General features: G+C 48.3%; 83 protein-coding genes and 2 pseudogenes (1 of these 85 running past the window's edge). 22 read left to right on the top strand and 63 right to left on the bottom strand.

Translation table 11 applies throughout. The annotated features are described in order from the left end of the window. The 3 genes from A3844_RS05790 to A3844_RS05780 form a co-directional block, all read left to right on the top strand. Positions 1 to 642: the 3' portion of a sugar phosphate isomerase/epimerase family protein gene (locus A3844_RS05790; protein WP_244169701.1), read on the top strand. 135 nt of this gene lie to the left of the window's left edge; only the last 642 of its 777 coding nucleotides appear in the window; its start codon lies beyond the left edge, outside the window; its stop codon occupies positions 640 to 642. Positions 643 to 800: 158 nt separating this feature from the next. Further along, a complete protein-coding gene (locus A3844_RS05785; protein ID WP_083606708.1) occupies positions 801 to 1,907 on the top strand; it encodes a glycosyltransferase family 4 protein in 1,107 nt (368 codons plus the stop codon). A gap of 145 nt (positions 1,908 to 2,052) precedes the next feature. Then, positions 2,053 to 2,820 (top strand): SGNH/GDSL hydrolase family protein, encoded by a 768-nt coding sequence (locus tag A3844_RS05780; protein WP_074085192.1) that lies wholly within the window; start codon positions 2,053 to 2,055, stop codon positions 2,818 to 2,820. 61 nt (positions 2,821 to 2,881) lie between these two features. Here the strand turns inward: A3844_RS05780 and A3844_RS05775 are convergent, their stop codons facing one another. Beyond that, entirely contained in the window at positions 2,882 to 3,676 is a 795-nt protein-coding gene (locus A3844_RS05775; RefSeq protein WP_074085191.1) for an AraC family transcriptional regulator, read from the bottom strand. 162 nt (positions 3,677 to 3,838) lie between these two features. Between A3844_RS05775 and A3844_RS05770 the strand changes: the two genes are divergently transcribed. Then, a complete protein-coding gene (locus A3844_RS05770) occupies positions 3,839 to 5,191 on the top strand; it encodes a glycoside hydrolase family 30 protein (RefSeq protein WP_074106867.1) in 1,353 nt (450 codons plus the stop codon). Positions 5,192 to 5,293: 102 nt separating this feature from the next. Here A3844_RS05770 and A3844_RS05765 read toward each other — a convergent pair whose 3' ends face one another. Next, positions 5,294 to 6,406 (bottom strand): glycosyltransferase, encoded by a 1,113-nt coding sequence (locus tag A3844_RS05765; protein WP_074106866.1) that lies wholly within the window; start codon positions 6,404 to 6,406, stop codon positions 5,294 to 5,296. Positions 6,407 to 6,586: 180 nt separating this feature from the next. On the opposite strand from A3844_RS05765, the gene A3844_RS05760 reads away from it, so the two are divergent. The 3 genes from A3844_RS05760 (at position 6,587) to thiD (ending at position 9,492) form a co-directional block, all read left to right on the top strand. Next, complete coding sequence (locus tag A3844_RS05760) at positions 6,587 to 7,123, top strand: RNA polymerase sigma factor (RefSeq protein ID WP_074106865.1); 537 nt, start codon at positions 6,587 to 6,589, stop codon at positions 7,121 to 7,123. Then, positions 7,120 to 8,571: a DUF4850 domain-containing protein gene (locus A3844_RS05755; protein ID WP_074106864.1), complete on the top strand. Its 1,452-nt coding sequence runs from the start codon at positions 7,120 to 7,122 to the stop codon at positions 8,569 to 8,571. The genes A3844_RS05760 and A3844_RS05755 overlap by 4 nt, the downstream gene beginning before the upstream one ends. Positions 8,572 to 8,679: 108 nt before the next feature. Further along, entirely contained in the window at positions 8,680 to 9,492 is an 813-nt protein-coding gene (gene thiD / locus A3844_RS05750) for a bifunctional hydroxymethylpyrimidine kinase/phosphomethylpyrimidine kinase (RefSeq protein ID WP_074085186.1), read from the top strand. A gap of 293 nt (positions 9,493 to 9,785) precedes the next feature. Here the strand turns inward: thiD and A3844_RS05745 are convergent, their stop codons facing one another. The 7 genes and pseudogenes from A3844_RS05745 to A3844_RS05715 form a co-directional block, all read right to left on the bottom strand. Further along, a complete protein-coding gene (locus A3844_RS05745) occupies positions 9,786 to 10,694 on the bottom strand; it encodes a hypothetical protein (protein ID WP_074106863.1) in 909 nt (302 codons plus the stop codon). Between the two features lie 74 nt (positions 10,695 to 10,768). Then, positions 10,769 to 11,294 (bottom strand): annotated as a pseudogene (locus A3844_RS05740) (GNAT family N-acetyltransferase). 359 nt (positions 11,295 to 11,653) lie between these two features. Next, on the bottom strand, positions 11,654 to 12,700 hold the full coding sequence (locus tag A3844_RS05735; protein ID WP_074106862.1) for an aromatic ring-hydroxylating oxygenase subunit alpha: 1,047 nt from the start codon (positions 12,698 to 12,700) through the stop codon (positions 11,654 to 11,656). Positions 12,701 to 13,016: 316 nt separating this feature from the next. After that, a complete protein-coding gene (gene fucU / locus A3844_RS05730) occupies positions 13,017 to 13,448 on the bottom strand; it encodes an L-fucose mutarotase (protein ID WP_074085182.1) in 432 nt (143 codons plus the stop codon). A 15-nt stretch (positions 13,449 to 13,463) separates the two neighbouring features. Next, a complete protein-coding gene (locus A3844_RS05725; RefSeq protein WP_074106861.1) occupies positions 13,464 to 14,114 on the bottom strand; it encodes a class II aldolase/adducin family protein in 651 nt (216 codons plus the stop codon). Between the two features lie 3 nt (positions 14,115 to 14,117). Beyond that, positions 14,118 to 15,560, bottom strand: a complete 1,443-nt coding sequence (locus A3844_RS05720; protein WP_074106860.1) for a rhamnulokinase — start codon at positions 15,558 to 15,560, stop codon at positions 14,118 to 14,120. A gap of 26 nt (positions 15,561 to 15,586) precedes the next feature. Further along, a complete protein-coding gene (locus A3844_RS05715) occupies positions 15,587 to 17,353 on the bottom strand; it encodes an L-fucose isomerase (protein WP_074106859.1) in 1,767 nt (588 codons plus the stop codon). A 223-nt stretch (positions 17,354 to 17,576) separates the two neighbouring features. On the opposite strand from A3844_RS05715, the gene A3844_RS05710 reads away from it, so the two are divergent. Together A3844_RS05710 and A3844_RS05705 are read left to right on the top strand one after the other, a co-directional pair. Continuing rightward, entirely contained in the window at positions 17,577 to 18,347 is a 771-nt protein-coding gene (locus A3844_RS05710) for a DeoR/GlpR family DNA-binding transcription regulator (protein ID WP_074085178.1), read from the top strand. A gap of 111 nt (positions 18,348 to 18,458) precedes the next feature. Next, a complete protein-coding gene (locus A3844_RS05705) occupies positions 18,459 to 18,932 on the top strand; it encodes a MarR family winged helix-turn-helix transcriptional regulator (protein ID WP_074085177.1) in 474 nt (157 codons plus the stop codon). A 65-nt stretch (positions 18,933 to 18,997) separates the two neighbouring features. Here the strand turns inward: A3844_RS05705 and A3844_RS05700 are convergent, their stop codons facing one another. The 13 genes from A3844_RS05700 to A3844_RS05640 all read right to left on the bottom strand — a co-directional run bounded on the left by A3844_RS05700 (position 18,998) and on the right by A3844_RS05640 (position 32,548). Further along, positions 18,998 to 20,866 (bottom strand): LTA synthase family protein, encoded by a 1,869-nt coding sequence (locus A3844_RS05700; protein ID WP_074106858.1) that lies wholly within the window; start codon positions 20,864 to 20,866, stop codon positions 18,998 to 19,000. A 28-nt stretch (positions 20,867 to 20,894) separates the two neighbouring features. After that, positions 20,895 to 21,602, bottom strand: coding sequence for a glycosyltransferase family 2 protein (locus A3844_RS05695; RefSeq protein ID WP_074106857.1), 708 nt, complete (start codon positions 21,600 to 21,602; stop codon positions 20,895 to 20,897). Between the two features lie 111 nt (positions 21,603 to 21,713). Then, entirely contained in the window at positions 21,714 to 22,949 is a 1,236-nt protein-coding gene (locus tag A3844_RS05690) for a cation:proton antiporter (RefSeq protein ID WP_074106856.1), read from the bottom strand. Positions 22,950 to 23,025: 76 nt separating this feature from the next. Next, the gene (mnhG, locus tag A3844_RS05685) at positions 23,026 to 23,403 is read right to left on the bottom strand and encodes a monovalent cation/H(+) antiporter subunit G (RefSeq protein ID WP_074085173.1); all 378 of its coding nucleotides are present in this window, start codon (positions 23,401 to 23,403) and stop codon (positions 23,026 to 23,028) included. After that, positions 23,387 to 23,680, bottom strand: a complete 294-nt coding sequence (locus A3844_RS05680) for a Na(+)/H(+) antiporter subunit F1 (protein ID WP_074085172.1) — start codon at positions 23,678 to 23,680, stop codon at positions 23,387 to 23,389. The genes mnhG and A3844_RS05680 overlap by 17 nt, the downstream gene beginning before the upstream one ends. Beyond that, on the bottom strand, positions 23,677 to 24,156 hold the full coding sequence (locus A3844_RS05675) for a Na+/H+ antiporter subunit E (RefSeq protein WP_074106855.1): 480 nt from the start codon (positions 24,154 to 24,156) through the stop codon (positions 23,677 to 23,679). Before A3844_RS05675 ends, A3844_RS05680 begins: the two co-directional genes overlap by 4 nt. A gap of 6 nt (positions 24,157 to 24,162) precedes the next feature. Next, a complete protein-coding gene (locus A3844_RS05670) occupies positions 24,163 to 25,638 on the bottom strand; it encodes a Na+/H+ antiporter subunit D (RefSeq protein WP_074106854.1) in 1,476 nt (491 codons plus the stop codon). Beyond that, positions 25,635 to 25,970: a Na(+)/H(+) antiporter subunit C gene (locus tag A3844_RS05665; RefSeq protein ID WP_074106853.1), complete on the bottom strand. Its 336-nt coding sequence runs from the start codon at positions 25,968 to 25,970 to the stop codon at positions 25,635 to 25,637. Before A3844_RS05665 ends, A3844_RS05670 begins: the two co-directional genes overlap by 4 nt. Position 25,971: 1 nt before the next feature. Further along, a complete protein-coding gene (locus A3844_RS05660) occupies positions 25,972 to 28,833 on the bottom strand; it encodes a Na+/H+ antiporter subunit A (RefSeq protein ID WP_074106852.1) in 2,862 nt (953 codons plus the stop codon). 32 nt (positions 28,834 to 28,865) lie between these two features. After that, on the bottom strand, positions 28,866 to 29,114 hold the full coding sequence (locus A3844_RS05655) for an adenine nucleotide alpha hydrolase family protein (protein ID WP_074085167.1): 249 nt from the start codon (positions 29,112 to 29,114) through the stop codon (positions 28,866 to 28,868). 233 nt (positions 29,115 to 29,347) lie between these two features. Further along, positions 29,348 to 29,929, bottom strand: coding sequence for an NAD(P)H-dependent oxidoreductase (locus A3844_RS05650; RefSeq protein WP_074106851.1), 582 nt, complete (start codon positions 29,927 to 29,929; stop codon positions 29,348 to 29,350). Between the two features lie 82 nt (positions 29,930 to 30,011). Further along, positions 30,012 to 30,434 carry a MarR family winged helix-turn-helix transcriptional regulator gene (locus A3844_RS05645; RefSeq protein ID WP_074085165.1) on the bottom strand — a complete coding sequence of 141 codons (423 nt, stop codon included), beginning with the start codon at positions 30,432 to 30,434 and terminating at the stop codon, positions 30,012 to 30,014. Between the two features lie 113 nt (positions 30,435 to 30,547). Next, a complete protein-coding gene (locus A3844_RS05640; protein WP_074106850.1) occupies positions 30,548 to 32,548 on the bottom strand; it encodes an oxidoreductase in 2,001 nt (666 codons plus the stop codon). A 174-nt stretch (positions 32,549 to 32,722) separates the two neighbouring features. Between A3844_RS05640 and A3844_RS05635 the strand changes: the two genes are divergently transcribed. Beyond that, positions 32,723 to 33,328, top strand: coding sequence for a TetR/AcrR family transcriptional regulator (locus A3844_RS05635; RefSeq protein WP_074085163.1), 606 nt, complete (start codon positions 32,723 to 32,725; stop codon positions 33,326 to 33,328). On the opposite strand, the gene A3844_RS05630 is transcribed toward A3844_RS05635, so the two are convergent. Next, entirely contained in the window at positions 33,315 to 34,361 is a 1,047-nt protein-coding gene (locus A3844_RS05630; RefSeq protein ID WP_074106899.1) for a PocR ligand-binding domain-containing protein, read from the bottom strand. The genes A3844_RS05635 and A3844_RS05630 overlap by 14 nt on opposite strands. A 336-nt stretch (positions 34,362 to 34,697) precedes the next feature. Here A3844_RS05630 and A3844_RS05625 point away from each other — a divergent pair, with 336 nt between their 5' ends. Then, positions 34,698 to 35,831 carry a glycerol dehydrogenase gene (locus tag A3844_RS05625; RefSeq protein WP_074106849.1) on the top strand — a complete coding sequence of 378 codons (1,134 nt, stop codon included), beginning with the start codon at positions 34,698 to 34,700 and terminating at the stop codon, positions 35,829 to 35,831. Between the two features lie 6 nt (positions 35,832 to 35,837). Next, the gene (dhaK, locus tag A3844_RS05620; protein ID WP_074106848.1) at positions 35,838 to 37,598 is read left to right on the top strand and encodes a dihydroxyacetone kinase subunit DhaK; all 1,761 of its coding nucleotides are present in this window, start codon (positions 35,838 to 35,840) and stop codon (positions 37,596 to 37,598) included. A 71-nt stretch (positions 37,599 to 37,669) separates the two neighbouring features. Here dhaK and A3844_RS05615 read toward each other — a convergent pair whose 3' ends face one another. Next, complete coding sequence (locus tag A3844_RS05615; protein WP_244169700.1) at positions 37,670 to 38,872, bottom strand: NAD(P)-dependent malic enzyme; 1,203 nt, start codon at positions 38,870 to 38,872, stop codon at positions 37,670 to 37,672. A gap of 319 nt (positions 38,873 to 39,191) precedes the next feature. Continuing rightward, positions 39,192 to 39,947 carry a YheC/YheD family protein gene (locus A3844_RS05610; RefSeq protein WP_074085160.1) on the bottom strand — a complete coding sequence of 252 codons (756 nt, stop codon included), beginning with the start codon at positions 39,945 to 39,947 and terminating at the stop codon, positions 39,192 to 39,194. Positions 39,948 to 40,155: 208 nt separating this feature from the next. On the opposite strand from A3844_RS05610, the gene A3844_RS05605 reads away from it, so the two are divergent. Next, positions 40,156 to 40,968 (top strand): DUF6492 family protein, encoded by an 813-nt coding sequence (locus A3844_RS05605; protein WP_074085159.1) that lies wholly within the window; start codon positions 40,156 to 40,158, stop codon positions 40,966 to 40,968. A 14-nt stretch (positions 40,969 to 40,982) separates the two neighbouring features. After that, positions 40,983 to 42,317, top strand: a complete 1,335-nt coding sequence (locus A3844_RS05600) for a sugar phosphate nucleotidyltransferase (RefSeq protein WP_074106847.1) — start codon at positions 40,983 to 40,985, stop codon at positions 42,315 to 42,317. Between the two features lie 14 nt (positions 42,318 to 42,331). Here the strand turns inward: A3844_RS05600 and A3844_RS05595 are convergent, their stop codons facing one another. From A3844_RS05595 to sbnA, 6 genes are all read right to left on the bottom strand, one after another. Further along, positions 42,332 to 43,690: a sigma-54 interaction domain-containing protein gene (locus tag A3844_RS05595; RefSeq protein WP_244169706.1), complete on the bottom strand. Its 1,359-nt coding sequence runs from the start codon at positions 43,688 to 43,690 to the stop codon at positions 42,332 to 42,334. Positions 43,691 to 43,874: 184 nt separating this feature from the next. Beyond that, positions 43,875 to 44,819 (bottom strand): DUF561 domain-containing protein, encoded by a 945-nt coding sequence (locus A3844_RS05590; RefSeq protein ID WP_074085156.1) that lies wholly within the window; start codon positions 44,817 to 44,819, stop codon positions 43,875 to 43,877. 45 nt (positions 44,820 to 44,864) lie between these two features. After that, complete coding sequence (locus A3844_RS05585; protein ID WP_074100499.1) at positions 44,865 to 46,100, bottom strand: L-lactate MFS transporter; 1,236 nt, start codon at positions 46,098 to 46,100, stop codon at positions 44,865 to 44,867. A gap of 26 nt (positions 46,101 to 46,126) precedes the next feature. Further along, complete coding sequence (locus A3844_RS05580) at positions 46,127 to 47,692, bottom strand: acyl CoA:acetate/3-ketoacid CoA transferase (RefSeq protein WP_074106846.1); 1,566 nt, start codon at positions 47,690 to 47,692, stop codon at positions 46,127 to 46,129. A gap of 1,223 nt (positions 47,693 to 48,915) precedes the next feature. Beyond that, entirely contained in the window at positions 48,916 to 49,881 is a 966-nt protein-coding gene (locus A3844_RS05570) for a 2,3-diaminopropionate biosynthesis protein SbnB (RefSeq protein WP_074106845.1), read from the bottom strand. Positions 49,882 to 49,905: 24 nt separating this feature from the next. Next, the gene (sbnA, locus tag A3844_RS33875) at positions 49,906 to 52,182 is read right to left on the bottom strand and encodes a 2,3-diaminopropionate biosynthesis protein SbnA (protein ID WP_341864881.1); all 2,277 of its coding nucleotides are present in this window, start codon (positions 52,180 to 52,182) and stop codon (positions 49,906 to 49,908) included. 103 nt (positions 52,183 to 52,285) lie between these two features. Here sbnA and A3844_RS05560 point away from each other — a divergent pair, with 103 nt between their 5' ends. After that, positions 52,286 to 53,125 (top strand): YheC/YheD family protein, encoded by an 840-nt coding sequence (locus A3844_RS05560; RefSeq protein ID WP_083606705.1) that lies wholly within the window; start codon positions 52,286 to 52,288, stop codon positions 53,123 to 53,125. 168 nt (positions 53,126 to 53,293) lie between these two features. On the opposite strand, the gene A3844_RS05555 is transcribed toward A3844_RS05560, so the two are convergent. The 7 genes from A3844_RS05555 to A3844_RS05525 all read right to left on the bottom strand — a co-directional run bounded on the left by A3844_RS05555 (position 53,294) and on the right by A3844_RS05525 (position 64,795). Continuing rightward, entirely contained in the window at positions 53,294 to 54,544 is a 1,251-nt protein-coding gene (locus tag A3844_RS05555) for an MFS transporter (RefSeq protein WP_074085150.1), read from the bottom strand. Positions 54,545 to 54,952: 408 nt separating this feature from the next. Next, entirely contained in the window at positions 54,953 to 57,604 is a 2,652-nt protein-coding gene (locus A3844_RS05550) for an endo-beta-N-acetylglucosaminidase (protein ID WP_074106844.1), read from the bottom strand. Positions 57,605 to 57,644: 40 nt separating this feature from the next. After that, on the bottom strand, positions 57,645 to 59,177 hold the full coding sequence (locus A3844_RS05545) for an ABC transporter substrate-binding protein (RefSeq protein WP_074106843.1): 1,533 nt from the start codon (positions 59,175 to 59,177) through the stop codon (positions 57,645 to 57,647). Positions 59,178 to 59,247: 70 nt separating this feature from the next. Next, a complete protein-coding gene (locus A3844_RS05540) occupies positions 59,248 to 60,201 on the bottom strand; it encodes a carbohydrate ABC transporter permease (RefSeq protein WP_074106842.1) in 954 nt (317 codons plus the stop codon). A gap of 24 nt (positions 60,202 to 60,225) precedes the next feature. Continuing rightward, positions 60,226 to 61,155, bottom strand: a complete 930-nt coding sequence (locus A3844_RS05535) for an ABC transporter permease (protein WP_074106841.1) — start codon at positions 61,153 to 61,155, stop codon at positions 60,226 to 60,228. Positions 61,156 to 61,407: 252 nt separating this feature from the next. Further along, positions 61,408 to 62,964 (bottom strand): response regulator transcription factor, encoded by a 1,557-nt coding sequence (locus A3844_RS05530; protein WP_074106840.1) that lies wholly within the window; start codon positions 62,962 to 62,964, stop codon positions 61,408 to 61,410. 4 nt (positions 62,965 to 62,968) lie between these two features. Next, a complete protein-coding gene (locus A3844_RS05525) occupies positions 62,969 to 64,795 on the bottom strand; it encodes a sensor histidine kinase (protein WP_074085144.1) in 1,827 nt (608 codons plus the stop codon). Positions 64,796 to 65,024: 229 nt separating this feature from the next. Between A3844_RS05525 and A3844_RS05520 the strand changes: the two genes are divergently transcribed. Beyond that, the gene (locus A3844_RS05520; protein WP_074106839.1) at positions 65,025 to 68,168 is read left to right on the top strand and encodes an alpha-mannosidase; all 3,144 of its coding nucleotides are present in this window, start codon (positions 65,025 to 65,027) and stop codon (positions 68,166 to 68,168) included. Positions 68,169 to 68,276: 108 nt separating this feature from the next. On the opposite strand, the gene A3844_RS05515 is transcribed toward A3844_RS05520, so the two are convergent. The 6 genes from A3844_RS05515 to A3844_RS05490 form a co-directional block, all read right to left on the bottom strand. Next, positions 68,277 to 70,175: an RICIN domain-containing protein gene (locus A3844_RS05515; protein ID WP_074106838.1), complete on the bottom strand. Its 1,899-nt coding sequence runs from the start codon at positions 70,173 to 70,175 to the stop codon at positions 68,277 to 68,279. 145 nt (positions 70,176 to 70,320) lie between these two features. Next, positions 70,321 to 71,889, bottom strand: coding sequence for an extracellular solute-binding protein (locus A3844_RS05510; protein WP_083606703.1), 1,569 nt, complete (start codon positions 71,887 to 71,889; stop codon positions 70,321 to 70,323). Positions 71,890 to 71,987: 98 nt separating this feature from the next. Then, positions 71,988 to 72,923: a carbohydrate ABC transporter permease gene (locus tag A3844_RS05505; protein ID WP_074106837.1), complete on the bottom strand. Its 936-nt coding sequence runs from the start codon at positions 72,921 to 72,923 to the stop codon at positions 71,988 to 71,990. A 15-nt stretch (positions 72,924 to 72,938) separates the two neighbouring features. Then, on the bottom strand, positions 72,939 to 73,859 hold the full coding sequence (locus A3844_RS05500) for an ABC transporter permease (protein WP_038599402.1): 921 nt from the start codon (positions 73,857 to 73,859) through the stop codon (positions 72,939 to 72,941). Between the two features lie 224 nt (positions 73,860 to 74,083). Then, complete coding sequence (locus A3844_RS05495) at positions 74,084 to 76,384, bottom strand: AraC family transcriptional regulator (RefSeq protein WP_074106836.1); 2,301 nt, start codon at positions 76,382 to 76,384, stop codon at positions 74,084 to 74,086. A gap of 52 nt (positions 76,385 to 76,436) precedes the next feature. After that, positions 76,437 to 77,456: a LacI family DNA-binding transcriptional regulator gene (locus A3844_RS05490; RefSeq protein WP_074106835.1), complete on the bottom strand. Its 1,020-nt coding sequence runs from the start codon at positions 77,454 to 77,456 to the stop codon at positions 76,437 to 76,439. A gap of 329 nt (positions 77,457 to 77,785) precedes the next feature. On the opposite strand from A3844_RS05490, the pseudogene A3844_RS31735 reads away from it, so the two are divergent. Beyond that, positions 77,786 to 78,172 (top strand): annotated as a pseudogene (locus A3844_RS31735) (transposase); the annotation flags it as partial. Between the two features lie 117 nt (positions 78,173 to 78,289). On the opposite strand, the gene A3844_RS05475 reads toward A3844_RS31735, so the two are convergent. From A3844_RS05475 to A3844_RS05440, 9 genes are all read right to left on the bottom strand, one after another. Beyond that, positions 78,290 to 86,398 carry a glycoside hydrolase family 2 gene (locus A3844_RS05475; protein ID WP_074106833.1) on the bottom strand — a complete coding sequence of 2,703 codons (8,109 nt, stop codon included), beginning with the start codon at positions 86,396 to 86,398 and terminating at the stop codon, positions 78,290 to 78,292. A gap of 519 nt (positions 86,399 to 86,917) precedes the next feature. After that, on the bottom strand, positions 86,918 to 87,568 hold the full coding sequence (locus tag A3844_RS05470; RefSeq protein ID WP_074103881.1) for a response regulator: 651 nt from the start codon (positions 87,566 to 87,568) through the stop codon (positions 86,918 to 86,920). Next, positions 87,565 to 88,665: a sensor histidine kinase gene (locus tag A3844_RS05465; RefSeq protein WP_244169699.1), complete on the bottom strand. Its 1,101-nt coding sequence runs from the start codon at positions 88,663 to 88,665 to the stop codon at positions 87,565 to 87,567. Before A3844_RS05465 ends, A3844_RS05470 begins: the two co-directional genes overlap by 4 nt. 196 nt (positions 88,666 to 88,861) lie before the next feature. Then, entirely contained in the window at positions 88,862 to 89,038 is a 177-nt protein-coding gene (locus tag A3844_RS32695; protein ID WP_167374634.1) for a hypothetical protein, read from the bottom strand. Next, positions 89,035 to 89,916 (bottom strand): DegV family protein, encoded by an 882-nt coding sequence (locus tag A3844_RS05460; RefSeq protein ID WP_074106832.1) that lies wholly within the window; start codon positions 89,914 to 89,916, stop codon positions 89,035 to 89,037. Before A3844_RS05460 ends, A3844_RS32695 begins: the two co-directional genes overlap by 4 nt. A 252-nt stretch (positions 89,917 to 90,168) precedes the next feature. Then, on the bottom strand, positions 90,169 to 91,395 hold the full coding sequence (locus A3844_RS05455; RefSeq protein ID WP_074106831.1) for a cytochrome P450 family protein: 1,227 nt from the start codon (positions 91,393 to 91,395) through the stop codon (positions 90,169 to 90,171). A 252-nt stretch (positions 91,396 to 91,647) separates the two neighbouring features. After that, a complete protein-coding gene (locus A3844_RS05450; RefSeq protein WP_074106830.1) occupies positions 91,648 to 93,867 on the bottom strand; it encodes an MMPL family transporter in 2,220 nt (739 codons plus the stop codon). A 343-nt stretch (positions 93,868 to 94,210) separates the two neighbouring features. Beyond that, a complete protein-coding gene (locus A3844_RS33970; RefSeq protein WP_425270596.1) occupies positions 94,211 to 94,411 on the bottom strand; it encodes a DMT family transporter in 201 nt (66 codons plus the stop codon). Between the two features lie 14 nt (positions 94,412 to 94,425). Next, a complete protein-coding gene (locus tag A3844_RS05440; RefSeq protein WP_074106829.1) occupies positions 94,426 to 94,746 on the bottom strand; it encodes a DMT family transporter in 321 nt (106 codons plus the stop codon). A 1,152-nt stretch (positions 94,747 to 95,898) separates the two neighbouring features. On the opposite strand from A3844_RS05440, the gene A3844_RS05435 reads away from it, so the two are divergent. From A3844_RS05435 to A3844_RS05420, 4 genes are all read left to right on the top strand, one after another. Further along, positions 95,899 to 96,348 carry a hypothetical protein gene (locus tag A3844_RS05435; protein WP_074106828.1) on the top strand — a complete coding sequence of 150 codons (450 nt, stop codon included), beginning with the start codon at positions 95,899 to 95,901 and terminating at the stop codon, positions 96,346 to 96,348. 764 nt (positions 96,349 to 97,112) lie between these two features. After that, positions 97,113 to 98,204, top strand: coding sequence for a sensor histidine kinase (locus A3844_RS05430; RefSeq protein WP_167374633.1), 1,092 nt, complete (start codon positions 97,113 to 97,115; stop codon positions 98,202 to 98,204). A 22-nt stretch (positions 98,205 to 98,226) separates the two neighbouring features. Continuing rightward, entirely contained in the window at positions 98,227 to 98,841 is a 615-nt protein-coding gene (locus A3844_RS05425; RefSeq protein ID WP_279629242.1) for a response regulator transcription factor, read from the top strand. A gap of 258 nt (positions 98,842 to 99,099) precedes the next feature. Beyond that, complete coding sequence (locus tag A3844_RS05420; protein ID WP_074106826.1) at positions 99,100 to 99,369, top strand: hypothetical protein; 270 nt, start codon at positions 99,100 to 99,102, stop codon at positions 99,367 to 99,369. A 590-nt stretch (positions 99,370 to 99,959) separates the two neighbouring features. On the opposite strand, the gene A3844_RS05415 is transcribed toward A3844_RS05420, so the two are convergent. From A3844_RS05415 to A3844_RS05370, 10 genes are all read right to left on the bottom strand, one after another. Continuing rightward, positions 99,960 to 100,313, bottom strand: coding sequence for a hypothetical protein (locus A3844_RS05415; protein ID WP_074106825.1), 354 nt, complete (start codon positions 100,311 to 100,313; stop codon positions 99,960 to 99,962). A gap of 93 nt (positions 100,314 to 100,406) precedes the next feature. After that, positions 100,407 to 102,086 carry an AMP-binding protein gene (locus tag A3844_RS05410; RefSeq protein ID WP_074106824.1) on the bottom strand — a complete coding sequence of 560 codons (1,680 nt, stop codon included), beginning with the start codon at positions 102,084 to 102,086 and terminating at the stop codon, positions 100,407 to 100,409. Between the two features lie 140 nt (positions 102,087 to 102,226). After that, positions 102,227 to 103,276, bottom strand: a complete 1,050-nt coding sequence (locus tag A3844_RS05405; protein WP_208619400.1) for an NAD(P)H-dependent flavin oxidoreductase — start codon at positions 103,274 to 103,276, stop codon at positions 102,227 to 102,229. Positions 103,277 to 103,517: 241 nt separating this feature from the next. Then, positions 103,518 to 104,807 carry a HAMP domain-containing sensor histidine kinase gene (locus A3844_RS05400; RefSeq protein WP_074106822.1) on the bottom strand — a complete coding sequence of 430 codons (1,290 nt, stop codon included), beginning with the start codon at positions 104,805 to 104,807 and terminating at the stop codon, positions 103,518 to 103,520. Then, entirely contained in the window at positions 104,791 to 105,498 is a 708-nt protein-coding gene (locus A3844_RS05395) for a response regulator transcription factor (RefSeq protein ID WP_074106821.1), read from the bottom strand. The genes A3844_RS05400 and A3844_RS05395 overlap by 17 nt, the downstream gene beginning before the upstream one ends. A 164-nt stretch (positions 105,499 to 105,662) precedes the next feature. After that, entirely contained in the window at positions 105,663 to 106,316 is a 654-nt protein-coding gene (locus tag A3844_RS05390) for a response regulator (RefSeq protein WP_074106820.1), read from the bottom strand. Next, the gene (locus A3844_RS32690) at positions 106,313 to 107,029 is read right to left on the bottom strand and encodes a sensor histidine kinase (RefSeq protein WP_167374632.1); all 717 of its coding nucleotides are present in this window, start codon (positions 107,027 to 107,029) and stop codon (positions 106,313 to 106,315) included. The genes A3844_RS05390 and A3844_RS32690 overlap by 4 nt, the downstream gene beginning before the upstream one ends. Before the next feature lie 736 nt (positions 107,030 to 107,765). Beyond that, complete coding sequence (locus A3844_RS05380; RefSeq protein WP_208619399.1) at positions 107,766 to 110,084, bottom strand: GH36-type glycosyl hydrolase domain-containing protein; 2,319 nt, start codon at positions 110,082 to 110,084, stop codon at positions 107,766 to 107,768. A gap of 20 nt (positions 110,085 to 110,104) precedes the next feature. Beyond that, positions 110,105 to 112,546: a glycoside hydrolase family 2 TIM barrel-domain containing protein gene (locus A3844_RS05375; RefSeq protein WP_074106819.1), complete on the bottom strand. Its 2,442-nt coding sequence runs from the start codon at positions 112,544 to 112,546 to the stop codon at positions 110,105 to 110,107. A gap of 17 nt (positions 112,547 to 112,563) precedes the next feature. Beyond that, on the bottom strand, positions 112,564 to 115,038 hold the full coding sequence (locus tag A3844_RS05370) for a glycoside hydrolase family 3 N-terminal domain-containing protein (protein ID WP_074106818.1): 2,475 nt from the start codon (positions 115,036 to 115,038) through the stop codon (positions 112,564 to 112,566). Positions 115,039 to 115,138: 100 nt separating this feature from the next. Here A3844_RS05370 and A3844_RS33020 point away from each other — a divergent pair. Continuing rightward, on the top strand, positions 115,139 to 115,343 hold a 205-nt coding region (locus A3844_RS33020), incomplete at its 3' end, for a hypothetical protein (RefSeq protein WP_208619398.1).

The following is a 115,343-nucleotide window of genomic DNA, read 5'->3' as shown; positions in this document are numbered from 1 at the left end:
CGTATCGGTGTGCTTGGCTGTTACATCAATCCGATTCATCCCGACCCGTCTATCCGCCGGCAGGAGATCGAACGGTTCAAGGAGCATTTGCGGTATGCCCGGCTGTTCGGCGCACCGATGGTCGCTACGGAGACCGGTGAGTTAACCACTTTTGCAGAATTTGAGCCCCACCGGTATGAGGAACTGGGCTGGGAGACCCTCCGGTCCACCGTTCTGGAACTGGCCGAGGAAGCAGAAAAATGGGGAGTGTTCCTTGGGCTTGAGCCTGTAAGAACCCATACCTTATCCACTCCGGCCAAAATGCGCCGGATTCTCGACGAGGTCCCCTCCAGCTCCATAGGCGTAGTCTTTGATCCCTGCAACCTGATCGGAGATCAAGTAGAGCAGCAGGATGAGATCGTAGACGAAGCATTCAGCCTGTTCGGAGACCGGATCATCCTTGCCCATCTGAAAGATATGTATGCCGAGGGTGCCCGTATCCGTCATGGTCAGCCCGGCCGGGGATTATTCCATACGGCAGAGTTCCTGAATAAGCTCCAGGCCCGCAAGCCGATGATCGATGTCTCGCTTGAGGATATTCAAGGCCCGGAAGTCCGCAAGACAGTAGCCCTGCTGCAGAGCCTGAGCAGGCATCCCTCCTAATGCTTCCAGTTCAGTAGCTGTCTGCATTCTCTTCTTAATGTCGGCTGAAGAATTAGTACCTTCAGACCTGGTACTTTTCAGTTTCCGCTGAATAAAATAGTATACATAATCTGTATTCGCTATTTTGCAGCTTCATTGTAGAAGGGAAGAGATCATCGATGAGGTTTACGTTCCCCATTCTAACCTTGTGCCATGGCGGGGCGCAGCGCATGCTGGTAGAACTCACCAACGGGCTCACCGCCCGGGGCCATGAAGTCGTGATCCTCATGCCTTCCGGTGGCGACATCTCCTATAATGTCCACTCCCAGGTGCTGCGTACGGATCATACGGTGCTGAGAGAGTCCGATTTTCCCGTCAGTGATATGATCGTATCCAATTTCTATACGACTGTCCCGGTATCGGAGGCTGCAAGTCAAAAGGGTAAAGGCATGCATATCCGTCTATCTTTATGTTACGAACCGCTTTTTCTGCCGGAGAACGAGGTATCTTTCCCAACCTATCATATCACTGACAAGCTGCTTGTATTATCCCGGTGGCAGCAGGAATTAATAGCGCTGAGCCATGGCATAACCGGGAGCATTGTACCTATAGGCATCAGTACGGCGTTTCGCAACCAGCATATCCGCCATATGCTGCAGGAGCCGCTCAATATTACGGCCATCCTGCGCAAGGAAGAGAATGGATTTGCCTCGCACCGTGAGCAGGACTATCTGGTGAAACAGCTTGACATCGTCAAACATAATGCACCACAGGTGAACATCAACTTCATCTGTCCGCCGGATGAATTCTATAGCTCGGTATCCTTGCAGCAGATGAATGACGGTGGAAAATACCGCTTTTTCACCCCAAAGAATGATGAAGAGCTCTGTTATCATTATAACGGAGCTGATATTTTTGTCAGCGCCAGCGCCTTCGATGCCGGTTCTCTCCCAGGACTGGAAGCCATGCGCTGCGGGGCTGCTCTGGTATCCGTATACTCCGGGGGGAATCTCCAGTATGCCCGTCACGGTGATAATTGCCTGCTCTCGTACCGCTATGAGAACCGGCTCGCTCAGGATGTGGTGCGCCTGATCTATGACACTCCGCTCAGAACCCGTTTAGCAGAACAAGGGGAAGCTGATTCCTTGGCCTGGACCTGGGATAACAGTGTAACTAGTCTGGAGCAGGCGGTAATGCGGTTTGTACAGGATATTCCCCAGAATGAGTCAACCCGAACTCCATTATTGCGCCGATTGGCCGGCTATAAATTGCACAAAGGCCAGTAGCCAAATTAAAATGCAGCAGCTGCGTCCGGTTTCACGGATTTCGCAGCTGCTTGTTTGGCGTAACCCGTGACGTTTATACATAGGCAATGCCTTCATGAATGGTTTACACTAAGATTAAGTACAATATAGTTTCGGAGGTGAGACCATGCATAGGAATGAAGGTCGTTTGACAGCTGCAGGGTTTGAGTATAAATATATGGTTAGCGGAGACTCCATCTCGAAAGGTGTAGTCTATGATGAAGGCAGAAGCAAATATGTTATCCTGGAGGATAACTACGTCTCACTGCTGCAAGGGAAGCTGAAGGGAGCATTGCGCAACACCGCCAGGTTTGGCAATACGCTGCTCAAAGGCTTCGGGAATCTGAAACGGGATGTGCTGAAGGAGAAGCCGGATATGGTGCTCATTGAATACGGGGGGAATGACTGCGATTTCAACTGGCAGGACATTGTAAGTCATCCGGAGGCCGAGCATAATCCCAAGACCGATTTCACGGCATTCGAAAGTATGCTCCGGGATATGATCGACTTCCTGAGAAATCAAGGGATCATGCCGATTCTAATGAGCCTGCCACCTCTAAATGCAGATAACTATTTCAAATGGGTCAGCGGAAACAATCCGGCTTCGGAAGAGAGCATTTTGAAATTCCTCGGCAGTGTCACGAAGATCTACTGGTGGCAGGAAAGATACAATTCCACAATCATCAAGGTCGCGGAGAGTACGAAGACGAAAATTATTGATGTCCGCGGCGCATTCCTACAGCAGCCGGATTATACGGAATTCATCTGCCGCGACGGGATTCATCCGAACCGGGCAGGACACCGCATTATCTATGACAAGGTTCTGGAGTTCATCTCCAGCAGCGAACCTCAGCTCCTGCTGGACAGCAAGGGACAGGCTCTGCACAGCCATTAGAAAAACCATAGACAAGGCCCGGCCCGCAGCATAATCGAATATGCTGCGGTTTTTTTTGCGTTCAGGAACGTTTACGGTACACTCCGGGAGCTACACCGTATCGTTCACGAAAAACTCTATGAAAATAAGTATAACTGCCAAAGCCCGTTTCCTCCGCAATCCGCTCCAGCGTATAGTTGCTGTTGTCCATCAGCTGCAGGGCCATCGCCAGGCGGATTTGCCCGGTGTACTGCATAATCGAATAGCCAAACTTCGCTTTGAACAGATGAACCGCCCGGGTGACACTGACACCTGCGTGGCGCGCAACATCCTCCAGCCTGATCAGCGAAGTGGCATGCTCTTCTATGTAATTCTTCATCTTCAATCCGAGCAGCAGCGATGCCGACGGACCCACGGGCGCTTCGGCAATTGCGCGGTCCAGCAGAAGGCAAAGTGCTTGGAACAGGGCTTCGAGAATTTCCGGGCTGCCTCCGTCCAGCCGCCGTTTCTCCAGAATCAACTGCTTCCAGACGCTCTGCAGCTTGCCGTCCTCAGCGATTCGCGTCTTCTTGGCCCGCTCCTGCTTGTTCCACCAGTGGTCCACCCACTCCCCCGTGCACATGACGTAATAATCCGCGCTGAAACCCAGCGGACTCTCCTTCTCGCCTATTCTCAGATCGTATACTTCACCGGGACGGAACAGCAGCAGGTCTCCGGGAAGCACGGTAACCATCTCACCATCAATTAGCGCCTCCGACTCCCCCTCGGCCTGAAGCCTTATGATATAAGTATCCAGTCCCTCACGGAAGGGTTGCCAGAAGGGCTGGATATGCCGGGAGAAGGAGCTGAGGTGAATATGAACACCGGGTGATTCCATGGTCTTCCTCCTTTCAGTTATAAGCCTAACGACCAGATCGTTGAGGTTCTTAACCATATAGTTTCTTCAAATACCACTAGAATACCTTCTATAATCAAGAAGAAACGGCGATGCCGTCCTAAATCAAAAATCAACAACACTTTCAGGAGGTTCTGCACAGTTATGACTATAACCCATTCAACCGTTCGCGTCATTCAGACAGCCAAGGAGACCGGAGACCGGTTAACCGAACTGGAGGCTCTGGCCTTTCAGCCGGATTCCGCAGAGAAGGAAAATGAGCTCATTAATATTTATGAGGATCTGGAATACCAGGTCATCGAGGGGTTCGGCGGAGCATTGACCGAAGCTTCAGCTGTAACTCTGGCCAAGCTCAGTCCAGGGAAGCAGCAGGAGATCATCGATGCCTATTTTCACCCCGAACATGGGATCGGTTACACCCTGTGCCGTTCACATATCCAGAGCTGTGACTTCTCCAAAGGTAACTATGCATATGTCGATGGTACCGACCCTGAGCTCTCCTCCTTCAATATTTCCAGAGATCAGGAATCGATCCTGCCGCTGATTCAGCGGGCAGCTTCTTCTGTCGGTGACAGCTTCCGGCTGTTCTCCTCCCCGTGGAGTCCTCCGGCATTCATGAAAACCAATGGTGAAATGAATAACGGTGGCAAGCTGAAGCCGGAGTACAGACAAGCCTGGGCAAATCTGTTCGTGAAATACATCCAGTCCTATGCTGAAGCAGGAATCGATATTTGGGCGGTCAGCGTGCAGAATGAAGCCAAGGCTGCACAGATCTGGGACTCTTGTATTTACACTGCTGAAGAGGAAAAGGATTTCGTGCGCGATGAACTCGGCCCTGCCTTAGAAGCAGCCGGCTTGTCCCATGTCAAAGTTTTGGTCTGGGATCACAATAAGGAACGCGTGTATGAGCGGGCGAAAACCGCTTTTGAAGATCAGGCCGCTTCCAAGTACATTTGGGGCATTTGCTTCCACTGGTATTCCGGTGATCATTTTGAAGCGCTCAGTGCCGTTCATGACCGTTTCCCGGACAAAAAGCTGTTCTTCAGCGAAGGCTGCCAGGAAGGCGGCGTTCAACTTGGCTCCTGGAATACAGGAGAACGTTATGGTCATGACATCATCGGCAACCTGAATCATTGGATGTCCTGCTGGACCGACTGGAATATCGTCCTGGATGAACAAGGAGGTCCGAACCATGTAGGCAACTTCTGCGATGCTCCAATTATCGGGGACACCACCAAAGATGAAGTTATTTACGAGAGCTCCTACTACTACATCGGCCATTTCAGTAAATATATCCGTCCAGGCGCAATCCGGGTCGGCAGCTCCAAATATACCGACAAATTGGAGACCACCGCCTTCCGCAATCCGGACGGAACCTATGCTGTTATTGTGCTGAACCGCACGGACAGCCAATTGCCGTTCACGCTACGGTTCAAGGGTGAGCTGGCTGAGAACATTATCCCGGCTCACGCGATTCAAACACTGCTATTCCAGTAAAGCAGAACAATCCCACTTGAGGCCTGATCTCAAGTGGGATTTGTGTGTTTGGGGAAATCGGCAGCCAGGTTGGGCGGAGCACTTCAGGAAGGCAAGCCACTCTTATTCGGCCTGATCTGAAAATGGCTCATGCTCAACATATTTGTTACCGAGCAGGTTTTTGAAATAATTCCGGTTGAACAGCATGCTGGGATGGGTGGGGTGATAACGAAGTGCCGTTTCATTGAACCGGTTTGCCTTCTCATGTTGTCCGAGCCGATCATAACATAAGGCCAGCTGCAGATTCGGGAGCCAGGTGCTATAGGTTTCATTCCGCATCCCCATGGAATCACTGTTCCGTGGCAGCATTACAGCCAGCTCATACCAGTAGATTGCCATCAGCAGCTGGTTCTTCTCCAAGTGCCATGCCGCCAGCCTGCAGCAGAATTCGGGCCGTGGCTTGTCAACTTTCAGAGTCAGGCAAAGTGCTTCAAAAGCCCCCTCCTTATTCCCCAGCCGTTCCATGCACTCAGCCAGACGAAGGCAGGCCTGGTAATTATCCTCGACCCAGCCCAGGCCCCCTTTCAGAAAAAGATTGTAGTATTCGCAAGCTTCCTCATTCCTCCCGTGGTCGCGTAGCTCATTGGCGTAGTAGAACTGGTCGCGTGGTGAGAATACCTCCCCGGCAGCGGCCCGTTTCTGGTAGATCCGCAGATTACGGTCCGTAAAAGCTTTGTCTTTATCATGGGTGATACAGACATCACTGCTGAAGGATGGCCCATAGACCTCCAGGTACTCATGCACCGGCCCTATCCACTTGAAATTACAGCTGCGGCGGACCAGCCGGTTGCGGCGGAGTGACGTAATCACATGGCCTGCGGAATCGAAGGCCAGATTATACGGCATATTTACACTGTCGACATGCTCCGGAAGGCTGTGCTTGAGTGCTCTAAAAAGCTCCTGATCTCTGTCTTTCAGATAATCATCAGCATCCAGCCACAGAATATAATCCTTGGTGGCCTTGCTGAAGGCAAAGTTACGGGCCGCCGAGAAATCCTCAATCCAGGTAAAATCATAAATTACCGCACCAAAGGACGCGGCGATTTCTTGGGTCCGGTCTGTTGACCCCGTATCAACGATAATGATCTCATCCACGATGGATGCTACCGAAGATAAGCAGCGGGGCAGGCTGTTCTCTTCGTTGCGGACGATCATGCATAAGCTGATTTCAATCATGGCAGCCTCCTAAACGTTATACTTCTATATGGATATGCGAATGGAGCCGATTGGAACCCCTCCTCTAACCCACAGCTCTCTTTGGCCTGCGCCAATTTTTTGGCGTAATATTTTTTACCAAAAAAAGAAACTTTTCCTGGAATGCAGGGGTCAATACAGTAGAGAACAAGGGGGGACAGCATGTCTATCGTAACGAATGAATCGGCCACCATGACCGCCGCCGCATTACAGACACTGATGGAGCATTATGGCGAAGATGTATGGAACTATGCCTATTACCTGGCACGCAGCAGAAGCGCCGCCGATGATATTGCCCAGGAGACCTTCATCCGGGCCTACAAATATATGAATACCTTCCGCGGTGAAGCCGCGGTCAGAACCTGGTTGCTGCAGATTACCCGAACCCGTTGGCTCACCTACCGAAGCAGCAGCTTTATCCGGCGGGTAACCCTGCAGGATCAGATTGGCAAAGATTCTTCCAGCCCGTCTGCCGAAGAGGTGTTTTTGCAGCAATCCCTGAGCAGTGAGGTATGGAGGATAGTCCTGCAGTTGCCCCGCAAGTATAGAGAGGTACTGATGCTCTACGCCCACTATGGGCTGAGTATGGAGGAATTATCCGGACTACTGGGAATCTCGCTCTCTGCGGCCAAATCGAGACTGCACCGGGCAAGGCAACAAGCGAACGAATGCTGGGAGAAGGAGCTGGGAAGATCATGAGCACATCACCTGAGGATTGGGAAAAACAATTGAAGGAGAAGCCTTTTGACGGTACACAATTCACGCCGCAAATGAGACAGAATGTCGAAGAACACCTGAGAATACAGCAACACAAGCGGTTCAGAAGCTGGAGCTACGCAGCTGTGATGCTGCCGCTAGCCGCAATAATCTTATGGCTGGGTTACAGCAGCTGGGAGCCCGGCAAATCTGCCCAATCCACCATTGCGGCTGTCACTCCGGCTGTCACTCCGGCCGTCACTCCACAGGACAACGGAGTGTTGGAGGACGCCCCGGCGGGCAGCACTCAAAGGAGCCCTAACAAGGACCGGGCAGTTGGTATTGCCAGCAACTATGCAGCAACGGTCTCCTTCCCTTCTTCGGAAGAGGGGCAGTCAGAAATATCCCTCCCGCTAACTGCTATGTTCTCCGTTCCAGCTCTGGAGGGCGGCGAGACCCATGTAACTTTACCGCCGCTGCCAGACATGACTTACCCGCTTCCTCCGGACATGGAAGGCAAACTTCAGGCGGCACTCATCTTCCGGGCCGATACCGGCAGTGCATATATCCTGCTGGCACCTGCAGGCTGGACCGCATCGGCTATCACCGGAGCCAACGGCTCCTATGGTGTCACCTTTGAAGATCCGGAAGATCCGCAGCGGACCTTGCAATATTCGGATAACGCCTGGGGATGCCAAGGCTGCGCCGTGGGTGATATCGGCACATATATCCCCGGCAAAGCCGATTGGGCAGATGATTATGGAATGACCATTGCCCCCCGGGAATTCACCCGGCAGCAGGTGATGGGAGCCGAAGGTCCGGATGCCCGGACCGTGCGGTATACAGTAGCTGCGGAAGCAAAGGGATATCAGGCGGATGGAGCCGCCTACTATGAAGAGGGGGAATGGGGTTACCTTTTCCGCAAGCTGGAGCTGACCGCCTCACCCGGCTCATTCGGACAGGACATGATCGATACCATATTGAGTTATTTCACAACTTATCATGGTCCTCTTCTCCTTCCTGCTGTCCAGAATACAGAATCTGCCGCAGGCGATACGGGAAATACAACAGAGTCTCTATATCTGGTTCTCGAACAGCGGGGGATGAGGCTGAGCCGTGTACTGGACACCGAGGAGCATTTGTTCAAAAAAGAGCTGGCAGGTAGATGGCCGGATGAGCTGCTGATCGACAAGACCGATACTCCGGTGCGCTCGGACCGCCTGTCCGTCTATACCTACGATAATGCCGAGGAATGCGCCGCCGGGCTGGATGCGTTGAAGCTTGCGATTAACCGGACGACCTACGACGGAGGAGCACGGATTTACCCTCATGCCTTCAGAGGCGGTAAATTTCTTGTGGTGTACTGGATGGGCGGTGACAACGCCGAGCCTTACCAATACGACAAGGCCATCAAGACAGCGCTAAGCAGCCTGGACAGTGATAAGGAATAGACCTGTCTATCTAAACCTTACACGGAGTGCGGACACCGGGAATGATTTTTGTTATAATGTCGTAGAGTTGCGCAGTACCTATTCATATACCAGAAGGGGACGTTCGCTTTGTCAAAAATCATTAAGACCCTAACCATTGCCGGAAGTGACTCCAGCGGAGGTGCCGGTATCCAGGCCGACCTCAAAACCTTTGAGGAGTATGGCACTTACGGCTTCAGCGCATTGACGACTATTGTTACGATGGACCCGGATAAAGGCTGGCATCACAATGTCTATCCGATTGATGCAGCTATCGTTGCGGAGCAGTTGAAAACAGTGTTCGCAGGCGGTCCTGTAGACGCCATGAAGACCGGAATGCTGGGCAGTGTAGATATTGTGCTGGTTGCGGAAAAAGCGATCAAGGACAACCTTCAGACCAACGTGGTCATTGATCCGGTTATGGTCTGCAAAGGAGAAGATGAAGTTCTCAACCCGGAAAGCGCAAATGCCATCCGTGATCTGCTGCTTCCTTTGGCTACGGTGGCAACACCCAATCTGTTCGAAGCCGGTGTCCTTTCCGGGCTGGGCAAGCTGACCTCCATTGACGAGATGAAAGAAGCCGCGCGCCTGATTCATGGGCTTGGCACGAAGAATGTTGTTGTCAAGGGCGGCAAAGCACTGGGCGGCGACCTGGCGATCGATGTGTTCTTCGACGGCTCCGAATATACCGTACTGGAAACAGCCAAAATCGAACCAGCCTATAACCACGGTGCGGGCTGCACCTTTGCGGCTGCCATCACAGGCGGCTTGGCAGGCGGCTTGTCTGTGCATGATGCTGTCGCAAAAGCCAAGGATTTCGTCTCCGCAGCCATCCGCAGCGGTTACGCATTCAACCAATATGTCGGCCCTGTCTTCCACGGCGGCTACCGGCTGGAGCGATAACACCCCGAGAGGCCTTCACTAGCAATACATCTATGTGCGGGAGCGGATTATTCTGCACAGCTTTCAGCTTTTGTAATACTTAAAGAATGGCAGAACATAAGGGCGATGCCCTTTTAGTTCTGCCATTCTTATTATTTATCTATAGATGAGATAAATGACCTGACAAGCGATTGACTATTCAAATCCTTCCTCAATCGGGAACTCGCTATCATTTCCCGATGCTCCATCACAAAGCAAAAAAGCGGCACCGCTGTGCCGCTCCTTGCATATATAGCCCATTTTTTGCAGAAAATTTACTTACCAGTGTTTTCCTCGGCAATATGCTTCACGAATTGAAGGATCTTATCCTTAGGCTTATCTCCGCCCAACACTCCAATATCTATCGACTGGGTGTTATGGTTGATTGGCAGAGAAGACACGAATTTCGAGTCTGTAATATCTACAGCGTAAAGCTCGTTCACGGTACTCTCCCCTAATTTCCCCCATTTCATACGGGGATCATCCTTGGCGATCTTGCCATCCCCCAGAATCGGTTCCAGATTCTGAAAGCCATCCTGGCCGCCGATCCATTTGAGTGTAGCTTCATCCAGAATCAGAATATCCGGTGAGTTCGCTGCCAGCTCGACTACAGCCTTTTGCATATAGTTCATATCCAGTGTATCGGAACCCTCGCCGGTCTTGGGAAGGTATACAATGCTGGTGTCCACCCGTTTCCATTCTGGATACTCATTAACAATCGCCTGGTTCAGAGCGTCCATCTTGCCGTCCTTGTCCTTCACACCAAAATTGCCGATGAACATAATTTTCGCATCAACCGGCGGCAGGGAGGCCAGATATTTTCTGTGCTGCCAGTTGTTATACAGCGCATTACCAGCGAAGACAAGTACGATTACCGCGATAATAGAAATAATTACATGTGTTTTATAGAGCCGCATAAAGCGTTCCCATTTCCGCGCTCCACCGGCAAGACTGCCGTATTTAGCCAGCCGCTGATCTTCAGCCTCCTGAATTTCCTGCTGGTCTCTGGAATCCAGTATAAATTTGATGGCTTGAAAATCCTCTTCATACGCTGCGATTTCCGCTTCATTGGTCAAAGAGCGCCGCCGTCTAAGCAGCAGATCGAACCTTTTGTCCAATTCCTCTCTGGTTACGGTCTCAGGCAACCCTAACCTTTCATAGGCTTGTTTCAGTTTCTCGTTCACAATCAAGTCTCCTTTGGGTTGATGCCGGTCCTGCATTTCGCCGCTGCCGGAACAGTCTGGAATCGTTGTGGCTTCTACTTCTCTATTTTATCAGACATGCACCTACTTTCTCCAGTCGACTCCATGATAATGAACTCCCGTTCCGTTTCTCCGTTCTTGTTCAGGAAAGATGTAGTACGCACAAAGCCTGCTTGAGTATAGAGTGTGAACGCTCTTTGATTAAAAGCAGCAACAGTTAATCTAAAGCCCGAGGGTGCATGTCGCCTGACCAAATGCCAAACCCGCCTGTACAAAGCCGAGCCCCTTCCCCTTTCCTGTCAGATCCGGCCTCATCCCCAGCCCGATATCCAATACATCATCGCCTATGTACAAACCCTGCAGCCTGCCCCCTGGAACCTGAGCATTTTGTCCATAACAAAAGAATCCAACCAGCTCACCCTCAGTGGAAAGCACCGAGAAATACGTTCCGTCCAACATTTCTTGTATGTCTTCGGGATCATCTGTCATATTATAGATAGAATATGGCGGTTCATAGTCCCAATTCACAATTTTCCGGGCCTGCTGTTCATCCATTGCTGCGATGCAGTAATCATTTGCCATGCCTCTGTTCAAGCTCCTTACCTCCACGTTAATGTTTATGCCCCTCTACATTCTATTGCAATCGAATAGAGGCTTCCCCATGCTAGCAGCTATTTTTATCCTTTTTTACCTCTATGCTCTGCTTCATCTGGTCACAGGGTTCGTTCAGCTTAAGTCTAAGCGAATTCCCGTCAAAAATGCAGTTTTTTTTATCACCGGCGGATTAGTCATTTTGTTAACTCCAAGCCATCAGGCCATCAGACTAGCTCCAACTCTATATTTACAAAAAAACCTTCCTGTGCGCTGCTCCGGAGAACAGGCACAGGAAGGGAATCTGCGAATCCGGGAATCGTATCATACAATGAAACTACACTCGATGATTATGAAGTATAAGTCCGTCCAAGCCCAAGTTCCGTTAACAACTGACGGTAAGCAATTGAGGTTCGGTCCGCCGGAATATGTGCTTCTGCCTGCAGATCAAGCGGCAGATCCTCCGGAGTCTGCGACTCCACCATTTCTGCGTCTTCTGCGAAGACCTGCAGGTTGAAGTTGATCGTATCCTGTACCGGTGCGTTCTTGTCGAAGTTTCTGGAGATCGGACAGAAGAGCCGGGTATATCGCGCAGATACCGGGGAAGCACAGTTTAGAATTTTGAGTCTGCCTTCATCCGGAAAATAGACGGTAAGCGAAGCCGCAAACGGCGGGAACACACGGAATTCGCGCAGCCACATGAAGCCTTCCGGTGCCGGGTTCTCCTGGCCTTTCCCGTAATTGCTGACCGTACTCCAGTATTCCGCAACCAGTTCGCTGCCTTCGCGTCTAACCTTGTATTGGGGAACCTCAGTGTTGTTGCGGTCACCGAAGGTTGCCGTATGCACATAAGCGAAATGTGAGACATCGAGGAATCCTTCCATCTGGCGGCCGGACGAACCGGCAATATCGAAGCTCGGCGGCAAAATATTCATATAGTCCGGATCCTCCCACCCGGGGAAGGCTGGAATTTGCTCAGGTGATGAGCCTAGGCAGGTCCAGATCAAGCCGTAGCGTTCAATGGCCGGATACACAATCAGCTTCAGCTTGGGTGAGATTTTGGAGCTGGGATGAGCCGGAACGGCGGTACATTTCCCTTCACAGTTATAGCGGAACCCGTGGTAAGGGCACACAATTTCGCCATTCTCTACCCAGCCCTTGCTGAGAGGTGCTCCCCGATGGAAACATAGATCACGCGCGATGACCACTTTACCCTCACTTCGGTAGCATACCAGCTTCATATCCAGCAGCTTCACTGCGAGCGGTTTGTTCTGTACCTCATCTGCTATGGCGACCGGGTACCAATATTCAGCTAAGACCCGCCAGTCCTCAGGGGAGAATGTGCAGTCACGGGGAAGCTCGAGTTCATGCACCAGTTTCTTGTTTTCCTCAATCATGTTCGTTCCACCTCTCCACTCCCGATAAACTCCGTTAAGGTAATTTATTATATGTTAGATTATATAACTTATTGTGTATATTTTAATCTTGTTCCCCTAAAAAAATCAATCTAAAATCGTCTGTTTTTGGATTCCTGACTAAAAACACGATTCAAATGTTATGCATAATGACATAAAACATAACATAATAGTTTTTGCACCTGCCACTCCTGCAGGCCGTGAAACCCAAAAAAATCCTGCCAGTAATACATTCTCACGTGGAGAATCCATTACTGACAGGATTATTCCTGACTTCATATCCAACAGTCAAAAGGGATCAACTGCTCTTAATCACACCTTTTTTAAGAATAACATTACCGTAAAGCGCCTCTTCACCGGTGATTACAATAGCATAAGCACTTTGTGAGCGGGTATAGAAAGCAAAGCGTTCTTCATGGGAGATCTGCGCATCCTCATCAAAACCAGAAATGATTTCCTTATACGTATCCCAGATTACAGGGACTGTAGGATCTCCTGGAACGACACTCATGAGCGCAGCCTGATGATCCGCATAATGATCCAGCGGGAGCAGCTCCAGAACCGCAGCCAGCAGCTCAGGAATGCCTAAGCCGTCACAGCGGATCACCCGGGAATGCAGCGCATGGCCGGGAAAGTTGGCATCTGCGAGCACCAGCTCATCGCCATGGCCCATCTCCATCATGATTTTGACGAGTTCGGGGGAGAGCAGCTTGGGGATTTTCTTCAGCATGTTCAGATCCCCTCCTTACATTCCATAGAAGGACCGCAGCGCCACCAGCTCTTCAATCCGGTTCGGCGGCAGCTCACGTTCCCCGTTAATCATGCGGGTTAAAAAGGTCAGCTTGGCGGTGTATTCCAGCCGCTCCATGTTCATATATGCACCCATTACATCCTTGCCCCAGGACAGTGCGCCATGGCTTTCCAGCAGCACGGCTGTTTTCTTGCCCAGGAACGGCATGATGGAATCAGGAACTTCCTCCGTAGAAGGTGTGCCGTATTTAGCCAGAGGAATATCACCCATAGCGATAACGGATTCCGGCATCATCATTTTGTCGAGTGCTTCCCCTTTAATGGCAAAAGCAGTACCAAACGGCGGGTGCGCATGCACTACCCCGTTCATCTCTGGAAGCTCCCGGTATATCCGCAAATGCATTTTGACTTCTGTTGAAGGTCTGTAGCCTTCGTGTGCTTCTAGTATCTCTCCCTCGAGATTGACTTTGACCAGCATATGCGGCTCCAGATAGCCTTTGCTGACCCCAGTTGGTGTAGCTAACACTTCATTTCCGCTCAAACGGGCAGAGATGTTGCCGTCATTCGAGGCTATAAAATCCTTATTGAACAAGTTCCTTCCGATATCGCAAATTTGCAGTCGCAGTTTCTTTTCCAGCTCATCCATGGTTTATTCTCCTCTATTATCATTTATTGGCCGATAGACCGTCAGGGTCTCGGAAGCTGCTACAATCTCTGCGGCCCGGCTGAAATCCAGTTCGCCCAGGGCTGCCAGCTGCACCAGCAGATTGCCGAGCGCACTGGCTTCGACGGGACCGGCTATAATTTCTCTTCCGGAAGCGTCCGCCGTCAACTGGCAGAGGAGCTTATTCTGAATCCCCCCTCCAACCATATGAACTTTACGAACCTTTTCACCAGTAATTTCTTCCAGCTCTTGGATCGCAGCCGCATAGGACTGGGCGAGGCTCTCCAGAATCGTGCGGACCATCGCCCCTTTGGTCTCTGGGACCCGTTGACCGGTACTCCGGCAGTATTCAGCGATACGTCCCGGCATGTCTCCAGGCGTACTGAAGACCGGATCGTTCGGTTGGATAAAAGATTGTGCCGCCCCCTCGTTCCCGGCAAGTGTGGAAAGCTCCCCGAAGCTCAGCACTTCACCCGCTTCCGCCCAGGTCCTGCGCGTTTCTTGGAGCAGCCACAGGCCGGTAATGTTCTTAAGCAGCCGGTTCCCGCTGCCATAGCAGCCTTCATTGGTGAAGCCATATTTATAGCTTGCCGGGGTTAGCACGGGAGCCTTCGTTTCCATGCCAACGAGTGACCAGGTACCGCAGCTGATAAACGCTACCCCTTCCTTCTCCATATATGGAATGGAGGCTACGGCGGAAGCTGTATCATGAGAGGCACCGGCAATAACGCGGATGGGTCCGCAGCCCAGTTCAGCGCAGAGCTCCGGCAGCAGCCTGCCGATGGCCGTTCCGGCCTCAACACGAAGCGGAATCAGACCCGCCGGAATTCCCAGCCTGCCGAGAACCACAGATGAAGGGTCGCCAGTACCGGCGTCCAGCAGCCCGCTCGTACTCAGAATGGTTTTCTCTGCAGAAGCAGTCCCGGACAGCAGGTACAGGAACAAGTCAGGCATCATGAGAATATGGTCAGCACGCTCCTGAAGCAGCGGGTTCTCCTGCAAATCCGCAAACAGCTGGTAAAGAGTATTGATCGGGTCCGGCTGATTGCCGGTAAGCCTGAACTGCTCCTCAGGCGGCAGCAGCTCCTCCAGGCGATTACGGTATTTCCCCATCCGCTGATCCCGGTAATGATACGGAGAATCAAGCAGCTTCCCGGCATGATCCAAGTAGCCGTAATCTACTCCCCAGGTATCCACACTGAGGCTTGTTATTTCTCCGTGAGCCTGGCACGCCAGCTTGATTCCCTGCTTAATCTCCTGAAGCAGAGCCGGGACATTCCAGTATAAATGTCCGCTGTCCTGCACCGGTGTGTTGGCAAACCGGTGCACTTCCTCTGTCACCATGCTGCTTCCGTTATAGGTGCCGAGGATCACTCTTCCCGAGCTTGCCCCGAGATCCACTGCCAGCAGTTTTATCCGCTTGCCCATTCCATTCACCTGCCCGCTTCCAGAAGTTAATATAGGGGTCCAAAATTGCGGCAGGCCCGGTAGTCCGCAGCCTCAAGACTCTCCGTCCCGAACAGTGACCAGACACGCGGCCGGAAAATCCGCGACGCCTCCACATTATGCATACTGACCGGAATGCGCAGCATGGATGCCAGTGTAATCAGATCTGCACCAATATGACCGTAGCTGATTGCTCCGTGATTGGCTCCCCAATTATTCATCACGTCATACACCGAGCTGAAAGAGCCGGTTCCGGTGAGAATAGGGGCGAACCAGGTGGTCGGCCAGGTAGGATCTGTACGTTCATCCAGCGTGCGGTGCACCTCTTCAGGCAGCTCCGCAGTATAACCTTCCACCAGTTGCAGGACAGGCCCCAGTCCTTTGACCAGATTAAGCCGCGCCATTGTTACAGGCATTCCGCCCTTGGTCAGATAATCGGTAGAGAAGCCGCCCCCTCGGAAATATTCCTGTGAAGCCGCCCGGAACTCCGTTGCCTTCAGAGTAGCTTCCACTTCCTCATCTGTGATCTCCCAGAATGGTTTGATTACCGGCTTGCCCTCTCTCGTCTGTTCACCTGCACCGTCTAGTGCAGCAGATCCGGAATTGATCAGATGGAGCAGGCCGCCAGCTGCCTGGTCTTGCAGCTCGTATCCGGTCACACGCTTCACGGCTGCCGGACTCCAGTAGGTGCGGACATCGGCGAAGATCTGCGCCGTATTCGTCAGCAGATAATTGAACAGCATGGTCACGCCGTTCAGGCTGTCATTCTCCGTAGCCAGAATATAAGGAGCGCGCTTGCCGTTCCAGTCGAAGGAGGAATTCAGGATCGTCTCCATGAAATCACCATTCGGGAAGTGGTCCGTCCATTGACGCTGCCCCTGGAAGCCGGCTGCAAGCGCGTTGTGGCCTTGACCCTCTTCTTCAAATCCAAGCTCTGCAAGCAGCGGATTCCCGACCATCAGATCACGGCCGATAAGTGCCATCTTGACGCAGGTTTCCCACTGGGCTTCCTTCTCTTCGCTGCTAAGCTGGAGATGTCCAGGGTTATTATCAGGGCCGATCCGGCAATTCTCCTTCGTCCATTTCAGCGCGCGGGCAAATTCCTCCTGATCGTAAATGCCTTCCTCGAAACGGCGGACGAACTCGGACATATCGATATATTCATTGCGCATGCCCAGGTACTCCTGAAAGAACTGGTCATTCACAATCGAACCAGCGATGCCCATTGATACCGATCCCATCGACAGGTAGGAGGTACCCTTCATCAGAGCAACGGCAAGCGCCGATTTGGCGAACCGCAGCAGCTTGGTCTGGACATCAGCCGGGATATCCTCGCTTCCTGAATCCTGCACATCCTCCCCATAGATCCCAAAAGCCGGAATGCCTTTCTGGGCATACGCTGACAGCACAGCAGCAAGATAGACCGCGCCGGGTCTCTCCGTACCATTGAATCCCCAGACCGCATTCGGAATCGCCGCATCCATATCCATCGTTTCCGAGCCATAACACCAGCAGGGTGTTACTGTAATGGATACCCCTACATTCGCGCCTGAGAATTTGGCCTGAGCGGCTGCAGCTTCCTTCACTCCACCAATCGTGGAATCCGCAATTACACATTCCACAGGTGAGCCGTCAGGGTAATGCAGGTTTTCCTTCAAAAAGGCAGCGACCCGCTCCGCCATACCCATCGTCTGGACTTCAAGTGATTCACGAACGCCGCGGCGTCTCCCGTCAATCGTCGGGCGGATTCCGATTTTGGGATAATGAGTTGTCATGCCATATAACCTCCTCCGAATGATAAGAACAATAAAAGCGTTTGCATATGCTCTATCATAAAATCATAAACCAGGTATGTCAACATAAATCCACACATTTATAGTGAGTTTATGTGGTTTTAGCAATATAAATGTGGAGTCTTATGTGGATTTTCCTTTTATTTATCCCTCGGATTATAGTAAAATAGAAATAAAGATCAATCATGCCAGGAGGTCCGCCTTAGTGAGAGCATTTGAACGCCGTGAACTCATTATCAATAAGCTCTACCGTAACAAAAAAGTCCATGTCGCTGATTTGGCGCAGGACTTCAATGTCTCCGAAGAGACGATCCGCAGAGATTTGGAAAAGCTGGACAAGGAAGGCATCGCTAAGAAAAGCTATGGCGGCGCCATCCTGAATGTTCACACCAACGAGGACCCTTCCTATTCCCATAGACATGCGGTCAACCTCGAGGCCAAGCGGGCCATTGCCGCGAACGTCCTGGAGCTTATTAATGATGGTGACAGCCTGATGACCGACACCAGCTCAACCGCTTTTGAAGCACTGAAGAAAATTACCGAAGTCAAAAAAAACCTGACGATCATCACCAATTCACTGGTCGTCCTGTCCGAGTTCCAGCATTCCGGGCACAAGCTGATCTCCACAGGCGGCGTGCTGGGAGCTGAAACCAACTCCTTTGTCGGGCCGAGCGCCTCCCACACCATCCAAAGATATAATGTGGACGTCGCATTGTTCAGCTGCAAGGCACTTTCAATGACAGGCGGACTAAGCGATTCCAACGAAGCCGAAAGCGAACTCAAGATTCTTATGCGCCAGCAGGCCAGCAAAGCGGTACTTCTCGCAGACTACTCCAAATTCGACCGGATTGCTTTTATCCGATTGTTCGGCTTTGACGAGATAGATTTTATCGTTACAGACGAGAAGCCCTCGGAGGAATGGAGCATGTTTCTGAACAAATACCAGGTCTCACTTCTCCACAGTCCCGCAGAATAATCCGGCTACAGTGGTACGAAGCTCCTTTTCACATAAGTTTCTTGTCCTTTCCATTCCTTTGCTTCACATGATGACCTATAATTAAGGGAAAGATGATCTTTGAGGTGTGCGATGAACGAAGACAGAAAAGGCAAATATGATAACATTGATGAGCTGATGGCTGTATTTCAGCAGTTCTCCAAAATCAACTGGCAGAAGAACAACCCCACCCTACTGAAGCCCAGTGAAATTCGTGTGCTGGTTACGATCAAATTAGGAACCGAGAAATCCGGCAAGCCAGTGCTTACGATCTCTGATATCAGCAAAATGCATAAGGTCACCTCCCCCACTATTACCCAAATGGTGAACAGTCTGCTGGCACAGGGTTATGTGGTCCGCACCAGCGATGCCCTGGATAAAAGGGTCAGCGGGATTGCATTGACTGACAAAGGCGAACGCTGTGCCGACGCCGCTGTTGACAGAATCCGCGACACGTTCAAGGGGATGATTGACTATCTCGGCAAGGAACGGAGCGAAACGCTTATCGAGCTTTTGAATGGGGTCTATCACTATTTCGAAGAAATCAACGGGCAGCTTGAGGACTGATAACCTATATTTTTAGCACAAAAAAACAGCAAGTACAGGGCAAGCCCTATACTTACTGTTCCGGGTTACTGCTGATCCGGCCGGTCTGGAAGCTGCATCAAATAGCTGTTCGACATGTTCAGCAGCCGCTCCGCAGCTTCGAACTGCGCTTCTGTGGAGCCGCCTTGGGTCACCGAATTATCATTTAGACTGTAGTTGCTTCCATCCTCGTAATCATTCCCCGTCAGATAGATGCTCGTGTTATTCACGAAGGAACCTGTAGGCAGGAAATGCCGGAACGGGATCAGGTTGGACGTGGAGTTCAGCAGATCCTCACCGAAATGCAGCTGGTTCTGCAGCGGCACTCCCAGCAAATTGGACACTGTTGGCAGGATGTCAATCTGTCCGCCTGTCCGGTCAATGACCGGAGGCAGTGAGCCGCTTGGCGAGTGAACGATGAACGGAATATTGAACATATCCGTATAACCGTATTCATGTCCGATCATTTCTTTCAACAGATCCTTCTCATCATTGCCAAGCGTATACATCGGCACACCCTGGTGATCCCCGTAGAATACAATCAGGCTGTCATCCCACAGTCCGCTGGTCTTTAGTTCCTCCAGAAATTGCCCCATCGCATAGTCCGCATAATTCTGAGCCTGAATATAGTCACCCAGCAGCGTCCCCTGATAACGTTCCGGCAGCTTCATCTTGAACTTTTCCTCAGGAAGCCGGAAAGGATGATGTGCACTCATGGAAATGACCATTGCATAGAACGGCTGATCCTTGGCATCAAGTACAGCCAGCTCAGGTACCGTTTTGGCGAAAAGCACCTCATCCGAAGACCCGAACGCGATATGGTCATCATCCCCAAAGAATGACTGGTCATAATATTTATCAAAGCCTATCGCTTTGTACAAGTCTTTGCGGTTCCAGAATTCCACACTGTTCGTATGGAAAGTAGTCGTAAAATAACCGTTCGCACTCAGTAGCTTCGGCAGGCTGGGCACGGATTTTTTCATATAGGGCGATGATGTTGCAGGTTCGTTCTTCGGCACATAAAATGAGGAGTTCACCACGAACTCGGCATCCGAAGTTGTACCCTGACCCGCATTGGTGTAGAAATTGTTGAAGTACGTATTGCTGTGCGCCAGCTTGTTGATGTTCGGCGTAATCTCCTGACCGTCAATGGTCAGTCCGATCAGAAAGTTCTGGAACGATTCCATCTGGACTACGATCAGATTTTTGCCCTTATCGGCTCCCAGGTACTTCGGTGACTGCGGTGTTTCAGTACCCTTAATGGTATCCACCGCCTGCTGGGTAATCTCCTTGCTGTCAATAAGCGTTTCCTTCTCTGCGCTGTCCGCAAACAGCGTATACACCTCATAATTCAGGATTCCCATGCTTTCCGCTTTTTTGATCTCGTTCATGCTTGCGTGGTTGGGCCAGATATTGAAGAAGCACAACGCGAGAGAAACGGCGGTCGCACCAAGCAGAACAGGACGGCTGATCCGGTATGTGCCTCTTTCCTTCCACTTGGCAATATATTTGGGACGGAACATAAAGAGCAGGAAGAAGACAATGTCCACAAAGATAAACAGATAATACGGGGTGATCAGAGAATACGTGCTCTCTCCGACCTTGGTAACCTTATCCGCTTGCTGCAGAGCATGGTAGGTGGCAATCACGCCATAATACTTGTAATACATCAGGACGGAAAAATAAATAACCGTAATGAACAAATTGGCTATCATATAATACAAGATCTTCCGTTTGGAAGACAGCCATTCAATCAGACTGAACACAATAATGAAAAAAGGAATTTCGGTAATGACCATACTCCAGTTCGGACCGTCGCTGAACACGACAAACCAGGCCACGGCACTTTTGAGCAGAAGCACGAAGCTGAACAAGAGAATCGGCCGATTTAAAATGCTATTCAATGATTTCTTCATGAAACAATTCATTTCCTTTCACAAAAAATTAATCCCCTTTGATGCGGTAGTGGATAACCCTCTTCTGCAATCTGCCGATAACAACCGCGTCCATGAAGCCTACAAAGATTCGGTTGAAAGCACCGTAACGATAACCTCCGTCCCTTCCCCCCTGATGGCTCACCGACACCTCAATCACGGAAAAGCCGTTCATCTTCGCGAGCGTCGGCAAATACCGGTGCATCCCGCTGTATAAATGGAAGCTCTCCGCCACTTCACGTCTCATCAGCTTCATGGGGCACTGCGCATCATACAGGCTATCACCGGTGAGAAAATTCCTTATCCCGTTGATGAGTCTTAGCAGCGTCCTTCGGAGCAGCGGGGCTTTACGGTCCATCCGCTTGCCATTCACGAAATCCACCCGTTCAATGAAGGGCATCAGCCTGAAAATGTCCCTGGGATCAGTCTGCATATCCGCATCAAGCAGAGCGATAAGCTCTCCGCCGGAGGCTTTCATTCCCGCCCAGATCGCTGCCGTCTGGCCGCAATTTTTCTCGAAATGGATGACCTTCACCGCTGAATCGGACCGGGCGATCTCATCCAGAATGCCAACACTGCGGTCCCTGCTGCCGTCGTTGACGAACACAATCTCATAGCTTTCTGTCCGGCTCTCCATTGCATTCTTGATGCTGTCATAGAGCTGACGGATACTGTTCTCTTTATTATATAGTGCTGCGACTACAGATAGTCTGATCAAACCGAACCACCCCGGTACATGGATCTCTCATTTTTCTAACCACATGGACTTCTCCGACAACTGTATCAATACCACTACTGCATTAAATCACAAAGTACTTAGGTTATCAACCTATTTTTGTGTGGGATGTACGTCCTGGGTTAATCCAAGTTTTTTCACCAGCGGCTTGATCGACAGTCCTTGGACCAGTAATGAGAACAGCACAACACTGAACGTCAGTACCAATATATCCTGCCTTCCTTCAAAGGACATAGGCAGACTCAGGGCAAGTGCAATGGACAAGCTTCCCTTCAAGCCGCCCCAATTCAACACACTTTTCCAGGAACCCGGGAAGTTTCTAAGAGCAGCAAGGCTTGTGTAGAGCGCTATCGTTCTACCCAGCAGTACGATCACAATCGCAGCGAGAATAAGCCCCCACTTATCGGAGAAGTTAATATTCTTAATTTCCAGGCCAATCATCAGGAAGATCAGGGAATTCGCTACGAGGGTGATCACATCCCAAAAGGAATTAATGTTCGTCTTCGTAGTCTCTGACATGCCGACCCGTGCTCCATAATTGCCAAAGATCAGCCCGCTTACCGCTACAGCAATAACACCCGAGACCTCAAAATGCTCTGAAATGAAATAGCTCCCAAAGAACAGCAGCATGGAAAAGCCAATCTCCAGCGGAAAGTCATCATACAGGCGGATCAGCTGGGAAAATATATAGCCCATAATGGCACCGATCAGAATGCCCCCCAGTGCAAACTTCAGAAAGAGCAATATTCCGCTGCCGATTCCCGCCCAGCCCATCTCCATGTAAGACAGCAGGTATACGGATGAAATCTGGAACAGCACAACCGCAATACCGTCGTTAAACAGCGATTCCCCTTCGATGATGGTCACAATATTCTTGGGGACGCCCAGTGATTTGAAGATCGAAATCACGCTGATGGGATCCGTTGCGCTCATCAACGCTGCAAAGGTAAAGGACACAATCAGCGGAAGTCCCAAACCCCAATATACCGACAAGCCGATAATGAGAAAAGACAACAAGGTTCCGCCAAAAGCCAAAGCCAGCACCGGCTTACGCTGATCCATCAGATGGGAAAAAGGCAGCTTGAGGGTTGCGTCTCCCAGGAGAATAGGAAGGAATAATGAGATAATAATTGCCTGAAACACGTGAGATTGTGTAATAAAAACTTCTGCATCCTCCAGTACTGGGACACGAACCAACCCCAGAAAAAGTCCTACCATGACCAGTGCAATAGAGTATGGTTGATTGACCTTTTTTGCAACCGCAATAACGCCGATGGATATAGCAAGCAGGATCAGGACCTGGATAAATGTTTCATCGAAGTGATTCATACGGCACCCCATTTTACAATTTTCGAACCCACACCAAGTTTCTTAGATTATACTTCAGTACATCTATCGGATACACTTATTCATTCTTAGAACCGGACTGATTCGTCCCGTTCTTCTCCAATACCGGCTTCAGGTCATCCTGCACGCTTCCCTTCCATAAAGGCACACCGGAGCGGTAAGCCGCCCGGCCATTCAGATGACCGGCAACCGGGGAGGTGATGAAGACAAACACAATCGCCAGCAGCAGCTTAATACTGACTATATTTATATAGAAGAAAAAAAATAGAAAGGCTCCTGTCAGCACACACAATACGCCCAGCGTAGCACTTTTGGTCGCGGCATGGGACCGTAAGTAGACATCCGGCAGCCGGACCAGCCCAAACGCGCCAAGCCCGCAAAACACTGCACCCATTAGCACCAAAACCCCAATCAGCAGCTCACCGATCAAGCTCATCACCCCCCTGCTCAATAACCGCATCTCTTTCAATATATCTTGCTAATGCGGTTGTTCCGATAAAGGTCAGAATCCCAATCACAAGGACAATTTCAATATAATCCTCAGTCTTCTGCTGTATGCTCAGCACCGCAATCACGGCCAGCAGATGAATACCGATGGTATCAAGGGCAGCAATCCGGTCTGACCGGGTCGGTCCCTGAACCAGCCGGTACAGGCAGGCCAGCATAGCTAATGCCAGAATAATCAGCGCAAGTTGAAGCAGGACAGAAATCATAGCCGGGTCACCTCCATAATCGCTTTTTCAAAGGTTCCCTGGATCTGGCGGGAGAGCTGGCCGGCATCTTCAATATCCATGGCATGAATGTAGAGGGTCTGGCCGCTGCCCGAGACTTCTAGTGTAAGCGTCCCTGGTGTCAGACAAATGAGGCAGGACAGCAGCGTAACCTCAAAGTCAGAGCTCAGTGCGGTTTCATAAGCGAAGATCCCCGGGCGGATTGTCAGTCTGGGCCGGAGAATTTGCCGGATGACCGCGAAGCTGGATAACACCAGTTCCCGCAGGAACAGCGCCAGCAGCTTCATAATGGACCACACGCGTTTCAAATAGAGCGGTTTGGGCAGGAAATTGTGCAATACCATCAGAAGTCCGCACCCCAGCAGATAGCCAATGACAAAACTTGAGCCTGAGCCGTCGCCGATCAGCATCATCCACAGAAACGCAGTTATCAGGTTTAATAAGATTTGAACAGCCATCTTCATCTACTCCTTCAATACAGCTTCAATATAGAGCCGGGGGGAACCAAGCACTTCCCCTGCCTGAGATACATACGTATTCACCCATTCCGCTCCAAGGCCCATAACGATGACCAGAACGAAGAGTCCGGCTGCTACCGCCGTTCCGCCTTTTAGATTTACTTTGGGCAGTTCCCTGTCCGGTGGATTACCCCAGAAGGCCAGCCTGAATACTTTGATCAGTGAGTACAGCACAAGCAGACTGGAGCCTAGCCCGATAAGAGATAACGTCAGCATACCCGAATCCAGTCCTCCCCGGATGATCAGCACTTTGCCGGGAAAGCCGCTGAAGGGCGGGATGCCGGCAAGCGTTAGTGCCAGCGCGAAAAAACTCCAGCCCAGCAAAGGATAACGTTTGATCAGCCCCCCCATGCTAGATAACCGATCCGTGCCCGCAGCGGCAATGATCAACCCTCCCAGAATGAACATGAGACCCTTGCCCAGCATATCATGCAGCAGATAATAGACCGTTCCATCGAGCGCATCCGGTGTTCCCGCGGATAAGCCGAAGGCAATAAAACCCACACTGATAATGACGTTATAATTCAGGATGCGAGGGATATCATTATAGGCGACAGCACCCATTGCGCCCAGAATCATGGTAGCCGCCGCCATCCAGGCGATCCAGCCGTTCGTAAAATGAGGATCACCAGTAAAAATAAGCGTAAACGTCCGAATAATCGCGTACAGCCCCACTTTGGTCAAAAGTGCTCCAAATAAGGCACGGACCGCGGCAGGCGGCGCACTGTAAGCGCCGGGGAGCCAGAAAAAAAGGAACAGCCCGGCCTTCAGAGCGAAAACGGTCAGGAACAGCACAGCGATCACATTCAGAACACCGCTTTGTCCGGTCTCAGCTATGCGCTGGGACAACTGGGCCATGTTCAGTGTACCCACTGCCGCATACAGATAGGCGACAGCCGCTACAAAGAGGGTTGAAGAGACAATGTTGACCAAGAGATATTTTGCGGTTTCCCGAAGCTGATGTTTCGTTCCGCCCAGGGAGATCATCGCGTAAGACGAGATCAGCATGACTTCAAAAAAGACGAACAAATTGAAGATGTCACCTGTCAGGAATGAACCGTATACACCTACGAGCAGAAAATGGAAGAATGAATAGTAATAGAACCTTTCCCGCTCCGGACCAATGCTGGTGAAAGAATAGAGCAGAATCCCCAGACTCACGGCTGAAGCCGTGAGTACTAACAGCGCTGCAAACATATCTCCCACCAGGACAATGCCATAAGGCGGAGCCCAGCCGCCCATATGTAAAGTCTGTATCCCCTTCTCGTGGATACGGGAAACCAGTACACAGGATAGAACGAGATTCAGAATGCCGCTGAATATGCTTATGAACCGCTGCAGCAGCACCTGTTCTTTCAGAAACATCAGAATAACAGCGGTGCACAAGGGAATAAGAATCGGCAGAACCAAGAGATTATTCATTGTTCCTCCTCCCGGACAGAATCCATGTCATCCGTCCCGTGTGCCTGATAAGCACGGTAGGCAAGCACAAAGAAGAAGGCTGTTACACCGAAGCTGATCACGATGGATGTCAGAATCAGCGCCTGCGGCAATGGATCTGCATAGGCTTCCGCCTCGTTACCCAGTACGGGTGCTGCCCCTTTTTTTAGTCCAGCCATAGTCAGAAGAAGCAGATGGACGCCATGAGTAAGCAAGGAAGTACCGAGTACAATCCGCAGCAGGGTTTTGGATAAAATCAAATACACACCGACCGTAAATAAAATACCAACCGCTACAGCCATCATCCATTCCATTTCACTCATCCCCTCCTATGGTAAAGATAATGTTCATCGTCACGCCGACGACCGCCAGATAGACTCCGAGATCGAACAGAACGGCTGTCGCAAGCTCTGTATCCCCTAGCAGCGGCAGATCAAAATGGCCAAAGGAATGGCTCAGGAATGGCGCTCCAAAAGCAAAGGAACCAGCCGCTGTTAGTATAGCAATCAGCAGCCCCACCGCTGTGAGAATACGGTAATTGACCGGAAGAAATTTGCGGACGGGTTCAATTCCCAGTGAAATCGCCATCAGAATCAAGCCGGCAGACGTCATCAGGGCACCAATGAAGCCGCCGCCCGGATGATTATGTCCGGCAAAGAATAAATACAGCGAGAAGGTAAGAATGATTAATACAATTCCCTTGGACATCGTACGCAGAATCACATCATTGCTGCGCAGCGGAAACCAATAGGCTGCCGGTTTACTTTTCTTCACCTGTATAGCCCCTGGCTCCATTCTCAGATTAACCAGTCCATAAATTCCAAGGGACGCCACGCCAAGAACCATAATTTCGAACAAGGTATCGAAACCTCTGAAATCTACCAGGATAACATTCACTACATTTTTGCCCCCGGCCAGGGAATAGCTTTCGTTCAGGAAAAATTCCGAGATCGGAGCAAATGGGCTGCTGCCCATCGCCGCCAGTGCGACCAGTGTCATCGTCAGTCCGACACCTGCAGCGAGGATAAGATTCAGCCATTTGAAGGAAGCTTTCTCTTTCTCCTTCTCCTGCTTCAGCTTCGGCAAATATTTGAAACACAGCAGGAACAGGATCACCGACACCGTCTCCACAATCATTTGTGTCAAGGCAAGATCTGGAGCACGGAAGATCACAAACAGCAAGGTTACCATGTAGCCCACTGCACCTGTGAATAGAATGGCATTGACTCTCGACTTGGCAAAGAGGACAGCGATGGCGGCAACCAACATGACCGCAACTACTGCCACTTCGTATATGGAGATTGGAGCGTAATCCTTCATTCCCAGGGTGATCCCCTGTGCTCCTAGCAATGTACTCCCGAGGGCAATAATGAAAAACCCGAAGATATACAGCAGATAATTCCGGTTGCTACCAGTCATATACAGATTGGTGATGCGGGCTGACCCGCCTTCTAAGGCGCGAAGTCCAAGATCATACATGCGGTTAAGCGAATCCCTTCCACTCCACTCACGATCCAGTATCCGCAATCTTCCATAGCCTCTATACAACAGCATACCGGCAGCGATCACACCCAGAGTCATGAAGATTTCCGGTGTCCAGCCATGCCAGAAATGAATCGGGACATGGAGACTCTTCTCCGGCGGCAACAGCCCGTATTGAATCGAAGCTACTGCCGGTTCAATTAAGGATGAGCTCAGCAGGTCCGGGAAGAAGGCAAAGAAGACAGCCAGGGAAACAAGCAGTACCGGGGAGAACAACAGCCCCCGCGGAGCTTCATGCGGCACTTTATCCAGCTTCTCGGGCTGCAGCTTGCCGGTGAACGTTTTGAAGACCAGAATCATGCTGTACACAAAGGTAAATACGCTCGCTATCCAGGCAATGACGGGAATAAGCACAAGCCAGGACTGTGTACTCCAAATATCCAGCTGACGAATATCCATCACGGCGGTGAAGAACATTTCCTTGCTCAGGAAGCCGCTGAACGGCGGAAGCCCGGCCATGGAAAAGGCTCCAATGAGCGCCACGGAAAAGGTGACCGGCATGAGGGACATTAAGCCTCCCAGCTTACGCAGATCCCTTGTATTCGTCTCATGGTCTACAATCCCAACCACCATAAACAGGGTTCCCTTGAACACGGCATGGTTGATCAGATGAAAGACAGCTGCCGCTGTGGCCATCGAATAGAATACTGACTCCTCTGTACCGGAGAAAAAGGCTGCGGCAGAGCCCAGTCCCAGCAAGCACATGATCAAACCCAGCTGACTGACGGTAGAAAAGGCAAGCATGGCCTTCAGATCCGTTTGCTTGATAGCTTTGAACGAGCCATACAAGAGAGTAACGAGTCCGACCAGTGAGACCAGCCAGAACCATTCCAGGTTTCCGGCAAATACAGGAGTAAGCCGCGCAACCAGATACAGGCCGGCTTTGACCATCGTTGCCGAATGGAGATATGCACTGACCGGAGTCGGCGCCTCCATCGCATCAGGAAGCCAGATGTGAAACGGAAATTGCGCCGATTTGGTAAAGGCCCCCAAAAGGATCAGCAGCATGGCCGGAAGGAACATCGGTTCCGCAGACAACTGGCCGGCTTGCACGATAATCTCACGGATGCTGTAGGTTCCGCTCATCACATAGAGCAGGTTGAATCCTGCAAACATCGCCAGTCCGCCGAACACGGTGATCAGCATCGATTTGAGTGCTCCATAGCGGGATCTTTCCCGGCGGTGCCAGAAGGCAATCAGCAGAAACGAAGTAATACTGGTCAGCTCCCAGAACCCGTAGAGCACCATCAGGTTGTCAGACAACACTACACCAAGCATCGCTCCCATGAACATAAGCAGATACATATAGAAGTTACGGATCGATTCCATCCGCTTATCGAGATAATAGATGGAATATAGAACTACGAGAGCCCCCATCCCTGTGATCAACAGGGCGAATACCAGACTCAGTCCATCCAGCACCAGGGTAATATCCATTCCCAGTGAAGGCATCCAGGATACCGTGGCAACCGTAGGTTCCCCAGCTTGAATGTCCGGCACCTTCATCAGGAAATATGCAAAAAGAAGCGTTGGAACAGGTAGCACTGCCCAACCTGCATGAAGATGCGGAATACGCTTAACGAGCGGGATCAGAACAGCCAGCAGAAATGGAATCAAGATCACAGCATGCAGCACAGCTTAGCACTCCCCCTCTTCACTTAAGTAATCTATTTGCCCGGCTTTACCCAGACACCTTGCACAATCCGCAAATACTGCGCTTCACCCGTCTCCCACCCGGAGAGATATTGCTCCTTCTCATGGTTGTACTCATTATCCTTAGACGAATCTACGGTGAGCACACATAAAGGAGCGCTGAGCAACTTAGATAACTGGCTTCCTCTTTGAATCAGCCGCTGTCCGTGCGGGCCATAGTGGACACATACCATAATGCTTTCGCTGCTCGGTCTAAGGGTCATCCCTCTTCCTCCTGGCTTAAATTTCCATAAAAAAAACGCAAAAAGAGCCCGCTGTTGGCAGGCTCCTCCGGGTACATCTGTATACAATTACACTGATTATATAGGTTACAAGGATGATTGTAAAGGAACAGCGGGTCAGCTACCAGCTTTGAGATCAGGAATCACTGTCTATCCACGCCTATAATATCCCCTTTCCCCGGATAATTATGATCTATTATAGAGTTACTCAGAGATTAGAACAGAGTAGTTACCGTTTCCTCAACCTGAACCAGAATTTCATCCAGAGCAGCCTGGCCGACTGAAGGAATGCTTCCAAACAGCAGGTGCTCTACCATTTCGATGCCTGTAAACTCGAAAATCCCGGTATCGGATGTGATTTTGAGTCCCGCTGTCATTCCGATTGAGTCATAGATTTCTTTTGGCGTGCCGTGTGTATTGATAATGAGCCCTTTCTTGCCTGTCAGCAGCTTATCTATACCAGTTGCCCCATAAGCATATGCGAATCCGTAGGAAAATACCCGGTCCACGTAACCTTTGAGCATGGCAGGCAGCCCGGTCCACCAGATCGGGTAGATAAAGGTCACGACATCCGCCTCAGCAATAAACTTCTGTTCGGTAAGAATGTCAACAGGAGTGTTCCCGCTGCGTATCGCTGCAGTATCCTCAGGCTTCAGCACGGGCTGAAAGTCAAGAGCGTACAAATCGCGCACAACAACTTCATGTCCCTTTTTCTTCAGTGCCTGGACAGTGGTTTCCAGAATTGCATGGTTAAAGCTCTCAGCACTAGGATGGGCATAGACAACTAGATGTTTCATTTTGATTACCTCCGGTTTATGGTTGGGTTGAACTAGTCTATCCTTATTTTGCATAGATATCTATATACTTATACAAAAAAATTTAGAATCGTCTATAGATATGCTCCAAAAGACATTCGAGATCCTCCTGCTGGGCAGGATTCAGACCTCCATACAGGGCCTCATTCAGCGTATCGGATATTTCCCGGAATGCTTGCTGCAGTGAAATACCTTTATCTGTAAGTTTAACAAAAGTTATTCGGCTATCCTCCCCGCTCTTGACTCTGCAGACATATTCCAGCCGCTCCAGCTTGTTCACCAGAACTGTTACTGTGGGCTGTGTGAGATGAACCTTAAGCGCAAGCTCCTTAATGGAGAGGCCGTCCTGCTGGTACAGATGCACCAGAACATCTCCGTGGGAGGGGACGATATCTTCGATGCCGCGCTTCTCAAGCTCTGAGGCGATCAGCTTGTGGGCCTCGGAGCGGATCTTGCTGATAAGTGACAGTGCATTATAGTTAGGCATGGCCCTATTATACATAGATATCTATATGTTTTCAACTAAAAAATAAGCCGAAGAACTTCCCGTCTTCCTCAGCGGGGGAGTCCTTCAGCTTACTTTCACATTAAATTCGGCGATTAAATATTTTTGACCACTTCATAAGCATCCCAGACCGCATACATAATATTCTGCACCTGCTTGGCATCTCCCAGCAGATACGTTTCCGGAAGCTCTTGACTCAGCTCGTCATACAACTTCTTCTGTGGGGCATAGCCTACGGCCAGAATCGCTGAATCCGCAGCAACTACTCTTTCCTCGCCTGCTTTATTTCTCAGTACAAAGCCCCCGGCATCCGCGCCGGCTACCACGGTATCTGTAAGCAATTCGATGTCTTTAAAAGCCACCAGATCGCGAAGCATATCCTCATTGGCATGGCATAGCGGGCCGCCAATGGTCAGAATGTCATCCTGCATTTCTACGAGAGTGACTTTCTTTCCTTGCTCTTCGAGCCATAATGCCGTTTCGCAGCCAACCAGTCCACCGCCGATGATGATCGTGGAATCTCCCGCATCCTTTTGACCCAGCAGAACCTCTTCCGCAGTATACACGTTGGAGGAATCTCCGATGGTGAAGCTTTTGGGCGTTGAGCCTGTGGCAAAGATCACAGCATCCGCTCCGCTGGCTGCGATGATGTCCGAAGTAACCTCACTGTTCAGACGAAGGTCAATACCCAGCGCTTTCAGTTCAACTCCATACCAGTCGGCCAGCAAATGGTCATCTTCCTTGAACCCGGGTACTCCGCCGGGGATCAGATTACCGCCCAGACGATTACTCTTCTCATGTAAAGTGACCTGATGCCCGCGAATAGCAGCCACACGCGCTGCTTCGCAGCCCGCCGGACCCCCACCGATGATGAGCACACGCTTCGGCTGCTCAGCCTTACCGATGGCATAATCCTTCTCGCGTCCGCAGGCCGGATTGACGGCACAGGAGATCGCAGCATAGGAAGCGAGCCGGCCCATGCAGCCCTCCTGGCAGGACAGACACGGACGAATCCGCTCGATTTGACCCGCCCAGATCTTGTTTGGAATATCGGCATCCGCCAGCAGCGGACGGCCCAGCGCGATCATATCGGTTGCTCCGTCACGAATGGCATCGCTGGCCCGGTCCGGATCATCCAGTCTTCCGGCGGTGATCACAGGAACCTTAAGAATGCTTTTAAGAATTTTATTGTATGGCAGATAGAGTCCCTTCTCCTGATACATAGGCGGATGCGCCCAATACCAGGAATCATAGGAGCCCACATCCCCGTTAAATGCATCGTATCCGGCTTCTTCCAGGATCAGTGCCGCTTCAATCCCTTCTTCAATATCCCGGCCCTGTTCCGTGAATTCCTCGCCGGGAAGCCCGCCCTGCCGCCAATCCTTAATGAAGCTCTTGATGCTGTAGCGCAGCGAGACCGGATAATCCTGACCGCATTCCGCTTTGATCGCCTGGACAACTTGGGTGGCGAACCGCAGACGGTTCCGGAGGCTTCCCCCATATTCATCCGTCCGCTGATTGAAGAAGGAAATAGCAAATTGGTCGAGCAGATACCCTTCATGCACCGCATGTATCTCTATTCCGTCGAACCCGGCTTTTTTGGCAATCGCAGCAGATTCGGCAAATTTTCTTACATAGGTATGGATTTCCTCAATCGTGAGCTCACGGCAGGTTACATCCGGCAGCCAACGGTGAGGAATCGGCGAAGGAGCTACAGCAGTCTTGCCTACAATCGAAGGAATGCTTACACGCCCGAAGCCTGCGGACAGCTGCAGAAAGATTTTTGCCCCGTAGGCATGAATCCGTTCGGTCATCATCTTGCCGGTTTTGATGAAATGGTACGGGTTGAGCGTTGGACAAGGCATGGACGGCAATGCGCATTTCTCAATCTCATTCTCGACCATCGTAACACCTGTCATCAGCAGGCCGGTGCCGCCTTTGGCACGTTCCACATAATATTCCACGCCGCGCTCATTGAATGTTCCATCCGCGTTGCAGAGTCCGCCGGGTCCCATCGGGGCCATCACGAATCTGTTTTTCAACTCCAGCTTGCCGATTTTGAACGGTTCAAATAAAATTCTGTGGCTGTCCTTCACTGTAAGTCCTCCCAGAAATCATATCAGGTTATTTTCGGTGAATGCATTCACTGAATATATTCATTATAGGACTATCACACACTAAATAATGTGATTATTTTCACTAAGTTGAATTGACAAAAGAAAGCCAAACCCCTACATTTAAAATAGATTATCCGGGACGGAGTGTACCAAATGCTTAAGAATAAACCTTTAACCTCCAGGCAGCTGCAGAGTATCCAGACCAAAAGCAACTTGTTCGAAAGTGCCGTTAAGCTGATGAAGCAGCACTCCCTGGAGGACATTACGATCGCTGAGATTTGCCGTGGTGCCGGTGTTTCCGTAGGTTCCTTCTACAACTACTTCTCCACCAAAAGTGACATTCTCGTGGAAATGTACGAGCAGGCTGACGGATTTTTTGACCAGAAATTCAGAGGACTTGAGCCTTCGGCTTCGATACAGAATGATATTGTGGACTATTTCAAAATCTATGCGGAATACAATCTGAATGTGGGCATCGCAACGATAAAGCAGCTGTACACCTGCAACAATAAGTTGTTCATCGCCAAGGGACGCTACATGCAGAATGTTCTGCAGGCGCTGCTGGAGAAAGGGCAAGCAAATAGACAGCTCATAGACAGTATGTCTGCTGAGGAAATGACGGAGTATCTATTCATCGCTGCACGCGGCGTCATCTACAATTGGTGTCTGCACGAAGGCGGCTACGATCTGGAGCGGAAAATGGAAGAATATATGGCCCGGCTGGTAGTAGTTTTGTTAAAAGTCCCTACTCTCCCCTGACCAATGAGCGGTAGGCTGCCGGTGTCAGCTGCTCGTGTTTTTTGAAGATTTTGATAAAATATCCGGCATCGCAAAAGCTGAGCTGATCACTGATCTGATTGATTGACAGCTCCGTCGTTTCCAGAAGCTTCTTGGCCCAACTCATTTTGAGCCGGGAGATATAGACTGAGAAGTTCTCTCCGCTCTCCCTGACGAATAACCGGCTGAAATAACTGGGACTGATATGGCAGAGCTGCGCCATCTTCTCCAGCGTGAAATTCTCGTGCTTATGGCTATAGATATAATCGAAGGCCGGTTGCAGGACTGGATTGGAGCAGCTTCCCATGGGAACGGCTGGAGTCGTTAATGATGGAACTCCGCTTCCGGTAAGTGCACCTGCACCGCTCTGCTCCTTATCCCCCGCTTGAACAGCTATATACCTCGAATCTGCCAGTGCCTTATTGGACATAATATGAGCTGATGGTGCAGCTTGGGTCTGCTGGTACAAATCCATAATTTCATTCTTCCGACTCGCTTCTTCAACAATATAATTGCACAGATGGGACAGCATCCCGGCAATAGACTCCACTTGTGCATATGGCATCACAGGCAGCTGTGCATATTCCTCTCTTAAGGCTGCGAATGTGCCAGTGCTCCCCGGCGTATCCGGACGGGATACAATTTGCTCCAGCCGCGAGTCATCGTTCCCGGCCAGCCTAACCTGCCCCGCCATCACAGCTCCAACATACTGATTGTCAACCGTTATGGGAATCGCTATATCCAGAATGTTGAAGTGGCATAAATACACATAAGGCTCGTTCAGCCGGACAGCCTCCAGTCCCCCGCGCGCATCACATTTCTGGCAGTAAGAGGATAGCTCCGCATCCTGTCGCACCGCCTGACAGAAGGATTGGCAGCGGCTGTGCCGGGAGACGGGTACCCCTTTATAATCCACTGTGATTATAGCCATTTGTGTGACAAGGGACAGGGAATCCTGAAGCGCATTCCATTTCTCGAGATCAATAATCGACTTTAGATCATATTTCGACTGCATCATCATCCGGTCCCCATCTCTGGCAGAATAACACCTGTTCTATTCTTGAATTATATCGAATCCTGCCGCCTTAGGACAAGATAATTATATTTTCATGGAAAATAACAAGAATTTACGATCTGAAAACGCTTAAACTCGCTAGTTTCCTTCCATGCATCTGTCACGGCCCCTGTCTATAATGTAGATATACGAAAGCGTACGCTTCCTAAGCCAGCTTTGTACAAAGCCTATTCAAGGAAGCGTTGCTCACAAAACTAAGCATAGGCTTCCGAGGCCAGTTTTGTATGAAATCTGGTCAAGGAAGCGATGCTCACAAAACTTTAGGAGGAACAAGTCATGAGAAAAGTGTTCATCAGCCCAACCAAATATATCCAGGGGGAAGACGAGCTGCTTAACCTGGGGTATTTTGTGAAAACCTTCGGAGACTCGGCCCTGCTGATTGCCCACCCGGACGATGTGCAGCGGGTCCAAGCCAAGCTGGATGCCACTAGCAGTAAGTTCGGGATCACTTTGATTACGGGCAATTTCCACGGAGAATGCTCCCGCCAGGAAGTTGCCAGGCTGCAGGCACTGGCCCGTGAACATGCTTGTGCCTGTACGATTGGCCTTGGCGGAGGCAAAGCAATTGATACGGCCAAATGCGTAGCCGAAGGCGATGCCTTAATCATCGTTCCCACCATTGCTGCAACTGACGCTCCAACCAGCCATTCTGCTGTCCTATACACACCGGAAGGCGCATTTGACGAATATGCATATTTCAAACAAAGCCCATCCGTAGTTATGATCGATACAACCATCATCGCGGAAGCCCCTACGAGGTTCCTGGTATCCGGAATGGGAGATGCTTTATCCACTTATTTTGAAGCCAGAGCTACTTCGCGGTCCTTCTCCAACGTGAATGCCGGGCTCCCCTGCGGTGTGCGCGAAGGCGTGAGTACAGAGGGCAAAGGAACCAAAGCCGCTCTTGCCCTGGCCCGGGTATGCTATGAAACTCTGCTGGAGGACGGCGTTCAGGCCAAGCTCGCTTGTGATCAGAATGTGGTTACGCCTGCACTGGAAAATATTATTGAGACCAACATCCTGTTGTCCGGTCTCGGCTTTGAGAGCAGCGGACTTGCAGCAGCGCATGCCATCCACAATGGTCTGACGGTGCTGGAAGGCAGCCATCATTATTACCATGGCGAGAAAGTAGCCTTCAGTACCCTGGCCCAGCTGGTGCTGGAGAATGCAGACAGCCGCGAAATCCAGGAAGTACTCGCTTTCTGCGTTTCGGTAGGTCTTCCTGTGTGCCTTGCAGACATCGGCGTTCAATCCATTACAAAAGAAGAACTGCTGGACGTCGCCCGCAAAGCCTGTATCCCGGAAGAATCGATCCATTCCATGCCATTCCCGGTCACACCGGAAGCGGTAGCTGCGGCGATTACGGTTGCCGATCAGCTGGGTCAGGCCTTCAAGAAAGGCAGGGTGTAGACGCGCATGAAAAAGATAATCAATCAGCCGGAAACCTTAGTCCGCGAAATGGGCAATGGGCTGGTAATGGCCCATCCAGAGCTGACTTTTGACAGCAAACACAAGGTCATTTCCAAAAAAGCGCTCAACAAACAGAAGGTTACCCTGATCAGCGGCGGAGGCAGCGGACATGAACCTGCCCATGCGGGCTTTGTGGGTCAAGGGATGCTGGACGCTGCAGTCTGTGGAGATGTATTTGCCTCCCCCTCCCAGATCCAGGTGTATCAAGCTATCCGCAATACCGCAGGCAGCAAGGGTACTCTCCTGATCATCAAAAATTACAGCGGCGATATGATGAACTTCCAGAATGCGGCGCAGCTTGCCATTGAAGACGGCATTCAGGTCGACTATGTGAAGGTGGAAGATGACATCGCGGTGGAGGATAGTCTGTATACCGTCGGCAGAAGAGGTGTGGCCGGAACCATTTTGGTGCACAAAGTCGCTGGTGCCGCGGCGGAGGCCGGCCTGTCCCTGGAGGAAGTGAAGCGGGCAGCCCAGCATGCAGCGGATAAGGTTCGCAGCATTGGCTTCGCTTTTACCTCCTGCACCGTTCCAGCCAAGGGAACACCTACCTTCCAGCTGGCGGAGGATGAAATGGAATATGGTGTCGGCATCCACGGTGAGCCGGGTATCCGTAAGGAAAAGGTGGTCAGTGCCGATGAGCTTGCCGGACGCATGATTTCCTCCCTACTGGCAAATCTGCAGCTTGAGGGTAAGACCGGTCAGGAAGTAGCTGTTCTTATCAATGGCTTCGGAGCCACGCCGCTGCAGGAATTGTATGTTCTGAACAATGCTGTCATCCGGGAGCTGTCCGAACGCGGCATTACGGTTCGGCGGACGCTCGTTGGCAGCTATATGACCAGTATCGATATGGCCGGTGCTTCAGTGACCCTGATGCATCTTGACGATGAGCTGAACCAATGGCTGGCCGCCCCCTGCGATACACCTGCCTTGAGAATCACCGGCCCCTCAGAACCTGTTTTGTATACCGATCCGCTGGAACAGCAGTCTGAGTCCAGAGAAGTAAGCTATACCAATGAAACAGATCCTGCGCACGCAGTCATCCAGAACGAAAGCCTGTCGCTGTATAACATCATCTATCTCATCGACCAGATGAGCCAAATTATCATCGAGAACGAAGTACCGTTCTGCGAGTTGGATGCCCATGCAGGAGACGGCGATTTCGGTATGAGTGTAGCCAAGGGCTTCAAGCAGCTGAAAAAGGAATGGCCTGATCTCCTGGAGAATCACTCCAAGGACATCGGCAGCTTCCTCAAGGCCTGTTCCTTGATTATTATGGAGCACTGCGGAGGCGCTTCCGGTCCGATCTGGGGCTCTGCGTTCCGTGCGGCAGGGAAAACTGCTGACAGCAAGACCTCCCTGTCCATTCATGAAGTGGCTGAACTGCTTGCCGCCTCTGTCAAGGGCATTCAGGATACCGGCAAGCGCTCCTTCGGCCGGGGAGCCGTAGTCGGCGACAAAACCCTGATTGATGCTCTGGTTCCCTGCGCTGAATCGTGGCAGAGCAGCGCCGGGCAGGGCGACACACTGCATGACGCTTTCACCAAGGCCGCCGAAGCCGCCGTTCAAGGCGCCAAAAGCACAGAGGCCATCGTGGCCCGGATGGGCAGAGCCGGCACCGTCGGCGAACGCAGCATTGGCTACCCGGATGCCGGAGCCTACGCACTCGGTGTAATCTTCACGGCGCTTGCAGAAAGCGTGAAATAAATTTCAGTTAACATTGTAAATAAACAGCGCGGCCGTCCACTTGGGACGGCCGCGCTGTTTATTTACTTATTTCATGAATGGACGCCGATTTGCAGGTTTTTTTTGGATACTCCGCTTTTGAATGCCGCTTCAGCAACGGCCACGCGGATTCTCTCCACCACCCGCGGGTCAAAGGCATCCGGGATAATATATTCCTCATGAAGATCCGCAGGATCAATAACCGAGGAAATCGCCTCAGCCGCCGCCAGCTTCATCTCGTCATTAATGTCTGTAGCTTCACAATCCAGTGCCCCTCTAAAAATACCGGGAAAGCACAGCACGTTATTAATCTGATTCGGGTAATCTGAACGGCCCGTCGCCATCACTCTTACATGCGGCGCAGCGATCGCGGGATCAATCTCCGGCATAGGATTCGCCATGGCGAACACGATGGGGTCCTTAGCCATGTTCAGCACATCTTCCAGCTTCAGCACATCCGGTGCAGAAACTCCGACAAAGACGTCCGCACCTTTGATTACATCCGACAGCTGGCCGCTCTCAAGGTTGGGATTCGTCAATTGGGCAAATTCGCTCCAATGTGTCCGGCTATAAGAAACCGTCCGGCTGATGGCACCTTCCCGGTCCACACCGATCAGGTTCACAGCCCCGGCTTGCAGCAGCATTTTGGAAACAGAGATGCCGGCTGCGCCTACGCCATTCACCACGATTTTGACATCCTTGATCTGCTTACCGCATACCTTCAGAGCGTTCAGCAGCCCGGCAAGCACAACGATGGCTGTACCGTGCTGATCATCATGAAATACCGGGATATCCAGTTCATTCCGCAGTCTCTTTTCGATTTCAAAACAACGGGGCGAGGAAATATCCTCCAGATTAATGCCTCCGAATGTAGGGGCGAGTGCTTTTACAATCGTAATAATTTCTTCCGTATCTTTCGAATCAAGGCAGATCGGTACAGCATCCACATTGGCGAACTGCTTGAACAGCGCCGCTTTGCCTTCCATAACGGGCATGGCCGCTCTCGGGCCTATATCTCCCAGACCGAGCACTGCGGTTCCATCGGATATCACGGCTACCGTGTTTTTCTTTGTCGTCAATTCATAAGCCTGAGCCTGATCCGCAGCAATCGCCTGACAAACCTTCGCTACACCTGGGGTATACACCTTGGACAAATCCTCTTTCGTCCGGATCGGATTCTTTAAGGTTGTTTCAAGTTTCCCTCCCTTGTGCAGGAACATGATTTCTTCCAATAATTCCACAATATCTCCCCCCATTAATCCACTGATTCTCCATCCCGTTATTGAGCCTCTGTATGTATACCTAATAGTTATCGGTAGTACCCACCAGATTCACAAGATAATCGTTCTAATCTATTGGAGTTTTGATAGCTTAACTTCTTCACTCTACATCGCTCGTTCATTCTTTTCGCTGAAGTACATCACACTCTTAACTTCTTTCGCTTTTTTTCGACAATAATAATGGCTATCAGCAATTCAAGTTAGACACATGCCCAAATAACCCCACGGGGTGGGGTTATGGCTTGGGATTCTTATAGAGCCAATTCAAGCGGCAGGTCGATCCAGGGTGACAGCTTTATTTTTTCATGCCAAACCGCCGGTACCTCATTACTTTTCTGTACATGGATTTATCCTTAAGCTGATTGAAGATATAGGGGTCCGGATTCATGTTCACTTCAATAATCCATGGCGTCAGGGACCGGTCCAGACCGACATCCACGCCGATTTGGCGGATACGGGGATAGGTTTTTTGCATATGAGCAGCCATCCGGGTACCCAGTCTATTCAGTTCCTCTGTCAGCAGCCCCAGCCGGTGCGAAGTCAGATGAGTGGAGAGCAGGGTTTCTATAGCCATTGGTTTGCCTCCGCTGTGGTAGTTCGTAACAATTTTCTGCGGATGCCCCAGTCTTCCAATGATTCCCGTGGCTTCCCAGACCCCCTTCGGGCTTAGCTGAACCATTACCCGGATATCGAAACGGCGCCGGTTATGCTTAAGCAGATGAATACCTTTTTGAATCAAATAGCTTCTCCCGCCTGTCTTCTTCGCCAGACTCTTGTGAAAGGCTTCAAAGGTGTCAAAGTGACGGACCTTCTCCTCATATTGGTACGTGAATCCTTTCTTTCCGCCCCGCTCAGCCCGAATGACCCCGATTCCATAGGTGCCCCGTTCCGGCTTCACATAGATCATTCCGTAGCTGTGAATCATCTGCTCCAGATTTCCTTTGTTGAATTTTCGGGTATCGGGGATAAAAGGTTTGATCGAAGCATTACGGAGCAGCAATTTGGTCTTAATCCATTTGCTTTGTACAGCGTTCACCGGTTTTGTCTTCACTCTTTCACTCTCCTGTCTGAGAGGGGTTTCGCCCTCGCTGAGTTACATAGTCACTGCATTGTATGCAGGATCAGCTCCGGCTGAATGAAGCAAATATCCCATTCAGAAAGATAAACTTTAAAGGGGTCTTTGCCCGGTCATGCAGTACGTATGAAGCATACATTAGTTCAGACGCCCTAAGTGTCAATACGTGCACGGAGATGAAGCTATGTCAGCAATTACAGGTTTAACGACCAGTGGTCCCGCGATTGATGTCCTTATCCCGGCCATTGAAAAGGATCTGGCGACCCTCCCCTATGTCATCGATAGTCTTCGCCGTTATGTACGGCATCCCATCAGCCATATCTACATTGTCTCGCCGAACAGCAGCAGAATCAGGAATCTGTGTGCACGCAAAGGCTGTATTTTTGTTAATGAAACCACCGTTCTACCCTTTACCAAAAAGGATATTCACTATTCCTCCTCCCGTTGGAACCGTTCCGGCTGGCTGTATCAGCAGCTGCTGAAGATGAACGGCGATCAGATCTGCCGGGAGAACTTTTTCCTGGTCATTGATGCCGACACGGTGCTAATCGGTCCCCACCGTTTCCGTTCCGGGGGCAAAAGCATCTTTTACTGCCGAAGCTGGAGCCAGCCGGAGTATTTCCGCACGTACCGGAAGCTGCTGGGCGTTGCCGCACCTTCTCCCAAATCCTTTGTCACCCATTACATGCTGTTTGAAAGGGCAAAGCTTGCGGGGTTAAAACGAAAAATCGAAGCCCGGCACGGGGTATCGTGGCATGCCGCCATTCTACGCAGTATCGACAGGAAGAAACAGTTCGGCTTCTCCGAATTTGAAACCTATGCCAATTATGTTTACAGCAGGGATAGCACCTCAGTCCTGCTCAAGAAGGCCAATAATAAATCTCTGTCAACATCTGCAGCCGCCCTGGGTACCGCGCGGCTTCAAAAACTGGCCCGCACCTACCGCTCGCTTTCCTTCCATCATCGAAAGGGTTATTCCATTCCAGCCAAGCGCTAAGGAGGCAGACAGCCTTGCATACCATTTTTTTATGCGGCGGTTCCGGACAGCGTCTATGGCCACTGTCCGGAAGCATCCGTTCCAAGATGTTCCTAGAGCTGCTTCCTGCTCCGGCTGGAGGTACGGAGTCCATGATCGGGCGGGTATGCCGCCAGCTCCACCAAGCCGGACTGGATCAATCGTCCTTATTCGTCACGCATAAGGATCAGCTGGGTCTGATGCAGCGGCATACCCGTGGTGAATATCCGGTGATTGGGGAGCCCTTTAAACGTGGTACATTCACGGCTGCCGCACTGGGGGCCCTCTATTTATATTCCTCAGGGACAGCTAAACCGGAAGACACCTTGTGCGTGGCTCCGGCGGATATGTATGCGGATGACGGATTCTTCCGGTTATTTCATCAATTTTCGGATGTTTTAGCTGAATCTAAGGCCGACCTTGTGTTGCTTGGGACAAGGCCCGCCCACCCCACAGACCAGTATGGCTATATTGTCCCGGGAAACGCCGCTGGCAAGCGGTATTCTCCGGTGATCTCTTTTGCAGAAAAACCGGATACCGCCAAGGCTGAAGAGCTGATCGGGAGAAACGCCTTATGGAACTGTGGTGTCTTTGCTTTTCCGTTACGTTTCATGCTCGCCCATTTGCAGCAGATGGGTCTGCCCGTGGAACTGGCTGCATTTACAGAACGGTATCCCGGATTCCCGGTCCGCAGCTTTGACAAGGAGATTGCTGAACGCAGCAACAAAGCCGTCGTACTGCGGCATGAAGGTGAATGGCTGGATCTGGGAAGCTGGGGATCGCTCACCGCCCAGCTTGCTGAGCCGGTTGTTGGAGCAGGCGGAATTTGGGGGGAATGCCGGAATACCCACATTGTTAACGAACTGGACATTCCGCTGCATGTAATCGGTTTATCCGGCGTAGTTGCTGTAAGTGGTCCGGAGGGGATCCTGCTTGCCCGAAAAGAGGACGCAAACGGGATAAAAGAAATCATCCAGGACGCTTCAGCAGAACCCAGATATGGCGAAACCAAATGGGGAAGCTATACTGTCCTCGACCGGACCCCAAGTCGTGCCGGCCTTATTCTTACGCTCAAATTATCCCTGCTGCCTGGCCAGACCCTGCCAGAACAGCTCTGCCATCATTCCAGCAAGAGCTGGATGATCTTGTCCGGAGACGGAGCCGTCATTCTGAACGGTTTGACCACTGAAGCACAGTCAGGCAGAATATTTACAATCTCCAGGGGAGACAGCCATGGAATCACAGCTGTTACCGCTATGAAGCTGATTGAGATACGGGCACTTGAAGAAGAGGATGATCAGCCGATCTACAGCTCATCAGTTCATTTATAACATTAAATCTTACTTTATTGTGGCGATGATCCACCATTTGAATCCAGCACTTCCTCCATCTTCTTTAACTTTCTGTAGATAACCGAACGGTCCACACCCAGTTTTTTAGCCGCCTCGGTGCCGTTACCCTTACATGCTTTCAGTACTTGTCTGATGTAACGACCCTCTACAACTGCTGTGAAGTCTTTTAGATTCGAGAGGTTATGTTGATTTTTATCTATAAAGTGGTCGATTGAAAACCAATCTGCCACATTCTCCTCAGGCTGCGGGTTGAAATCTATAGGTTCCGTTACAACAAGTCTCTCCACATAATTTCTTAACTCTCTTGCATTTCCTTGCCAAGGCTGTACTAACATGTTCTGGAATTCTTCTGCACTTAACTTGAATTTTTTCCCGTACATTTGATTGAAGTTAGCGATAAAACTTGAGATTAATCCCACAAGGTCTAATTTCCGGTTGCGAAGCGGTGGAATATGAATCGGAATCACATTAATCCGGTAATACAGATCTTCCCGAAACAGGCCTTTTTTCACCAATGCCCATAAATCCCGGTTCGTCGCTGAGATGATTCGGCAATTGATGGGAATATTACTAATCCCGCCGACTCTTCTTACTTCATTGTTCTCTAGAACACGCAACAATTTGACTTGCATATCCAATGGCATTTCAGCAATTTCATCCAGAAAAAGAACCCCGTCATTGGCGATTTCGATCATGCCCTTTTTCTCTTCTGCCTGGCCTGCAAAAGCTCCCTTTTCATAACCAAATAATTCATACTCAAAAACAGCAGAAGGAATGGCCGCACAGTTAATGGCAATAAAGGGCCCTTTCCACTTTTCACTCTTCCGGTGGATATATTTCGCTATGACCTCTTTACCCGTTCCCGATTCACCATAAATTAACACCTTACTGTCGTAGGAGGCGATTTGATTGCAGACTTTAATAATTTGCTTCATGGCTAAGCTCTCAGCAATAATTCCTGTCGCTTTCCCCGCAGCAGCTTCTTCTAATTTCTTGCTGATTTGGGGGGCAGTAAGCGTGTCTGCTTCTAAATTTATATTTTCCTGCTTAAATTCATTGGAAGAGGTCACTACAAGCTGTACCTCCCCATCCTTGTCCAGAATAGGAATAGCTGTAGAAAATACATGAAACCCTCTGGCTGTATTCACATTCCGCGACACTTTTTGTTTCGTTTGAATGGCTTCCATCGTAATGGAAGGATTATAAAATCCTGCTTTCACCAAATCCTGAACATTGGCTTTGAGCAGTTCTTCCAGCGGAACCCCAATGGTCAATGCCGTAAATTCATTTGAAATTAATATATTTCCATTGGCATCAGTGACAAATAAAGTAGAGGGCAATTCCTGATTCATTTCGTCTACAGGACGTTTAGCTGTCTTTTTGTTTTTTTTAGTCAAAGTTATCAGTCCCATATCGTTATATTAAATGCTTACTCCATTATAAAATACCGCTTTCATATATGATACCGCTTAGAAAAAAAGCCGAGGGGTATCATCATGTACAGATACCGCTCAGCTTCTTTTATACAGAAATTAATTATGCGCCAATTACAGATATTTTACTCAGGTTCTGCAGAACGGCTTGAGCTTCTTCAAACATCGTGGTAATCATTTCTTCAACCGTTGTAATTTCATTACACATCCCGCAGATTTGCCCGGCCATTACTGAACCATGTTCAGTATCGCCCTCAAAAACGGCTTTTCGCAAAGATCCCAAGCTTAATTTCTCTAACTCTTCACGGGAAGCATTTTCGTTTTCAAGTTTAAGAAATTCCGCAATCATACTATTTTTAATGCTTCTTACAGGCCCGCCTAGACTGCGTCCAGTAACCGTTGTGCTGGTATCATCTGCTGCAATTACGGCTTGCTTGAAGTTCTCGTGGGTAGGGCATTCAACGGTAGCCAAGAAACGGGTACCCACTTGAACTCCCTGAGCTCCCAGAGCAAAGGCTGCTGCGACTCCACGGCCATCTGCAATCCCCCCGGCGCCGACAACCGGAATGGAAACCGCACTAACCACTTGAGGGAGCAGGGCCATCGTCGTTGTTTCACCTACATGTCCGCCAGCTTCAGTCCCCTCAGCTACAATTGCGTCCACCCCTAAGGCTTCCATCTTCTTAGCGATTTTTACAGATGGCACTACTGGAATAACGATAATTCCATTTTCTTTAAAGGTTTGCATGTATGGGGCAGGAGTGCCTGCGCCTGTGGTAACAATTTTCACGCCTTCTTCAATAATGACTTCAATCAGTTCCGGGATATTGTTCATCATTAACATCAAGTTAACAGCAAAGGGTTTGTCCGTACTGGCTTTGGCCTTGCGGATCTCATCACGAAGACGTTCCGCTGTAAATCCGCCTGAGCCGATGACGCCGAGTCCTCCCGCATTCGAAACAGCGCCCACTAGAGGAGAGACGGCAATTTGAGCCATACCTCCTTGGAATATTGGATATTTAATCCCTAATAATTTGGTAATAGACATGTTTGAAATCCTCCATTTTTTTAAATATGAACTTATTGAAGCGTACTATGCTGCTTTTGTTGACTCCTGTTTGGGCTGTTGTTTTTCCATTGCTTTGAAAACAAAGGTTAAGGCAAAACCAACCAAGGAGATCACCAAAGCGATGTAAAAAGCATTCGTGAACATTCCATCGTTCGCTGCTGCAACCTTATTGGCAATTCTCGGTCCGAAGAACGCAGCCCCTGAATACCCGATAAACGTTACACCATAGTTCACACCGTAGTATTTCATACCAAATTTCTCACCAACAATAGACGGGAAGATCCCCATCGTTCCTCCAAAGCATAGGCCAATTCCTACGATTGCTATTCCAAATCCGGCTACTGAGTTAGACAAAGCTATAGTCAACATCATGCCGGCAATGACCAGATAGATCATGAGCAGACATTTTACACGTCCGATTTTGTCTGACACGGCCCCCCAGAAGATACGGCCCATGCAGTTACTGAAAGCATATAAACTTACATACAGGGCTGCAGCTGCGGCTGAAAGACCAAACATTTTCTGGCCGATTACGGAAGCATTTGCGGTTACCATCATTCCTGACAATGCACCGATCAGGAATAGACAGGCGATTACATAAAATATCGGCTTCTTGATCATTTCGTACCATGGGATATTAACCCCGCCCTTAGAAGCTCCAGCAGTTGGAGGCGTCCAACCCTGAGGGATATAACCGACCGGGGTTGGTTTAACCAATAGACCCAGGCTTAAAATAAGAGCTAAAAAGGCAATACCGAGCGTAATGAGTGCAGACTGGACACCATTGCTGGAAATTAACGCATTAGCTATGGGAGCAATAACGATGGTTCCACCGCCATATCCCGCTGTTACAATCCCTGTAGCCAGCCCTCTTTTATCCGGGAATAGCTTAACTGTGTTACCAATGGTAGCAGAATACACAATCCCCTGGCCCACTCCGGTAATTACTCCATAGGTGATATACAGCATCCATGGTGCGGTTGCCAAACCGGATAGGATAAATCCAAGCCCAAACATGGCACCGCCAATGAATATGGCTCTTTTGGCTCCCCCTTTGTCCACCAATTTCCCGCCCAAAATCATTGGAATAGGAGCGATTGCTGCGTTAATGGTAAATGCCAACATAATATCCGGCATTGTAACATCGAATACTTTGGTTAAAGGCAATGCAAAGATACTAAAGGCGTACACTGCACCCACACAGATATTAATGATCACTGACGCGATCAGGATCCTCCACCGGTTCAACACTACGTTCATATCATCTTCCCTCTCTATTGTACATTTTAGTTTTTCCCGTTAATAATAGACTTCAGTTTTCCCCAATGTTCCTCGAACATGGCAGAGTCCATTTCTTTGAGGTCTGGTGAGATAACCGGTTCAAATTCCATTTGGTCTAAAATATGCTTTTGAAGGTCAATCCCTGGTGCGATTTCCGTTAACGTAACTTTTCCGTCCAGCAGTTCGAACACTGCCCGTTCGGTCACATATACAACCGGTTGTTGTACTTTCGCGGCATAGGAGCCACTGAACGTGATTTGCTGCACCTTTTTAATAAACTTCTTTGCTTTTCCTTCTTGAACGATTTGCAGTTTTCCATTCTCCACCTTGATCTCAAGACCACCCGCGGTAAATGTACCGGCAAAAACAAGTTTTTTGGCTGCCTGGGAAATGTTGATAAACCCACCGCAACCCGCTACACGAGTGCCAAACTTGCTCACATTCACATTGCCATATTCGTCGGTCTGAGCTAGGCCAAGCACGGATAAATCAATCCCGCCGCCATCATAAAAATCAAACTGCGCATCATGATCTACAATGGCCTCGGAGTTAAAGGCATGTCCGAAGTCCTTCAGACTGGCAGGCACACCGCCAATGGATCCAGCCTCTGTGGTAAGAATAAGCTGTTCGCTTACTCCCTCTTCCGCTGCTATTGTGGCAACATTAACCGGAATCCCAACACCAAGGTTCAAGATCGTGTTCGGTACAAGTTCAACTGCTGTCCGGCGGGAAATGATTTTACGCTCATCTAAAGGTATGGTATCTATGTTCTCAATAGGTACCTTTACATGACCGGAGAATGCCGGATTATAATAGGTGTTTTCAGTCTGGAAGTGATTTTCCGGTTTAGAAACCACAATATAATCCACTAAAATTCCTGGCACCTTAACATCTTTCGGATTCAGTGTGCCATTCTTGGCAACCGTCTCCACTTGAGCGATGACGATGCCTCCGGAGTTCCGCACAGCCTGGGCAATAGGAAGAACCTCCATATGAAGACCTTCCTTTTCAAGCGTTAAGTTCCCCTTTTCATCAGCCACGGTTCCGCGGATCAATCCAACCTGAATCGGAAAAGATTTATAGAATAGCCACTCTTCACCTTCGAGTTCAATGACCTTTACAATGTCTTCCTTTGTAGATGGAGACATTTTACCGCCCTCTACCCGGGGATCCACAAACGTCTCCATACCCACTTTTGTAATGACCCCCGGACGTTTACCTGCGATTTCACGGTACAACTGAGTGATTACGCCTTGGGGCAAATTGTATGCCTCACATTTGTCTTCTTCGATCAGTTTCGCCATGCCAGGGGAAGCGATTGCAATCCCGCCGATCCAGCGTTTAATTAACCCCTCATGACCCAGGTGGGTCATTCCCTTATCACGGCGGTTGCCTACTGCACTAGCGTGCATCACCGTCAAGTTCTTCGGATGTCCGGTTTGTAAGAACCGCTCTTCAATCGCAATACCCATTTCTTCTGCCCAACAGGATAATCCAAAACCGCTTGCTGCGACTGTACTTCCATCTTGAATCAGTTCTGCAGCTTTTGCGGCTGAAATTACTTTTGTCATTTCCCCACTCCCTCTTTCGTGAACATTTTCACATTCATAACAAAGTCAATAAATCCGTAGTATGCCTAAGGTCAAAAGTGATTGTGAAACATTTCACACCGTCATAGTATTACAGAAAATATATAGGGTCAAGGCTCCTAAACCCGCTTAAAATCCTTGCTTTTTTCTGTAGATAAATTGCGACTCCCCTTGTTGAAAGCAACCTTTTGAGGAGCATTCCCCCCCTAATCATATCTACCCCAGGCAGTATAGACAGGTAATATGAATCCCGCTTTTCCCGCTATCGCTTTCAGCAACAGTCGCAAATTTGCAACACCCGGACATCCTATAATGGGCAGAGATAAAAATAATTGGGAAAGTGATCCTTCACATTCAGTAAATCTTACAGATCCCGCCAGAATGAACACCGGTTATTTAATAAATCTAACAATAAAGAATAAAATATTTTTCTTATTCTGCTGATTTTGCATTTTCACAACAGCTGATCACACTACTAAATTACATTATTATCCATTTTTCCGTGGCTCACTACACAGGGGGGATCATCAAAAATAACGCTTGTAGTGTAAAAACACAAAGATATAATTGATTTAACGGCGCCGTAATAAACCGAATAGGAGTTTTACTCATGGAGTTATTTACAGTTAAATCAATTGGAAAAGTTTGCGTTGATAAAAAGGGAACTCAGAAAATGGTGTGATCGGGTTAGCCTATATGGATGCCGAGCATGGAACCCCCATTTTGGATATTAAGCCCTACACACCAAGTCTTGACCGGGTAGAAAATCCTTCTATGCCTCAGTGGTGTGCTAGCTGGCCAAAAAACGTGGAGACTTCAGGAGATTATGACTGGAGTAAAGTCTTTAACTTCTAGCTATAATAAGGTCTGGGCGATTTGATACTTACCTTTATGAATGCATTTCAGATACATCTCTCATAATGCAAAAAAACGGGGGCGTCCCAAAAGCCATGAATGGCTTCTTGGGACGCCCCTTGGTTTTGGAGTAGGATGCACATGGGAACTTGGTGAGGACACTCCGCGAACGGACTGTTGTTCCAATTGCAGTGCTCTCCAGATTTTTTTCATTCCCCTTAGCGGTGAAAATCCGGAGACCAAGGCGACCGCTGCCGCTTTTCCACAATCATTCCGTCCTCTGCTGAAGTATGATCAATATCAACACCCGCTTGGGGACCGAAACAGCTTCAGTAAGACAGACCCTCCCCCTACACAAGCTCGGTTCCTATCCCTTTTTCCCTTGCAATCTTTACGTAGTACACCGCTATAGCGATGTCGAAGACGGCCATACCCATCGGGCAGAAAAGAATCGGCTCATCTGCGGCAAATTCAGTCAGACTGCGGCGGCTGACGACATCGGTAATCGTTCGTGTGCCTTCACGAGTCAGCCCCTGCTCCAGATGGAGCCGCTCGATATCCGTATTCTCGCGGCACACTTCATCCCAATCGTCCACGATGATGGCCTTTACCGAAGTCAGCGCATCCGGCTTGTAATCACGCAGTGAAACATTCAGCAAAAGACTGCCTTTTTCAGGGGGAAGATCAATATACCGATGATTGGATACGGAACAAGTGATGAAGATATTGGAATGCCGGTAGACGTCCGCCCAAGTCCTTGCTACTTCCATCCTGTCCCTATATATAGGCGGGATTCCTGACAAATCTGCTCCCCTTATGTCAAAGATACGGATAGATTCGATCCGGTCCCCATACAATGCTGCAGCCATTTGAAAATGATACTGTCCAATCGGCCCCCAGCCGAGAATGCCGAGATGAATCCGGTCCAGCGGGCGTGCCTCCATAAAATAGCGCATCATCAGCCCGCTGATGGAGGCCGTCCTTACAATGCTGGGGATCGGCGAGTTGAGGATCGCTGAAGGTTCGCCCGTAGCGGGATTATTGATTACGATAATGCTATGCGCGCGGGGAAGACCCGCCTGGATATTATCCGGGAAGCTGGAGATCCACTTGATCCCTGCTGCATTCACCTCTCCTCCAGCGTACGCTGGCATGGCAATAATCCGGTTTCGGGGATTGTTATACCTTAGGTATGGCTTTACTGGCTGGGCGTAATCACCTGAATCCATAATGCGCACTGCAGACTCTACCGACTCCACAAGGGCCGGCCAATACAGGCCAACTTCCCGAAGATCCCGGTCGTTTAAGTACAGCATCCCGCTTCCTCCCCATATCCTGTCTTATCTTCCAAGGTCGGTTCTGTCCTCAGCCGAAAGTTCCCGGCCTAATTGGCTCTGAATCCAGACATCTGAATATACAGTATCGAGGTAACGTTCTCCCTTGTCATGCAGTATGACCGCACAGACCGATCCCGGTGTTAATTCCGGCTCCATCTTCTTAACGGCTGCAATAATTCCCCCGGAGGATGCGCCTGCCAGAACCGATTCGCTCCGGGCGAGTGCCCGGCAGCCTTTGACAATATCCGAGTCCGAGACATGGATGATACGATCGATCAGGCCGGTTCTGCAGAAGGGCGGTACGATACCGGCACCGAGTCCCGGGAAGCGCCGCTGCCCCTTATTTCCGCCAAAAATAGCGCTCCCCTCTGCGTCAACAGCCACGATTTGGGTCCTAAGCCCGTGATCCCTTGCATATTCCGCGAGGCCCCGAATCGTGCCGCAGGTACTGACACTGCAGAACAAATAATCCACCCGCCCAAGCTCTGCCACAATTTCCTTCATGGTCGTATGGTAGTGGGACAGATAATTATGAGGATTTGCATACTGATTCGGCCAGTAACTGCCCGGTATTTCCGCCAGGAGCTGCTGCACACGGTTCAGCCTGGCGGGCAAAAACTCGCCTGTTTCGGGGTCGGGACCCGGGACCAGATCTATTTTTGCGTCCAATGCCTTCAGGATTTGCAGATTCGTGTCTGTTGTTCTGGGGTCGACCACGCTGATAAAACGCATCCCCAAAACCTTGCAAATCATCGCCAGGCTGATTGCCATATTTCCCGAGCTCGATTCAATGACGGAAGTTCCCGGCCCGATGATCCCTTCCTTCCAGGCTTCCCGGATCATCCGCAGAGCCGGACGGTCTTTCGCACTTCCGCCCGGGTTCAGCAGCTCCATTTTCGCGTAAACCTCAAATCCGCTTTTCTGGAACAAGTGATTCAGCTTGATTAAGGGCGTGTTTCCGATGGCCGACAAAATTCCGCCATTCAGGTATATATCAGGTCTGCTATTATCTTTGTCTTTCTGGTAATACAGTTTTTTGTTCTTCACCTGCCCGCGCTCCAGTGGCTCCTCCGCAGCTACGATAATGACCTCAATCGCATCAAGCAGATGGTTACAAATCATCCTGCCGATTTCGGGAATGCACTCCCCGATTTCCTCCCGGATGGCCGGAATAGCGGAGTTTTCCGCAGATTTGCTCTGAATATACACAGTCAGTGCATTGTCCTCTACGCTAACGCGGATGATCGCATCCTCAAGATGACGGTATACAACCCGTTCAATATCATACAAGCTGATTTTTTCCCCGTGCTTCAATTCCCGGCCCACCCGTTTGACAATAGACGTAAAGCTCTGCCTCTCTACACCGCCATCCATCACAGGCCTGAAGTCTCTTACAACGTCATAGGTAACAAAACGGATGGCAGGCAGCATCTTGCGGACGCTTGAGGTAAGCACCAGAATACTCTCGTCATCCGCCAGCGGTCTCCATTCCCCGCCTAACCTCTCTGTCCCGATCCCTTCCGCATAAATACCATCGGCGAGAATATACCGGCCAAGGTCATGGGAGTAATAAGCAATCGTCCCGATTTCAATGGAGCCGTACGTATCGATGATGTCACGAGGCTCCAGACCGAACAGGCGGGCCATGTTGCACTGCCACTCAGGTGTGGCGATTTCCCCGACCAGAATGATCTTGCGGATTCCGAAGGCAAGCGGATTGTCCGTAGCATATACGATATGGTCGAGGATAGAAGGCATCGTATACAGCAGGTCCGGCTGGAATGCCTCAAGCTGTTCAATATGCTGCTGAATCGGCAGTTCAAAGGGGATCGAGCTACTTTCCAGGCCCAGCCGTTCAAATATGGTTAGCGCAGTGTTCGCTGCATGTCCGGTACCCATGTCTGCCAAAGCTCTTGTGCACCCGCTTCCTGCGATAAGCTCACCGAACAGCTTTGTTTTGATATCTATGTAGTGCTGATCATCTTCCTCCGAGTAGAGAATCACCTTCCGGTCGCCAGTGCTTGTGCCCGATGTCCTGTATACGGCAAGAGAAGGGTCAGCTGGCTCTGTATAATAATAGGTTTCAAGAATCTCCGTCGTCAGCAGCGGAAGCTTCTGAAGGCTATAATTGGTTTGTCCGCCGCCGATCAGCCCCTTGTACCAAGGAAATACCCCGATAACCTCAAGCACTTTATCCTGTAATTTGTCCAGCAGCATCTTCGCCGCCTCCCGCTCTGCTGCAACCTGCAGCCTCTTTAGATAAACACCCTCAATCATCATATGTAGCACGCTCCGGGTGTGTTCTTTTATCGTCTGCTGCCCAATCAAAAGTTCAACTACCCCCGTAAGATAGCCTATAGGCTTATTGCAACGGAGGGACATAATGAAGGAACAAATCACACGTATATCCAACAAGCTGACGAAGACAAAGGTGCTCGCTGGAAGCCAAGAATTAAGGATGCATATCCCGGTAACGAGAAAAATGAATCCTAGCGTGCTAAAAGAGATGCTGCAAAAATATCACATGGTGTATATTAAGCCATGCTGCGGTTCATTGGGGCAGGGCGTGATTCGGGTTGACAAATTTCCGGTCAGCCGCTTAAATCGCAGCAGCAGAAGAGATCATGACCCGAGGGATGAGATGTCCTACCGCTATCAATCCGGTACGCAAGTGCATAGATTCTCCGATTACGACACCGCCTATCACGCAATCTATAGGGAAATCAAGGAAAGATCCTATTTAGTCCAAAAGGGAATCCGGCTGCTTACCTATAATGGCCGGCCCTTCGATATCCGGGTGATGGTGCAGCGGAATCTTAAGAGGGAGTGGGAGGCTACGGGGATTGCAGGACGCGTGGCGCATCCTCACAAGGTGGTGACCAACGGCAGTCAAGGAGGGACCATATATCCGGTTGAGGAGTTGTTGAACGCCTACACAAACCTAGAAAAGCGTGCAGCATTGATCGCGGCAATGAAGGAAATTGGAGTAAAGTCTGCCCACCAGTTAAGCACTGCCTTCCCCGGCCTTCAGGAAATCGGTGCAGATATTGCCTTGGATCGGCATCTGAAGCCCTGGATCCTGGAAGTGAATACAGCCCCCGATCCCTGCCCGTTCACCAAGCTGCAGGACCGTAATATGATTAACCGAATCGTAAGGTACGGCAAGGCCTATGGGCGGACTTACAATCTGAAATGTATGAAGGCGAAGCAAGGTGTGGTGTGACTCCGAGCGAAGAGGCAGGGGATGGATTTTCAAATTCGTATGAAGAAATAGAGGTTGGAACAACTAATAGACCGCCCCGGAGGAGCGGTCTACTGATTACGTTATAATCCCATCGCGGAAGAACCGGACACAGGCTCTTCTGTATACAACCTTATACACATCGCGATATTATGCCTCTTGTGCAACATGTGAGTGATCCGGTGCTTTTTGGTTCATAATCGGCACCATGACCAGTGCACCAAGAAAAAATAATAATCCTGCCCCGCTATAGATCGTACCTAGCGAAAAGGCATCCTTTAACGCGCCAGCGAAAGACATGGAAATGACCATCATGCCTACGAACATCGGATTCAGAACCCCATTTACGCGGCCGACAATGGAGCTATGTGACCATTTCAGGATCATTGTGCTGATCCCGATATGAATGCAAGGGAACACAAGCCCATTCAGAAATTGAACGGTCAGCGTGAGCGGAACACTAGTCGAATACCCGACAATGACAGTGCATATTGCGCCTGCCAGCATACCTATTGCCAGCAGAAGCTGCGGGGGAACCCGCTTGGCGAAGACGGCTACGATCCCGCCACCGATCAGCATGGCTGCGCCATTCACCATCAGCAGATATTGCAGGAACTCCTTACTTTTGCCCAGCCGCTCCGTTACGATAAACAGGTTGAGCGCTTGGGCAACCCCAACTGCGAGTCCGGCGAGAATAAATGCGAGTCCGAGCATACGCAGCACTTGGCTGTGCCAGACATAGCGGAAGCCTTCATTGAAATCTTTACGGAACTGCCCTTTTCCAGCGGTCGTTTGAGGTTTCAAATGATCCTCAGGCAGGCGAATAAGGACGAGTGCGGACAGCAGAAAGACCACGCCCATTATAGCAATCGACGTTTCAAGGCCAAACGTGCTGTACACGAAGGTGCCGAGCATAGGTCCGAGCACCATGAAGATAGCCATGAGTGATTGGAATAGAGCCATCCCTTGCTGCAACTGTTCTTCCGGTACATGATACTTAAACAATCGCATGCTTGAAGGCTGTGAGAACTGCGATAGAATCGCTGAGATGAATGCTACAAGATAGACAGAATGCCATGAACCGAAATGTATGGTCAAAAGTACTGCGAATACAGATACCGCAGATAATAAATCGCACCAGATCATCGTTCGCTTCGGCTTCCAGCGGTCGGCAAATGTACCTCCGATGAACGAAAAAACAAAAATAGGTGCGAACTCTGCTACGCTGATCAGCGATATGGCGTATGGATCATTGTTTGTTTTTTCCGCAACATACAGGAGAATAGCGAAATTACGGACCCAAATGCCGATCTGCAGCAGCACGCTTGATAATAGAATGGTCTGCAGGAACCGATTGCGAAGCAGGCTTGGTGCATTGCTGCTTTTTTCATGCCTATTCAATCTTATTCAACCTCCAATTGTTTGCAAAGATGCCCATTTGGATTAAATGGTATAACTCTCTTTTCATTAGTCTCACCTTTTCATATAATCTAAGTCGTATTTGTCAATTATAATATACTTAAATACTCTATATTTCTTTTTTTTTGCTAAGTTGAGTAACTTTTTTATTTGCTGGCTCATTAGCATAACATAAGCCATGATATGGCTGCTTGGGACATCCCTTGTTTTTGGAGTCAGATAGACGGTTGTGCTTCTGAGGACGCTCCGTGAACGAAACGTTGTTTAAGCGGAAAATGTACTACAATTTATATACAAACGCAAAACAGCGCTTCTCCATTAACGGTAGAAGTGCTGTTTTGTATACTTTTTGCGGCTTTTAGAAAATAGGACGATATTTCATGTGTATGATTACAGCCCCTTGACTTCAAACTCATAGATTCGCGCGGCTGTATCGGCACCCTGCGAGGGCTTAGTGATGATTAGTTTTACATAGCGGGCTTTAACTAGCGCAATCGCCTCAGTCGTCTCCGCTGCCGTGTTTCCTTGGACCTTGACGGCATCGGCCCAGTTCGTACCGTCGCTGCTCACCTGAATGGTATAATCGCTGGTATTGAACCCGGACCACTCTCCTCCGCTCTCAGCATGCTTGATGACAAAGGCACTGATTGGATGCTCGGCGCCCAGATCGACTTGAAGCCAGTGAGGCAGATTGCCAAGCGCGCACCATTTGCTGTTGTCCGTCACTTTACCGTCTACGGCATTCGGTGCTCCTTCCTTATCCCCGCAGGCCTGATCGGCTGTTACAGCTTTGCCAAGTGCCAGATTCTTCACTGAACCGGCTTCCTTGCTTACTGTGATTAGTGCCTTTTTCGACATTGTGTCTTGGCCCGAGCTGTTAGTTGCAGTCAGTGTCACGCTGTATACACCTTCCTGATTGAACGTTGCCACCGGGTTCTTCACGGTACTGGCAGCCGGGCTTCCGCCGTCGAAGGTCCATGACCAGCCTTCTGTCACTTCAGTCGACAGGTCGGTGAAGCTTACACTCTCACCCGGAGCCACCAGCGTCCGGTCGGCCTTGAAATCCACAGTCGGCTTCGGATAAGCCGGCCAGCTGATCTTCACGCTGGAGGCCTGACCTTGCCCGTATCTTCCATTGACCGCAACGACCTTCAATACCGTTACCGCTTCCTTATCTATTCTTCTCATCTCAGGGACGTAAAACACATGATTCGGCGTTGCCCCCATTAGCACCTCATTGCCATCGGGCAATACCCGATAGATTTCATACTGCTTCACCAGCTGAGCAAGCGGTTTCCACTGCAATCTGGCATCTCCATAGATTCCATTGCGGAAATCAGATGAAGTGGCTTTCAGCCCACTAACCGCCGGGAGCGGCTGAATCGGGTCGTTGGCATTTTGGATGGCGAGCTGGCCAATGTGTATGGCATAATCACTTATCGTATCCGTGGTGTCAAAATACAGTGACAACGCCACGATCCGTTTCCCTTTATAAGGGGTCAAATTCAGTGTTTCTGTAGTCCAGCCTGGTGCTGTTTTATCCTTCACGTTAAGAAAGACAAATTGGTCGGGATGGTCTGCAAAAGCAAGGCCAACCTTCAGGCTAGGCTTGTTCTGCGTTTTGTACGTAACCGACAGTTTCGTACTTGCTTCGATCTTCAGATCTGTCTTATAGAGCTTCAGATGTGTCGCATTGTCATGGCTCAGCACACCTGATACCTTCAGCGAGCTGCCACCGTAATACGCATCGGACCAATCCAGCACCGGTGTGAGCGGTGTTCCTTTGCTGTCTGCGATCCAGCGCCATGTCGGCAGGATATCCTGCAGGCTCCGGTTATTCCATCCCTTATCCCGTACCTGCTTCCCGTGAACGTAATACTTCTGTCCGCTTCCAGTGTTGAAGCTGGTGATGAAGGGCAGCTTATTTACAGGGGATGCTTCAACCACATCGTTTGCGATTCCTTTCCAGGTCTGGTTGCTCGCAGTATTGCCCGGATTTCCGTTAGGACCCACCCAGAACTTGTTCTCGCGGCTGAAGAAATCCTCCATACTCTCTGCACTGTTAAAAGCCCAGTCCGGGCGGTAAATCCCCAGAGATGTGACTGCAGGCTTCCCTTCCGGGAACAACAGATTCCAGTTCACCTTCGTATCGTAACCTTTGGCTTCAACGTCAATGCCTGCATAAAGGTCAAATGGACTTCTGCCCAAGCTTTTGGCCTTTTCCGCCGAGCTTCCAAGATCCTTCCACCAGAAGTTCAGGAACATACTGTCTGTTATCTGCTTTCCATTGTCCTGCAAGAACATGGCATTCTTATCATTTAGGGCATTCTGCCAGTTGATACTGCCTTCTTTGGTCATGGAATCGTACCATACGAAGTGCATAGATGCAGATTTGTGCACTTCAAGATAACGCAGGAAAGCTTTCATTTGCTGTGCGTCAGCCGGCGTCCCACCCTCTGTCTCCTGGTTAATGAACCAGCCGTCAAATCCGTAATACTCCGCAACCTGGATCAGCTTGTCAGCGGCAGGAAAGGAGCCGTCACTCTTCTGCTCTAGCATCTGCTTCACCCATTCATATTTACCGCCATACACGGCTGGCGGGAAGAACACCGTTCCGAGGATCGGCACGCCATTCTTATGAGCAGCGTCGATCGTATCGGCACTTGGAGGCACGATGATCCCTTCGCCGGCCGAGCCGCCCCAATAGACCAGTTGGTCAACATATTGCCAATAGGTAAACGTGTTTGCCCCGAATTTGTCCGAGCCCTGCGAGGGTACTCCGCTTGTTCCCGGATTCAGTGCTGATAAAGCCATGACTTTCGGCGCTTTAGTCGCATGAGAGTTGACCCCTGCTCCCACAAAACGGTCCTGCAGCGGGACAGTACTACGGTTGAAAGCCGCGTCCGGGTCTGATGCCGGACTCCACTGAAGCAATTGCTCTGGAAACCAATAGGATGAATAAGGCTGTTTGGCTAACGCAGAAGTGGATAATGCAGCACATATCACAATTAAGAAGATAAAACCTGCACCTATCTTTTTCATGCCATCCTCCTCCAATGGATCAATTGATGTGAATGTCAGCCTATTTATGGGCCGCTTTCCACTCGTCATATTGCTTCTGTGCTTCCGCAATGACTTTATCCAGACCGGCATCCTTCATCTTGGCGATTGCCTTCGGCAGATGTTCATCCGGGTCGACTGCACCTGTCATGATAGGTGGATAAAATTCTTTTACGATCGCCGAGATAGACGCCACTTCTGTCTTCACTGGATCGGGGTTGAAGTTGAAGCCAAAGCTTGGTGCCACCTTGGCGGAATTGTTGAACTCCTTGAACGCTTCCCATTTATCTGCAGGATCTTCCTTGTGGCTGTAGGTCAGGAACAAATTGCCTAGTGCGAATCCCGGCATCTGGTAACCGTCTTTCATAGCCGGCAGATCTTCAATGACGTCTTCAGAGATCTTCTTGTAATGTGTGCCTTCGATACCGTAGTTGATCAGATTGCGCAAATATTTGTCCGAATTGAGCAGGTTCAAGAACATCATCGCACGCTCCGGATTTTTGGAATTCGCCGAGATTGCGTGCATAGAACCGGTAGCGGAGCCTGTGAAGATAACCGGATCCTGCATAGGTGAGGTCACGATGTCATAGCCCGCACTTCTCGACCAGCCCAATTCTGCATAAGGCTGCGTTTGCTCGCGGTCCGCGAACCATTTGCCTGTCTTGATGTTATCAATGCCTTCCAGAGTTGCAACATCTTTGCGCAGATAACCGGCTTGATAGTATTTCCGAATGGTTTTGAGCGAGCTTTTCAGTTCGTCGGATTCAAGGATATTGACGTATTTGCCATCCGTTGAATTCATATTCATCCCAACCGGGAATTCATCGCCCAGGAGGAAGTCAAACGGCATATATGGCTTGAAGCCTTTCGGTACGGCCAGTGGCGTAATGTCAGCCGGCTCGCCTTCCTTGATTTGTTTCAAATAAGGTTCGAGGTCCTCTAGGTTACGGATTTTGGTAATATCCATCTTATACTTATCAACATACTGTTTGTTAAAACGCCATACCCACTGTGAAGCCAGTTCCTTGTTCACCGGCACAGCATAATTTTTACCATTCACCTGCGATCCAGTCAGGAAACGCGGGTCGAGCTCTTTTATGATATCCTGACCGTATTTTTCCAGTAAATCATTGATTGGCAAAAACGCACCCCGAGTCGCGTTCGGCAGGTAGTCAAAAGCCCAGGAGGAGGTAAACGCAATATCGTAATTCTCCCCGGAAGCAGTGATTACCGGCAACCGTTTCGAGTAGTCGCCCCAGTCAATCATTGTGATATCAACGGTTGCGTTGATTTTGTCCGTCAAATATTTATTCATTTCCTCTTGAACCATTGGCAGGTCACGCTGTGGACCACCAATCAGGTATACCTTAAGCTTCACCGGGTCCAGCTTATCCCCAGCCTGGTCGCCGGATTCTGTTGGACTAGCCGATTGGGTCCCGGACGGGGTGTTCCCATCACTGCTCTCTTTCGTGTTATTGCTGCCACAGCCAGCCAACCCGGAAGCAAGTGCAAACAGAAACACAACCATTAGCAATACCATTTTCTTGGACTTCATATGTCTCCCCCTAATCAATATAAATATCTATTGTTACTGCCCTGGATCAGGCAGATACAACTTATCCAACTTATTCTTTAACCGAACCAATCGTAAGCCCTTGGATAAAATACTTTTGGAAAAAAGGATACGCCAGCGCGATTGGCAGCGTAGCCAGCACAACCATAGCCATACGTACGGTCTCTGTCGGCAAGGTCGCAGCAATATCGTAAGATACTACCTGGCTGCTGTTCTGTACGATGAAGTCCATATTGTTCTGAATCCGTATTAAAAGTGTCTGCAGTGGTATTAAATTGGGATTATCAATATACAGAAGCGCATTGAACCAGTCATTCCAGAAGCCTAGTGTACTGAAAAGCCCGATAGTCGCAATACCCGGCAGCGAGATTGGCAGCACAATACGTGTGTAAATGCCGAATTCGGTTGCTCCGTCGATCTTGGCCGATTCGATGATCGCATCCGGTACAGTTGTCGTAAAAAAGGTACGCATGACGATAATATAGAATGCGTTCAGAATAGATGGGAAGATCAGCGCCCAAAGGGTATCCCGCAAATGAAGTACTTGCGTAACAACGATATATCCCGGAACCAGCCCCCCGGAGAACAGCATGGTGAAGAAAGCAAGAAAGCTGAAGAACCGGCGCTGGTCAAAGTTCTTGCGTGAAATTGCGTACGCATATGTAGAAACGAGATACAGCGTCAGAACGGTTCCAATGACCGTTACGGCCAGGGTCACACCCAAGGATTGAACCATTTGCTCGCCGGACCGCATCAGAAACCGGTAGGCGTCCAGACTGAGCACCTCGGGCAGGATGCTGAAGCCGTTGAGAGCCAATGTCTTCTCGTCCGTAAACGAAATGACAATGATAAAAATAAACGGGAAGATACAGGATAGGGCGAATAAGCACACACCCACATTAAATATAAAATTCCATAATGGACTAATCGCATTGATGTCCCTGGTTTTCTTTTTCCCGGGAGCAGAGAGCACCGTTCTCTCCATAGATTTGCTTAAGTCATTCATTGCAGGCACCCCCTTGCCGATTTTTTAGAATACGGCATAATCCTTTTCAATTTTGCGTACCGCATAATTCGCGAGCAGAACGAGAATCAGACCAACAACGGATTGATATAGACCCGTAGCCGTACTCATACCTGTATCGCCCATGATCGTCAGTCCCCGATACACGAATGTGTCAATAACGTTAGTGACCGGATACAGTGCGCCGGAATCCCGCGGAACCTGGTAGAACAACCCGAAATCCGAGCGGAAGATGCCACCGAGTGCCAGGACCGTCAAAATAATCATAAGCGGCTTCAGCATCGGCAGTGTAATAAACCGGATCTGATTCCATTTGGTGGCACCGTCGATCATTGCCGCCTCATAATAAGAGCGGTCGATGCCGGCGATTGCTGCAAGATAGACGACGCTCCCGTATCCGGCATTTTTCCAGAGACCCAGAAAGATAAGAAAATACGGCCAGAATTTCGTCTCACTATACCAGCTGACCGGGTCTTCGCCAAAGAAGACAAGGAGCTGGTTGAACACGCCTTTTTCTACATTGAGGAACGAGAACACAAAATAGCTAATAATAACCCATGAGAGGAAATACGGCATAAACATTGCGGTTTGGTAAAATTTCGCCAGCCGTTTGTTTAACAGCTCATTCATAATGATGGCAAGCGTAACCGCGAGCACCAGTCCAAGCATGATCAAACCGACGTTATACAGAATGGTATTGCGCGTTATGATATAAGCATCATCTGTCGAGAACAGAAACTCGAAATTTTTGAAACCGACCCACTCGCTTTTTAAAACGCTTTCAAAAAATCCTCCCGGATGAATCCGGAAATCCTTAAAGGCAATAATCGTCCCAAACATCGGCAAATATGCAAAAATAATAAACCACGCTGCTCCCGGTAATACCAGCAGAAGAAACGCCCTATTCTTTATCAGTTTCTTCAAGATGCCTTGCACGGCTGTCCCTCCTTTGATTCACTTGCAGCTGAGTTCATCCACTGTTCATCCCCTATAATCAACAATGGTTAACTTCAGCTCATTTGGTGTTTTGGATCTTCCCGTTCACCCCTGTCTTTATTATGAAAGCCGGGCAGCCGCCGTGAAAGTTGAAAAATACAATAAAATGATGGATTAATTAAAGATAGCGCCTTCATTTCACAAAAAAACACACCTCCGCAAGGTGTGTTTTGTTAGAAGACAGGTCGCCGCCTACTTTTTCATATACATCGAACGCAGCTCCGTAGGGGAAACGCCGGCATATTTCTTGAACTGCCTGTAAAAGTAAGAAGTATCCCAATAGCCTACCTCCGCCGCCACTTCCGCCGTCTTTTTGTCCGAGTACAGCAGCAGATGGGTGGCACGTTCAATCCGGTACTGATTGACATAATCGGAAAAGCTCGTACCCGCCTCCTGTTGAAACAACTGCCCCAGATAGTTGGGATGAAGGTCCAATTTCTGGCTGAGCGTCTTCAGCGAAAGCTCCTCTTTGTAGGTGTTTTTTACGAAATCCAGTACAGCCATCACATGAGGGCTATAGTCTCTTTCTGCCGCATGGTAAGTATCAAGTGTTTGATGGACCACACTTTTCACCAGCTGCTTCAGCCCGCTGCGAGTATGAATTCTGGATAAAGGACCGAATACCTCTCCGTAATCCGGTGTCTTTTCCAAAGTCTTGGCCGCCAGCATAAGCTGAATTGCGGAGTTGAAGAACGGCATTCTTGCGGAGTGCCCGGCCTCTGCCTGAACATCAAAGAAGTCGTCGATGAACCCGTCAACCTCAAGACGCTGCCCGTCCCGGAGCAACTTATGGAATTGATCCATAGCGGGCTCCCTATTTTCATACGTGTGAGCAGCTTCATTTCTGTCGTCCAATGACTCTAAGAGAGTCTCTGAATCGCCTAACAAATGATTCTGAAACCACTGCTTCACTTGTCTGCAGCTTTGCGGAAATCCCAGATAGGATTGCTCGGCCTGTCCCTTTACCCCCCATACACGGGCTCCTGTATCAGAGACGATCCACTGCTTCATCCCGTAAAGCGCATGATATTTCCATTCTTCTCCTTCCCTCCCGGTTGAAGCGAACAGCACAATGATATCTCCTTCCTGATCAGGGAAACAGATGATCTCACAGCCGTCCGGTACATATTTCCCGCCTATGATTTCACATTGCTCAGCGATAATGGGTCTGTACAACTGCGGTTCCTCCATATCGTGACCGGTTACAATCCGTAGCGCAGCAGCACTGTAACGTGACTTGGTCAAGGGGATTTCCAGCAGCTGTGCGCGCTCCCGGAACTCTTGGGCATTAATGGTTTCGTTCGCCCACCGTTGCAATATATTGGTTCTCAGAATCCTCCAGCTCTGATCTATATGGATTTGTCTGACTTCCTCCCGCTCCCAATCGTGCTGCATATGCTTAATCGTCGCTTCTAATTCGCCGATATTGACCGGCTTGAGCAAATAGTTCTCGACACCCAGCGTGATGCCTTCCCGTACGTAATTGAATTCCTCGTAACCACTCAGAATGATGAACTTAGTGAGGGGACTGCGTACTTTGACTTCCCGGATCAGCTCAAGTCCTGTCATCCGGGGCATCATGATGTCCGTGATAATTAAATCTACGGATAAGCCGTCCAGTGTTGCTAGCGCTTCCACGCCATTTCGCGCTGTACCTGCAATTTGCATTTGATTCGCATTCCAATCGATGATGGACTGCATTCCTTCGACAATGAGTGGCTCATCATCCACCAGCAATACGTTCCTCATTCAGTTAGTCCTCCCTTGTGAATGGTATTTCGATGATGACTTCACAACCTTTACCCTGCTCGCTGATCACACTTATTCCGTACTCGCTGCCATAATTCAAACGGATACGTTCATGTACATTTTTTAGACCCAGAGAATCACTGGATAGCAAAGGTGCTCCCCCCTCACTTTGCAGTGCCTTGTGCAGCTCGGTCATTTTCTCAGGCGCAATGCCCTTGCCGTTATCCTTCACACGAATAATGATGTGTCTCCCCTGTTCTGCAGCCGTTATGGAAATCCGGTTATCGTCGTCATCCGCCTGAAAGCCGTGAACGATGTAATTTTCGATAATCGGCTGTATCAGCAATTTCACTACGATGCTGCCGGCGACCGCCATCTCGATGTTCGTTTCCACCTGCAGCTTATTCTCGTACCGGTATTGGATTAAGGCCAAATACATCCCGCACAGTTCGATTTCTTCGGCCAATGTGACATGGGTCTGTTTTTTGACCAAATGCCTGAACATTGTGGCGAGAATATATATCATTTGACCGACATCCCTGGCCCCTGAACTGATGGCCTTCATGCGTATACTCTCGAGCGTATTGTACAGGAAATGCGGATTAATCTGCGCCTGCAAAGCCACAAGCTGTGCATTCTTCTGCTTGATCTCAGAGATGTAGACGGTCTGGATATAGGACTCCAGCCGGTCACACATATGGTTAAAGCTTTGCGAGATCTGCTGCAGTTCGTCCTCCCCTTCCATTTTGATCCGCTTGCTCAAATCACCCTCCTGCCAGCGCCGCATGTAGACGATAATTCTGTGGATTTTTTTGGAATAGCGGCGGATAACGGTGAACGTCACGGAGATGCTGATCATGATGCATAAGATCACGATCCCTGTAAGACTAAAACGTAAGGTTTGAAGACTCTGTACGATTTGAGACTGCGGAATAATGGCAGCAGCGACCATCCCTGTGTTCCCGATATTCAGCAATTGTACTTTTGAACGTTCCTCCAGATTCACCCAATCTCCAGGCTTCGTTATCTGCTTCCAGTAGGGATAGACAGTATTATCGTATCGCCCCTGCGAGTCAAAAATCACTTGCCCCTGCGACGTGATCAGCATGATCCGGCTGCTCGTATTTTTCAACTTTTCCTGCAGCAGCCCTTTAATACGGTCGGTGTTGAGTTCGAACAGAATGGCACCGTATTCTTTCAGCGTCACAGGATCTTTGAGCACATTCACGTAACTGTAAGGTGTTGATTCCCCGATGGCTTTTCCCTTGAATAGCGGCTCGTTGCCCATATACTGCCAAGGCTGATTTCTGAACCGTTCGTACCAGTACTGGTGCTCAGAGGATAACGGCGGTTGATCGTAAAAATGCTGTGTTTCCCGGTTCAGAACGTAAAAAAAATCCTGATCTGAGCTGTACAGGACAATGTTCGAGATGGATGCTTCCTCCTTCAGCAGCTGGCGTAAATGATAATCAAAGCTGTTACGTTCTGTCCTGTAGCTGTTTGCATATTGATTCAGACGCCACTTGAGGAAGTTCTCATATTCATGAGTCAAAAAATACTTCAGATCGTCTCCAATCATCGCATCCGTATAAATCTGCTGCACCGCACCATACATCCGTTCGTTCTGCTGATTCAGACTGATGCTGATGATGTCCAGTTCCTGAAGACTCGCATCCATCTGCTCCCGTACGAGCCGCTGCTCGTAATAGCGGTAAGCCAGGATAGAGACACTTATAAACAAGAGAACCATGACCATGGAGTAGAACAGGAGGATCTTGTTAAACATTTTTTTCTTCAGATGATTTTGATAAAAAATCCGTATCTTGGACATTCGCGCCTGACCGCCTCCTTCGGAGCCAATTTTCAACTCAGTGTATCACCGTTCGTTAAATTTAGGCAATAAAGAGAACATGCAGTGCCTTCCACTCAACTTTCAATTGTCAAAAGGAAAGGAAACCGCTATAATGAGCGCATTCCCCTAAGTTATTCACTTTTACCCCATTTGGATCTATCCCTATAAACTATTCACCCTCCGATTATATGAATTGGAGGTCCACACGATGTTCCTTACCGAAAACAAGCTGCAGGCACGTATTTATGAATTATCCGCACTCCGTTACCGGGACCGGAAGACGCTGAGCGTATTTCTTGCTTGCGAAGACCACCGGGAAGATATTAATCCTACGGTGCCAGGTGCCGAAGCCCATTGGCAGACCATGCATATTAACGAGACCTGGAGTGGCCGGGATCTCTATTTGTGGCTACATACTCATGCTGAAATCCCTTTATCATGGGAACATAAGCGCATCGTCGGGTTATTTGATTTTGGCGATACCGGGGGTGGAAACAACTCCGGATTTGAATCCCTTTTCTATTGGGAAGGCAAACCATTTCAAGGCGTCGATTCCAATCATAAGGAAGTGTTTCTTCCAGCTTCGGCGGCAGGGCACTCTGCTGAGCTACTCTTCCGTTTATGGTCGGGTCTTGAAGGAGGCGGACAACCGCGCAATCAGACCCATACCCTCAAACAGGCGGAGTTATGTTGGCTGGATGAGAAAATAGACGATCTTGTGTTCACCGGGACGGCCATTCTCGAAACCGTAAAAATCCTGGACCCCAATGCGCCGGAGCGGACCAAGCTGCTGCAAGTGCTCCAGCAATCCTTCCGTATGATCGACTGGGCAGACCCTGAATCAGAGGCGTTTTTCATCTCTGTCTACGAAGCCAGAGACCATCTTACCGCCTGCCTGGAAGCTATGGACAAACTATCCGATGTAAACATCACCTGTATTGGCCATACCCATATTGACGTTGCCTGGTTGTGGCGGCTTAAGCATACGCGCGAGAAATGTGCGCGGTCCTTCTCTACGGTGATGCGGCTGATGGAGATGTTCCCGGAGTATGTTTTTTTGCAGACACAGCCCCAGCTATATGAATATGTGAAAGAAGATTACCCGGAGTTATACGAATCCATCAAGGAGCGCATTGCGGAAGGACGCTGGGAAGCTGGTGGCGGCATGTGGCTTGAAGCGGACTGCAATTTGACCTCGGGCGAATCGCTAGTTCGGCAATTGCTGATCGGTACACGTTTCCTTAAGGAGGAGTTCGGTTCCGAATGCAGATACTTATGGTTGCCGGACGTGTTCGGCTACAGCTGGTCCCTGCCGCAAATTTTGAAAAAATCAGGCATTCATACCTTCATGACCACGAAAATCAGCTGGAACCAGTATAACCGGATGCCTTTCGATACGTTCCATTGGCGCGGCATTGACGGTTCGGAGGTATTGACCCATTTCATCACAACACCTGAACCGTGGTCGGAGCCAGGGTCATGGTTCTACACCTATAACGGGAAAATCATCCCCAAGACGGTCAAAGGAATATGGGATGCCTACCGCGACAAGGAGATGAATCAGGAACTGCTGCTGTCCTATGGCTATGGTGACGGCGGTGGCGGCGTGAACCGTGAAATGCTCGAGATGCGGCGGCGGCTGGATCAGTTGCCCGGGCTCCCAAAGGTAACTACCGGACGTGCGGATGCCTATTTCGACAAGCTGCAGCAGACGGTGGCGGATACAGATTCATACATTCATACCTGGGACGGCGAATTGTATCTGGAGTATCACCGCGGAACGTATACCAGCCAAGCTTACAACAAGCAGATGAACCGTAAGCTCGAACTGGCCTATCGTGAAGCTGAGTGGCTGAATGCTCTGCAAAGCATTTTGCAGGAAGACTGGAATCTGTACCAAGCCAAACCGCTGACTTCAGGCTGGAAAATCATTCTGCGCAATCAGTTCCATGACATTATTCCCGGCTCTTCCATCCAAGAGGTGTACGAAGACAGCAGAGTCGAATACGAAGAAGCGTGGCAGATCGGCAGTCAGATCGACACACAAGCTCGGGCTGCGATCGCAACAGGGATAACAGCAGGAAGCTTTTCGGTGTGGAATTCCTCACCATGGTGTATTACAGAGCTTGTGGCTATTCCCGCTTCTACGGGGATGCAGCAGGGCTACTGGTTAAGCGATGCAGGGCTACGCTTGAATGCCCAGCTGGATACAGGCATTTGGTATATTGAAGTGAAAGATATACCTTCGCTCGGGTATACAACGATTCATTTCCAAAGCGATGCCGAATCCGTCCATTCCGGGCTGGCACCATTCAGCCATACAGAACGTGGAATTGAAACCCCTTTTTATCTATTGGCGTGGAACGAAGCCGGGCAGTTAACCCGCATTTACGATAAAGCAGCACGGCGGGAAGTACTGGCTAAAGGAGCTAACGGTAATCTGTTGCAGGTGTTTGAAGATAAGCCTCTGGCACATGAAGCTTGGGATATTGATATCTTCTATCAGGAAAAAATGACTGAGATTCGAGATTGTTCGGCAATCGAAGTGATTGAGACCGGTTCGCTTCGGGCCGTCATCCGGTTCCATTGGCAGTACCGGAATTCCACAATTACACAGAACCTGATTGTCTATGCCGCGAACCGGCGTATTGATTATGTAACCGAAGTCGATTGGCACGAAAAGCAGCAATTGCTGAAGGTAGCTTTTCCGGTTGGCATCCGGTCTACAGAGGCAACCTATGACATTCAGTTCGGCAACGTGAAACGGCCGACTCATTGGAATACGAGTTGGGATTGGGCGCGCTTCGAATCGGTCGGGCATCAATGGGCTGATCTGTCTGACAAAGGGTATGGTGTCAGCCTGTTGAACGACTCCAAGTACGGTTATGATATTAAAAACAATGTCTTGCGGCTGTCGCTGATCAAAAGCGCTACACATCCTGATCCGCATGCGGATCAGGGGCTGCACCGCTTCACCTATGCCCTTCTACCGCATCAGGGGGATTGGCTGGCCGGACAGACCGTCAAGCAAGCCTGGTTCCTGAATGCCCCAATTCGCTATACGAAGGGGCATGCAGAACAGCCAAGCCGCTCCATGTTCGCCTTGTCGGGCGATACTGCTATGATCTCGGCAGTCAAAAAAGCAGAGGATTCAGACTGCATCATCGTGCGTATTCACGATTACTCCGGAAGCTCCAACACGCTGGAGCTGACGAGCGGTCTGCAGATTCATGGATGGCGAGAAACGAACCTGATGGAACAATCAGCTGGCGAAATGCATAACGATGCTGGTATCTGCTTTGTCCTTGAACCTTATGAGATTAAGACTTTTGAAATCGACTTGCGGCGCTAACTGTCAAGCCTGTAACGAACTTTCACCGCCAGGTTATCGCCCGTGCAGGGCGCACCACACGCCAAAAAGCCCGCGTTTGTGCGGGCTTTTTGGCGTACAAATCAAACCTTACGGTGCTACAAAGAAGAATAGCTGATTGTCCGCTCCGAAATAGGACCACTGCTGGATTTTGGTACCGTTCATGGTTGAAGAGCTTGGAATATCCAGCACTTTGCCGCTTTGTCTGTTCACAACCTTATAATAGCCGCCGCCAACTGCTTCAAGCTTCCACTGCTGATTATATCCTCCTGTACCCGTAAGCGCCCACTGCTGAACGCCCGCACGATCCGCGGTGGAGCCATCTATCACATCCAGGCCTTTACCGCTGGCTGTGTTAACGATGTTGACATACCCGCTTCCTGCATCGCTGATCGTCCACCGCTGGTTATTTCCGCCTGCATATTCCCATTGCTGGACAAGCGCGCCATTCTCCGTAGAACCATCAGTCACATCCAGGGCCATTTCGCTTGCTTTGCTCAAAATCTTATAGGTGCCGCCGGTCACCGGGGCCGAGTTGGACCACCATTTGAATGTGATCGCACCACCGGCAGGAACCGTGTACGTGAATGACTGGGAATTCCACTGAATCTTGACGGTTTTAGTGCTGGAGAGCCGGTTGGACAACACAAGCGCAATGGAGCCGTCCGGATTTTTATAGGCTACGTCCTCCATGCTGTTCTCAAACGTATTCGAATCAATACGGGACGCATTCAGGTCGACAAATTTACTGCTGTGCCCCAAACCGTAAAATTGCGGATTGTAGGTTACTGAGTCCGTAGTGTCAGAGCGGATGGTCAGCAGGCCGCGGTTGGCCGTATCAATTCCGGCGAGCGCAGGGCCGCCATTCTGATCCAGCGCGACATTCCACATGATATAGGACTTTGCCCAGTTTCTGGGGAAGCGGATCGTATGCATCATCAGATCCTGGAACATTCCTGCGTTCGTCCCGCCGCCAATCCACGTTCCGCTGCCGCCTTCCGTGAACCAGATCCGTTTGGTCGGAAACAGGTTATGCAGCGTGGTCAGGTTGGGATGGCTGAGGGCTGAATAATAATGAAAAGCACTGCCCTGCGTATAGACAGATGCGTCAGATTCCAGCACTGACTTGGCATAGCTAATATCGTCATAGTTATGGTCATAAGCCATAATTTGAGTGTTAAGTCCGTTCTGTGCAAGCTTCGGTCCCAGCACTTTGATCAGATTGCTTTGTTCACCGGCAGACATTAGAAGTCCGGGATAGTGTGGGGCATTTTTCGGTTCATTCTGCAGGGAGAGGGCATAGATAGGCGTTCCAAGTGCGGCATACTGCTGCAGATATTTCACCAGATAATTGGCATAGGCATCATAGCATTCCTCACGCAAGGTGCCGCCCATATCACCGTAGAGGCTTTTTGGTGTCTTCTTCATCCAGGCGGGAGGACTCCATGGGGCGGCGAACAGCTTGATGCGGCCCGGATTAACGTTATAGGCCTGATTAAGCATAGGGCGGATATAGGCTTCATCCCTCCAGAGGGAGAAAGCGCTCAGGTTCATATCATCACTATTCCCGTACGTATCATCATAAGTCCACATTTCCCAGTTGAAGTCAGTAGCGCCGATCGGCTGGCGGAGGGCGCTGATGTTGATTCCGCCAGCGCTGAACAGCTGGTTCATGACCTCGGTTCTTTTGGCTGCAGACAGTTTATTTTGCAGCAGCCAGCTCGATGAATCTGTGAGTGAAGCTCCGAAACCGTCCATCGTCTGATACGTTCTTCCCTCATTGACACCAATCGAATAGTCGGCACCTGCGCTGGATGCAGAGAAGCTGACATCCGATTGTCTTGCCAACCAAGTATTTGTATTGGGATTGGACAACCATACCTGTACGTTTTCACCTGCAGCCTGCGCCTGCTGCGGTGAGGACACCGCCCCCATGGGCACGGAAATAGCCAGAACAACTGCCAGAGTCAGCATTTTTTTGATTGCCATAACAGTTCACTCTCCCTGAATAATATGAACTTCTCAAAATGCCCTTATAGTGCTAACAGTTTGGATGACTTGACCCTTTCTTCTCTGATTATGAACGGAACAGCGGCGAAATTGCCTCCGCCGCTGTTCCTCATCATTCCAAGTTTTATTTAATTCCTTTTTCGTCAAAGTACTGATACGATTGTTCCTTCACATAAGCCAAGAGTTTATCGATCCCGGCTTTTTTCAGCTTGTCGCGGTAGGTCTTGAGTGCAGCATCCACATCAGGTATCAGTCCGAGCATCAGCGGTTTGCCGTATTGCTCAAACACCTGGTTAACTGCTGCAAGCTCGGTTTTGACCGGATCATAATCCATATAAATAGGTCCGAAAATATCCGGCTTGCTGATTGGCTTGAATTCTTCCTTCAGCTTATCGAGACCGTCCCAGCCTCCTTCTTCTTTCAGCATGTTGGGCTCATAGCGCCAGCCCCAGCTTGCGATATCGAAACGAGGCGTCACATTAAGATCGACACCCGGTGCCGGAATGACAATCGATTTGGGATCTTTGCCCTTGGCCCAGTGCTTGCCTTCGATCCCGTAGGTCATCAGATCAAAGTAAGCAGGGTCGTTGCGAAGCTTGTCGAGCACCATCAGCGAGCGTTCCGGATTCTCCGAGCTCTTCGGAATAGCCATCGCGTTCGAGCTTGGCAGTGTCGGCATTACATAATTGTGGAACCGGGTGAATGGGAAGTAGCCGATATCCATATTCAGTTTTTTGGCCTTCACCTCATTAATAAAGCCTCCGGCACTGGACGGGTTGCGCCAGTAGATCGCACCTTGTCCGGTCTTGATGAAATCGCCGGCTTCCTGCTTCGAGGACAGCGAGTTTTTGTTCCAGTAGCCCTTGTCTGCCCACTCCTTCATCTTCTTGACCCAGGCTTCGTACTTGTCGGTAAACGGTACGATTTGAATGTCACGCGGAGTATCGTAAGAAGTGGCTCCGATCAGCTCGGTTCCGCCAATCATCTGGAAATCATTCCAGGATTTGAAAAGGACGTTCACGTTATCATAGACCAAGCCATTGATCGGGGTAACATGCTTCTTCGTCTTCACAGCATCCATGTAAGCCTCAATCGAATTCAGGTCGGAGAACTCCGGCAGGCCCAATTCTTTGCGCCAGTCCTCCCGGTAGACGTAGCCGGACGGAGTGTATTCCGGATTCGTATTCGGCACCGCGTAAATACCGCCGCCGACCGTGACGGAGCCCCAGTCATCCTTCGGCACATTGCCCCAGGTTACCGGCGCATATTCAGGAAGCAGCTTCGTCAGATCCAGGAACGCTCCCTGCTTGGACAACTTGTAGAAATCTGCCCAGCTTGATGCGAAGATCATGTCAATCTTCTCACCGGAGGTTAGCAGCAGATTATATTTAGTCTGCCAGTCGTTCCAGGTAGTAAACTTGAGATCGACCGTAGTGTTCAGATCCTTTTCCAGCATCTTGTTCCATTCGGCCATCACCTTGTCCATATCCTTATGCGTATCGCCGACCAGATACCAGGTCAGCTTTACCTTTTTTGCTGTAGCCTCACTTGCCGATGGGCTGGCATTGCTTCCAGACGGATCCGGATTGTTCTTTCCCGCCGCATTGTCATTCGATCCGCCACAGCCTGCCAGCAGCGATGCCAGCATGGAGAGCGAGACGAGCAGTGTCCATCTTTTTTTGATTTTTCCCAACTTGATTCCTCCTCAATTAATGTTCTAGATGCTTCGAGCCTGTCTGACCTTGCCCTTTATTACTTAAAAAAAATACTATGTTAGCCGGCAAGCCGGTTCTAACCTTTGACCGCTCCAACCGTAAGCCCTTTCACGAAGTAGCGCTGAACGAAAGGATACAGCAGGATAATTGGCCCTGTCGCCACTACAGCAACGGCCATTTTGAGTGTTTCTGTCGGCGGCACGACATTAGCGGCCAGGTAGGCCCCGTTATTCGTCTGCAGCACCGCTGCGCTGGACAGGATTTTATAGAGCAGGAATTGTAGCGGATATTTACTATCCGTTGTTATGAACATATTGGCATTGAACCAATCGTTCCAGTAGCCGAGTGCTAGAAACAGCCCGATTGTGGCCAGTCCCGGCGTCGACAGCGGCAGAATCAGCCTCTGGTAGATTTTGAAATCACCGGCGCCATCAATTTTGGCGGACTCTACAATGGATTCAGGGATCGACTTCATGAAGCTGCGCATCAGGATAATGTTCCAGGCACTCAGCAGTGGAGGCAGAATTAGCGCCCAATAGCTGTCTTTGAGCCCCAGATTTTTGGTCATGAGAATATACCAGGGAATCAGGCCGCCGCTGAACAGCGTTGTGAAGTAAATAAAGAACGAAATACTGTTACGCATCGCGAAATCCTTGCGGGAAAGGACATACCCTGCCATCGAGGTCAGGAAAATGCCCAGCAGCGAACCGGCGATGGTCACACCGATTGTTACACCATAAGCCCGGTATATTTGCGCCGGCGTACTGAATAAGGACTTGTATGCCTCGAACGAGACCGTGTCCGGGAACAATTGAAAGCCTTTTGAGATAATCTCCATCTCATCGGTAAAAGAACCGGCGACGATTAGCCAGAAGGGGATGAGACAGATCAGGGAAACGAGTGTCAACAGCGTGTAGCCGATGATATTAAAAAAGATGGTTTCCTTGTCCTGCTTGATCCGGCTGCCTTTGGAGGCATCCGCTTTGGCTAGTTGTTTGACTTGGGTACTCATGCGTATACCTCCTTTCTAAAACAAAGAGTAGTCCTTGTTCGTCTTACGGATGATGTAATTGACAATCATAATTAAAGCGAAGCCGAAGAATGATTGATACAGGCCGGCTGCCGTACCCATACCGATGTCAAAATTGACTGTCAGGGAACGGAACACAAACGTATCGATAATATCTGTGGCATCGTAGAGCATACCATTGCTGCCGATAATCTGATAGAACAGATCGAATTGCCCCTTCATAATGCCGCCTAGACTGAACAGAATCAGCAGAATGAATGTAGGCTTCAGCAACGGCAGCGTAATATTGCGGATTTGCTGAAAGATAGTCGCCCCGTCGATTTTCGCTGCTTCGTAATATTCATCGCTGATCGCCATAATGGCTGCCAAATAAATGACAGTACCATAGCCAAGTCCTTTCCAGACACTAAAGAACACAATAATGAACTTCCATGGTGCCGTATGCAGGTAGAAATCATAGGAATGAAGTCCAAGCTGCTTAAGTACACTGTTGACTACCCCAAGATCTGAGAACAGGTTATAGACGAACGCGCCTACCAGCACCCAGGACAGAAAATAGGGAAGAAACATCAGCGACTGGGCTGTCTTCTTAAACAGCTTGCCGGACAGCTGAGCAAGGAATACGGCACAAATAATCTGCATGATATTACCCAGTAAAATGAACGCCAGATTATACAGCACGGTATTCTTGGTCAGATTCCACAACACTCCAGTATTAAATAAGAACTTAAAATTCTCCATCCCGACAAACTGGCTTCCAAACAGCCCTCCGTCAAAATCAAACTTCGTAAAGGCGTAATACACGCCTATCATCGGGATGTAACTAAACACAATGAAAAACACAATGGTTGGTGCAATCATTAGCAGAAGCGTCTTGCTCTGACGCAGCTCCCGGATGATCCCGCCCTTTCCGGACATCGAATCGGCCTCCTTCTCCTTCTGTTTGTATGTTCCGCCGGTACTCCCGGCTACAAACTCTATACTAGGATAGAGACTATTTCCGGGCAACTTACCATATGCGATATGACTCACTTTCCGCTTAAAAAGCAGACTAATTTTTTCCGAACTGACTGCTTAATTGCTACTTCTATCCGTTAAAAAAGGCGTTCCTATGCGGTTTTCCCGCCACGGAACGCCTCCGTCTATTCAGCAGCAATGCCTGACTCTACACCATCCTCATCCGTTCGGTCCCGGCCCGTTCTGCGGTATTCCGCAGGCGTTACACCGTTATACTTCTTGAACGCTTTAAAAAAGTACGGGCTGTTCGAGAAGCCGGCGCGTTCTGCGATTTCTCCGACAGGGGCATCCGTATGCAGGAGCAGCTCGCGCACTCTGCTCATCCGCACCTCCTGGATATAACCGAGTATCGTCTGCAGCGTATGCTGTTTGAACACGCGCCCGAGATAGGTGGCGGACATGCCGAGCTCGTCTGCCAGCATGTCCAGAGACAAATTCGGATCGGCATAACGTTCATCGAGAATTTTTTTGATCCGGCACGGCAATTCATCCTGCCGGCTCTTTTTCCGTTCATTCATCTGATTCTCCAGCTGATCAAACAGGGACATACAACGTTCAATGAACTGCCCCATCGTCTCTGCCCGGGAGTGAGGCATATACAGGTGCAGGTTAATGAACTCCCAGTCCTCGTTCGACGGAGAATGCTGCCGGATAATCCGCAGTGCGTTCTGCAGCGCAAAGGTCAGGTGTGAAACGGCAAACTGGTAGGATATATAGGTATAATCAGCCGTATCTATAATGATCTCACGGAACAGCTGCCTTACATCAGCTATCCGCCCCAGCATCAGCTCATCAATCATCTGCTTTTCTTTCTGCAGCGGATATTCATAACGTTTGGTCTTGTTCTGTTCCACTTCTTCGGCTTCGATATGGCTGCCGGCTCCGCTGAATACCCAGGTGTATGAGGCTTCCACTGCTTGCTGATACAAGGCATGCACCGCTTCGATCCCCGGACCGCTCAGGCTGGAGGATACAGTGACCGATAGCTTTAAATATTCGCTGACCGCAGTTTGAATCCAAGCGGCATAATCTCTGCACCGCTCCCGGTCACCTTCGGCTTCGCCGGACATCTGAAGCAGCACCGCCGCCTGTTCATCCCCGATATCCGCCGCAGCGGCTGGAATGCCAGCGGCGGCGAAGAGCTCCTGGGCAATGTTGAGCACTCCGTAGAGCAGCAGCTTGCGGTCCTCCGCTTTGTACCGGTTCACGAACAACAGGTGATCGTCCACCAAAATCAGCAGGACACGGACCGGCTGTGCAGGATCCAGCGGAATGCCGTACCGTTCAAACCGCGCGGCTGCATGCCCGGCGTTCATCTGTGTATACCCGTTCAACAGGCTGCGGAGATATTCCGAGCGCATCGCCTGGACGCTCTCCCGCTGTTCTGTTTCCAGCTTACCCAGCCGGGAGAGCTTATGGTTCAGCCCGCTGAAGATCCGCCGGGACAGCAGTGAGGAGATTGCGAGTCCGGCGAACAGGATGGCCCCGGCAACGATCAGCGTCTTGATCCGCATACTATCGATATTCCGGCTGATCACTGAATAAGGCACAATGCGGATATATCTCCAGCCCAGATAGTCCGGACTGCTGTAGGTGACTAGACTTTTGACATGATCCACCTCAGCGGCAAAATACCCGGAATCGTCCGGTCCGCGCAAGATCCGGTCAATATACGGCGTACCCTTAAGGTTGGTCAGCATCGGCGTCTTCCAGCTGTTCGTGACAAGCGTGCCGTTCTCGTCGATCAGAAAGGTATTCGTCGGATCATTCGTCAGCGAACCGTCGATATGCTTTTGCAGCTGCGTCTCCTTGATGTTGACGACAACCGCATTCTTCCGCGGCTTCTTGCTGAGTGTGTCATACAGCAAAAAAGTATACGTATCCCTTTCCCGCTCCGCGATGTTTCCAACGAGCCCGTCGATCTTCAGCTTACGGGGAATCGGCATCAGTGTTTTGTAATCGTTCACATGCTGGAGCATGGCGCTCAGCTCCTGGTCGTAAAATTCCGCCTCGCTGAACACCGAGGGCACGCTCATATCCGAAGTGATATAGAAGGTGCGTGACTCGGCATTATAAACATAGATGGAATCGATAAACGGCGAGGTTTCACGGTAATTGGTTAACTGGCGGATGGAACTATCGATGTCCTGAGCGCTGAGGTCAGGAAAATTAAGCAGATTGGCGATATTCTGGTCGCTATGAATCTGCTTGGCGAACGTGGCGGCGGTCACAGCCATCACGGAGGCTTCCTGAGTCGTCTGCGCCAGATTGTCCATCGTCTGATCGTAGGACTGGCTGAGCGCGATTTTCTCAAAATTCATATACAGAATGATGGACAGTATGGAAATAGTCAGAAATATCGTAACTACCATTACAGAAAAAAACTTCCCGAAGTAGCGATCTACTTTTCTGTGCGGCATTTTCATGTATGATCCCCCCTCAAAAGATAGTGTTGTTCTTAGCCGCGTGAGTAGGCATTCATATCGAATCAGCTCCTTTTTGTGAAGAACCTTTGACAATTAGCCTGGAATTGATCACAAAATCCTTTTGACCCGGCTGGAGATCACCGTTGATCTGATCAATAACCTTGTCCGCCAGCAGCCCCCCCAACTCGTACAGCGGCTGTTCAACGGAGCTAATCTTAGGCGAAACATAGTTGGTAATCCGGATATTGTCGACACCCACCACCGCCATGCGGTCTGGAATTGCAATCCCATATTCAGAGCAAGCTTTGTATACTCCGAGTGCCATCTCGTCATTGGCGGCAAATACCGCTGTAAAATCGCTGCTCTCTTCCCATAAACGACGGAAAGCCGCGTATCCTCCATCTTCGGAAAAATCTCCTTTGTCAACTAGAGTTGGCAGAAAAGGCAGTCCCGCTTCAGCCAGCCCCTCCTTAAATCCTTGCAGCCGGTCGATGCTGTCCAGCGCGTCCTCGTAGCCGTTCAGATAAGCAATCCGCCGGTGCCCGTTTGCCACCAGGTGAGTGACCACATCATGGCCGATTTTCCAGTTATCCGTAGTGGAACAAGGAATGTTAAGATGTCCAAGGCGCCGTCCGATAACCCCAATGGCATAGCCTTCACCTGCGAAGGATGCGATCTCCCCGTCGCTCAGCATTGGCGACACCAGGATAATGCCGTCCACAGTCCGGTTCTGAAGCAGCGACAAATACTCCAGTTCCTTCATCTTCTCATTTTGTGAGTTGCAGATGAGGATTTTGTAATTCATTGCGTTTGCCTTTTGTTCTATGCCCTTGATAATCTCGGCATGATAAGATATCCCGATATCGAGTACGACGACGCCGAGCGTCATGGTCTTTCGGGATCGGAGTTGCTTGCCCATGGCGTTCGGTGTGTAATTCAATTCCTGAATGGCCTTCAATACCTTATTTTGCGTTTCCTTGGTTACCAGCGGGCTGTCGTTCAATACACGGGATACCGTCGCGGGCGAGACATTGGCAATCCGGGCAACATCGATAATTTTGCTATCCTTCATTTGTTCACATACTTTCAAGGTTTGATAAACCCATTATAACATCAATGAAATCGATTTCAATAACCTTTCGTTCCCTTCTTTCAGCCCTTATCTATACATATGAGATTCGTAAGCTACTTGGGTCGACGCACCGTGAACGGACCGTTGTTCCAATCGCTGTGGTCCCCAGATTTTATGTATTCTCCTTCGCGGTGAAAATCCGGGGATAAAGGCGACCGCTGCCGCTTTTACGCGGGTCGTTCCGTCCTCTCCGCTGTTTAAGCGGGAAATGGAACTACAATCTTTAAAAAACGCAAAAAAAGAAACCATCCTTTGGTAAAATGAAGTACTGGACGTGCCCAGCCGGGAAAATGCTGCATTTCCACTGGGAAAGCAAGGAGACCTTAGAGAGCGGCTATGAAATTCGTAGACGTCATTACCGAAGCAGTTCTTGTGACGGCTGCCCCCTAAAGGAGCGTTTCACGAAAGCGGCAGGAAATCGGGAGGTGGCCATCCGTCTGGAATGGCTACGATACCAGTACCAAGCGCGGGAACAGTTGCGGAGTGAAGCAGGAGCTGTACGTTGAATGACGGAGCCGGAAAGTGTATTTGGACCACTGAAAAATAACCGGGGCTTCCGGCGTTTTCTGCTTCGGGGCATCGGCAAAATGACGCTAGAAGTCGGTTGGCTTTCACTAGCCCACAATCTATTGAAGCGAGAAGACATGGACCAAAAAATGGAGCAGCGCTCCTCCAATAACAGGAGGAGCGCTGCTCTTATTAACTTTTATGCTTTTAAACTTGAAGGTGACCTGTCACCGCAAAACATTCGCAGAAACGGCCCGCCAATTCAACTAATACATGATTCCATACAACCGGTAAAGCGTGACAGCAGCTTCCGCTCTTGTGATTGGCGAAACGGGCTGCAAGTAACCGTTATAGCCCTGGAACAAACCAGCCGAAACCGCACGGGCTACACTTTCCCTGGCATAAGCGGATACCTTAGAAGCATCCCTGAATTCCGGCAATGCCTCCCCGCTGCCCACGGAGTGCTCCTTGCCTGCCGCAAGCATGGCGTTATCCATCATCATTATCATTTCCTGACGGGTTACCGGCTGCTTCGGCCGGAACTCATCACTGCCCGTACCGCGAACAATGCCCAGCGTCCGGGCAGCATTCACATCTTCATAGTAATAATCAGCCTGCGCTATATCCGTAAAGGAATTGGAGGCTTGCGCCTGCAGATCAAACAGCCGCATAATCATGACCACCGCATCTGCGCGGGTAATAGTCTGCGCAGGCGAATACGATTGCTCCGAGACTCCCTGGATAGCTCCCTTAGAGGCAAGAGCTTCCACCGCTGCCTGCGCCCAGCCGTAGCGGCCCAGATCGCCGAAACTCTTGGCTACAGAGACAACGGCATAGCGGCTGAAGTGATGTGTGGTGAATTGCATCTCTCTGCCTGTGCTGTCATATCGTCCGCTGACTACCGGCTGTCCCTTGCCGTTTGCCCCGATCTGCCAGAACGTCAGCTGAGACGGGTTGAGCGCTTCGGCGGAGGAAAGCTGGTAAGGCGTGCGGAACGTAACCGTCGCTAGATTGTTCTTCCAGCTGACAGGGTTGCCGTCTACAGCTGCGCCCAGCTCGACAACCGGACGGCTGCCTGCAGCCTGCTTGACGTTTCCATCCGCACCGGACAGATCCGCGAGCTTAACGGACACAGCGATCTGCTTCGCATCTTTAGCCATGCCCGCAAACATATCGCCCGGAAGTAGCAGACTTCCTGCAGGGGTAATGTATTGGATCCGCACCTGCTTCATCGAAGCCAGATATGAGGCAGGCAGCTGCAATTCAAATATTGTTTTACCCGCAGCTGATCCAGCCTTAAACGTAAGCGTCCGCACTCCATTGGCATCTGCCTGAGCGGCGGCGAGCGCCTTCGTAAGCTCCGCTGTGCCGGGAGCAAGAACAGACTTCGTACTGTCTGTTGCGCCTACGGTAACGGAAGGGGTCGCTGTTGGTGTTCCGGCATCAGGAGTGGGAGCCGGAGTCGGAGTCGGAGTCGGAGTGTCCGTTCCCTTCTTACTGATAACCAGCATTTGCGTTCCAGGCACGGCTTCGTAATAGACGAATGCACCTTCACCTTCCCGGACCGGCTTCAGGTTATAAGAAGTAGCTCCCCGTGTGAGAGTAACCTCGTTCCACTCTGCCGGAACCTTCGTTCTCAGGGTTAACGGCTCATTGTATACTGCCGGGTCCAGTGTACCCTCCAGCTTAACCTCGATTGCACCGGAAGCGGCTTTCGTAACCTTTGCTGTAGCGTTCTGTCTTTCACGCAAATATTTGCCCACCTCGGCAAAGGTACCGTTCCAAAGAGCATCTTTCCGCTGGGCTACATATCCGTAATGGTTGTCATACAGGCTGAGCGGAGGTGAGGACCAGCCTTCACCATCATTGCCATGGCCGGTCAGAATCAGCCAGTTGCCCTTGGCAATACCAAAGTCGGTCCAATCATCCAGTTGAACAGCTGTTGTCGTACTTTCAACCATTGTACTGCTCAGATTGTAATACTGCTCTGTGCTGCTGGCGTTGCCGGCATTGTTACCCCCCTGGCGTGCAGCAACGAAATACTTGGCTGCTTCTGCCGCAACCGCTGCATTGCCCGTATTGTACGGGAGCGCCAGCGATTCCGGCTTATAACCAGTCTTCTCCTTGATCCGGGCGACAGAATCCTTTAACTCGGAGGACATCTCTGACGCGCTGAGCGTGGTCAGATTGCGGTGAGTAACCGTATGGCTGGCTACATCGAAAATCCCTTTATCCAACAGCGCTTTCCACTGCTCCCATGTACCCGTGGAAGCGCCAGTGTCATTATAGGCATTGTCGATCCAGCCGCTGATCAGCGCGAGCGTTCCTTTCAGCTTGTATTTTTCATGCAATCCGGCAAACCGTAAATCAGATTCGTAGATACCATCATCATACATAATCGAATACGCACCGGCCTTGCCGTCTTTCCAGGTGGTAACCTCCGTATCCCCGATGTTGAAAAGTTTGCCCCGGATCGCTTTGGCCACTGTATCAGCTAAAGTCCAGGCGCCTTTCGGATTCGGATGAATCTTATCCGGGAAGTCGCTGCTGCTTCCGGTTGTGGCCGCATTCACGTCGATCAGGGTTGCGCCTGTCGCTTCGGCCGCCTTCCGGATCAGAGGAATGACCCCGTTTTGCAGGACAGAGTTGACAATGCCATAAGCCTGGTTCGGATCGTCGTTGAATATTGCCGGCGGCAGATTGACAAAGACCTTCGGATGACTTGGCAGCGCCTGATACAATTGTATCAGCTCTGTATAATCACTCAGGAAGTGGTTCTGTCCCTCTTTCCAGTTCCAGGCTTTCGTATCATTGGTACCCAGCTGGATAACCACGACGTCAGGAGCATAGGTCTTGCTGGCCGCAAATGCGGCTTCATTCCAGTACGGATCGTCGCCGTCCTTTTGCAGCGTGCGGCCGCTGACGCCGAAGTTCTTGACGGCAAAGTTGCTGCCGAGCAGCGACTGGAGCTGTGCCGGATAACTCGTTACCCCGGCATATTTCAGCCCGGCTCCCGCTGTGATACTATCTCCGACCGCTGCTACCTTGATTTGACCTTCCGGGCGGTTCTTCTCTGGAATCTTTTCCGTATATGTGGCGGGAATTTCATCCGACGGATACTCAGCGAAGTACAGATCGTCAAAATAATAGGTGCCGGGATTCCACTCCGACAACCGGATTTCCTTCAGACTGCTGATATCCGCAGAGGTCTTCATCAGCGGAAGATACACTTTCGTCCACTGCCCCTTGACGGAACTGACATCGGTCCAGTTGTTCACGGAGACCGTGCCGTCCGTATCCACAAAGGTAACGTGGACGGTGTTCGATCCCTGCATATCCTTTACATAGAAGGCCAGATAATTGAAGCTGGAAGCATCTATGGAAGCTGCGCCGCCCTGTGGCTTAATGATGACTGATTGCTTATCCGCTCCCGGTGAGCCGGCGTCTCCAGTGACTTCCAGCTTCACACTTCCCGTTCCTCCAGGATTGACCCCGAATGTCCGGTCTACCGTCGCGGTGGCATTCACACCTTGGCCGACCTGCACATCTGGCTCCTCAAAAGATTGGAACCAGCCGCTGGAACCAACAGGATACGAAGCGGGCTCCACGCCGGTCTTGTAGGTTGCCGCGAAGAAGTTGTCGACCCATAACTGCTCAGAAGCGTTCATGCCGATTCTGATCTGGGTAATCGCCAGCGTATTCAGCTGCCGGCTGGACAGTGGAACGCCCTGCGACTTCAGAAGCGGAACACTCAGCCGTGTCCATGCGTTTTTCACCGTCTTCCCATCCGTCTCCGTTGTCCAGGAATGCCCCTCGGCATCCACGAGCGTCACGGATAGAGGTCTGTCCCCCACGCTGTCCTTGGCGTAGAAGTTCAGGTAATTGTAACCTGTCAGATCACTGTTGATCGCGCCGCCCTGCGGAACAAATGCGGCATAAGTCCCGTCGGCGCCGGAGCCCGCTGTGATCTTGAGACTCTTCGTGCCGTTGCCGGCCGCACTGTCTGCTGCTGATTCCAGCTGCAGCTGAGGGGAGGAAGCTAAATACCCCCGGCCTGACTCAAAACTCTGGAACCAAGCCGAGATACCGGCCGGGTTCGGCTGCGTTCCGGCTGAAATCCGGTTATACCGGTTATACCGCTCGGCCAGAATATCCTTCACTTGCTTCGGCGTTGTACGGTCCATATGATACAAGCCCATCGTCTGCAGGCCTGTAATATTGGTATACCAGTTATATGCAGTCCACCAGGCTGCACCGCTCAACAGTCCGCCCGGGTTCGGCGTTCCGTCCTCCGCCCGTGTAGCTGTCCGGGCAAATGCATTGAAGGTACCGGTGAACAGCGTCGTCTGCCTTGTGTCCGAGGCGGTTTCATCCCCTGACCAGTAGCCGTACTCTGTAGCAATGATCGGCTTACCTGGATGCAGTGCATGGATGGCCTCAATTTCCTCCTGTGTCTCTAAATCTGGATTTGCACCATAAAAGGCGCCGAAATACATGGTCATTCCGATGATATCGGCCGGGGAATGCGAATGGTCGCTCACCCCTTTGTACGGATTCGCCACGGCGGACTGGCCGACCAGTCTTGTTCCATCGATGGCATGTGCAGCATCCCGCATCTCTTGGATAAAGTTGACACGCTCCAGCTGCCCGCCTGACTCATTGCTGACCCCGTCAAACCAGACGGAAGGTCGGTTGTAATTACTGAAGATCATTTCCTCCATCATTTGCTTGGCCTGGCCCCGCTGACGCTGCAGGTCAAAGGCTTCTCCGCTGAACCAATAGGCCGGAATTTCCTGCCAGATGGCCAGACCGATCCGGTCGGCAAATTGATAGGTCGGCAGGCTGTGCGGAAAATGCCCGGTCCGGACGAAATTAGCCTTCAGCTCCTCCTTGATCTTCAGCAGGTCGCTGTACCGGGTTGCATCATTCAGTGAAGGTCCTTTGTCGCTGCTGTCCTCCGTATAACCGACCCCGGTGAGGAACGGGGCCAACTCTCCGTTCAGCTTAAGCTGTACACCATCCGCTTCCAGTGTACGGATACCGAACTGGGTATAGAAGGTGTCCGTTACTGCTCCGCCGGTCTTCTGCTCTACCTTTAAAATATACAGATTCGGTTCAGACGGACTCCACAGCTTCGGTTTAGGTACTTTTACCTTGAGTGTTTGTACCGCCTGCCCGCTGGCTGGAACCGTTAATGCGCTTCCTTGGGCCGCTGCCGCTTCCGTACCCGTCAGATCCTGCGCATATTCGCTGAGCCGGTTACTCTCTCCGATCTTCGCTTCATAGATGGTATAGGACAGCTGAACCTGTTCAGCTGTTTTACCCGTATGATTCAGAAAGGTTCGGACTGACAGATCTCCATCCGTACCCAGCGTACGCACATCACTGCGCACCACATAGGTGTCCGGCATAAATTCAACGTAGGCGTCCCGCAGGATTCCTGTGTAGTTGAACCAGTCGGACGTCGCGTACGGCACGATTTCCCCGTTATTGAACTTATCCCATTTCGGATTGTCAACACGCACAGCGATCACATTGTCGCCGCCATAATTGAGTAGATTGGATGCGTCCAGTGCGAACGGCGTGTAGCCGCCCTGATGCCCGCCCGCATATTTGCCATTGATCCATACATCCGCGAAATAGTTGACGCCGAGGAAAGTAAGCTGTGCAGGCTGCCCCGCAAGAGAGCTATTCACCTCAAAATGCTTGCGGTACCATACCCCGCCCTGATAACCCGACTTGTCACTCTTGTTCTCCGGTCCGCTCAGCGATTCGTAAGCTGTGCTCTCATCCTCCGGGAGAGGCAGTGTCTTACCAGCCCAGCCGGAATCGTTGTAGCCAGTCTCCTGTCTGCCGCCCGCCTCATCTTCAAGGCCGGCAGTTCTGGCACTGTCCCGTGGTGCTGCTGACAGATTGGAATCCAGCGTGGTTCTTTCTTTTTTCCAGTCTCCGTTTAAGGAAAGGTACGTTCTGTCCTTCTGCTTCTCGAAAGAACCCAACGGCAGACTGCCTGAATAAGGCATCGCTTCGCCGTCCACATCCTTCAACACCAATTGCGTAAAGCCGGCATTCGGGAAGCCTGCACTTTCTTTTTTAGCGAAATAAAACTCATCCAGATAATAGGTCCCTGCTTTCGCAGGCGTCACCGTCACCGTGCTTAGGCGTGCAAATTGGAAGTTCAGACTCTTGTCCAAAGGCATGGCGATCCGGTTCCAGCCGGCTGTTGTCGTCTTTCCGGTCTGCCAGTCTACCGTTTTTCCGCCAGCATCCTTCAACTGTACGGACAGCGTCTGACCGCCCTGCTCATCCCACACATAAAAGATCAGATGGCTGAAATTTGTGGCGTCGAACTCCGCCTTATAGTCGTAAGGCTGGTTCTTGTCCGGAGACTCTTCGAGCGCCTGCGGCTTGACGTTTATGCCATTCGTGGCAGGGTTGGTTGAATCCTGGGACAGCACTGCCCGAATGCTCGCAGAGTTGTATGGATTGGCTGACTTATCCATACTGAGTGTGGTACTCACCCCTGTACCTGCCGTAATCCCGTATTGTCCGTCCTGCCCTTTCGTCTCGAAATTCTGATACCAGACCGCTCCGATATTCTGGTTTCCGCTGATGAAGCCGGCCAGTACATCGTCTTCGGCCATGGCAAAATACATATCATCGAGATAATACACTCCGGCATTGTAAAAGCCGATATCGACGGATACGATTTTTGTCAGGTCAATCTTCGAGGCTTCTTTCAGCGAAAGCTGCATATTGACCCATTTATTCTTGGTCGATTTGGCGGTTCCCCACGTGTCCCAGACGCCCCCATTGGCATCCTTGATACGGAATTCCACACCATTGCTGCCCTGGGTGTCCTTCAGATAGAAAGCAAGATATGAATAAGCTGACGCATCGAACGTCCCGCCTGCTTTGGGCTGTACGCTCAAGTAACTCCCAGCCGCATAAGGCCAGTCATTTTTGACAGTCGTGACCTTGACACCGGCCATGCCCGCTGCGTTGGCTATATCTGCTGAGGTCTCGGCGGTAGTAGCGCTGCCTGCAGAGTAGCCGGTTCGGCTCTCAAAATCATTGAACAAGGCCGTGCGCTCTGGCTTGATGGCAGGCGAAGCATCCGTTTCCTTCTGGGCCAGATAAAGATCATCGTAGTAATATACATTACCGTAACCCCAGTACGATCCAAGCTCAATCTGCTGCAATCTGGACAAATTAATTTTTGATTTGTCCAACTTTACGGTCATTTTCACCCATTGCTTCGACTGCGTCTTGACCGCTGCGCTTGTTTCCGTATCCCAGACCCCGCCTTCGGTATCCTTGAATACAACATGTATACTGGATCCGGCGGCGGCTGTCGTATCCTTGACGTAGAACAACAGATAACTGAAAGGGGAAGCATCCATATACGTTACACCGGATACGGTCGAGTTGCCTTCAGGTTTAATTCCGGCTCCATAAACGCCGGTGTTCCAGGCTTCGTTCCGTTCCTTCCCGTCCCCGTCCGTATAGGTATTCTGCACCATTTTTAGACTGCCGGAGCTTGAGGAGTAAGCAGCATCAGCAGTGACACGCTGGGCAATCGTCGCGGTTCCCTGACCTGCCAAGCCATAGCTGCCATCACTACCGGGTTGTTCGAAGCTCTGGTACATAACTGGCGCCGACGGCACATTGCCATCATCCGGATAAGCCGGCGGCAGAGCGGCAGCAGATTTGGAAAAGTACATCTCATCAAAATAATAGATGTTGCCCCAGCCCCAATACTCGCCCAGCGAAATGGAGACAATCCGCGAAAAATCGAGTTTTGTCTTATCGAGCGGAATCGAAAGCCTCGTCCACTGATCCTTCACGGACAGATTCTGATCCGTATTGGCATTCCATTCTTTCCCATCTGCATCCCGGATAACAACATTCGGGTTATGAACATCGGTGTCCAGAACGTAAAAATTTAAATAGTCATAGGCAGAAGCATCATAATAGGTCCCTTCTGTAACTGTATCCTTCTGTGGCGATACCGTGAATCCGTAAATATCGGTGTTCCAGGCTCCGCCGCTGGGATTATTGTCGTTCGTCTGGGTCAGGCGCACACTTCCCCGACTTCCGCCTCCCGGTGTCAGGTCTGTAATCGAAGCTGTTGATGAGGTACCGACGGCAGAAATCCCATAGGTCTTCCCCTCTCCGGCCTGCTCAAAGTTCTGATACCACTTGCTGTCTGTCTGTGTCTGCGGCGGTGTCTGTGGTGGTGTCTCCTGCGCGTAAGCGGTATCTCGTGCCATTCCCCCGAATACTCCCGGCAACAGCAAAACCAGTGCCATGACGGCCGCGAAATATTTGTTATGCCCCCGCTTGCGCTTTACCGATCTGCTTATGGACTGCATACATGACTCCTTTCGACTCTCTTTATTTGAAATCGATTTCATTTTAAAAAAAGAAAACTGAATTATTTTTTTCATTCCTCCCTCTCTCAACCTTATAAAAAGTTTGAGTGCCTAAGTCATTCAATGTAGTATGATTCCATTGGACTCTCATTTTCTTGAAATCGATTTCATTTCGATATAAAAAAACAGATTCCCCCCTGTTCATTCCTCCCACTCTCAAAACCTTATAAACCAGCTGAAGCGAATAAGGCTATAAATGAAATCGATTTCAAATCTATTATATGAATACTCTATTAAAGATGTCAACGCTTTCTTGATGTTTTTATTCTTATATTTTCCGGTCACCCTTCATAATTTCATGATAGGGTCGGGTGATTTGGGCGAAAAAAAACACATTTGTAGTTATGCAGCATTTATGCATAAAGTACATTTGTGCGAGTTAAGTAAATTTAGAACATATTAGTCATTTTTTATGAAAAAATAAATTATACACTTCTCCATTAATTCTAATCTCCGCATTTAGATATGAATAATCCTTCGTTCCATAGCCGTAGCCACTGCTTGAGATCTTGAATCCACTCCAAGTTTTGAATAAATGCTTGTTAAGTGCGCCTTGACCGTCCGTTCTGTAACACCCATGTCAAATGCGATTTCTTTACTTTTATATCCACGTGCTACAAATTGAAGTATTATTTTTTCCTTGTCCGTTAAAACAGGGATCTCTGTTTTTTTATCGGAACCTTCTTTACGCTCTTTGGCCGCTAACACTTTGGTCATGATATCAGACTGTAGCAGTGTCTCTCCCCGGATCGCAGATTCGATAGTCCGAAACAAATGAACACGATTGGTATCTTTCAGCAGATAACCTTTTGCCCCCAGTGCCAGCGCATTTACCATTAATTCATCTTCATTATAGGTGGTTAAGATGATGACCGGAATTTCACATTGATTGTCACTTAATACCTCCATCGTTTCCATTCCGCTCATTACTGGCATATTCAGATCCAGCAGAATGACATCGGGCTTCAGCTCGTCTATCAGGCGCAGCGCCACCTGTCCATTCTCTGCTTCTCCAATGATATCAAACCGTTCGTTGGTTTCGACAATCAGCTTCAAGCCGTCACGAACGAGCTGATGATCATCGACAATCAATACCTTTATGGTACTCATAGCTTGTCTCCTTTATGAATGGATGCTTCTATTATAATTCGTGTACCTCTAGATGTACTGGTGATTTGGAGTTGACCTCCAATCAACCGTACACGCTCATATAAACCCAGCAAGCCATAATGGCCTGCCTGTTTGCCGATCTGGCTTGTATCAAAGCCTGTCCCGTTATCCTTGACCTCAATCTCAATACGATTATTCCGTTCAGTCACAGTCACCCAGACTTTGTCCGCCTTTGCATGCTTCGCCACATTGGTTAGACTTTCACTTACGATATATAGACTGTGCTCCATCAGCATTCTGGACATTTGGCTGACCATTTGGATTTTAGGATATACATTAATTCCGGTCGCCTGGAAAAAACGTTGTATCTCATCAGTAAGTGATTCACGAAAGTCAAGATCGGAAGAGGATTTCATCCTTAGATTATCAATCGCCCGCCGGGCATCAGCCAATAAACTTCGCGCCTGGCTCATCGACTGTTGAATAATTTCCTGTGATCTTCGAATATTTCCCTGTGAGATAAATTCATCTGCAGCATCAAGCTGCATAACGAAAGCAGCTACCCCTTGCGCAAGCGTATCATGTAGGTCGCGGGCCATACGCTGCCGTTCATTTGCCAAAGTAAGTTCCTCTACTTTCCGGTGCGCTTTTTCCAAGTCCTTTAGAAAATTCTGTGTCCTCAGCCGGGCATGAACTTGTTCAAAAAACAGTAATGCATACGCTATAACAATAATTAACATTAATAGAAATAAAGGAATCAACAGAAGCAAGTCAGGCATTTTCCCCAAATACAGCTGAGCATAGCAGAATATAAACACACAGAACAGAAATACAAATGTGATTTTTCTTTTGTGATAATAAAGCCCTACACTCTGGCCGATTAATATAGGCAATAATCCAATAAGAACAGCAGGAGAACCTTCAGGCAGCAGTAATGCACAGGTCAGGATCAGCAGTCCTTGAATCAAAAAATACAACCATGACCGGGAACGTGTCAGCCTAAATGAATTCCAGTGTAACAGGGCATGAAGCACATAGGTCATTGTGAAGAAAATGTCGGGTAGGATGAGTAGTTCTTTAACATTTTGCAGAATCATCGTCGCTACATATACCATCTGTATCCACAGCAGGATGGGAATCCGGGAGACAAGCATTTCATCGGAATTCTCATACTGTATTGTACTTTCATTTAGAAAAGTGCGCATACTTTTCATCGTTACACAACCTGTCTCTTATTATTCTTCCTTTTAATAAAAGGTTATTTATATGACTTCCGCCGCAACATAAATCGATTTATTCGAATGAAAAAAAATAACCTAATAGTAGCCCAGCAGCAGTAAACACTGTCACTTGGATTCTATTTATACGGCGTGCCTTCTGTTCTTCTACTTGTTGAAGGGAGTCCATAGCCTCTACTAACTGTTGACTCTCTACTTCTTCTTTCACATACATTTCATGTCCAATTGTCATTTAGCTTCCTCCTGCTTGTAGGACTTCGTTTTAATAGGTTTCATTAGATAGCTTACCGCTAGACTTCGAGGTTTCGTGCGGCTTAACAGCCCGCAAATACTGGGAGCTATGAGTACGGTTTTTATTCTCGTCATTTCAATTAGTTTTGCCTTTAAATACTCCGCAGGGCGCTCGGCCAGAGTCTGTGAAATGATAACCAAATTTGAATCCACTTCATGTTGATTAACTAATATTTCATGAAGAATCGCATCCACAAGACTTGTGGCGTATTTGTCATCAGCTCGAATCCTTCCCGTTTTCACTTCACCCTCAGATCTTAGAGCTAGCGGGCTTATTATCCGATTCTCCAATCCGTAGACATTACCTCGTATGCTAGAAGTCCCTGTATCATCCAGTAGCATCGTAAACTTCATATTCTGACGGTATTGTTGTAGCCGTTCAATAACGGTAGTCACTTGAAATCCTTTACTGGCGATAAGGACTGCTTGCATAACTAATAGTGCGGTTCCGGATGAAAGGCTTTCCGAATCTATAACAAACACCCGTCCTGACGGAAATGCGCCTGCCGCAGAAACTGCATTCTTATAGGCCGGTGACAGTTCCGAAGCTATGCTGATAAAAAGAACATCCTTCCCGGCGGAAATAACGGGTGTAAACGCGGATATGAAATCATTCACGGATGGAGCCGCAATACCGGGAACTCTCCCTTGTTCGAGCACCAGTTTGCAGATTAGATCAGTAGATAAATCCACTTTATCTTTAAAAACCTTATCATTATTAAAAACTACATACACTGGTACGAGTTGTATTTGATGTTGTTCTATGAATACTTTTGGCAAATCGGCCAAGCTGTCTGTAAAGATTTGAAGAAGTGACATAGGCATCTCCTTGACCTCAATGTTGTATAAGGCTTATTATAGCGTTTTGAATACACAAAAAAATCGTACGTAAGGGCATATACCTTATGTACGAAAGGGAAATCAATACTCTTTTTATTCCTTAATAATCGCACTACAAAGTGAGGGTACTGTATCCAGATAAAAGAGCAGCCTGTCTATGGACAAGCTGCTGTAATAAACATTTCACTATAGAAGCTTCTATATATTGAAAAGAAAACCAACAAACAACTACTAAAAAACTACCGGAAGTTCTTTTAATCCTCGAATAATCATACCCGGTCGCCAGTCCATGAATTCCTCAGATATTTTCAATTGAATATTCGGCATTTGGCGCAACAAGGCGGATATAGCGATCTCTCCTTCAAGTCTGGCCAAAGGCGCCCCCAAACAGTAATGAATCCCTTTACCAAAAGCGATATGGTTATTCACCTTGCGTGTTATATCAAATGTATCCGGATCCGGGAACTGCTGCGGGTCACGGTTTGCCGAAGAGAAGGAAACAAAGAGCATATCGCCTTGCTGAATATGCTTACCGCCAAATTCAACATCCTCTGTTGCCCAACGTACATTACTCACTTCAGCCGGTCCGTCATACCGCGAAATTTCCTCAATAGCTGGTTGGATCAGTTCAGGATCATCTAGAAGCAACTGTTTCTGGTCAGGATTATTCAGTAAGGCAAGCATACCGTTACCGATAAGATTTACCGTGGTTTCATGACCTGCAATGATAAGTACAAATACAAGTGCATACAATTCCTGCTCCGAAAGGACATCCCCATCCTCTTCTACACTGATAAGATCACTAATCAAATCCTCCTGCAGATCCAACCGCCTTTTGGTTATCAAAGAATGAAGATAGTCCACAAACAACGCCATTGCTCCATCGCTCTTCTGATTGAATTCTGTGTTATTAACCCCCTCCATGATGGTATTAGACCATTCACGGAATTTATCCTGATCTTCAACGGGAACCCCCAGCATCTCACAAATCACGATAATCGGCAGCGGGAAAGCATATTCTTCAATTAAATCCATCTCTCGTTTTTCTTTTGTCTGAATGATTTCAAGAAGTTCTTTACTAATCTCTTCAATCCGGCCGCGAAGCCGTTCAATCATCCGCGGTGTGAAGGCTTTCTGTACCAGCCGCCGCAGCCGGCGGTGATCCTCAGAATTGACGCTAAGTAAATTACGGGAAATGATTTCTTGGTGCGGGGGTCCCGCTCCCGCTTCATTACCCGCATACGGAGAATTTGTTACAAAACGTGAATCCTGTAGAATCTCTGCTGCATCTTCATACCGGGATACAATCCACGCAAACTGGCCGCTAGGCAAGAGAAAACGATGAACCGGGTCATTTTTTCGAAGCTCACTATACACCGGAAAAGGATTATTGATAAATTTCTTGTTCTGAAAGTCTACCTTTGAACTCTCCAATTCCTTATTCTGATCCGTTGACATGTCAAACCTCCTGACGATGTTATAAGTGGAGTCTCTTCGGGCTTGTTGAGCCCTAGCCATAGTTTCCAAATACTCTCAAGATTAGGCTTAATTTCATACTGATTGTATGTAATCAAGCTTCGTGAATATAGTATAAAATTATCTTTTTTAGTATTTTTATTAGGGAAATATACACTATTGTGTCTTCCGGGTCAGATATTCTTTACTTGTAACTTATGAAGACTTTTGCAAGACTTCTTCAGGCTTTTTCTTTTACTCAAAATTAGGTTTCGAAGAAAACTGCAAGCTTTCCTTCTTTTCCACTCCACTGTCTGGGTGTTTCAGCTTCTCCATCACGGCTTCACCTTCAATATCCAGGTTCGGCAGAATCCGGTCCAGCCACTTCGGCAGGTACCAAGCCGATTTCCCCATCAGTGTCATAGTTGCTGGAACAATTATCATTCTAACAACAAAGGCATCAAACAGAATTCCGAACGCTAGTGCAAAGCCCATCGATTTGATGATTGGATCTTCAGCCAGCATAAAGCCTGTAAATACAGAGATCATGATGAGTCCTGCTGCAGTCACCACGCTCCCACTATGACCCATTCCAGCAAGCACTGCCTTTTTCGCATCTCCAGTCTTTTTATATTCTTCGCGCATCCGGCTTACAAGGAATACCTCATAATCCATCGCTAGACCGAATAAGATACCCACAACGATAATCGGCATGAAGTTCAATACCGTACCTGTTCCATAGAATCCGAACATGCTGCCCATATGCCCATCCTGTATAACAAAGACCGAAAATCCGAGGGTTGCCGCAAGAGACAGAATAAAACCAAGTACGGCTTTAAGGGGTACTAGCAAGGAGCGGAACACTACCATCAGGAGAACCAAAGCCAGCCCAACGATAACCAAACAGAATTTAGGGAGCGCTTCGTTCAACTTTTGGGAAATATCAATATTGACTGCAGAGGTTCCAGTTACCATCAGTTCTACATGATTTTTTTTCAAAATCTCAGGTGCCTGATCCCTGATCGATTGTACAAGCTCTTTGGTTTTCACGTCATGCGGTCCGGTAGCAGGGATGATATTGATTAACGCCAGTTTTCCTGATGGACCCGGAATAGCCGGAGACATACTTCCTACATTAGGCAATGTCCCCATCTCTTTAGCTACATTAGATACATTCTCTAGAAAATTCCCTTCACCATCTGCCCGTGCCAGGACCACAAGCGGACTATGGAAACCAGGGCCGTATCCTTCAGCAAGCAGATCGTAGGCACGGCGTTCTGTCTTTTCAGTCGGCTTTTGCCCATCATCCGGCAAACCAAGCTCTATATGAAGAAACGGCAGGGCTATCGTCCCCAGCAGGATCACGCCTGCGATGACCATTATCAAAGGCTTACGGGTCACGAAGCGCCCCCAACGGTTGCTCTCATGGTTCGCTCTCTTGCGCGGCTTCAGCCATCTATTGCCGCTGCTCGCACTAATACGCTCTCCAAAAGCTGCCAGCACTGCCGGTATCATGATGATAGAAGTTAGCATGGTTACAAATACAACAAATGCTCCGGACAATCCCATTGCAGTCAGAAATGGGATTTGGACAACGGAAAGACCAGCGAGACCGATAATGACCGTGATAGCCGCAAAAACAACCGAACTCCCTGCTGTTGCATTAGCTATAGCGATCGATTCGGACCGCTCGTACCCTTCCGCTAGCTGTTGTCGGAATCTGGAGACAATAAAGAGCGCATAGTCTATTCCAACTGCCAGGCCTAGCATGGCTGCAAGCGAAAGTGCTACGGATTGAATATCTACTATATTGGAACCTATCATCATTCCCAGCAGCCCAACCCCCAGTCCCACTGCGGCAGTGGCAATCGGCAGAACACCCAGCAGGAACGAGCTGAACGTAATGGCTAACACGACAAACGCGATAAGAACACCGATGACTTCCGATGGTCCCAGAATCTTCATTTGTACAAATGCTTCACCAGAGAGTTCAGCCTTCCAGCCTGAGAAGCGCATAGCATCAGCGACGTCCGTAATATGCTCTCTGGATTCATCCGTCACTTCACCGGCTGGTGTTTTATAAGTTACATCTATATACGCTATGGTCTTGTTTGCACTTAGGGAATGGTTCTCATAGGGACCCACAACGGATTTCACTTGTGTGTCTTCCGCAATCTCTTTCAAGGATTTTTGAATGACGGCCTGAGCAGTTTCCGAGGACAATGTCTCCTGGTCAGGAGCTTTGATGACCATTCGGGTCTTTCCACCGTCTCCCTGCGGGTTGGCGAATTCCTTGTTCAGCACTTCAATCGCATTTTGGGATTTAAGCCCCGGCATGCTCAAGTCATCACTGAACGCCGGTCCCATAGCTAAAGCCAGCACCGCCAGTGCCAGCAATATCCCTACCCCTCCGATAATTACCTTCTTTGAATTCCTCACCGACCAGTGTGCCAGCCGGTATAATAATGTTGCCATTTTGTTTCCTCCCTCTATCCTGCATTACTGATTTCTACTTGTTGCATTCATTCTACGATTTTGGGTTTGGAAATACATCGTACTTAAGGGAAGGCGGTCAATGTACTTTTGGGAAATAAACTTACAGAAGAAAAAAAGAACAACCCGCACAGGTTGTTCCTTCGTCATTATTTTATACGGATAACCTTCATAGTTCGCTCTTCCGACTTAATTGGAATGACCAGTAACTCGACTAGTCCCTTTTGAAGTATTGAGAAGAACGACCCCACCTACGATGAACAGGATTCCAATTCCTGACAACAACCCAAATGGATCATGCCATATGAGACACCGAGTAAAGCAGTTAAAGCTGTTCCAATACCTGCCCAAATACCAACGCCAACGTCTTTAAACAGAGTGATAAGAAAAGAAAAGCGGAACCCATACCAACAATCAAACCTATTACGGGTAATAAATTAGTAAAGCCGTCAGAGAATTTCAGCATTGAAGTACCGAAAACCTCACCCATAATTGCAATGCATAAATAGATATATCCTTTGTTCATCTGCTCACCCCCAATTAATTTGTTGCAATCTTCATAAAAACAACACCACTGATGATACAAAGGATACCTGCAATCTTTTTGATGTTAACAACCTCTTTATAAATAACAATTCCAATTACTGAGGTGAGCGCCGTACCCGCCCCTGACCAAATAGCATAGGCTGTACCTAACGGTATAGTTTCTATCGATACCGAAAGACCATAGAATGCCATACTCATACCTACAATGACTCCAATTGAAGGGTAAATATTTTTAAAGCCATTGGACAATTTCAACATCGAACTGCCAAATACTTCAGCCAAAATAGAGCATGCAAGAATAAAATATGGATTCAATATTTGTGTACCCCTAAATTTTTCGAATTCGAGCAGACAGGTAAAGAAAGCTCATAGAGTTGAATAGTATGATTCGCAGTATCTTCATTCATCCGCCTTTGTCATTCCGCTTGTCATCTTATCATTCCTCAAAGATTATCGTTCCACCCTCATTTAATGATATTTTTATTAATCAATTGATACTATTTACTATCAATTAAATATATAACAAATCATCTAATCCTTAATCTCAACTTTTTTATTTGATGTAATAGAAATACAACATCAGGCGTATTCCTAATACGATATGCTCTTTTTATACACCTTTTATGAAATCAAGATTGAAATCATGTCGTTCACTTCAGCCTACACGAATTGTTCACAGGCCAGCCCTAAAGGGGCCCCCACCCTTTTTAGCAGACTTTCCTGTAATTTGGTCAGTAAGTTTCCATTTTTTCTTCTGTCTATAGTATATTTTTCATTTTAGTTGTACACACAGTACTAATACTGTTAACAAAAAACTGCTGTCAAAGACAAAACCAAAGCCCGGTGATGTTATTATGCCCTCATTAAATATTTTTGTAATTATGCAACAATTTTAGGAACATCATTGCTTTAGCCAGATCTTTTGGAGTGAGAGAGATTTTAAAAAAATCAACCTACAGGTGGACGCATAGCATTTCTATGTCACTTACAATTAGAAGCGACGAAAGTACTTCCATATGAAAAGAGTGATAGATTGTATTAATTACGATAGGTATAGTTACTATAGTTTTCTTTAAAATTGTGCGTCATCTGCGTCCCGTAAGGATAAAACATTTCCAATTTTGATTATGCTTGTGTAGGCCAGGAATAGCCGTGTTTTTTCAATGACATACACAGGGCATCATGACCACACTTATTGTCTGGATTTCTCTAAATCTTATTCCAAATTACTATTAATTTCGTATTTATGGGTTATGCTCCTGCGGTCTCATCTTCGCATATTGTGTGGATTCTGTGGACCGGAATAACTGTAGTCTTCGGTACACAAAGATCGACTTTACACTGGTGATTTCCTGAGATTGGACAATTGCTGAACAATGATAAAGAAAGACGAAGATCTTGCCATTGATTCTTTGAAAATTAGTTCTGGAAAATTAAACTAAATAAAATAATTGGAGGTTTTATTACATGGGAAGTTTCACACCGGTAATCATCGGAATTTTAGCACTGTTGTATATACTTTATAGACAATTACAAATACGACAAGTAAATAAATTGGAATTAAAACTACCAGTAATTTTATTACTATTTGGTGGTATCATTTTTAAGAATTTTCTTAATGACCACACTTTAACCGCCACGTCCTTTGCGACAGTTATCTTTAGTTTAACTATACTTGCTGTCGGTATGGCTTCTATTCGAGCATACACTGTACGATTATGGGTGGAAAAGAATACAATATATAGAAAAGGAACGTGGCTGACAATAACGTTGTGGATTATCACTATGGCACTCCACTTCGCGGTAGATGAAATCGGAAATATTGGTCAATCAACTTTATTAATTTATTACGCAATAACCCTATCTGTGCAACAGTGGGTGGTGGTGTCACGGGCAAATCGTATATTTTCCAAATAAACGCTGAGGCAAACAACCAACTCCTACGTGAAAGCTATTTATTTATAAAATCAACCTACAGGTGGACGCATAACTTTTCTATTTCCCCTTACAATTAGCTCCATATAAAAAGAGTGGATGATTGTGTTAATTACGATAGCTATAGTTGTCTTTAAGAGCGTCAATTGTAACTCTATAACTTCTATTTTCACTAATGCCCCTGTAGGCCTTGTGCGAGCTCTTATTCGCATATTCTTTGGATTCTGTGGGCCTGAATAGCCGTAGTCTTCGGTACACAAAGTTTGATTTTACACTGGCTTTTTCCCGAGGTTAACAGTTTTTGAACAATGAAAAGGGAAGACGATAATCTCACCATTGATTCTTGGTCACTCTTGGGTATTGGCTTCAAAATGGATATACCCCCGTATTCAAAAGCTCTTCCGGATGGATTCCGAGGGCTTGTTTTTGTATTGCTCTAAACTTAGGAAAGGGATACTTAAGGCAGCAATTTTGATCTGCAAATTAATACATGACAGAAGTTTGTGTGGTTGTTTTGCCAAGTCACTCGCCAGTCGATTTTTATGCAGTTCACCGGTTATGCTACTATAAAGAAAAGGGTTGGAAGGTGAGTACCGATGTCTTATTTTTCACGTCACAAGGGATTCATTGCTATGAGTGTAACTCTACTTTTTGTATTCTTACCGTTACTACCCCATTCAACTTTGCCCCGATGGTCGGCTTTGATACTGTGTTTGGCTTACATAATTAGTCTATGGTGTGTCTCTTTGTTCTCTACAACCTTCATTCTCTGTGTATTGTTTACCCTTCTATACGGGGCATCCCTTAGTTATTGGTTTACGTTTGAAGGCCAAACCCCATTGCTCCTCTCCTTACAGGGGCTTCTCATTAGTTTCATCGCACTACGTTTACCCGGCTGGATAGCCTTGATTCAGGGGGGATCCTTCCTACTGACCACGTTTTTACTTTTGGCTATGCATGACGGGAAGTCATGGGAGTTATTGCTGAGACAGGATTTTTTTATTTATGTTGGTTTGTTTGCATTATTCCGCTTAATGCGACTCAGAAGAATGCGTGAACAAGAGCAGCGTCGTTTTACAGAAGAACTGACCATGATGCATGAAGAGCAGGCTATAACACACGATAAGTTAAAGCAGGCTCACAAAGAGCTGGAGCTGGCGACCATACAGTCACTGCGTAACGTTGTGCTTGAAGAGCGAAGCAGAATCGCTCGCGATATTCATGACAGTATTGGGCACAGGCTAACTTCGGTTATTGTTCAAATGCAGGCGATGCCATATGCAATGAGAACAGATGAAGAAAATGCTTCTCTAATTCTTAAAAATGTGCTTGATGTAACACGTGGTTGTCTGCAAGAAGTACGCTCCATTGTGCATAACATGGAATCGAACGAAACCGGTACTGGCGGTGTGTCTCTACGTAGTTTGGTTCAGCATACCGCCTCTTTTTCTCCGCTTCAGATCCAGCTAGAGATGAGTGAAGAGGCAGAAAAAGAATCATGGCCCTTGGATATTACTGTCGTACTATATCGTTGTCTGCAAGAGGCAATTACCAATACGATTCGCCATGCATATGCAAATCGCGTATGCATCTCTGTTAAGCAAAGCGAGCACGAAGTGGTTCTACATTATCGGGACGACGGAATTCTTACGCCAGACAGTGTTTGGCAGGAGGGTTTTGGCTTGAGTGGTGTTCGCACGCGCTGCAAAGATATGGGCGGACACTGCCACATTCAAGCGCAAGAGCCGCAAGGAATAGCGATTGACATTCAGCTGCCACTGAGAGCTAATAAGGAGGGTGATAGGTTTGGGCAAGTCAAAAATCCTTCTGGTGGATGACCAGCCACTTATACGTCAGGGTATGAAATATATCATAGGCGCCCAATCTGATATGGAGGTTGTGGGTGAAGCTGGAAACGGCCTGGAAGCAATAGAACAGGCTCTTCAAAAAAAACCGCAGCTGATTCTGATGGACGTGCAGATGCCGCAATGCAGCGGTATCGAAGCTACACGAAAGATATTGGAACAAACTCCCTCCTGTAAGATCGTTATCCTGACTACCTTTGAAACGGAAGAATACGTTTACGAAGGTATTCGTTCAGGCGTAATTGGATATCTACTCAAGGATACCGAACCGGAGGAACTGCTGGCCGCAATCCGAGCAGCGTTAAGAGGTGAAGTAATCTTTCGCACAGCGTTTGCCGCGAGGTTAATGGGGGAGGCGCTTCAGAAGCAAGCGCCGGAAGAGAAACAGACTGGGGTTGAAGAAACCGACTTATTGCACTTGTTTACTAAACGGGAACTGGAGGTCTTGCAGCAAATGGCTTACGGTTTACGCAACGAAGAGATCGCTTCCAAAATGTTTCTTGGCGAAAGCACTATTAAGACACATGTACACCGCATACTGCAGAAATTTGCAGTCCAAGACCGCACACAAGCCGTAGTATATGCTATCCGTAACGGCATAGTTAAATGAAGTAGAACAATCTTCTTGATTCTACATGAAATTACGCTCTGACATCTATAGGTGGACAAGATCACAGGAAGAATCAACCTACAGGTGGACTTATTGCCTTCTTTCGAAGGGTATACTTTATTTACTACTTTAGATACCTTTCAAGGAGGCAACTCAAAATGACAATAAGTCTTTGAATTTCTACAATCGCTATTTTCGCCGTACTTAATGATGTTCCCACTGGAGGTCACAACGGCTGGGTTACTCGCAGCTTCCATCTTGCTCGGCGTTCTGGCCGGTGGAGCACTGGTGCTTCTTTCCAAGGTAGAACAGGATAACAAATCGGGTAAAAAATACGTCATCACTCATCCCATCAGTATTGCTATACTTTTTTTTATATTTATGTTACGTATTGTATTGATTGAACTCGTTACACACAACGCAGAAACCGCATTTCGTTTCTTGATGGAGCATGACTTCAAACTGGATTTGCTTGGACCAATTTTCATCCTTATAACTGGTGCCATGATTATTGTTCATAACCTATGACGCCGCAATGTTAACGAAAGCCGCCCGCACAAATTTAATTGAATGCTTCTGTAGGTGTATTCTTAGACATTGGCATGATTTCTACCATTCAATGGTTTATCAGAATACCATACAGCTTGTTCCTGGAATTATATTTAGCTGGTCTCTGATCATTTTATACGCTATGTCATGTACCTATGAGAACACACGTTAAAAGCTTCTTCGCCTTCAAAATAAACAGGCAGATGAGAACTTTTTACAGATATATCACTATTGATTAGACCGACTCCAATCGATTGTTTATTGTATATTGCATTTTCCAGTATCTGAGAGATCTTTTGCTCTAATAAAGGCTCTTTTATATTCCTTGTTAATGTAAGAGTTACTCCATATTCACTTGCACAGATCAATAACTCGTTTGTCCTGAAGATTAGTTCTGTTTTTTGCAGTTTTTCATCCGGTGTTCCTTTTATAGAATACCTGTTCCACAGGGTCTTCTTTTTTTTTGAGTGGCCGGCTACCTCTGGATATACAACTTCAATTTCGTCGTACGTCGATATCTCATTTACGCTTAAAACCCCTGAGAATCCGGACACAGAGTATTGGATATTTTAATACTCGGCAATGAGTGATTTCAAAAACATACTGCCACCATACGCATCTGATACTGCATGTGAATATTCCAGTGCAATACGGTTTTCAGATACAATAACACGAAATGCGCAATGGTAAAGTTCATTTAACGTCATGTAGAGCGGCTCATTCACACTGGCTTCTTCAAGCATCAGCAGTTTGTATTCTAATTTCTCAAAGAAATAACGAAACCAGTGATATCGCAACCATACATAAAAAGATGGAAATCGCGGCATCAGAAGCTTAAGTACGGATTGTAAACTACTTTTATGAATAGAGGCGTTTAGCCGATTCATAGACTCCACTCCTACATAATCTTCGTTTTCGTCCACAAGATTATCTCCTATGAGCCAAAAATATACCGTGATATGCAGTAAATATTCAGTTAACTATCCACCTCATATTTTTTTATTTATGACCGATCTCTACGCCAGATTGACACCGTACCGTTTAATCTTCTGCGTAGTTGTGCGTTCCAATCCTTGTTCCAAAATCACAATAATATGAATACGTTTATAGCTTGGGAGCTTGCTGTTAAGTTCATTTATTGCAGATTTCACATACAACTGGATCTCTTCAAAGCTAGGGAAATGTCCTAATTTCTCTTTGATGAATTCAATGTTAGGCAAAACCTTTGCTTTCACGCAGCTTTCGCCATCTGGTCCTTTTCCTTCAAGTACAAGAGATTCGCTGATGCACTCAGCTTCTCCCAGCCGGGTTTCCATCTCCTCCGGATAGATATTCTTACCGTTGCTTGTAACAATGACGTTTTTAATACGCCCTTTGATAAACAGCGCCCCCTTGTCATCAATGCAACCGAGATCGCCGGTGAGGAAGAATCCTTCCTGCATAGCAGCGCAAGTCGCTGCCTCATCCTGGTAATACCCCAGCATAACATTCTCACCTTTGACAGCAACTTCACCGACACCTGTTTCATTGGGACTTAAGATTTTTAGTATTACACCAGGAATTGCGCATCCGGTAGAGGCAGGATCTAAAAAGAAATCGCTGTTTCCAGCAAGAAGTGGTGCGCACTCTGTCAAACCATAACCTTGCAGAGCGCGGATTCCGAGCGCAGAAAAATCATCAACAAGCGAAGTATCAAGCTCTGCTGCACCAACGATAACCAGCCGCAGCTTACCGCCAAGTGTTTTTCTGACTTTTGCACGGATGATTTTCCGAATGAAAAAAGGTACTTCGGCAAGAGCTTGTGCTAGAGATTTTTCCTGAAACAGTGCGCGGTACTTTTCAGGACATTCCTTTGCGACAGAGAGCCGGATTCGCTTACTCATCATTTTTAGAAGCGCAGGAACAACTACCATAACGGATGGACGATATTCCTGTATATTCTGTGCTATCTTAGTCAATCCGTCGCAGTAGGAGATGCACGCTCCCCTCGACAGTTGAAGTAGACAATTAAGCGTACATTCATAAGTGTGATGAAGCGGGAGAACGGAAATCGTCTTTTCACCTGGTTTGATCTGTACAATCCGTGTGGTCTGATAAATATTCGCACAGATATTGTTCTGTGACAGACACACGCCTTTGGCATTTCCCGTGGTTCCGGAGGTGAAAATCAGAACACGCATTTCATCTATCGGTAATGCAATGGAATCGATGTACCGTTTTTCATGTTCCGAACAAGAAACGCGGAAATTTTCGATATCCCTGTGAGAATATTGAAGAAAGGACGAATCTACCTGGATCAACTTTTCCCGAGTCGCATTATCCGCGCATATGATACTGCATTCGGCCGCTTCACAGAAATCCTGTATTTCCTCTGCACATAGCTCTTTGTCGATAGGAACGGCCACTCCTACAGTGGCTGCGCAAAGGTAGCTAAGTACCCAGCCGTAACTGTTATTACCAATAACGGCAATGCGTTTGCCCAATAAATCCCTTCGGATAAATTCAGCACAAAGGCTGTAATACTGTTCTATAAGATCTTTATAAGTGATAATACGATAAGTACCGTTCTCCTTTTTGATTTGAAAAGCATTTTGGTTTGCATATTGTCCCGCACTGTAATTCAGAAGGTCTCTAAAATTAGAGAATTTTGGAACAATATATAGATCCGAATTCGCGTTCATCGATGATATTCCCATCACAATTAACCTCCGTAAATATCTGTATATGTGTCTATGTGCCTATGATACCTATAGGAACTAAAAAATAACCTACTGTAATTCTGAAAAATTCTTAATTACCTGTACCGTTGCGATGAAACTAAATCTTGACCGAAGTACTAGACGCCGCATAACTCGTCCAGTAATTTTTTCACAGTGGTCAGGCTTTTAATTCTGGAAACATTACTGCCACAAAAAATCAGACCATTGGAAGTATTGCCTTTAACCGAATTGACCAACGCTTTAGTAATACAGTACGGTGCTGTATCAATATGACAGGATTTCAGGCAACGGCTGCAACTTTTGATTTTCACTTCTCGTTCTTCTACACGCTTAATAAAGGCATTACGAATCGCGCGTCCGGGCATTCCAACCGGGCTTTTGATGATTTCCACATCTTCATCTGTGGCGTCAATATATGCCTGCTTAAATTCAGACGCAGCATCGCATTCCTCCGTGGCTACAAATCTTGTTGCAATTTGAACGCCCGCTGCACCAAGTTCCATAACGCGGACAACATCTTCGTTAGTAAAAATGCCTCCAGCAGCAATTACAGGGATTTTTACCCCCAGTTCTTGCTCCGCTTCCTCGGCAGCAGCGAGCACTTCAAGCACAATGTCCTCCAGGCTTTGCTTATTTTCAGCAAGCTCATCATAGCTGAATCCAAGATGCCCACCGGCTTGCGGGCCTTCTACGATAACCAAATCGGGGATATAGTCGTACCTCTTTATCCAGCTTTTAAGAATAAGCCGAAAGGCACGGGCTGAGGAAATAATAGGTGCTATTTTACTTGCTGAACCTTTCACTAATTCCGGAAGCTTCAGGGGTAGCCCTGCGCCGGAAATAATTAGATCTATTCCATTTGCTACGCATTCCCGGACAAGATCCTCGTATTGCTGAGCGGCAACCATAATGTTTACACCGAGGATTCCCCCGTTGGCAATTTCTCGGGCCATAGTAATTTCTTTTTTAATTGCACGAAGATTAGCACTTTGCGGATCTGTATCAAAGTCAAATTCCCGAAATCCAATGTTGGCCGTTGAAATTATGCCAATTCCACCCTCTTTTGCGACAGTACCAGCCAGTCGGTGCAGCGATACACCGACACCCATTCCGCCTTGAATGACGGGAAGGCGTGAGATTTTATTTCCAATTCTTATTCCGTTCACCTTTCTCACTTCTCCTTTATACTCAATTATCAGTAAACCGTACTACTTCGTCTGTTCATAAAACCATTTCTTCATTTTTTCAATAGTTCGCTCAAACCATTTTTTCATCTAAACGCCTCATTTTCTTGTTTTGAATAATTGTTTCTAAGCATATTAAACAAGCTCCTTTTAGCAGATACCTGTTAGTATCTAACCTAACAGGTAAAACTTAAAAGGAGCTTACACCAATTCTGAAAAAATCTTAATTATAGTCGGTTGCAAATACTGGGAGACTTAAAACTGCGACAAAATGTTCAGTGTGTTTTTCAATATGTAAGCTTCCATTCATGGATTTCGCCAATTTATCTGCTGACTTTATTCCGATATTGGCACTCTCTGTATATCCAATCTGCTTGCCAATCCTATTTTCGAAATGGATAAACACGTTACTGTCCATAACCTGATAGTAAAACTCAACAGGTTGGCTTATATCCGCGTACTTTTGGATATTAGAGATTAAATTATCCATGATTCGAGCGAGATAGTGGATATCTACTTTCAAGGTAAATTCCTGTATTTCCGGATTGCGGAGGTGTACGTTAAAACCGCTTTTATCCAAAAATTCAGAGTACTCCATAAAAAGTTGACTCAGCAAAGTAAATCCGTCAACTTCTTCAAATTCTCTCTGCTTTCCGTCACTACTTTGTAATGCTGTGAAATAGGAAAAAAGTTCATCCGAAAGTGATTTGATTTGTAACGATGCGCTGTAAACCTTGCGCAAGCAATCCTGCATAGAGGCTTCATCCTTGTATTGGCCATTCATAGCAAATTCAAGGTAACCGATCTGCTTCGTTAATGGAGTGCGAAGGTCATGGGAAAGTGCTGTAATCAAATTTTGATTGGCTTGTATTGCCTTATTTTCAGCCTCCATACGTGAAATAATGGAACACCGCATCGTTTCAATATCTCTTGCCAAGTCACCAAGCTCGTCCTTTCTCGAAAGCCATACCTTATGGTTTAGCTTCCCTTCAGTCAACTGCTTCATATCACGTGAAAGAAGTTTGATGTCGCTTACAATGTATCGGACATTTGCTAAAAACAGAAAGAAGAAACACCAGACTGCGAAAAAAATAGATAACGGTTGAATAAAAGCAGCGTACATCGCATTGGTTGCATAGGGAGAAACAAAAACTGATTTATCTACAAACTGTATTTTGTAGTCTTCTGATGAGCTTTTGTCGGAATTATACAAAAAGCCTACCTGGGTATTTTCGGTAAGCCAGAATTTAATCTGTGTATAGTCCGAGGATTTCAGTCTGTTGGCCGTAACATAACCCTGAAACTGTTCCAGATAAGTTTCTATATTGTTGCTTTTTTCCAATTTCTCCAGTGTTTCTGAATCCGCAATGTAGTTGCCAAGCTTTGATACTCCGAAATAAATAATTACAGCTATAACAAAGCTGAACAACGCAAAACCAAGCAGTTTAAAGCCCAATACTGAGCGACGCAGAGGTATCCGAGTTTTTTTCTCCTTTTTAAGTTTCTTTTTCAACCCGATACCCCTTTCCCCAAACGGTTTTAACAAATTTTGAGTTTTTAGGATCTTCCTCTATTTTGGATCGCAGCTTGCGTATATGAACCATGACTGTATTGGCACTTGTAGATAAGAATGGTTCATTCCAGACTCTTTCATATAGGTTTTGCATCGTGAAAATTTTCCCCCTGTATTGCAGCATGAGTCGAAGCAACTGATATTCGATCTCTGTCAGATTCAACTCTGTGTCTGCTTTAAATACTTCATTAAACTCAGGATGAACTTTCAGATCGCCGCAAACTAAATAAGCATCGCGCCTTGTATCCATTTCTTTTCCCATATATATCTTGTATCTGCGCAAAAGCCCTTTAATTCGTGCCAACAACTCTGCACTGGAAAACGGTTTGGTCAAATAATCGTCTCCACCACAGGAATAACCGATTGTCAGATCAGAATCCATACCTTTAGCAGTCAGGAACAATACTGGAGAATTATATTGTTCACGAATGATACTGCAGACTTTGTAGCCGGTCATTCCTGGCATCATGATATCAAGAATAACTAAATCCACATCAGTATTCATAAGGGAGATTGCTCGTTCGCCATTTTCAGCCTGATAAACGGTATAGCCCTCATTCGTTAAAAGTAATGTAATCAGGTCACGAATCTCCACATCATCATCCACGATTAATATCGTTGAATTGTTCATGTATGTTTCACCAGCTTCATTTTCTCTTTATAACTGATATCAGTTTACAATTCAGGAAGGAAAAAAACATCGTCCATAAGGGAAGCCAGTCTATGTACTTTTGGGAAGCATAAAAAACATACAGAACAAAATCCCATTCCGTATGTTACAGTTTGTCAAGTTCCTTAAATATGAATAATCCCATGTTCCATAGCCGTAGCCACGGCTTGAGATCTTGAATCCACTCCAAGTTTTGAATAAATGCTTGTTAAGTGCGCTTTGACCGTCCGTTCGGTGACCCCCATGTCAAATGCGATCTCTTTGCTTTTATAACCGCGTGCGACAAATTGGAGTATTACTTGCTCCTTGTCTGTTAAAACAGGGATCTTCTTTTTGCTGGAGCTGGTACCTTCTTTATTCTTTTTGGCCGCTAACACTTTGTTCATGATATCGGGCTGCAGCAATGTCTCTCCCCGGATCGCAGATTCGATAGTCCGAAACAAATGAACACGATTGGTATCTTTCAGCAGATAGCCTTTTGCTCCCAATGCCAGCGCATTTATCATTAATTCATCTTCGTTATAGGTGGTTAAGATGATGACGGGAATCTCGCACTGTTTGTTACTTAATGCCGCCATCGTTTCCATCCCGCTCATTACTGGCATATTCAAGTCCAACAAAATTACATCGGGTTTCAGCTCTTCAATCAGGCGGAGCGCAACCTGTCCATTTTCTGCTTCTCCAATAATAACAAACCGTTCGTTGGTCTCAACAATGAGCTTCAAGCCGTCACGAACGAGCTGATGATCATCCACAATCAACACCTTTAGGGTACTCATAGCTTGTCTCCTTTATGAATAGGTGCTTCCATTCGTATTCGTGTACCGTTTGAGGCACTGGTAATCTGGATTTCACCCCCAATCAACCGTACACGCTCAAATAATCCCAGCAAGCCATAATGACCTGCCTGTTTGCCCACCTGGCTTGTATCAAAACCTGTCCCGTTATCCTTAACCTCAATCTCAATACGATCATTCTGCTCATTCACAGTGACCCAGACGTTGTCCGCCTTAGCATGCTTTGCCACATTGGTTAAACATTCACTTACGATATATAGGCTGTGCTCCATCAGCATTCTGGACATTTGGCTGGACATTTGGATTTTAGGATATACATTAATTCCTGTCGCCTGGAAAAAACGTTGTATCTCATCGGTGAGCTCCTCATGGAAAACCATTTCAGAGGCGGAATTCAACCTTAGATTATTAATCACCCTCCGGGCTTCAGCCAAAGTTCTTCGTGCTTGTCCCATGGACTGCTGAATAATTTCCTGTGATCTACGAATATTTCCTTGTACGATAAATTCATCAGCAGCCTCAAGTTGCATAATGAAGCTCGCCACTCCCTGCGCAAGCGTATCATGGAGGTCGCGGGCCATACGCTGCCGTTCATTGGCTAATGTAAGTTCCTCCACCTTGCGGTGCGCATTTTCCAGATCCTTCAGAAAGCTCTGTGTCCTCAGCCGCGCATGGACCTGTTGAAGAAACAACATACTGTACGCTATTACTATAATCAGCATTAGAAAAAAAAGCGGGGTTATCAGTAACAGCTCATACGCTTTTCTCAAAAATATTTCAGCATAGAAGAACATCGACACGCTGTATAAGGACACAAATATGATCTTTCTATTGTGAGAATAGAGCCCTATGCTCTGACCGATCAATACAGGAAGCAGACCGATAAGAACAGCCGGTGAGCCGAAAGGCATCAATAAAGCACAGGTCAATATCATCAAACCTTGAGTCAGGAAATACAACCATGACCAGAACCGGGTTAATAAATTTGAGTACCAGTGCACCAGAATATGAAAAAAATAAGTGATTGAAAAGAATAGGCTGTTCAGAAAGATCAGTTCGTTAAAGTTCTGTAATATTAGTGTCGCTACATATACCAGTAATGTCCAAATTAAGATAGGGACCCTCGAAACAAGCATTACCTCTTCGTTATTAAATGGGGCCTCTTGATGTATTTTATATTTTTCTATAATCTTCAATTTCCAAGCCTCTTTTCCCGGTACATTTTTTATGGGCTTGGACAAGCGTACCTTAATTCGTACTTTGATTCTACTCTTCACACGATTTTTAGTTATTCATTTGACGACTTAACGGCTTGAAGTCCACACATCAGTAAGCCCCTTTATTAAATGTTATTAACAAAAGGAAAACGGTTGGACTTGGGATTCATTATCCTGTGTCCAACCGTTGTTCTTTCATTTCCAAAACCGCTTACTAACTAATAGGCTTAATTACAACATCTACACGATGGATCTGGTCATCCTGAAAGAGAGGCAACAGATTTCCATTGATAGGGCTGCCGTCCACCTGTATCTCCGGTTGTCCTTTGGATAACGTCAATGGATTCCGGATGGTAACTTCATAACGTGTGCCACGGAATTCCCTGTACACCTGGGCTTGCTCCCAATCCGCAGGGAAGCATGGGTCAATCCGGAGGCCGTCATAATCCCGCTTGATTCCCATAATCCCTTCCAAGAGCGACATGAGTCCCCATGCCGAGGTTCCTGTTGTCCAGGATTGGTAGGACTTCCCATAATATTTGGGGTGTATGGAATAACAATTCGTGAAGACATACGGCTCCGCGCCGGATTGTGTGGACGGATTCGTTTCACTGTCTGGAATGATCTTCAGCAATGTACGTATCGCTTCTGCTCCTCGGCCTGCCTTGCAATCCGCCATAATCTTGAAACCGGTCGCGTGACAGTAAACGCCGCCGTTCTCAAATAGCCCGGGAAGCATGCCGGACATTCTGCCTGCATGCGGGGAATATTCCATATAAGGAGGCATATTGATTGGGAAGCCAAAATCATGCTCCATACTGTCCATGGACTCCAGTACCTTGGGCAGCTTCCCTTCATCCGGAATGTCAGCAAGTACAGCCCACGATTGTGCATTAATATAGATTTTACTTCCCGTACTGTCTTTGGAGCCGATATTCTCCTCTTTGCTAAGAGCACGCATATACCAGCTTCCGTCCCAAGCCGTTTCATTAATCGCATCACGAAGGATATGGAACTGTTCATCCAAGTACCCCGCATAACCGGTGTCGCCCAGTCGCCGGATCAATGCTGACAGCTCTTTCAAGGCATAACAGAACTGCTCGGACAGCATGACGGATTCCGCATCCGGGTCCGTTGTAATATTCAAGGCATCGTTCCAATCTGCGAAGAATATCCGTACCAGGCCATGCTCTCCTTTATCCTCAATTAAACGGTTGACCGCTGCCTTCACATGCTCAAGCATCGTTGCCGAGCCTTCATCCTGATATTCAATCTCCATATCCAGAAGCGAATAATCACCGGTCTCTTTAATCAATTCACACACCGACCAGATAATCCAGAACGGCTGATCTGAATAACGGGTAGCATCGTAAGGATACCACGTCAGTACGGCATGCCCGGCCTTAAACTGATGCCGCAAGCATTCGATGATTTCCTCTTTGGCTCTCTCCTGTCTGTAATTGAGAAGGCCCACGGCAATTTGAAGATTATCACGTACCCCTTTCTTGCCGACGATACAGAAGTCTACCTGTTTTTTTACCCATTCGTTCATAAGTACGTTCAACTTCTCATTAGGCGTGGAAATATGAAGAGCAGCGTATTTGCTTGTCTGGTGCTCCTTAGTTTCCTGTAATGCTTGTTCGATGCGCTCCCGGCTGCCATACTGCTCCGCCGTTTGAACCGCTTCATCCAGCGATTCGCTTACGCCCAGCACATAATATAGCTCCTTCTCTTCACCAGGTGCCAATACCAGCTTGTTCTGTAAGACACCGCCGAGGTTGACCAGCGTAGTGAGAGAATTTGTACAATCTCTACCCTTAACTACAACGTCTGGCCGCTGGAACAATGGTGCCGGCATGGCATCCAATCGGGTATACGTCCCTAGTTCCCCCAGAAACTCTCCAAGATTGCCATCATAGGCGTAGACGGTTTCCGAGCAGGCGATATAACCGTTATATCTGTTGTGCGGCGCGAAGGGATGTTTGGACTCGCAGTAAATGCCGTTCAGCTTCTCATCAAAGAAGGTTTCACAGCTTCTGTACATTTCGTAATACCGCGGGTATTTAAAGCCTTCCAATTCAAAGCTCACGGTAGAAAAGAGGCTGATTCGCTTCACTTTATCCGTATTATTCTTTACTTTGACCACCCATACCTCGTTGTAGCCTTCATGGGGCACAAAAAGCTTCCAGGAAGCATGGACACCATTCTTTTGGGACTCTAGGATGGAATATCCGATGTTATGCTCACACGAGAAGTCTTCGACTTCTTCGTTCAAGGGGCCTTCCCCTATATTCCAATAAACATTTGTGTCATCATCACGCAGGTACAGGTATTTCGCATCCTGATTATTAATCATACACATGTCAGCTTTTGAATTAATATAGTAGCTGCGGCCATGTCCGATTTGGGAAACCTGCGTGCAATACCCTTGCTCGCTCCACAAGTAATTGTACCAATGCCTTGGGGTCCGTGGCGTATCAATGATACAAGAATTTCCGTCCTCGGTAAAACGGTGGATTTTATCTGTTTTCATTCTCTCACTCCTAATAAACATTAATGTACAGGTATTTCAATTGACTCGGAATTCATTCCGTCAATATCAATCATCAGTTTTGACATACCAGATTCATAGCCTGTACGAACAATGGCAAGCAGTCTTCCTTTATACGAGGTAAATTCGCCTTTCGTATAGTTCTCTGTGGTTTGCGGTCTACCAGTGCCAAATGCAGCCAGCGTTACCGCTCCTTCCGCCTTTGCTGTTGCTTTAAGCTCAGCAGTTGGAACCAATCTGCCTTCCGAGTCGACGATTTCGACTACCGCGTAAATTAACGATTGACCGTCTGCCGCAAGCTCCTTCTTGTCGGGAACAATTCGTATTCCCTCGGGTTTGCCCGCCGTGACCAGTTTATCGGATGAAATGCGCTTGCCTTCGGTATAACTTACCGCTTCCAAGGTACCCAGTTCATATACAAGTTCAAAACTGGCTGTGTAACGGTTCTCCTTCCCGGCCGGCTTACTGCCGAGACTCTTTCCATTCAGAATCAGCTCTACTTCTTCAGCTCTAGAGTAGATATCTACCTGAATCGGCATATTCTCTGAACCCGTCCAACTCCAATGATGTTCGCATTCCGGCCAGCCCCATCTGCTCAGAATTTCCAGCTTCCCGTAGTTTTCCGGATTTCTCACAGCTATGAAGGTCTCATCAGAGCCCCAAACGATCCTGCGGTAAAATAGCTGAGGACGTGCCAAACCGCAGAGATCGAAGTCTGAGCAATTAGCCACACGCCAAGGATATGGAGAGCTGCCAATGCTGTTATAAGTATTAAGAGTTTCATCCGGGTGGACATATTTCACTTTTCCAAGTCCCGCTTCGCCAATGTAATCATGGCTCGTCCATACGAAATCACCAATTACATGGGAAAACCGTTCTACATCGTGCCAGTACTTATCGCACTGAGGGGGCATGCTTTCGGTGCCGCAGATCACCCGGTCCGGAAAGTTCTCAACTGCATTCTCATAATGATAGTTCATGTAATTATATCCGACGACGTCTAAAGGTGCTGCGAAGGCTTCCGAATAGTCGGCCCAGATTCTCATGCCAAAACCGGTATCATAATTCGGAGTGAAGCCTCCGCCATCTTCAAGCAGCAGAGACATTTCCTCGTAAAAAGTAACAGTGTCTTCATCGTCAAGGCCGTTAAAGAAAGAACATAACGAGTTCGTAACCAATCGGGTAGGATCAAGTTCACGCACCCGTGCCGCCAATTGCGCTGCCAGACGGTAACCGTCTGACATTCCTCCGCGTTCCTGCACCTCGTTGCCCGTCGCCCACATGATGATGCTCGGATGGTTCCGGTCACGAAGCATAAATGTTTCCAGATCCTTCGCCCAATCCTCTGCAAAGTATAGACTATAATCTTGAGCATTCTTCTCCATCGTCCAAACGTCGAACGCCTCGTTAATCACCAATAGTCCCAAACGGTCACAAGCATCCAGTAAATCTCTTGACATCGGATTATGGGCAAATCGAATAGCGTTATATCCGTTATCTTTGTGCAGCTTCATTTTCCGGAATTCACTGTCCTTAAACGAAGCTGCGCCAAGAATGCCATTGTCATGATGAACGCAACCGCCTTTAAGTTTCAGGGTACGCCCGTTTAACATAAACCCGTTAAGCGGATCAACGGATATCGTTCGTATCCCGAATGGAGTGCTATCATTATCGAGAACAGACTCTTTGTCAGCCAGATCTGCTGTGATTCTGTACAGTTTAGGGCAATCGATATCCCATAGATCCGCATGTTCAATTGCAACTGTTACCCGGCCGACAGCCTTCTCTCCAGCAGGCACATGTACTTTCACACGACCGGTTCCCGCGTTGGTTCCGGAGGATTCCTTTAGCATCTTGATGTTCAACCAAAGGTCGGCGTCAACGGCTGTAGAATTTTCAACCGTCGTTTCGACAATGACAAACGCGGTTCCCTTTACAATATGAGAAGTATGGGCATAAATGCCCCACGGAGCGATATGCACCTTCGGAGCGGCAAGCAAATCGACATGGCGGTAAAGTCCGGAGCCCGAGTACCAGCGTGCATTCGGTTGTGCTCCGTTATTGACAATAACCATAAGGTTATTAGGTTTGCCTGGCTTCAAATATGGCGTAAGGTCAGCATGGAAAGGAGAGTAGCCGTAATGGTGTTTCGTGACGATATGCCCGTTCAATTTAACCGTCGCGTTCATGTACACACCGTCAAATTCCACCATAACCCTTTTGCCTGCGTATTCCTTGGGAATGTCAAGAATCTTGGTATAAGTCCCGATTTCTCCGTCGTAATAACCCGTCAATGATCCTCCCGGCGCCCCTGGTTTTGTATCTGTTTCAATCATGAAGTCATGCGGCAAATTCACTTGTCTTCCTGGCCGGCTAATACCGGGTATTACTGAGGGTACCCCATGGTAAAATTCCCAATTCCGGTCGATATTTTCTCGAATCATTTCCCTCAACTCCGTTTTTATAAAGTTGCAATCGTCGCCTGAGATGAAAAAACCTTCCGTTCAACAATAAGTTTTTCACCTATAATCTCAAAGGCACCTTTTAATCGAATATCTTGGGATGAAGCACCTATAAATACTTCCATCGTTCCTGGTTCCACCACTTGATCCATATTCAAGTCATGAAATGCCAGTTGTTTCATATTCACCTTGAAAGCAATTTTCTTTGTTTCGTTTACATCCAAGGTAACCCGTGCAAATCCGACCAGCTGCTTCACAGGTCTTGCAACACTGCTCACTCGATCCCTAATATAAACCTGGGCAACCTCGTCTCCTGCAACTTGTCCCGCATTTTTCAGCTTAAATTCTATGTTCAATTCGCCGTCTGCCTGAACCGTACCATCCTGTACCAATTCGCTGTATTCAAATTGGGTATAGCTTAATCCATGTCCAAACGGATATAACGGTGCATTTTGGTTGGTTTTGATATATTCTGCATATTCATTAATATCAATGTAGAGCGGCAATCTGCTGTTGTACATTGGAATCTGGCCTGTTTCTTTTACAATGGTCACCGGCAGCTTTCCGCCAGGATTGATCTTGCCTGTAAGGATGTTCACAATAGCTTTAGCTCCAGACTGTGCCGGAAGCCATGAATACAAGACCGCTTTGCTATGTTCGCTTACAAAAGGTGTAGCTAACGGTCGGCCATCAATGATAACTGAAATAACAGGTTTATTCAGCTTAAATACTTCTTCCATTATTTCCAGTTGAGGCTTTTCAAGGCCAATGTTGATATTATCCTTGTTTTCACCACAAGTAGCTTCAGGATCAATCATGCTTTCTTTGCCGCCTAATACTGCAATTACAATATCCGCCTGTTGTACCGCAGCTTGTACTGCTTCAATCCCTCCATCTATGGCCTTAAAAATATTGCAGCCTTTAGCGTGGAGCACATGATCTTTTCCGAACTCTTCTTCCAATACTTCTTTTACAGATTTACAATCTGGATAGAACATTTGAACAAATTCTTCGTTCGTTTTATAGACTCTTTTCGAGGAATCATCCGAATTTAAATTCTCCCTGAGCATATTCATAATGATTTCTCTTTGTTCAGGGGTTGGCTTATCCTCAAATTCAATTCCCATCGATTTTAATAACTCTTTATTGTCGGTAATGGCCCCTGTGTATATCATTCTCAGGAAGGTGTCTTCTTCGGATTTATCGAAATCACTGCTTTTTGTGCTAGCCGAACCTACCGATGAATATCCTCCAAAGAAGTTGGTTTTAGTATCTGAGTTAGGGCCAATCAGTGCTATGTTCAGGTTCTTTTTGAGTGGCAGAATATTGTCCTCATTTTTTACCAAAACCATTGATTTTTCCGCAATCTCTAGTGACAATTCTGCATTCTCCGCTTTTTTAATTTCATTGAAAAAATCGCCATTCCCATAAGGATTCTCGAATAGTCCTAATGTGAATTTGGTCTCAAGAACCCGTCTTAGCGAAAGGTCAATATGTGCCTCTTCAAGTTCGCCTGACTCCACCGCTTCTACCAAGTGCTGGTAACACTGGTTGCCGGGCTGTTCTACATCCATTCCGGCTTTTAATGCCAGAATTCCTGCCTCTTTAGCATTCTCTGCCACTCTATACCGTAAAAATGCATGCGTGATACTGCCATAATCAGCTACAACCAGCCCCTGAAAGCCTAGCTTGTTTCTTAGAATGTCTGTAAGAAGCCATTTCGACGTAGACACTGCCTGGTCATTTAACATCCCATAACTATTCATTACAGCTTTTATGTTTGCCTCATGAATGGCTGCCTCAAAGGGGAAGCAATAACTATCCAACAATCTTCTCTCGGATATTTGTTGTTCTCCGCCACCTCTTCCGCCTTCAGCATTTCCATAGCCGACAAAATGCTTGGCGGTAGCCATTACCTCATTATCCCCTTGTATTCCTTTGACAAAAGATACGCCCATTTGCGCAACTAAATAGGGATCTTCCCCGTAGGTTTCCCCAACTCTTCCGAATCTTGGATCTCTCGCCAAGTCGAACAGGGGCGAATGTACAGCCCTGAATCCAAATGCCGTTAATTGTTTTTTGACTACCTCACCCATTTTTTGTGCTGAAGCCGGATCCCAGGTAGAAGCAAGATTAAGAGATTGCGGAAATGTTGTTGCACTTGGTATTTGAGCACCAGATATCCCTTCACTATGAAACAGCCCCGGAATCCCTAATCTCGTTTCCTCCACAAGAAATTTTTGTATGCCTTTTATAGTCTCCTTATCCTTTTCAAGGTCACCAGTAAAGGAATCATTTAAAAAGCTTACAGTCCCAATTCCATCCTTTAATTTTTCGGTTCTGGTATCATAAACGGATTCTCCTCCGTAGGAATTTGCACAATATAACTGGGCTACTTTCTCCTTCAATGTCATTCTTCCAATTAAATCTTCAACTCTCTCATGAATAGACTTACTTGCATCTTTGTAAATCATCTTTTACCTCCCACTATAAATTAATAAATACTCTTGTTTACTCACTCGTTCTAAGATTTTCAGCCATAGACAGATTGAGAGCTGGAGAAGTCATGTAAGGATGACATTATTTTCTGGTGAAGCCGGTGGCGGGAATAGAGAGCGGGGGATTCATCCCCAACCCAAGGATACGTTCTGTGATCGCACTTTGGATATCCACACCTGTCTCCTGACGGCTTACCCTCCCATGTCACGCGGGGTCTTTGCCCTTACATTCCTTCGTTCGGCCTCTCAGGAGGTGGACGCCGTTTCTTGCTCCTTTACAG

This window comes from Paenibacillus helianthi (assembly GCF_001909055.1).
GTDB lineage: Bacteria > Bacillota > Bacilli > Paenibacillales > Paenibacillaceae > Paenibacillus_AQ > Paenibacillus_AQ helianthi.
This window is presented reverse-complemented; position numbering and strand designations above follow the sequence as displayed.

Excerpts from the sequence above, each read along its gene's own strand:
- A3844_RS05785 (WP_083606708.1), top strand. The coding sequence starts at position 801 with ATGAGGTTTACGTTCCCCATTCTAACCTTGTGCCATGGCGGGGCGCAG.
- A3844_RS05780 (WP_074085192.1), top strand. The coding sequence starts at position 2,053 with ATGCATAGGAATGAAGGTCGTTTGACAGCTGCAGGGTTTGAGTATAAA.
- A3844_RS05775 (WP_074085191.1), bottom strand. The coding sequence starts at position 3,676 with ATGGAATCACCCGGTGTTCATATTCACCTCAGCTCCTTCTCCCGGCAT.
- A3844_RS05770 (WP_074106867.1), top strand. The coding sequence starts at position 3,839 with ATGACTATAACCCATTCAACCGTTCGCGTCATTCAGACAGCCAAGGAG.
- A3844_RS05765 (WP_074106866.1), bottom strand. The coding sequence starts at position 6,406 with ATGATTGAAATCAGCTTATGCATGATCGTCCGCAACGAAGAGAACAGC.
- A3844_RS05760 (WP_074106865.1), top strand. The coding sequence starts at position 6,587 with ATGTCTATCGTAACGAATGAATCGGCCACCATGACCGCCGCCGCATTA.
- A3844_RS05755 (WP_074106864.1), top strand. The coding sequence starts at position 7,120 with ATGAGCACATCACCTGAGGATTGGGAAAAACAATTGAAGGAGAAGCCT.
- A3844_RS05735 (WP_074106862.1), bottom strand. The coding sequence starts at position 12,700 with ATGATTGAGGAAAACAAGAAACTGGTGCATGAACTCGAGCTTCCCCGT.
- fucU (WP_074085182.1), bottom strand. The coding sequence starts at position 13,448 with ATGCTGAAGAAAATCCCCAAGCTGCTCTCCCCCGAACTCGTCAAAATC.
- A3844_RS05725 (WP_074106861.1), bottom strand. The coding sequence starts at position 14,114 with ATGGATGAGCTGGAAAAGAAACTGCGACTGCAAATTTGCGATATCGGA.
- A3844_RS05720 (WP_074106860.1), bottom strand. The coding sequence starts at position 15,560 with ATGGGCAAGCGGATAAAACTGCTGGCAGTGGATCTCGGGGCAAGCTCG.
- A3844_RS05715 (WP_074106859.1), bottom strand. The coding sequence starts at position 17,353 with ATGACAACTCATTATCCCAAAATCGGAATCCGCCCGACGATTGACGGG.
- A3844_RS05705 (WP_074085177.1), top strand. The coding sequence starts at position 18,459 with ATGAACGAAGACAGAAAAGGCAAATATGATAACATTGATGAGCTGATG.
- A3844_RS05700 (WP_074106858.1), bottom strand. The coding sequence starts at position 20,866 with ATGAAGAAATCATTGAATAGCATTTTAAATCGGCCGATTCTCTTGTTC.
- A3844_RS05690 (WP_074106856.1), bottom strand. The coding sequence starts at position 22,949 with ATGAATCACTTCGATGAAACATTTATCCAGGTCCTGATCCTGCTTGCT.
- mnhG (WP_074085173.1), bottom strand. The coding sequence starts at position 23,403 with ATGAGCTTGATCGGTGAGCTGCTGATTGGGGTTTTGGTGCTAATGGGT.
- A3844_RS05680 (WP_074085172.1), bottom strand. The coding sequence starts at position 23,680 with ATGATTTCTGTCCTGCTTCAACTTGCGCTGATTATTCTGGCATTAGCT.
- A3844_RS05675 (WP_074106855.1), bottom strand. The coding sequence starts at position 24,156 with ATGGCTGTTCAAATCTTATTAAACCTGATAACTGCGTTTCTGTGGATG.
- A3844_RS05670 (WP_074106854.1), bottom strand. The coding sequence starts at position 25,638 with ATGAATAATCTCTTGGTTCTGCCGATTCTTATTCCCTTGTGCACCGCT.
- A3844_RS05665 (WP_074106853.1), bottom strand. The coding sequence starts at position 25,970 with ATGGAATGGATGATGGCTGTAGCGGTTGGTATTTTATTTACGGTCGGT.
- A3844_RS05655 (WP_074085167.1), bottom strand. The coding sequence starts at position 29,114 with ATGACCCTTAGACCGAGCAGCGAAAGCATTATGGTATGTGTCCACTAT.
- A3844_RS05650 (WP_074106851.1), bottom strand. The coding sequence starts at position 29,929 with ATGAAACATCTAGTTGTCTATGCCCATCCTAGTGCTGAGAGCTTTAAC.
- A3844_RS05645 (WP_074085165.1), bottom strand. The coding sequence starts at position 30,434 with ATGCCTAACTATAATGCACTGTCACTTATCAGCAAGATCCGCTCCGAG.
- A3844_RS05635 (WP_074085163.1), top strand. The coding sequence starts at position 32,723 with ATGCTTAAGAATAAACCTTTAACCTCCAGGCAGCTGCAGAGTATCCAG.
- A3844_RS05630 (WP_074106899.1), bottom strand. The coding sequence starts at position 34,361 with ATGCAGTCGAAATATGATCTAAAGTCGATTATTGATCTCGAGAAATGG.
- A3844_RS05625 (WP_074106849.1), top strand. The coding sequence starts at position 34,698 with ATGAGAAAAGTGTTCATCAGCCCAACCAAATATATCCAGGGGGAAGAC.
- dhaK (WP_074106848.1), top strand. The coding sequence starts at position 35,838 with ATGAAAAAGATAATCAATCAGCCGGAAACCTTAGTCCGCGAAATGGGC.
- A3844_RS05615 (WP_244169700.1), bottom strand. The coding sequence starts at position 38,872 with ATGGGGGGAGATATTGTGGAATTATTGGAAGAAATCATGTTCCTGCAC.
- A3844_RS05605 (WP_074085159.1), top strand. The coding sequence starts at position 40,156 with ATGTCAGCAATTACAGGTTTAACGACCAGTGGTCCCGCGATTGATGTC.
- A3844_RS05595 (WP_244169706.1), bottom strand. The coding sequence starts at position 43,690 with ATGAATCAGGAATTGCCCTCTACTTTATTTGTCACTGATGCCAATGGA.
- A3844_RS05590 (WP_074085156.1), bottom strand. The coding sequence starts at position 44,819 with ATGTCTATTACCAAATTATTAGGGATTAAATATCCAATATTCCAAGGA.
- A3844_RS05585 (WP_074100499.1), bottom strand. The coding sequence starts at position 46,100 with ATGAACGTAGTGTTGAACCGGTGGAGGATCCTGATCGCGTCAGTGATC.
- A3844_RS05580 (WP_074106846.1), bottom strand. The coding sequence starts at position 47,692 with ATGACAAAAGTAATTTCAGCCGCAAAAGCTGCAGAACTGATTCAAGAT.
- A3844_RS05570 (WP_074106845.1), bottom strand. The coding sequence starts at position 49,881 with ATGCTGTACTTAAACGACCGGGATCTTCGGGAAGTTGGCCTGTATTGG.
- sbnA (WP_341864881.1), bottom strand. The coding sequence starts at position 52,182 with ATGATGATTGAGGGTGTTTATCTAAAGAGGCTGCAGGTTGCAGCAGAG.
- A3844_RS05560 (WP_083606705.1), top strand. The coding sequence starts at position 52,286 with ATGAAGGAACAAATCACACGTATATCCAACAAGCTGACGAAGACAAAG.
- A3844_RS05550 (WP_074106844.1), bottom strand. The coding sequence starts at position 57,604 with ATGAAAAAGATAGGTGCAGGTTTTATCTTCTTAATTGTGATATGTGCT.
- A3844_RS05545 (WP_074106843.1), bottom strand. The coding sequence starts at position 59,177 with ATGAAGTCCAAGAAAATGGTATTGCTAATGGTTGTGTTTCTGTTTGCA.
- A3844_RS05540 (WP_074106842.1), bottom strand. The coding sequence starts at position 60,201 with ATGAATGACTTAAGCAAATCTATGGAGAGAACGGTGCTCTCTGCTCCC.
- A3844_RS05530 (WP_074106840.1), bottom strand. The coding sequence starts at position 62,964 with ATGAGGAACGTATTGCTGGTGGATGATGAGCCACTCATTGTCGAAGGA.
- A3844_RS05525 (WP_074085144.1), bottom strand. The coding sequence starts at position 64,795 with ATGTCCAAGATACGGATTTTTTATCAAAATCATCTGAAGAAAAAAATG.
- A3844_RS05520 (WP_074106839.1), top strand. The coding sequence starts at position 65,025 with ATGTTCCTTACCGAAAACAAGCTGCAGGCACGTATTTATGAATTATCC.
- A3844_RS05515 (WP_074106838.1), bottom strand. The coding sequence starts at position 70,175 with ATGGCAATCAAAAAAATGCTGACTCTGGCAGTTGTTCTGGCTATTTCC.
- A3844_RS05505 (WP_074106837.1), bottom strand. The coding sequence starts at position 72,923 with ATGAGTACCCAAGTCAAACAACTAGCCAAAGCGGATGCCTCCAAAGGC.
- A3844_RS05500 (WP_038599402.1), bottom strand. The coding sequence starts at position 73,859 with ATGTCCGGAAAGGGCGGGATCATCCGGGAGCTGCGTCAGAGCAAGACG.
- A3844_RS05495 (WP_074106836.1), bottom strand. The coding sequence starts at position 76,384 with ATGAAAATGCCGCACAGAAAAGTAGATCGCTACTTCGGGAAGTTTTTT.
- A3844_RS05490 (WP_074106835.1), bottom strand. The coding sequence starts at position 77,456 with ATGAAGGATAGCAAAATTATCGATGTTGCCCGGATTGCCAATGTCTCG.
- A3844_RS05475 (WP_074106833.1), bottom strand. The coding sequence starts at position 86,398 with ATGCAGTCCATAAGCAGATCGGTAAAGCGCAAGCGGGGGCATAACAAA.
- A3844_RS05470 (WP_074103881.1), bottom strand. The coding sequence starts at position 87,568 with ATGAGTACCATAAAGGTATTGATTGTCGATGATCATCAGCTCGTTCGT.
- A3844_RS05465 (WP_244169699.1), bottom strand. The coding sequence starts at position 88,665 with ATGATTCTGCAAAATGTTAAAGAACTACTCATCCTACCCGACATTTTC.
- A3844_RS32695 (WP_167374634.1), bottom strand. The coding sequence starts at position 89,038 with ATGACAATTGGACATGAAATGTATGTGAAAGAAGAAGTAGAGAGTCAA.
- A3844_RS05460 (WP_074106832.1), bottom strand. The coding sequence starts at position 89,916 with ATGTCACTTCTTCAAATCTTTACAGACAGCTTGGCCGATTTGCCAAAA.
- A3844_RS05455 (WP_074106831.1), bottom strand. The coding sequence starts at position 91,395 with ATGTCAACGGATCAGAATAAGGAATTGGAGAGTTCAAAGGTAGACTTT.
- A3844_RS05450 (WP_074106830.1), bottom strand. The coding sequence starts at position 93,867 with ATGGCAACATTATTATACCGGCTGGCACACTGGTCGGTGAGGAATTCA.
- A3844_RS33970 (WP_425270596.1), bottom strand. The coding sequence starts at position 94,411 with ATGAACAAAGGATATATCTATTTATGCATTGCAATTATGGGTGAGGTT.
- A3844_RS05435 (WP_074106828.1), top strand. The coding sequence starts at position 95,899 with ATGGGAAGTTTCACACCGGTAATCATCGGAATTTTAGCACTGTTGTAT.
- A3844_RS05425 (WP_279629242.1), top strand. The coding sequence starts at position 98,227 with ATGAAATATATCATAGGCGCCCAATCTGATATGGAGGTTGTGGGTGAA.
- A3844_RS05410 (WP_074106824.1), bottom strand. The coding sequence starts at position 102,086 with ATGGGAATATCATCGATGAACGCGAATTCGGATCTATATATTGTTCCA.
- A3844_RS05395 (WP_074106821.1), bottom strand. The coding sequence starts at position 105,498 with ATGAACAATTCAACGATATTAATCGTGGATGATGATGTGGAGATTCGT.
- A3844_RS05390 (WP_074106820.1), bottom strand. The coding sequence starts at position 106,316 with ATGAGTACCCTAAAGGTGTTGATTGTGGATGATCATCAGCTCGTTCGT.
- A3844_RS32690 (WP_167374632.1), bottom strand. The coding sequence starts at position 107,029 with ATGTTGTTTCTTCAACAGGTCCATGCGCGGCTGAGGACACAGAGCTTT.
- A3844_RS05380 (WP_208619399.1), bottom strand. The coding sequence starts at position 110,084 with ATGAAAACAGATAAAATCCACCGTTTTACCGAGGACGGAAATTCTTGT.
- A3844_RS05375 (WP_074106819.1), bottom strand. The coding sequence starts at position 112,546 with ATGATTCGAGAAAATATCGACCGGAATTGGGAATTTTACCATGGGGTA.
- A3844_RS05370 (WP_074106818.1), bottom strand. The coding sequence starts at position 115,038 with ATGATTTACAAAGATGCAAGTAAGTCTATTCATGAGAGAGTTGAAGAT.